Raw genomic sequence first — 113,829 nt, 5'->3', positions numbered from 1 at the left:
AAGCCTACGATGTGCGGGAGCCGCTGTCGGCATACGAACAGCAGGCGGAGACGCCGTCGGTACTGCCGGAGGAGGAGCATGCCGACGACGGGCCGCATCAGGAGGACAACGCCGCCGACGGCTCGCGTCAGGAAGGCAGCGCCGACGACGGCTCGCGTCAGGAAGGCAGCGCCGACGACGGGCAGCCTGGGCATCCCCTCGCCGGACTCCTCGCGCTGACGTTCGGCCAGGGCGAGTTAAGTCCCGTTTTTTCTCCGGACATCACCCGCTACACGCTCACCGTCGAGCGAGATGTAAGCGCTGTCAACATGACGGCTGCCGCTGCCCCGGAGACGGCGGTCGCCGTAAACGACGTGCCGCTGTCCGCCGAGCAGCCGTCCGTGGAAATTCCGCTGGACACCGACGACACGACGGTCGTAATCGCGGTCACCCCGCCGGGTGGCCAGACCGTCACCTACACGGTCACCGTCGTGCGCCAGGGGGCAGAGGCGGCCGCTCCTGCGGGTCCATAAATCCGCCGGTCCGTAAATCCACCGGTCCGTAAATCCACCGGTCCTCCTAAAAGAGAAAAAGCCTGCCGAGGGCAGACTGGGCAGGCTGCTGCGAGCGGCGCACTTCCCGGGTGAACGCCGCGGGACTGGCGCAACCACGGGCGGACAACGCCAACCCACCTGACCGCTTGCAGGCAGGTGGGTTGTGTGCCGCGCAGCCCGATCTAATCGAACACGATTCCGTCCAGCACGCCCTCGCGCTTCAAGTAGCCGCGCAGCCACGCGTACTGGTCGTCCCGCCAGAACCGCTCGTCCTCCACCAGGCGGGCCGTTTCCTGGCGGGCCACCTCCAGCGCCTTGTAGTCGCTCAACAGATCGGCCACCTTGAACTCCGGCAGGCCGCTCTGCTTGGTGCCGAAAAAGTCTCCGGGACCGCGCAACTCCAAATCGCGCCGGGACAGCTCAAAGCCGTCCGTGGTTTCGCACATGACGCGCATCCGCTCTTTGCCGATCTCCGTCTTGGGGTCGGCGATCAGGACGCAGTAGGACTGCTCGGAGCCGCGGCCGACACGCCCGCGAAGCTGGTGCAGTTGGGCGAGGCCAAACCGCTCGGCGTCGTAGACGATCATGAAGGTGGCGTTGGGCACGTTTACCCCTACCTCCACCACTGTCGTGGAGACGAGCACGGCGTACTCGCCGGCGAGAAACGCCTGCATCACGGCGTCCTTTTCCTTGGCGGGCAGGCGGCCGTGCATCAGGCCGATGCGGTATTCGGGAAAATACTGCGTGAGTTGGGCGTGAACGTCAATCGCGTTTTGCACGTCCAGCTTTTCCGACTCTTCGATCAGCGGGCAGATCACGTACGCCTGCCGCCCCTTGCGCAGCTCGCCGCGCATCTGCTCCAGCACGAGGTGAAACTGCTCGTGCTTGCGCCAGGTGGTTTCGATCGGCTTGCGGCCGGCCGGCATCTGATCGATCGTGGAGACGTCCATATCGCCAAAGGCCGTGATCGCCAGCGTCCGCGGGATGGGCGTCGCCGTCATGAAGAGCACATCCGGGGACAAGCCCTTGCTGCGCAGGATGCGCCGCTGCTCCACGCCGAAACGGTGCTGCTCGTCGGTGATGACCAGCCCCAGGTTGCGGAAAAAGACGTCTTCCTGGATCAGCGCGTGCGTGCCCACGACGACGTCGATCAAGCCCATCTGCAGGGCGGAAATCACGTCCCGCCGCCGCTTGGTCCCAAGCGAGCCGGACAGAAGCGCCACCTGGATGCCGTGCGGGGCAAGCAGTCCGGTGAGCGACTGCAGATGCTGCTCGGCGAGAATCTCCGTCGGCACCATCAGCGCTCCCTGATAGCCCGCCTTGACAGCGGCAAACAGGGCGATGGCGGCCACCACCGTTTTTCCCGAGCCGACATCTCCCTGCAGCAGCCGGTTCATCGCGTAGGGGGAGCGCATGTCGGCAAGGATCTCCCTGACGACCCGCTTCTGTGCGTCGGTCAGCGGAAACGGCAGCGAGGCGACGAACCGGCGCACGTCGTCCATCGGCACGTCCAGCGCCCTGCCCTCCGTCTGCTGCCGGGTGATGCGGCGCAGCGCCTGCATTTTCAACTGGAATAAAAAGAGTTCTTCAAACATGATCCGGCGACGCGCCTGCCGTCCGTCCTCGGCGCTCCTCGGAAAGTGAATCGCGTGAAACGCCTCCGCCCGCGGCATGAGCCGGTAGCGGGCGATGATGTCGGCGGGCAGGATCTCCGGAATCTCGGTCCCGTACTGCTTGAGCGCCTGCTGGATCGCCCTGCGCAGGAGCGAATGCGTGACGTCGCCGCCAAGCGGGTAGATCGGTGCCAGTTCGCCCCGCTTTTGCGCCCGGTCGGAATCCGCCTCCGTCATTTCGCTCACCGTGATCTGCAGCTTGTGCCTGTCCCATTTGCCGGTGACGAGAATCTCCTTTCCGGGGGACAGCCGGCTTTTGACAAACGTCTGGTTGAACCAGACGGCGGTCACCACCACTTTGTCGATGACCAGCTTGACCGCGATGCGAGACTTTCGCCTGCCGTAAAAACGAACAGAGGGTTCGCCGTACACCGTCCCCTGCAGCGTCACCCTCTCCCCGTCCTTTGCTTCTGTCACGTCGCGCACGCGGTAATCTTCATAGCGGGAAGGGAAATACTCCAGCAGGTCGCCCACGCTGTGTATGCCCAAACCGGCCAGCGCTTTTGCCCGTTCCTCGCCTACCCCGTGCAGAAGCGAGACGGGCGTTTGATACACGTCCGTCATTTTGCATCCAACCGCACGCCGAAAATCTTGGCTTCGATTTGCCGGCCCGTCTGGGTGGCGGCCAGACCGCCCTGCGCCGTCTCCTTCAGCGCGGTCGGCATGGAACAGCCGATGCGGTACATCGCTTCGATCACCTCATCCGTGGGCACGACGCTCTTGATCCCGGCCAAGGCCATGTCCGCCGCCACGGTCGCGATGGCCGCTCCCATCGCGTTGCGCTTGACACAGGGGACCTCCACCAGTCCGGCCACGGGGTCGCACACCAGACCGAGCATGTTTTTGAGCGCGATCGCGACAGCCTGAGCCGACTGCTCCGGCGTGCCGCCCGCCATTTCCACGATCGCCGCCGCCGCCATCGCCGTCGCCGATCCTACCTCCGCCTGACAGCCGCCGGCGGCGCCGGAGATGAAGGCGTTGTTGGCGATACAGTAGCCGATCGCTCCCGCCGTAAACAGGAAGTTGACCATTTCTTCGCGGCTCGGCTTCAGCCTGTCGGAGACGGCAAACAGCGTCCCCGGCACAATCCCGCACGCCCCCGCCGTCGGCGTCGCCACGATCGTGCCCATCGCCGCGTTTACTTCGTTTACGGCCACCGACATCGACACTGCGTTCAAGAGGGTCGGGCCGGAGAGAAACGGCTTGGTCTTCATGTATTCCTGCAGCTTCTTGGCGTCGCCGCCGGTCAACCCGCTGTGGGAGCGGATATCTTCCGTCAGGCCGCGCCGCACTGCCTTTTCCATCACGTCCAAATTGGCGTACATGTCGTGTAAGATCGCCTCCCGGCTGCGCTGGGAGACTTCCATTTCCGCCTCGATCATCACCTGGGAGATCTTTTTCCCTTGGGATTCCGCCAATTCCACCAGTTCGGCCACATTGCGAAACATGTTGTCGGGTTCACTCCTCTTCATCCCGCTTCAGCCAAGCGAAAGCAGGGAAACGTCAAAGATGTGGGGAATCTGCCTGATCTCGTCCAGCACCTGCGGCGATACCACCGCGTCGGTCTCGATCGCCATCAGGGCCCGCGAACCGCGGTCGTGCCGGGAGACTTCCATGTGGCCCACGTTGATGCGGTGCTGCGTCAGCACCTTGGCCACGCCGGCAATCATGCCGAAACGATCCTCGTGAAGCACCATCAAGGTCGGGGTGTCAAAGCCAAGCTGAAAGGAAAAGCCGTTGATCTCCGAGACTTCGATTTTACCGCCGCCGATGGAAATGCCGACCACTTCGATCACCTGATCGTCGTCGGCCAGCCGGATGCGGGAAGTGTTGGGATGGCCGGTCAGCTCGTCAGACGTCTTCACCTGTACGTCGACGCCCAGGTCTTTGGCAATCCTGAGCGAATCCTTCAGGCGCAGGTCGGACGTCTCGAAGTCGAGAATGCCGGCCACCGTCGCCACGTCCGATCCGTGTCCCTTGTACGTCTTGGCAAACGAGCCGTAAAAGGTGATCTCCGCCCGCTTCGGTTGACGGCCGAACAGCTTCCGGGCCACGCGGCCGATGCGGGCCGCGCCGGCTGTATGGGAACTGGACGGTCCGACCATGATCGGACCGATAATGTCAAACACGCTTTTGTATTTCACCCGGTTCTCCTCCTGAATGGCAAGGGGTCACATCAGCAAGATTCACTCTCATTGTATCGTACCACTTTCGAAAGCGCTACATGAAGGGAAAGTGAAAAACCTCCCTGAACTGCTCAGGGAGGCTGTCGCCTTTACGCTTTTATCATCATGACGGCTAATAGACCCGGTCCCGCGTGGGTGCCGACGATCGGGCCAATTTGCTGCAGGTAGGCATCGGCCACGTTGAACTCCTGCTTGATCCGCGCCAACTGCTCCGCCGCTTCGTCGGGGATCGCGCTGTGCAGCACGGCCACCTTGACCGGATCGTCGCCGGCATACTCCTTCAGCGTCTCCATGACGCGCGCCAGCGCCTTTTTCGTCCCCCGCACCTTGTCGTACGGTGCGACGTACCCGGCCGGGTCCAGCGTGAGGATCGGCTTGATGTTCAACAGCGAGCCGATCAGCGCCGACGCCTTGCCGATCCGGCCGCCTTTTTGCAGGTATTCCAGCGTGTCGACGATGAAGTAGACCCGGACCTCATCCAAAAAGTGGTCGATCATGTCCAGGATCTGCTGCTTGGACTTCCCTTCCCGGGCCGCCCGGGCCGCCTCCACGCAGATCATGCCGTAGACGAACGACGCCTTGCGGGAGTCGATCACCGTGATGTCCGCCTGTTCCTCCAGCATCGACCGGGCAATCAGCGCGGACTGGTACGTGCCGGACATCGCTCCGGACAGCATGATGGCAATAATCTGGACGTCTTTGCCGTGCGTGTCGATGATCGCCTTGTACGCCTCCACAAAATCGAGCGGCGACGGCTGCGACGTGGTCGGCAACGTCTCGGACTGCTTCAGCTTTTCGTAAAAAGCGGAAGCGGTAATGGTGACCCCGTCCGCGTAGGTCTCCTCGCCAAACATCACCTTGAGCGGCACGGACACGATACCGAGAGACTCGCGCAGCGATTGATCGATGTCCGATGCGCTGTCGGTCAAAATCACGATAGACATTTCGCGCAAAACTCCTCTCACAGCACACGGCTGCGGTTATTCCACGGAGAAGATGAACGGGTAGAGCGGCTGGCCGCCGACGAGGATTTCCACTTCCACGTCCGGATGCGCTTCAGCCAGCGCCTGCTGCAGTTCTTCGGCCTGCTCCTCCCCGGCCCCTTCGCCCAGAAAAACGGTCACGATACCCGTCTCTTCGTCGACGAGACGGTCCAAAAGCGCCTTGGCGCTCTCCAGCAGATCGGTGCCGGCGGTGACGATTTCCTTTTCGGCAATGCCGATAAAATCGCCTTCCTTGATCACCACATCCCCCATCCGGGTGTCGCGCACGGCGCGGGTGACCAAGCCGGTCTTGACCTGGCCGATGGCGGCGGTCATCGCCTGGGTGTTGGTTTCCAGGTCCGCTCCCGCGTTGAACGCCACCAGTGCGGCCATCCCTTGGGGAATGCTCTTGCTCGGAATCACGGCCACCGGCTTATCCGCCAGCGCGGCAGCCTGCTGGGCGGCCATGACGATATTGCTGTTGTTCGGCAGGATGATCACCTGCTTGGCGTGCAGTCCCTCCACCGCCTTGACGAAGTCTTCCGTGCTGGGGTTCATCGTCTGGCCGCCTTCCACCACGACGTGGACGCCCATGCTGCGGTAAATCTCGGCGATGCCGTCTCCGGCGGCGACGGCGACCAGGCCGTAGGGAAGCGGCTCCGCCGGTTGGGCTTTGGCTTCACTCACCTTTTTCTCCTCTTCACGGAGGATGTTGGCGTGCTGCTCCCGCATGTTTTCGATCTTGATCCGATGCAGGCTGCCAAACTGCTGGGCGTACTGCAGCACGCTGCCCGGGTGTTCGGCGTGTATATGTACCTTGACGATTTCGTCGTCGGAGATGACCAGCAGGGAATCGCCCATCTGGTCCAGTTGATGGCGGAAGACCGTTTCCGAAAACGGCTTTTTGTTCGGTTCCGTGCTGTTGACCAGCCGGATCATGAACTCCGTGCAGTAGCCGAACGTGATGTCCTCCGTTTTCAGGTGCACCTGCGCGCTGTGCTGCTCGTGCACCAGTTCGTCCAGATTGACCTGTGCAGCGGATCGTTTGGACTCTGCCTCACGCTCTTCCGCCGTCTCGCCGCGCAGGGCGCGGAGAAAGCCCTCGTAGACGAACAGCAGCCCTTGGCCGCCCGAGTCGACGACCCCCACTTCCTTTAGCACCGGCAGCATGTCCGGTGTGCGCAGCAGCGCAGCCTGCGCCTGTTCGTAGGTTTTTTCCATGACCAGCAATACGTCGTCTGTGGCGCGCGCCGTGCGAACGGCCATCTCCGCCGCCTCGCGGGCAACGGTCAAAATGGTGCCTTCCACCGGCTTCATGACTGCCTGATAGGCGGAATCCACCCCGGCCTTCAACGCCTCGGCGAACTGGCGGGCGCTGATCACGTCTTTTCCGCTGACCGCTTTGCTGAAGCCGCGGAACAACTGGGACAGAATGACCCCGGAGTTCCCCCGAGCGCCCATCAGAAGCCCCCTCGCCAGCGCGGCGGCCGCCTCTCCGATCGACGCCGATTCCCTGCGCGACAGCTCCTCCACTCCTGACGTGAGCGTCAAATTCATGTTTGTCCCCGTATCGCCGTCCGGCACCGGAAAGACGTTTAATCCATCCACCACTTTGGCGTTGCTTGACAGCAGCCTGGCCCCCAGATGAACCATCCGGCTAAACAGCACGCCATCGAGACGCGTATGTACCAACTGATGTTCCTCCTTACGAATCCCTGTCTGTACGGACTCCCTGTACATAGATATTAACCGCAGCCAAATCGACGCCAACCAACTGTTCCAGCGTGTACCGGACGCGCCGCTGCACGTTCCCGGCCACCTCGGAAATCTTCACGCCGTAGCTGACGATGATATGCATGTCCAGTACCACTTCACCGTTCTGGTTGTGGACGACGACGCCTTTACTCAGATTGTCCCGCCCCAACAGTTCGGCAATTCCATCTTTCAGCGCCTTCCGGGAAGCCATGCCGACGAGGCCGAACACTTCCATGGCGGCGCCCCCGGCAATCCGCGCAATTACTTCTTCTGCAACGTCAATTTTACCCAGAGGTGTGCTCATTTCCACTGTCATGCAAGGACTCCTCCTTTTTCAACGGCGTCGCCGTTCTAGTCAGGCACGTATATACCATGCTTCTCCCAATTCTACACCATGAAAAGCGAGAAATGAAGCGTTTTGTCGAACGCGGCGGGGGAAAGCGGAAGCCGGGCTTTTCCTCATGTCAAGTATTGCAATTGACAGGGGGGTGTGCTACTATAAGCAAGTGTTTGTATTTCTCACACCGGGTATCCCGTTTATATGCAGCTAAGGGAGGTGGATCGCAATGGCACGTCGCTGCTTTGTAACTGGCAAGTCTGGCAAAGCTGGAAACGCTCGCTCCCACTCCATGCGCGCTACTCGCCGCAAATGGGGTGTTAACGTTCAAAAAGTGCGCATTCTCGTAGATGGAAAACCGAAGCGCGTTTACGTCAGCACCCGAGCGCTGAAATCCGGTCTCGTAACCCGCGTGTAACGCGATACGGGACAACGCGAAAAAAAGCACCCGCGAGGTGCTTTTTTGCTTTTTCCCTGCTGTTTTCCCAACCCCTGAAAGCGGGGCGCTGCCTGCTCGCGCGTCGATCGCCCTGCATGAAACGTCCCGGAAACGACTGGCGCACCGCCGCGCGCAACCGCTTCCGGTCTCCCCTGCATAAGAACAGCTTCCCCGGGAAGACCGGCTTCTTCCGAGGGCGCCGTCAGATGTGTGCACAGCGATGCCGCTGTCACTTTTTCCGGTTGAACGCCTCAATGACGGCGCGAATCATGCCACCCAGGAACTTCGGCAACTTGATGGTGTAGAACCGCATGCGTACCCCTCCTTACCGAAATTACTTCACGTGATACAGATACCAGCCAGCCCCCACGAGGCCCAATCCCAACAGGCTATACCAAACCCACGGAGGTGCCGTGTACAGGAAAATGGTGATCCCTCCGACAGCCAACGCAACCCCGAGAACACGTCGCAAGGCGCCCCCCTGTCGCAGGCGAAAGGAGCGCAATCCCATTTACTGCCGCACCTCCTTCAGGCGTACTGTTCAAACGTGCATATTACATCATATTCCGCCGTGGGGCAAACATGTGTCTCCCGGTGTCGAAATGAAAAAAATTCAGGCAACTCGTTGCTGCCTGAATACCATATGCGGATAGCTCCGCCGATATGACCCTTTTTTCGCCCGTGTACGAAAATGGGCGCGGCACGCCGCCTCGTTCCCGCCGAGACGGCAGCCGAACCCGTCTGTCTCCTGGCGCTCCCTTACGCCATCCGCCTCCGTTCCCCCGCCGGAAACAGCAGGTGCGGCGCGCTGGTCAGCACCACCGTCAGCACGATGCCGGCAATGATCATCTCCGGCAGCAGATAGGTGATGTTGTAGAGGAACGAGTAGAGCGCGACCGGCGTCCCCTCCGGTGCGTATTGGCCGAACCAGACGATGCCGGAGATGAAGTGGCAGACAAACCGTCCGATCACGCCGACAAACAGGGCGCTCCACAGCGCCGTAATCCGCCTCGTCGCCCCCTGCAGACCGGACAGCGGGATCACGCCGGACAGTCCCAGGGCGGCAAACGCCAGCGGGTAGTCGAGCAGCACCTGAACGGGAGCAACGATCGTGCCCCCCAGCAGCGTTTGCAGCAGCCCGACGATCAAGCCGGTCACCACGCCCGGCAGAATCCCGCGCCGCACCGCGATGAGGGCGATCGGCACCATCACCAGGGAAACGGACCCTCCCTGCGGCATTTCCAACACCTTGATTTCGCTGAACACAACCGCAAGTGCTGCCATCATCGCCATTTCCAGCAAGACGAGCAGTCGTTGTCGAGCCATGCGCGTTCACTCCTTTTTACCCGAAGTACCAATGGAAAAAGACGGAAGCCAAAGAGCGGCTGCTGCTAATTCTAACGGAAGCGGTCCGGTCTGTCAAAATCGCAAGCAGAGAAAAAGCCGCGGAGCGCTTCTGGCCCCGCGGCTTCGTCCCTTGCGTCATGGTGTGCCCCGCTGTGTTTGCCCTCAAGCGGCGGCATCGTCTTGAACACGGTTTTGTCCGGGACAGCGTCTTGTCCTCACAGCATTTTTTCCAGGAACTGTTTGGCCCGCTCGCTGCGCGGACTGGTGAAAAATTCCGCCGGCGGCGCCTCTTCCACCAGCCGTCCCCCGTCGAGGAAGCAGATGCGGTCGGCCACTTCCCGGGCAAAGTTCATCTCGTGCGTGACGATCGCCATCGTCATGCCGGAATCGGCCAGCCCTTTCATAACCTCCAGCACCTCTTTGACCATCTCCGGGTCGAGCGCCGAGGTGGGCTCGTCAAACAGCATGATCTCCGGCTCCATCGCCAGCGACCGGGCGATGGCGACGCGCTGCTTCTGCCCGCCGGACAGCCGCGCCGGAAAGACGTCCGCCTTGTCGGAGAGGCCGACGCGGGCCAGCAGGTCCCGGGCCTTGGCTTCGGCCGCCTCCTTGGACACGCCCTTCACCTTGACCGGGGCGTAAGTCAGGTTGTCCAGCACGGTCATGTGCGGGAAGAGGTAAAAGTGCTGAAACACCATGCCGATTTTTTGCCGGATCTTCATCACGTCCGCCTTGGGGGCGGTAATCTCGTCCCCGTCGATGAAGATGCTGCCCTTCGTCGGGGTCTCCAGCAGGTTGATGCAGCGCAGCAGCGTCGATTTCCCCGAACCGGACGGACCGATGATCGCCACCACGTCGCCGCGGCCGATCTCGGTGGAGATGTCGTGCAGGACGTCGAGCGACCCGAACGACTTGCTTACGTTTTGAATCTTAATCACTGCGTCTGAGCCTCCTCTCCAGACCGTGCGCCAGCCAGGTGAGCAGCATGACCATTACGTAGTACAGCGCGCCGGCAATCAGGTACGGCTCGAAGTAGCGGAAGATCGTTCCCTTCACGATGTTGGCGTTCTGCATGATGTCGGCCAGCCCGATCGTGGAGACCAGCGCCGATTCCTTCAACAGCGCGATCGTTTCGTTCACCAGGGCGGGCAGGATGTTTTTCAGCGCCTGCGGCAGAATGATGTCGATCATCATCTGCCGGTACGGAACGCCAAGCGCCTTGGCCGCCTCCCACTGCCCCTTGTCGACAGCCAGAATCCCTGCGCGGATCGTCTCCGAAATGTACGCACCGGAGTTGAGCGTAAAGGTGAGCACGGCCGCCTCGAATTTGGAAATGTTATAGCCGAATATCTGCGGTGTCGCAAAATAGATGAACGTCAACTGCAGAATCAGCGGCGTGCCGCGAAACACCGAGGTGTAGGCGACCGCCAGCCATTTCAGTATGCGAATGTTGGAAATCTTGATCAGCGCCAGAATCGAGCCCCAGATAAACCCCAGCACGACCGAGAGGAGCGTTACCTGTAATGTGACCTTTATCCCGTTCAAGATAAACGGGATATAGGGCACAATTTGTGCAAAATCAAACATGCCCGTTTTCTACTCCTTGTCAGGGCCCGGTTATTGGCCGAACCACTTCTTGATCAGCTTGTCCATCTCGCCGTTTTCCTGCATCTGTTTGAGCACCTTGTTGAAATCCTCCACGTACGGAGAACCTTTCGGGAAAGCGACGGCGGAACCGTTCTTTTCGGCTTCTGGCATCGTGGTGAACTGGAGTCCCGGATTGGCGTCGATGTACCCCTTGGCCACGGTGTCCTCCAGGATCGCGGCGTCGACGCGTCCGGTTTTTACCTCTTCGATGATTTCGCCCGTCTTGTTCAGCGAGACGATTTCCAGCCCCTGGATCGTCTTGGCCAGTTCCTTGGCCGCTTCTTCCTGAATGGAGCCGGTCTGCACGGCCACTTTTTTGCCGGCCAACTGCTCCGGCTTGGTGAGCTTGCTCTCCTTCTTGGCGACAATCGAGTTCTTGGCGTCGTAGTAGATGACGGAAAAGTCCACGTTTTTCTGCCGTTCCGGCGTCGGCGACATGCCCGCCATGACGAAGTCGGCGCGCTTGCTTTGCAGTGCGGGGATCAACCCGTCAAAGTTCATGTCGACCACCTGCACCTCGAAGCCCAGCTCTTTGCCGATGTGCTTGGCGATGTCGATGTCAAAACCGACGATCTCGTCCTGGCCGCTGGACAGGTCGTGGAATTCATACGGCTTGTAGTCGGCCGACGTGGCCATGATCAGCGTTTTCTTTCCGCCGGAGGAAGCTTGTCCGGCCGGCTGTTCCCCTGCGGGCTGCGCGCCAGGCTGGCTGCCGGTGCCGCATCCCGCCAGTACCGCTACCGCCAGCAGCGTGGAGACGGCGAGCGAAAACAAGGACGTCTTTTTCATCGGAATACCCCCTAGACATGATGTGAGTAAAGTACCTTCGCTTGCCATGGATCATTGGCTGCGGAAGTGCCAAGCTGCCGGCTGCTTCTCCGACAACTTATATTTATTCATCATAATGCTTATTTTAATCATAACCGAAACAATTTCAACTAAATTTTATTTATCATGCAGCAGCAGGCGGTGTGTTTCGGTTTTCCGCCGCGTCCGGACGTCCCCTCTGCTTTTTTTCGGAAACGTGGCCGCCTGCTCTGGCAGTATTCTTCCCCACGATGTATCATGCAGGTGGAAACCGTTAGGAGGAGGGCGTGTATGAACACGAATTGGACCGAATATTTTCGCCGACTGCTGCCGGATGTGCTGGAAGAACTGCGCACCTACGTGGAAATGGAGACACCCACGCACGACAAGGCGGCGGTCGACAGACTCGGGGCGTACATCACGGCCCGTTTTCGCGAACTGGGCTGCCACGTGGAGGCGATTCCACAGCGCGAATACGGCAGCCAACTACGCCTGGAATACGGAAGCGGCCGGGAACAGGTGCTCGTTCTCGGCCATTTTGACACAGTCAAGGAGATCGGCACGCTCAACCGGGAGCCGTGGCGCATCGAGGACGGCAAAGCGTGGGGACCCGGCACGTACGACATGAAGGCGGGGATCGTGTTCAGCTATTTTGCCCTGCGCGCGATCATCGACGAAAACCTGCCGCTGGCAAGCAAGCTGGTCTTTTTCTGGAACACGGACGAAGAGGTCGGCAGCCCGTCCTCGGAGGCGCTGATCAAAGAAGAAGCGAAGCGGAGCAAATGCGCGCTGGTGCTCGAGCCTGCGGCGGAAGACGGGTCGTTGAAAACCAGCCGCAAAGGCGGCGGCGATTTCGTGTTGAAGGTAAAGGGACGGGCGGCCCACGCCGGCAACGACCACGCCAAAGGCGTCAACGCCATCGCCGAGCTGGCCCATCACGTCCTCGCCGTCCAGTCCTGGACCGATTACGCCGCGGGCACCACGCTCTCCGTCGGCACGATCAAGGGGGGCACCGCCTCCAATGTCGTACCGGACAGCGCGGAAGCCGTGGTAGACGTGCGCGTTAGCACGTCGGCCGAAGCGGAACGGATCAGCCGGCTGATGCGCTCGCTCTCCCCCGTCCTGCCCGGCGCCGAGCTGGTGGTGGAGGGGAGCATCAGCAAACTGCCGATGGAACGGACCGGCGAGACGGAACGCCTCTTTCTTCACGCCCGCTCGCTGGCTGCCCTGGAGGGGCTGGACTTGACCGAGACCGGCGTCGGCGGCACCAGCGACGGCAATGTTGCGGCAGCGGTCGGCACGCCCACGCTGGACGGACTGGGACCTGTCGGCGACGGGGCCCACGCTCCCCACGAACACGTCGTGATTGACGCCATTCCGCAGCGGATCGCGCTGCTGCTGCGCTTGTTCACCACCTTGTAATATTTTCATGATTCTGCATATAAATGGAAAGAAGATCAATAAGGAGGTGAGCAACTTGGAAACGGTCAAACCGCTGCCGAGCAACCCGGTCGGCTTTTGGGCCCGACTGGGAGCCAACCTGCTGGACGGACTCATTTTCGGAGTTCCTTTGCTTTTGATCAGCTACTGGATTACGGGAAATTGGTCAGGCAATCTTGTGACCAATCTGATTTCCATACTCTACTCGCTTTTGCTCCCGGTCTTCTGGTACGGCTACACGATCGGCAAGAGGATTGTGGGCGTGCGCATCGTCAAGGTAAACGGCGAGCCCGTCGGCATCGGCACGATGCTGCTGCGACTGGTCGTCGGGATGTGGATCGTCTACGGCCTGACGTTCGGGATCGCGGCGATCATCAGCGCAATCATGGTCGTCGTCCGCGACGACAAGCGGGCGATCCACGACCTGATTGCCGGCACCTACGTGACCTCCAACCAACCGTCAAACGTGACCTCCAACCAACCGTCAGCCTTGTAGAAAACAAAACAACGCACGGCAGGGCCGGGACGGCATCTTCGCTGTCCCGGCCCTCTTTTGGGCATTGCGAACCGCCCTCCCATTCGATATGATAGTCCGTATGATGTTTTACGGGAGGCAGTTGCTTTGGCTTTGACCGACAAACGACGTCGTTTCAGTTCCGTACAAATTATTGTGCTCTTTTACCTGAGTGCCGTGCTGATTTCCACCCTGCTTTTGATGCTGCCGTTCTTTCACCAGCCCGGCGCCCGGCTTACGTTTATCGACGCGCTGTTTACCGCGTCAAGCGCCATCAGCGTGACGGGTCTGACCGTGATCGCGATTCACGAGGTGTTCAATCACTGGGGGATTCTCCTGCTCACCCTGCTCTTTCAGATCGGCGGCATCGGCATCATGACGCTGGGAACGTTTTTCTGGCTGGTTCTGCGGCAGCGAATCGGGCTGGAACAGCGCAAATGGATCGCCACCGACCACAACCGCCCCACGCTTGCCGGTCTCGTCTCCCTGATGCGCAGCATTCTCCTGCTCGCCATCTTCATCGAGCTGGCGGGAACGGTGATGCTGGGAAGTTACTTCTTGTCGGCAGGGTACCACGACGATTGGTACACGGCCTATTTTCACGGTTTTTTCGCGTCGGTCAGCGCCTTCACCAACGCCGGGTTTGACATCTACGGAAGCTCGCTGGTCGGCTTTTCCCACGACTACGTGTTCCAGCTCATCAACATGGTCTTGATGGTCTTGGGGGCCATCGGCTTTCCCGTGCTGGTCGAGGTGAAGGACTACGTCGCGCACCGGCGGCTCAACCAGCGGTTTACCTTTTCGCTGTTTACCAAAATCACCACGCTGACCTACTTGATCCTGAGCGTGGCGGGCACCCTGTTTTTCCTGCTCTTTGAATGGGACGGGTTCCTTACGGACAAGAGCTGGCACGAATCGCTCTTTTACGCGCTGTTTCAATCGCTCTCCACACGCAGCGCCGGCTTGACGACGATGGATGTCAGCCTGCTGTCCACGCCGACGCTGGTCATGCTGTCCGCGCTGATGTTCATCGGGGCCTCCCCCAACAGCGTGGGGGGCGGTATCCGGACGACCACGTTTTTTGTCATGATCGCCACGGTGGTCTCCTACATGCGCGGCCAGAAAGACGTCAAGGTGTTCGGCCGGGAGCTGGAGGAAGACGACATCATGCGCTCCTTTCTCGTCTTCTTTGTGGCCATCAGCCTGGTCTTCGCCGCGATCGTCCTGCTCGTCTGGATCGAGGGGCTGCCCATCCAGCAGGTCTTCTTTGAGGTGTGCTCGGCGTTCGGGACGACCGGAATGTCCATGGGGATTACATCCGAACTGAGCACGTCCGGCAAGCTGATCCTGATCATCGCGATGGTGATCGGCCGGATCGGGATTGTCAACCTGCTGCTCCTGCTGAAAAAGGACGAGCGGCAGATTCGCTACCACTATCCGAAAGAACGGGTCATCATCGGACAGTAACCACAAACGACAAAAGCCATCCTCACGATGAGGATGGCTTTTTGTTGCAGTTCGGGTCAGCCGCGAATCGCCGCGATGGCCTGCGCGCGGTCGGCCTGGTTGAAGACGGCGCTTCCGGCGACGAGCACCGTGGCCCCCGCTTCCTCGCAGAGGCGGGCCGTCTGCGCGTTGACACCGCCGTCAATTTCAATTTCCACGCGGTTCAGTCCGCGCTCGTCCAGCATCCGGCGCAGCTCTTTGATTTTCGGCACGACGCTGTGAATGAACTTCTGGCCGCCAAAACCGGGGTTGACCGTCATCAGCAGCACCATGTCCAGATCCTCCAGCACCGATTCGATCGTCACCAGCGGGGTGGCCGGGTTGAGCACAACCCCCGCCTTTACCCCCTGCTCCTTGATCAGGTACAGCGTGCGGTGCAGATGGCGGCACGCTTCCTGGTGAACCGTGATCCAGTCCGCGCCGCTCTTGGCAAACTGCGGGATGTAGCGGTCCGGCTCTTCGATCATCAGATGCACGTCCAGGGGCAGCTTGGTCACGGGGCGGATCGCCTCCACGATCAGCGGTCCGATCGTGATGTTGGGAACAAAGCGGCCGTCCATCACGTCGACGTGAATCCAGTCGGCGCCGCCCCGCTCGACGTCGCGAATTTCTTCGCCCAGCCGGGCAAAGTCGGCGGACAGGATAGAGGGTGCGATTTTTACCATGGCTTGTTCCTCCGTTGGTATTCTTTCAGTTCCTCGCGAAATTGCTTGTAGTGTTCGTAGCGCTCGGCGTCCAGCTCGCCCGCCTGCAGTGCCGCGAGGACGGCGCAGCCGGGTTCGCTTACGTGCAGACAACCGCGAAACTTGCACGGGACGCCCAGCGCACCGAAGTCGCGGAACGCCTCCGCCAGGTCGAGCTCGTCGATGCCGATAAACTCCAGGGAACTGAAACCGGGGGTGTCCGCCACGTACCCCCCGCCGGGAAGCGGGATCAGCTCCACGTGGCGGGTCGTATGCCGGCCGCGCCCCAGCTTCTGGCTGACGTCGCCGGTCTGCAGGCTGATGCCGGGAAACAAGGCGTTGATCAGCGAGGACTTGCCTACGCCCGACTGGCCGGCGAAGACGGAGATGGAGTCGCGCAGCGCTTCGCGGAGAGCTTCGACGCCGCGCTTGTCCACCGTGGACGTGGGGATGACGCGGTAGCCGATCTTCTCGTATTTGCGCACGACCTCTTTCACGTCATCGTCCGCCGCGAGGTCCGCCTTGGACAGCACGATCACCGAATCAATCCCGGCGTGCTCCGTATGCACGAGAAACTTGTCCAGCAAAAACGGACTGAACGCCGGCTCCACCATGGAAAAGACGAGCACGGCCTGATCGACGTTGGCGATGGGCGGGCGAACCAACTCGCTCGTCCGTTCGCCCACCTCCATCACGTACCCCTCGCCGTCGCTGATGACTTCGTACACCACCCAGTCGCCGACGAGCGGATTCACTTTCGCCCCTTTTTTCTTGAACAGTCCCCGGGCCCGGCACTGGTAGACTCGATCCCCGTCGGCCACGTAGTAGAATCCGCTTAATGCTTTCACGATCCGTCCTTCTGGCATCCATGTCCCCCCAACTGCTTATGGCACACTGTCGTAGGTGATGGTGATTTTCTGATAATCCGGCACCCCGTTGCGGTACACACGGATCACGGCGTTTTTCTGCGGCGACAGCACAACCGGCACGTCGTAATTCCTGCTCTCGGTGATTTTTTCATCGACGACAACCTGATTGTCGCCGCGCGCGTCGCTCACCGTAATCTTGACCGACACTTCTCCCTCGCCGTCCAGCACCTCCATGTAGATCGGCTGGGAGGCGAACCGGGCTTCCGCCGGATATTGGCCGTTGCTTACGATCAGCGGAATCGCCGTTCCCTTGGTCACCCGGGTGCCCGGCTCGTAAGGCGAAGGCATGCCGATGACAATGCCCGGCGTCTCCGTATAGGCCGGTTCCTGCCTGATGTTTTGCTGGTCGACCAGAAGCCCCTTCTTGAACAGCTCGATCTGGGCCTTTTCCAGGGTATAGCCGCGCACGTCCGGAATGGTTACCTGCGGCGGTCCCGTGCTGATCTCCACCCGCACGTCGGTCTGGTTGGGAACGACCTTCTCGTCCGCCGGCGGGAACTGGTCGATCACATGGCCGGCCGGCACCTTCTCGTCCTCTTTTTCCACGAAGGTATTGTCCGTGATGGCAAACCCTTTTTCTTTCAAAGCCTCTTCCGCTTCCTCCCGACTCAGGTTGACGAGGTTGGGCATCTCCACGGCTTCCTGCCCCTTGCTGACGTAGATCGTGACGATGCCGTTTTCCTTCAGCCGCATCGGCGGCGCCGGGTCCTGCCGGATCACGATGTCCTTCTCCACGCTGTCGCTCGGCTCGTAGACCACCTGCGGGACCAGTTTGGCTTCGCGGATTCTCTGCTCCGCCAGGGTGCGGTGCGTCCCTTCCACGTGCGGCACCTGCACTTCGGGCACAGACGGGAAGAGGTTTACCACCAGGTTGAACCCGAGAAAGGCCAGGACCATGAACAGCCCGATCGCCCCGACCCACGCCGCCGGCTTGACCCACCATCGGCGCCGCTGCGGGGTTTCTTCCTCCTGCCGCTGCTGCCCGGCCTGCCCCTGACGTCCCTGACCTTCCAGCATCTCCGGCGTGATGGCCGGATACACCTTCGTCTGCTCGTCGTCTTCCGGGAACTGGATCTTCTCCTCGTCAAGCCGCTCCGGCAAGAGGCAGGTCTCCAGGTCCTCCAGCATCTCCCGCGCGGAGGCGTAGCGCAGTTGCGGGTCCTTTACCAGCGCTTTGAGAATGACGTTCTCCACGCTTTGCGGAATGTCCGGATTGACCTGCCGCGGTTCGGGCAGGGGTTCCTGCAAATGCTTCAGCGCGACGGAAATCGGCGAATCGCCGGAAAACGGCAGTTGGCCGGTGACCATTTCGTAGAGCACAATCCCCAGCGAGTAAATGTCCGACTTTTCCGCCGTCACGCCACCGCGGGCCTGCTCCGGCGAAAAGTAGTGGACCGAACCGAGCACGGCGTTGGTGTGCGTGATGGTGGTGGACGTCACCGCACGGGCGATGCCGAAATCGGTCACCTTCACCCGTCCGTTTTTCCCGATCAGGATGTTGTGCGGCTTGATGTCGCGGTGGATGATCTGGTTTTGGTGGGCGTGGTCCAGCGCGTCGCAGATTTCCGCAGCAATCCGCACGGCCTCTTCCACCGGAAGCGCTCCGTGGCGGTTGATCAGATCCTTCAGCGTCGAGCCTTCCACGTACTCCATCACCATGTAGTGGGTATCCCCGTCCTGCCCCACGTCGTACACGCCGACCACGTTGGGGTGAGACAAGCTGGCCACCGCCTGCGCCTCCCGCCGGAAACGGGTGACGAAATCTTCGTCCGTTCCGAACTGCGAACGCAGCACTTTGACCGCCACCTGACGGTTCAGGACCAGATCCTTCGCCTTGTACACGATGGCCATTCCGCCCCCGCCGATGCGGGCTTCCAGTTGGTATCGTCCCCCCAGTCGTTGACCTTCCATCTCGCTCACCCCTCTCTTTGCCCGGTGACGGGCTTGGGTCTGTTGCGAACAGCTACCAGTGTGATGTTGTCCTCGCCGCCCGCCTCCAGGGCGTGTTCGACCAGACCGTCCACCTGTGCCTGCAGCGATACGGGACGCTTCAGCCACTCCACCATCACCGAATGATGTACTTTGTTGCTCAACCCGTCAGAGCACAGCAGCACCACGTCGCCCTCCGACCAGTTGAACTGTCCCAGGTCGATGCGCACGTCCGGCTCCGTGCCGAGGGCGCGCATCAACACGTTGCGCTGAGGGTGAACCGAGGCTTCCTCGGCCGTGATTTGGCCGCTTTTCATCAGTTCGTGCACGAGCGAGTGGTCTTCCGTCTTCAACTGCAGACCATCCGCGTTGAAATGATACAGCCGGCTGTCGCCGATGTGCGCCGTCACGCCGCCGGTCTCTCCCAGCAGCGCGGCCACGATCGTCGTCCCCATGCCGCTGCACTCCGGGTGCTCCTGGGCGTACCGGTACACTTCCTCATTGGCCATGAGGAGCGCGTGCATCAGCCGCTCGCGGGCGTCTTCCCCGCTCAGTTCGCTGTCCAGATGACGCAGTTCTTTTACTATTCGCTCAACGGCGAGGCGGCTGGCGATATCGCCAGCCTGGTGGCCGCCCATGCCGTCGGCGACCACGGCCAGAACGCGCCCGTTCAGGTCGGCAATGCAGGCGAAGTAGTCCTCGTTGACCTGACGGACGCGGCCGACATGTGATTTCATCGCAATTTCCATGAGATCACCCCGCGGTTTCCTTTGCGTATTGTGCCCGGAGCTGTCCGCACGCGGCCGCGATGTCGCTGCCGTGCTCGCGGCGGATCGTCACGTTGATCCCTCTCTCCTCCAAAATGCGTTTGAACCGGAAGATTTCGTTGCGCGGGGTACGCACGTAATCGCGCTCCGGCACGTAGTTGACCGGGATCAGGTTGACGTGGCAGAGCATGTCGCCGATCAGGTCGGCCAGTTCTTCCGCGTGCTCGGGCTGGTCGTTTTTCCCTCCGAACAAGCCGTACTCAAAGCTGATGCGGCGGCCCGTCTTGGCGATGTAGTAGCGGCAGGCCTCCAGCAGTTTCTCGAGCGGGAAGCCCCGGTTGATCGGCATCAGCTTGGTTCGCAGCTCCGTGTTGGGGGCGTGCAGGGAGATGGCCAGGTTCACCTGGCCTCCCTTGTCCGCAAATTCGTAGATCTTGGGCACGATTCCGCTGGTGGAAACGGTGATGTGGCGGGCCCCGATGTTCAGTCCGCGGTTGTCGTTGATAATCCGCAGGAAGGCGATCAGGTTGTCGAAATTCTCGAACGGCTCGCCAATGCCCATGACGACGACATGGCTGGCGCGCTCTCCTTCTTCGTCCAGCTTCCGCTGGGCCATCAGCACCTGGGCGACGATCTCGCCGGCGTCCAGATTGCGCTTCAGACCGCCCAGGGTGGAGGCGCAGAACGTGCAGCCGATGCGGCAGCCCACCTGGGTGGTGACGCAGACGCTGTTGCCGTAGTTGTGCCGCATGATCACCGTCTCGATCGCGTGGCCGTCCGCCAGTTGGAACAGGAACTTGACGGTTCCGTCCTGTGACACCTGGCGCGTAATTTCCCGCAGTGGATCGATGCGGAAGGTTTCGTTCAGCTTTTGCCGCAGATCCTTGGACAGGTTGGTCATCTCGTCAAACGAATGGACGCGCTTGACGTACAGCCAGTCAAAAATCTGCTGGGCGCGAAACGCCTTGTCTCCCGCCCCGACGAGCCACTCTTTCAACTCGTCCTGGGTCAGGCTGTAAATGAGCGGTTTTTCGCCCGTATACGATGAAAATGGCATTTGTATGTTCACATCCTCAAGTAGTGGCATAGCGAGAAATCATCATTCTATCATTGTACCTTGCATCGCGCGCCGCATCAAACAGGAAATGGCGCCAACCGCGCAATATGCGTCGCTTTTCCTAGTGTAAACCAAACGGCAGGGACGCAAACAACAGCGAAGGAGCGGCCATCCGCTGACGGAGTGCCACCCCTTCACGCTACCCTTTTCGTTTCAGACGGGCGATAAAAAATCCGTCGCTGTCAAAGTGATGCGGCAGCACCTGCACGTATCCCGCGCGGCCGTCCAGACGCTCCCGCGCCGCTGTCGGCAGGTCCTGGGCCAGCGTTTCGTCCAGCGCGAACTCCGGATGCTCGGCCACAAACCGGCGCACCACCGACTGGTTTTCCTCCGGTTCGATGGTGCAGGTGCTGTACACCAGGAGGCCGCCCGGCGCCAGCATCCCCGCCACCCGTTCCAGCAGCCGGTACTGCAGGTCGGCGATCGCCTCCACGTCGGCCGGGGTTTTGTTCCATTTCAGGTCAGGCTTGCGCCGGATCACGCCAAATCCGGAGCACGGCGCGTCCAGGAGAATCCGGTCAAACGCGCCCAGTCCCTTGTCCGGCAGTTCGAGCGCGTCGCTCGTGATCGGCGTAATGATCGTGATGCCCAGCCTGTCGGCGTTCTCCGCAATCAGCTCCCGCTTGTGCGGATGGACGTCGCTCGCCACGATCTCTCCCCGGTTCTGCATCAGCTCCGCCAGATGCGTCGTCTTTCCACCCGGAGCGGCGCAGGCGTCCAGCACCCGCATGCCCGGCTGGACGGCCAGCGCCGGCGCGACGAGCATGGAGCTTTCGTCCTGCACGGTGAAGTACCCTTCGCGGAACCAGCGGGTCCCCGCCGCATGCCCGCCGGGAAACAGGATGCCGTGCGGGCTGAGCGGCGACGGGGCGGCGTCCGGATACTCCTCCCGCAGCCGTTCCAGCAGTTCGTCCCGCGTCAGTTTCAGCGTATTGACGCGAACGGACGCCCGCGGGGGGCGGTTGTTGCTCGCACAGATGGCCCGCGTCTCCGCTTCGCCGTACGTCTCGACCCAGCGGCGCACCAGCCATTCCGGGTGGGACTCTTCTACCGCCAGCCGGCGCGCAGCGTCTCCCTCCGGCAGGCGCTCCCACACGTCAGGCTGCCGCAGCACGTTGCGCAGCACGCCGTTTACCATCGACGCGATGCCCTGGTGCCCTCGCCGCTTGGCGATCTCCACCGCTTCGTGCACCGCGGCCCGCGCCGGAATCCGGTCCAGGTAGCGAATCTGGTACAGGCTGAGCCGCAGCAGGTTGCGCACCCAAAGCTGCACCTTTTTGCCGCGGACAAAGTGGGCGAGCACCTCGTCCAGCGTCAGCCGCCGCTGAATCGTGCCGTAGACCAGCTCCGTCACCAGTCCGGCGTCGGGAGCGCGCAGCTCCCCGCGCTCCAGGACGTGCTTCAGCTCCAGATTGCTGTACGACTTGTGTTGCTCCACCCTGTTCAGGACGTCCAGGGCGATCTCGCGCGCTCCCTTGTATGCCACGTGTTATTCTCCTACCTTTGTGCCGATTTCAATGCCGCTGCCTGCGCCGCGCAAAAAGTCGCGCGCGCTCATCCGCTTCTTTCCTTCCGGCTGCAGTTCGGTAATCTTCACCGCGCCGCTGCCGCAAGCCACGACCAGCCCGTCCTCTTCCCGGGCGACAATCGTGCCGGGCTCCGCCAACTGACCGTCGTCCGCCTGCATGTCCACCCACCAGAGCTTCCACACCTTGCCGCCATAGGTGGTAAAGGCGACAGGCCAGGGGTTGAGGCCGCGCACCTGGTTGTACACCTGCCGCGCCGTCCGGGTCCAGTCGACCCGCTCATCCGCCCGTTTGAGCGTAGGCGCATACGTCGCGGCCTCGTGATCCTGCGGCTCAGGCACGATCTCTCCGGCCAACAGCTTCGGCACGGTCTCCACCAGCAGCTTGGCGCCGGCAGCCGCCAGCTTGTCAAACAGGGTGCCGGCCGTATCCCGTTCGTCAATCGGCACGACCACGCGGGAGAGCATGTCGCCCGCGTCCAGCGCCTCCACCATGTACATGATCGTCACGCCCGACTCGGTTTCGCCCTCCACAATCGCCTTGTGGATCGGCGCTCCTCCCCGGTACTTGGGCAGGAGCGAGGCGTGCACGTTGATGCAGCCGTAGCGGGGCGCGTCCAGCAAACGCTTCGGCAAAATCTGGCCGTACGCGGCCGTCACGATCAGATCAGGCTCCAGCGCGAGCACCCGTGCCAGCGCCTCGTCCGCCTTGATCTTCTCCGGCTGCAGCACCGGGATGCCGAGGCGCAGCGCCGCTTCCTTCACCGGCGGCGGCGTCAGCACCTGCTTGCGCCCCACAGGCCGGTCAGGCTGCGTCACGGCGGCGACGACCCGGTATCCCTCCGCCGCCAGCGCGTCCAGGCTGGGGACGGCAAAGTCGGGCGTTCCCATAAACAGTATGCGCACGTCTTTCAAAACGGTTTATTCCCCTTCCTCTTCCTTGCTGATCGGATAGACGCGGTCGGCGATGTCGATGAACAGGACGCCGTTGAGATGGTCGATTTCGTGCTGGGCGCAGCGGGACAAGAGGTCGTCCGCTTCCATTTCAAACACATTGCCGTACCGGTCCTGTCCCCTGAGCTTGATCCATTTGTGACGGCGCACATCGCCGCGCAGACCGGGGATGCTGAGGCAGCCTTCCGGGTAGTCGAACTGCTCCCCTTCGAAGGCGATGATCTCCGGATTGACCACCTCGATCAGGCCGTCCCCGCAGTCCATGACGATGACGCGCTTGGAAACGCCCACCTGGGGCGCGGCCAGGCCGACGCCGTCCGCGTCGTACATGGTCTCCGCCATGTCGTCCAGCAGCTTGTGCAGGTTGGCGTTGAATTTGGTGACCACTGCCGCTTTTTCCCGCAGGATCGGATCAGGGTGTTTGACGATTGTGCGAATAGCCATTGGTTGTAATCCTCCCTAAAGCAGTACGTGCGGATCGACGTCGATCGTCATCAGCACCTTCTGCTGTTTGTTCCCTTCTTCAAAGACGTCCACGGCCTGGGCCAGCAGGTCGGACAGCCGAGGCTCATCCCGATATTTTAACATGATCTGGAACCGAAATCTATCTTTGATCCGCGGAATCGGCGACGCCACCGGTCCCAGCAGGATCGTCGTCTCCGCCAGCCGCGGCCGGAGAAAATCGGCCACGGTATGAGCCGCCCGGATGACGACGGGCACCTCTTCATGCGAAAAGGTGAGCAGCACCAGCCGGTAGTACGGCGGATAGCCGGTCCGCCTGCGCTGCATCATCTCCTCGCGGTAAAACGACGGGTAGTCGTGCCGGGTGGCATGGACGATGCTGTAGTGCTCCGGCGTGTAGGTCTGGATGACCACATCCCCTTCCAGTTCGTGCCGCCCGGCCCGTCCGCCCACCTGGGTCAGCAGTTGGAACGTCTTTTCCGCCGCGCGGAAATCGGGCAGGTGCAGCGACGTGTCCGCCGCGATGACGCCGACCAGCGTCACGCGGGGAAAGTCCAGCCCCTTGGCAATCATTTGCGTGCCCAGCAGCACGTCTCCCTGCCCGGTGCGAAACTTGTGCAGAAGCTCCTCGTGCGCCCCTTTGCGGGAGGTGGTGTCCACGTCCATGCGGATGACGCGAATGCCCGGGAACAGCCGGGCCAGCTCCGCCTCCACTTTTTGCGTGCCCGTCCCGAAAAAGCGGATGTGCTCGCTCTGACACTCCGGGCAGTGGGCGGGCTGCACGATCGTATAGCCGCAGTAGTGGCAGCGGGCGGTGTGGTTGGTCTTGTGGTACGTCAGCGAAATGTCGCAGTGCACGCAGCGGAGCGTGTAGCCGCAGGAGCGGCACATGACAAAGGTGGAAAAGCCGCGCCGGTTCAAAAACAGCACCATCTGCTCCTGTTTGGCCAGCCTGTCGCCGATCATCTCGTACAGCAGGCGGCTGAACATCGACCGGTTCTCCGCGCGCAGCTCCTCCCGCATGTCGACGACGTGGACGCGCGGCAGCGGCCGGCTGCCGACCCGCTCCGGCATCTCCAGGAGCGTGTAGCGGCCGCGGGCAGCCAGCGCGTACGTCTCCAGGGAAGGCGTGGCACTGCCCATCAGCACCACGGCGCCGTTTTCCCGCGCCCGCCAAAGCGCCACCTCCCGCGCGTGGTAGCGCGGCGTCTCCTCCTGTTTGTAGGAACTCTCGTGCTCCTCGTCGATCACGATCAGCCCGACGTTTTGAAACGGGGCAAACACGGCCGAGCGCGCCCCCACCACCACTTTTACCTGCCGGCGGATGATTTTGCGCCACTCGTCGTACCGCTCTCCCTGGGAAAGCGCGCTGTGCAGCACGGCCACGTCGGCCCCGAACCGCGCCTTGAACCGTTCCACCATCTGCGGCGTCAAGCTGATCTCGGGAACGAGAAAAATCGCCTCCCGCCCCGCGGCCAGCGTCCGTTCGATCGCTTCCAGGTACACTTCGGTCTTGCCGCTGCCGGTCACCCCGTGCAGCAAAAACGCACCGTACGCGCCCGCTTCGATCTGATCGCAAATCGGCTTCAGCGCCGCCTCCTGCTGCGGGGTGAAGGACGGCTTTTCACCGCCGGCAAAGCGCTTGTGCGCATACGGGTCGCGGTAGACCTCCACCTGCTCGATCGCGACCCAGCCCCGCTGCTCCAGACTTTTCAACGGGGAGCGGGTGATGCCCAGCTCGTCTCGCAGCGTCTGCACGGAAAACGACTGCCCCTCGTGCGCGGCAAACAGCTCCAGCACCCGCCGCATCTGCTCCGCCCGCGCCGGCAGGGAGCGGATCGCGGAAGCCAGCTCCGCTCCCTCCAGCAGGCAGCGGACAAACGACTGCTGCTTGCGGGTGATCCGGTCCCTCACCTGGTATTCCGTCGCCAACAGGCCGCTTGCGATCCACCCCGGCACCAGCATCGCCTCGTCGGGAAAGCGCTTTTCCGCCTCGGCGAGCGGCAGCTGCCGCTTTCGGTACACGTCCCACAGCAGGGCGGACTGTCCGCAGGCCGTCTCATCCAAGAGGTCGGTGGCCGCCAGCCACTTTTCCGATCGGCCCTTCAGCACGGCGGGAATCATCGCCTGCATCGCCGTCACCCACGGACACAAATACTGGCGGGACATCCACTCGCCCAAGCGAATCAGCTCGGCGGTCAGCGGCGGCGTATCGTCCAGCACCTGTTCCACATCCCGAAGCCGTCCGGCCGCGGCCGCCTCCTCCGGCTGGTCGGTTACGTCCACCACATACCCCTGCAGCTTCCGGGGGCCAAACGGCACGACCACGCGGCTGCCGACCCGCACCAGTGGACGGAGCCAGGGCGGTATCCGGTAGTCAAACGGGCGGTTGGTGCGGTTGACCGGCACGTCCACCACGATCCGGGCGATCATAACGCGTCAGACAGCGGCCGGTGCGCCATTTTGACCAGGATCGCGTCGAACAGTTTGTCCGCCACGTCCCGCTTGCTCAGCTTTTCCAGCGCCGCCTGCTCCCCTTCCCGCGTCAGCAGCGTGACGATGTTGGTGTCGCTGCCCATGCCCGCGCCTTCCATCAGCACGTCGTTGGCCACGATCATGTCCAGGTTTTTCCGCTCCAGCTTGGCCTTCGCGTGGGCCAGCACGTCCTGCGTCTCGGCCGCAAAGCCGACCACGTACTGGTCCGTCTTCCGCCGGCCCACCTCCTGCAGGATGTCCGGCGCCTTTTCCAGCTCCAGCACCAGCGGGCCGTCTCCTTTTTTCATCTTATGCGCATGGACCGTCTTCGGCCGGTAGTCGGATACCGCCGCCGACTTGATCACGATGTCGGCGTCCGGCAAATACCGCATGACCGCGTCGTACATCTCCTGCACCGATTCCACCGGGACAAACTCGACACCGGCCGGCTTGGGCAGCGACGTCGGCCCGCTGATCAGCACCACGTCCGCCCCTCTGTCCCGCGCCGCTTCCGCGATGGCATATCCCATCTTGCCGGAGGCGTGGTTGGTGATGTAGCGGACCGGGTCGATTTTTTCCCGCGTCGGCCCCGCCGTCACCAGCACCCGTCTGCCGGCGAGGTCGCGGGGGTTCTCCTTCTGTTCGGCAAACAGGCGGATGACCGCTTCGACGATCTCCTCCGGTTCGGCCAACCGCCCTTTGCCGATCCAGCCGCATGCCAGCAAGCCTTCGCCCGGCTCGACGAAGCGACAGCCGTACTCCGCCAGCCGCCGCATGTTGGCCGTCACCGCGGGATGGCCGTACATGTTGACGTTCATCGCCGGAGCCAGCATCACCGGCGCTTTGGTGGCGAGAACGGTCGTCGTCAGCATGTCGTCGGCGATGCCGTTCGCCATTTTGCCGATGACGTTGGCCGTGGCGGGGGCGATCAGCACGAGGTCGGCCCGGTCGGCCAGCTCGATGTGGCTGATCACCGCGGGGTCCGGCTCCTGAAACATGTCGGTGTACACCTGCTGGTGGGAGAGCGCCTGAAAGGTGAGCGGCTGCACAAACTGCATGGCGCTCGCCGTCAGGATGACGTGTACCTGCGCTCCCGCCTGGGTCAGCTTGCTGGTCAGCGCCGCCGCCTTGTACGCGGCGATGCCTCCCGAAACGCCCAGCACGATTCGTTTTCCTTGCAGAGGAAGCATGTCTCGGTTGTCCTCCCTTTTTAGTCGGTCTGCCAAACGGCCAGACCGGTGTGGTTGCGTCCGTCACGACGAAAGACCGGTGCCGCTGCGAAAAAAAACAACCTGCGTGAGGTTGTTTGTAAGCAAAAACGCGGTAACAAGGCCGCTCTTATTTGCGGACGTCGGTGTATTCGTAGATGACCTGGTCGGCGATCAGCTCTTCCAGCGCCAGGCCGACGAACTTTTTGGACTTCGGTTTTTCCACCTGAACGGCGCTGTTTTCGCGAAGCTGGCGGGCGCGTTTGGACGCGATGGTGACCAGAGTGTACTTGCTTTCCACTTTTTCGGTCAGTTTGTCAATCGACGGATACAGCATGGATTATTTGACCTCCTCAAGCCATTTGCGGTACTTGTGAATTTGGCGTTCCTTTTTCAAGTGCTCGGCGGTGATGATCGACCGGATGCGTTCGCAGGCGCAGTCGATCACGTCGTTGACCACCACGTAGTCGTACTGATCCATCAGCTCGATCTCCTGGCGGGCCATCTCCATGCGGTGACGGATCGTCTCTTCCGTCTCCGTTCCCCGTCCGACGATCCGGTTTTCCAGTTCGGCCAGATCGGGCGGCGCGAGGAACAGAAAAACCCCCTGGGGAAACTTTTTCTTCACCTGCAGGGCGCCCTGCACTTCGATTTCCAGAATCACGTCACGCCCTTTTGCCAGCATCTCTTCCACAAACAGGCGCGGCGTACCGTAGTAATTGCCGACGTATTCCGCCCACTCCAGCAGTTCGTCCTGCTCGATCATCCGGCGGAACTCTTCTTTTGTTTTGAAAAAGTAGTTAACCCCTTCCACTTCTCCGGCCCGCGGCGCCCGCGTGGTGGCGGAAACGGAATAGACCAGATCCGGCATGCGCTCGCGAAGCGCTTTGCAGACCGTTCCCTTGCCGACGCCAGACGGCCCCGAAAGAACCAAAAGGAGACCGCTATCGCCCATCGTATGTCTTCACTCCTGCCTATTCGTCCGATTCGTCGTCTTTTGTCGTCAGCCGCTGCGCCACGGTTTCCGGCTGGACCGCGGACAGGATGACGTGATCGCTGTCCGTGATGATGACCGCCCGCGTGCGCCTCCCGTACGTCGCGTCCACCAGCATGTTGCGGTCGCGCGCTTCCTGGATGATCCGCTTGATCGGCGCTGATTCGGGACTGACGATGGATATGATGCGGTTGGCGTTGACGATGTTGCCAAACCCGATATTGATCAGCTTGATTGCCATGACGGCCCCGTCCATCCTTTCATCGCTACTCGATGTTCTGAACCTGCTCTCTCATTTTTTCCAGTTCCGTCTTGATCTCGACGGCCAATCGCTGGATGGGCAGGTGATTGGCCTTGGAAGCGATCGTGTTGGCTTCCCGGTTCATCTCCTGCAAAAGAAAGTCCAGCTTGCGCCCGACCGCTTCTTCCCTGCCCAACTGTTCCGCAAACTGGGAGCAGTGGCTCGTAAGACGGGTCACCTCTTCACTGATGTCGGAACGGTCGGCCAAAAAGGCCGCTTCCTGCGCAAGGCGCTGCGCGTCCAGTTCAAACGGAGCAGTTTCGGCCCATTCGGCCATGCGCTGATGCAGACGGCTGCGGTACTCGTCGACGACCAGCGGCGCCATTTGTCCGATTTCCTGTGTCCAGGCGGTGATCCGGGCAAGCCGCTGTTCCAAATCCGCCTGAAGCTGCAGCCCTTCCTTCCGCTTCATGGACAGCAAGTCTTCCGCCGCTTCCCGGCACGCCGCAAGCAGCCACTCGGCCGCCTGCTCGGCGTCCGCTTCCGCCACGTCCCGGTTTTGCACCACACCGGGCAGGAGCAGCAAGTCCTTGGCGGTTAACGGCGACTGCAGCGAAAAGCGCTCGTTCATCTCCCGCGCCGCCGACACGTACTGCTCCGCGACGGCCCAGTCGATGGCAATTCCCTGCCCCGTCAGGCCGCCGGCATCCACGGTGACGGCCACATCGACGCGGCCTCGCCGGACGTATTGGCCCACAAGCTTGCGCACCGGCTCCTCAAGCATGCCCCAGGCCTTGGGCAAGCGAACAAGGATTTCGCAGAAACGATGGTTCACCGCGCGCATCTCCACAGTGAGCCGCAGCGAACCGTACATCCCTTCTCTTCGGCCGTACCCGGTCATGCTTCGGACCATGGTTCTCACTTCCATAGACGTAAAATCGTTAATTTATTATAGGAGACAACTCTTGACAGTGTCAACCGAAGCCGGGGCGGGGACAAGCCGATTCCGCCGTGGTGCGCTTTGTGATACACTGTCACTGACGCTTTTGAGACAGGCGCGAAAGTGGATTCGTGCAGGATTTCTGCACACGTGAGGTGAGCACTTGTGGCATTTGACGGAATTGTAACCCGTGCCGTCGTGCGGGAATTGCAAAAACTGGCGGGCGGACGGATCGCCAAAATCCATCAGCCCCATCACAGCGATATCGTCATGCAGATCCGGGCACAGGGGGAGACGGTGAAGCTGCTGCTTTCCGCCAATCCGACCTATCCCCGGCTGCATGTGACTACCGAAGAGTTTACCAATCCGCAGGAAGCCCCGATGTTTTGCATGCTGCTCCGAAAGCACTGCGAAGGCGGGCTGATCGAGGCAATCGAACAGGTGGACATGGAGCGGATCGTCCACATCGACATTCGCACCCGCGACGAACTGGGAGACACGGCGCGGCGGCGGATCGTCATGGAAATTATGGGCAAGCACAGCAACATCATCCTGCTCGATCCGGCCAGCGGCACCATCCTGGACAGCGCCGTGCACGTGACCCCGGCGATCAGCCAATACCGGCAGGTCCTGCCCGGCCGTCCGTACGTCTCCCCGCCCAGCCAGGAAAAGCGGGACCCGCTTGCCGTTACGGAACAGGCGTTCATCACGGCGATCGACTGGAACGGCGGTCGGCTGGACCGACAGTTGGTGGACGCCTTCACCGGGATCAGTCCCCTTTTGGCGAAAGAGATCGTCCACCGGGCGGGCCTGCCGACGCGGGAAGCGTTGTGGCGCGCCTTTTCTTCCGTGATGGAAGCGGTCAGACAGCACCGCTATGCGCCGATGATCGCAGAAGGCCGGGAGAAAACGCAGTTTCACGTGGTGGAACTGACCCATCTGACGGACGCCGCCACGACCTCCTTTTCCTCCGCAAGCGAATGCCTGCAGGCGTTTTACGCCGTCAAGGCACAGCGGGACACGGTCAAGCAGAAGGTGCACGACCTGATCCGCATCGTCACCAGCGAACGGAACAAAAACGAGAAGAAAATCGAAAAACTGGAGCAGACCTTGGCGGAAGCGAAGGACGCGGAGATTTTCCGGCTGTACGGCGAACTGATCACCGCCCACATGCACCAGCTCAAGCGGGGCGATACCGTCCTGGAGGCGGTCAACTGGTACGACGAAGCGGGCGGCACAGTGACCATTCCGCTCGACCCGTTGAAGACGCCGTCGGAAAATCTGCAGGCGTACTACAAACGCTACAACAAGGCCAAAAACAGCCTGCAGATCGTGGAAGACCAAATCCGGCAGGCGCGCGAAGAGATCGTCTATCTGGACGGCCTGCTCGTCCAGTTGGAGCACGCCTCGCTGCAGGAAGCGGAAGAAATCCGCGAAGAGCTGGCGGAACAGGGGTACGTGCGCAGCCGGCAGAAACGGGCGAACAAAAAGAAAAAGGACGCCCGCCCCGAACTGGACGCCTACACGTCCAGCGACGGCACGGAGATTCTCGTGGGCAAGAACAACAAGCAAAACGACTACCTGACCAACAAGCTGGCCGCGCCTCACGACACGTGGCTGCACACCAAGGAGATCCCCGGTTCCCACGTCGTCATCCGCTCCCGCCAGGTCTCGGAACAAACCCTGCGGGAAGCGGCCGTCCTCGCCGCTTACTACAGCAAGGCGCAGCACGGCAGCCAGGTGCCGGTCGACTACACGCTGGTCAAGCACGTGAAAAAACCGAGCGGCGCCAAGCCCGGCTTCGTCATCTACGAACAGCAGCGGACGCTTTACGTCACCCCCGACGAAGCGCTGGTCCGCCGGCTGAAGGCGAACAACCGCGCGGCGCATAGCGAGACTAGCTAGGTTCATACTAAGAGCATGAAAGGAGGGTTCGTTCTTGAACATCCTGCTCAAGCTCTTGGTAAACGGCATCATCGCGGTGCCGGGGCTGCTGTGGTCGGGAACGTCGCTTTCGTTTGCGCTGGTCACCAGCGCCGTCGTCAGCCTGGTGGCCTACGGGCTGGGTGATGCCGTCATCCTGCCGCGTACCAACAATACATTCGCCAGCACGGCCGATTTCGCGCTTGTGTTTGCCCTGTTCTGGCTGGCCGCGTTTGTGTTTGCGCAGCCCTTTCGGCTGTCCGGACTGTTTTTGACGGCCTTTGCCATTTCCGTTGCGGAATACTTTTTTCACGACTATTTGCAGCGGCACGGGGTCCATCACACCAAGCACCCCGGCTGACGCCCCACCATTGACATGCGAAGGAGGATCGGGATGAACGTCATCGGGATCATCCAGACAGATTTGAACGAGTTTAACGTTCTGTTTGTACCGGACCAGAACAGCGGCCAGAACGGAGCACAACAGGGTCAGCAGGGCCAGCAGAGTCAGCAGGGCCAGCAGAACCAGGCCAGTCAGGACAACGACTCCCTGTTTCTCGATTTCCTGGAGGACCAGACTGGCGGACAGAATCAGGGGGCAGCCGGAAATCAGCAGAGCGGTCCGCAGGAGATGACCGTCCGGATCAAAGGCATTCCGGAGGGGCAAAAAGCGAACTTTTTGCAGATGTACCAGATCCTTCAGGACGCCAAGGACACCCGTGATCTGGAACAGTCGCTGACCATCGTCAACCAGGGAGACCCGCAGCAGAATCAGGGAGCGGGCGGCTCCGGCGGACAGCAATAAGCCCGATCCCCACAGGACCGGGTGCTCGAAGGAACCGCGACGCCTCCAGCAAACACCCCGGCCCGCTGCCTGCCAGGAAACCCTTCCGGCCCATTCCAGTCGGACACGCGGTTTCTTTTACAGCAGGCCTTCCTTGCGGATCACGCAAAAAACCTGGAACGGTAACGTCCCAGGTTTTTTCGTGATCGAATCGTATATGTCCAGCTACTGCCGTTTTCCAAAGGAAAAGCCCCCGCTCTGCCGTCCGGCCTCATGTTTCTGTAACCTGCTCTCACACAGGTGGGTGACCCGTCCGCGTTTCTGCCTTCCCATGCGTCCCAAGACGGGAGGTGGGCCTGACATACGGCGCGAAGTTCTGTCTCCCTCGAAACACTCATAAGGTTAGAAACATTCGTGGCCTCACGTACATCGCAGGATCTTTACATTTCTAACTCTACCACAGATGGCTTCACTTCTCAACGGATAATCTTTGACCTTTTGCATATTCGCCGAAAGACTTGGTTGCGCCGTGCACGATGCCGTTCTTTCAGGCAGAACGGCCATGTGCAGGAACGCTGCTGATTTTTGATGGGACCAAACGAATGTCCTATCATTTATTTAGGAGAAAAACGCGTTGGGAGGTTTTTCACAAGACGCGCATCAAAGAAGGAGGATTCCATGCGAAAAAAGGTGGAAAAAACGTTATTCGGGTTATGGGCAGGTGAATTATTCGCTGTTGTTTGTTTTGCCTTGCTGTGGTTGATCTATGCACAACAGTTTGAGTGGGCAGAACCCTATGTAACGTCATGGCCGTCTGTCTATGCGTTTGCCTTGCTGGAATTTATCTTGCTTCAAGGAAGTTATTATTGGTTTGTAAAATGGAAACAAGTGCGGCGAGGCTGTTTCTCCCATTTGCCTGATCGTCACCTTCGACTTTTCCATGTCTTCAAAAGAATCAACCTTTTCCTGATTGCGATCGGACTGCTGTTCTTGATTTATCTATGGAAGGTTTTTTCCGTTGATTTTTATTGGTTTGTCTTTCTCTACGTGTTTGCCATTCTTGAATATATCAATTACTACCACGTGCGGCTGTCCTATCAAACCATAGACGAAATAAAAGATTTCCTCCGTCAACGGGGATTCCGGCGTTCGAAACTGGCAAGTGAATGGAATACCCGCTCATGATGTGATCCGGAGTTTTCGCTCAACATGATTCTACCCTCGCCTCTCTGTTCGGGCGGACGCCGCGCATCAACCGGATAGGAACGGGACAAACGGGTCATGCTACAAACAAAACCCACCCGTATGGAGGCATCACGCGATGAAAAAGAACGTGTTTCGTGCGTGGTTGATCGTCTGCTGGCTGGGATGCGTCTCTGCGCTTCCACCGGCCGCCGGTGCCGCCGGCATTCCGCCAGCGCCAAGGAGCCAACAGGGGTACGGCAACGATGCGTTCCGCAATATCACGGTCAGCAAGACCGACGCCCGCCAATACGTCGTCAAGGGAGAAGCCCGCGTCTTCGAAGGCAATGTCCGCTACGTGGTCATGGACGGGGCGACCACCCTGATCAACAGTTTCGTCACGGCCAGCCGCGGCGGCCTGGCATGGGGCTCCTATGAACTCAACCTGAACCTGCCCGGCAGCAAGCAGCCGCTGACCTTGATTCTGTTTGAAGAAATCGCGCAGACGGGCGCCCGCCGGCACGAACTGAAAATTCCGCTTCCCTGACGAAAAAAACGCCGAGCTTCGGCGTTTTTTCACGTTCGCTTCATTTTTGCCCGAACCAGCGATTCAAACGCGGGATGCATGATCAACGCGGGCTGCTGCTCCTTTTCCCAGGCCAGCGACTGCGCCAGATTCATCTCCAGGCAAGCGGTCAAACCCGCTTTGGTGACGGCCAGCGCATGACGGGGCAAGCGGCGAAGGGCACTGATCAACAGCTGCGCCTCCTGCTCGATCTCGGCCGCATCCACGGCTTTGTAAATCAAGCCGATCCGCTCCGCTTCGCTGCCGGAGATCTTTTCGCCGAGCAGCGCCAATCGTTTGGCCTGGGCCATGCCAACCAGGCGCGGCAGCAGATAGGTGCCGCCGAAATCCGTGGTCAGGCCGATCTGAACAAACGGCTCCTGCAGCACTGCGTCCCGGGCTGCGATGACAAAGTCGGCATGAAGCGCCAAATTGAGGCCCGCCCCTACTGCCGCTCCTTCGATCAGGGCGATGACCGGCTTGGGCATGTGATGGAGCTGCGTCAGAAACGCGTTGATCACCGTCAGCGACTCGTCCGCCTGGGCGGGGTCGCGCAGCGCTCCCAGTATGCTCAAATCGGCCCCCGAGCAGAAATTGCCACCGGCGCCGCGCAGAAGCACCACGTCGGCAGCCGGTTCAGCGGCGGCTCGGGCAATCGCCTCCTTTAGCAGTGAAAACATCTCCAGCGTCAGCGCGTTCAGCACCCGCGGACGATTGAGCGTAATCGTCCAGACGCCCTCCCGCAGGTCGGTTTGGATCGGCAAGTCTTGTCTGTGTTCCATCACGGGTTTTCTCCTTTCGTTACGAGGTACGCGGGATGACGCCTTCCTGTTCCAAGCGGGCCAATTCGTCATCCGTCAGGTTCAGCTTGGCTTTCAGCACGTCGCGGGTGTCTCCCCCGCAGCGTGGAGGAGGCATCATGCCGTCCAGCGGGCGGGTTCGTTCCACGCGCACCTGCAGCGTCTCTCCATCGGTTCCGTATGGCAGGGTAAAGGCGACTTCCCGGCTGGCGACATACGCGCTGCCGCTCCAGGTGTCCATCTCCTCCACGGCGGTCAGGCAGCAGTCCACTTCGCTCCCCAGCTCGCTCCACTCCGCCTGTGTCCGAGACAGAAACAGGGTTTTCATTTCCTCAAATACGTCCGGGTGGTCGGCAATCAACGCGCCGTGCAGGGTCTCCCAGTCTTCCCGTCCAACCGCCCGGCAGAAATTGTGCCAGAACTTTTCTTCCAGCGCCGCCAGCGCGACGTACTTGCCATCCGCGCTCTCGTACACCTGGTAGGCCAGCATTCCCTTCAGGAATTGGCCCATCGCCTTCGCCTGCCCGTCATGGGCGAGCAGGGCGTGCAGTCCCATCCAGGAGGAGAGCACGTCCACCGAGGCGACGTCCAGGTAGGCGCCCTGTCCGTGCCGGCATTGCCGAACCAGCGCGGCACAAATCTGCTCGGCCGCGTACAGGCCCACGGCGTAATCGGCGATCGGCACTTCCGAGGGGACCGGCCTGCCCTCGCTGTCGCGGGTCGCCGAAAGAAACCCGCTGATCGCCTGGTAGTTGAGGTCGTGGCCGCCCAACTGGTGCATGTCCCCCGTCTGGCCGTATCCGGTAACCGAGCAGTACACCAGCGAAGGATGGACAGCGGACAGGCTGTCGTAGTCCAGCCCGAGGTGGCTCATCACGCCCGGACGGAAGCTCTCCACCACCACGTCGGCACGGCTGGCCAGGGCAAAAGCCAAGGCCCTGCCCGCTTCGGTATGCAAGTTCAGCGCGACGCTCCGCTTGTTGCGATTGGAGCTTAAAAACAGCGCGCCCGTCTCCCCGATCCGCGGCCCCAGCGAACGGCCGGGATCTCCCCCGGGATGGGCTTCCACCTTGATCACTTCTGCCCCCAGGTCGGCCAGCCTCATTGTGCAATATGGCCCGGAGAGATGGCGTGAAAAATCGACAACCGTGATCCCTGTCAACATGCGGTTACCACCCCTTTCCACCCTTGTCCATGTTTTGGTATTTCGTGATGGGCGGGCCGCATTCCTTCATTGTCAGAAAAATGCCAACACGATTACAGCCGTCCAAATAACGAACGGCTGTTGCTAGGTGATAAAGCGCAGTGTGAGCGGATAGCGATAGGGTATGCCGTCATTGGCTCTGATCGCCGCCAAGATGACGGCCACCACCCAAAAGACGAACAGGGCGAACAAGAGCAGGACGCCAATAAACAGGAAAATCAGCAGCATGCTGATCGCACCGTAGATCGTGACGCTGATGGCAAAGTTGAGCGCCTCTTTCCCTTGGCTGTCGACAAACGCTCCCTCTTCCCGCTTGATCAGCCAGACAATCAGCGGCCCCAGCACATTCCCCAGCGGGATGACCAATCCGGCAAACGCAGCGAGATGAGCAGCGATCGCCCATATCCGCTCCTGTTTGCCGGGCCGTTCCTGATTCATGAAGAACGCCTCCCTGTTTTTTCCTTCTCCCTTCCAAATGTACGGCAGACCTCCCGAAAACTTGCGGAGAGAAAAAAAGCACCCCTGGAATGGTATTACCCCTGTCAAGTAGACAGACTTTAAACAAGCCCTAGTTCAAGATGCCTGAGCTCGGTATTGTACCGGGCTCAGGTTATGTAACCGGGATTGAAAACGTTTGTGATTGTAAAAACGAATATAGCGATCAACAGCGTGATGTACTTCTTCATCCGTCTTGAAGTTGTGCAAATACATGCATTCTGATTTCAGATGGCTGAAAAAACTCTCCATACAAGCGTTGTCCAGACAATTTCCCTTTCTGGACATACTTGCGGTAATGTTATATTGTTTGAGTAGGTTATGATATTGTCGGGATGTGTACTGGAATCCTTGGTCGCTATGCAACAGGACTCCACTCACATCTCCTTTTTTTATGGCTGCCTTTACCGTGTCCATGACAAGCCGTATGTCATTCCGTTTACTTATCCTGTAGGCGACGACTTCGTTGTTGAAAAGGTCGTAAATGACGGAGAGATAGAGTCGACGTCCATTGAAGATCAGATAGGTAATATCTGTAACCCATTTTTCGTTAGGACGGGAAGCGATAAAATCACGGTTCAGTTTGTTTTCGGAAATGACAACTTGCTCTTTGCGGCCAAAGAATTTCCGTTTCCTGCGAATACGTGCCTGGATCCCCATTTCCTTCATGAGTCGATACACACGCTTACGATTTACGTGTATACCATATCTTTGAGTTAGCCAAACCGTTACTCGCGGGTACCCGTAAATGCCGTTTACTTCTTGATGGCATTCCCTAATCATTTCTTTCAATTTCTCGTCTTCCACCATTTTTCGAGACGGATTTTGCTGCTGTTTTACCCACTTGTAAAAGCCACTCCGTGATACACCGGATACCGAGCACAGCAAGGAAACGGAGTATGTTCCCATCATTTCATGGATGATGGAGTAAGATTTTGATTGTTCTTTTTGCTTCTTCACCGCCTTTCGAGTCCGAGCCACTTTTTTAGATATTCATTCTCAGCTCGCAATCTCAAGTTTTCCTCTTCTAGGGTGAAAAGACATTTTCTCGGCCTTCCTTTCCTCGGTCCAACCGCTTTCCCTCGTTTTTCTTCGAGTCCCTTCATCCCTTCATTCTCAAAATGCTTGACCCATCTCATCACAATGTTTTTATCTGAGATGCCAAGTTCCTTTGCGATGGTTTTATAACTTTTGTCGCCATCAAGGTATAAATGTACCGCTTTTCTCTTTATTTCAATTGGATACGTCTTGCGTATTTTCCCCATAGAAAATCCCCTCCGAGTTAACAGTAAGGGACTTGCTTTTTACTGTCTACTCAAAGGGGATAATACCAGAAGAGGCGCTTTTTTTCGCGTTAGTAATGGCTGTCGTACCCGTAATGAGACATAGACGAGGATCCGTACCCGCCGTATCCTTTCCCGTGGTGCTCTTTCCTGTAGTGATGGCAATCGTACTTGTAGACGGGTTTGTAGTAACATTTTTTCTTATAGTATTTCTTCTTACAGCATTTTTTGTGGTAGCATCTGTGCCCGTAGTCCTTATGGCATCCGCAGCTCATGAGCTCACCCCCCTTTGAGTTGGTACAGTTACATGCTATGTCGCAGGGGTGGCATTGGCATGGTACACTTGTCTAAAGTGAACGCAAAATAAACGGATATCCATGTGGGTCGTTACTGCGTGACAATTTTCCGCAGTTCGTTGATTCCGTGATGATCGGGTATTTCCTGAAACTCCTTTACCTTGGGCAAGGTCAACAGATGCGGACGGGTCATGTAGCCCGGTTTGGAGATGTAGACCACGTCACAGTTGGCAATCAGCTCAAACACGTCGGGGTGGTTGGCCTCGATCGTCCGCAGGTCCAGATGGGTGATCCCGGCGTTGTACAAGTCGTCGATCATTCCCTCCGCTCCCCGGATGGTGGCGCAGATCAAGCCCACCTTGGTGTGGCGGGGGTACGCTTCCAGTGCGGGAATGACGATGGTCGGGTCGGGGATGAAGTCCAGGCTGACCACCGGAGGCGCTTCCCGCGGGAGCGCCTGCTTTATTTTCAGATTGACGCTGGGATGGGTGACAATCGCCTTGTACTGCTGCAAAAAGCCGGCGTCCTCTTCCAGCCGCTCCCAAAATTCATCAAACGTGCGCCCCTCCACCATCGCGCTCGGCAGGTGATACTGCACCAGCCGCAGATACTCGGCCAGCTCCAGTTCCGTAAAGCGGAGAAACAGCACGGGGGACTGGTTGATCTCCTGCATGACGGCGGACAAGACGCGCGTAAACTCGTCCATCGAATACCCCATCGCCTTTACCTTGTGCAGCGTCTCCTTGGCCAATAGCGCTAGGTGGGCGGGGTTGCGGGTTAACAGGGGGTCGTTCACCACGTTGCTCACAATCGTCCCCCGTCCCTGCCGGGAGTCGACCAGTCCCTCCTGCTGCAGGCGCAGGTAGACGCTGCGCACCGTGTTGTAGTTCACCTTGAGATGGGCGGCCAACTGCCGCACAGTCGGAAGCTGTGTGTGCGGCGGCAGTTCCCCGCTGCGGATGAAGGCGGCGATTTGCTGATACAGTTGTTCGTGGTACGAGATGTTGGAATCTTTTTGCAGAGACAGACGATGCACGGTACAACCCCCCGGAATTGTGGTGTTCCTATCGTAAATCAATTCTGAATCGAGCGTCAATAGAGACACAGGGGTTGAACCCGCCCCTCGGGGAGATACTAAACGGGACACTACATGGGAAGAAAGCGGGGTGACCCTTATGGGCGAGCGCAGCCGTTTTCGCGAAGGCGACAAGTCCCCGAAAAACGCGGTCTACATGGAAATCGGGGAGTCCGGCGCCAGCGTGCAGGACCCGATGATCATCGAGCTGGGCAGAGGGGACAAGTTTCCCCCCACCCGCAACAAGAACCGCGTCTGGACACAAAAGTAGCCGATTGTCACGGACAAAGGGGAAAACGCGGCTCCGCCACGCGATGGGGCGGAGCCTGCCATTCCCTTTGCCTTGGGAGAACCCCCCCGCCAGCGGCTGGGGTTGGCCTCGTTTTACTCCTCTTCGTCCTCGCCGTCCTCTTCGTCGCCTTTCAGGTAGATGATCGTAACCCCCAGGCTTTCCAGGAGCTGCAGCACTTCCCGGTTCAGCTCCTCGTCCCGCAGCAGCCCCAGGCTCTCCACCAGTTCCAGCTCTTCCAGATCGCCCGATTCGGCATCCTCGATCAGTTCGATTACTTCCGTCATCTCCCTTTCCTGCAGAATGGAGAGAAGTTCCTCTTTGGTCATTCTGTTATCTGCACCTCGTTTTCTGCTTGCTTGTTCCTTTATAATAGTACATGGATGAATCGGAAAACAAAAGAGCGAGGAGCCAGTCATGTACCCGCACCCCTACCTGGAATACCTGGTCCAGTTCCACGCCGAACGGGACTACTTCGAATGTCACGAGATTTTGGAGGAGTATTGGAAAAGCGAGGCCGGACAGCGAAGCCCCGTCTGGGTCGGGCTGATTCAGATCGCCGTCGGGCTGTATCACCACCGCAGGGGGAATCGGGCCGGCGCCGTCAAAATGATGAACAGCGCCCTCCGACTGCTGCGGCAGCAGCAGGATGCTCTCAGCCGTCTCGGTCTGGACCCCGCCGCCCTGCTTCAACTCCTCGCCGCCGTCGTCGCCGAGATGGAGGCGGGCGCTCCGTACCGCAGCATCTCGCTGCCGATCGCCGATCCAGAGCTGCGCCGACGTGTGCAGCAGATGTGCGCGGAACGGGGGCTGCCATGTGAACGGCCAAGCGACATGGCCAACCGGTATCTCCTGCACAAGCACACCTTGCGCGACCGCAGCGGCGTCATCGCCGAGCGGGCCCGCCAGCTCTCGCTTCGGGAACAGCGGAAACCGAACGGCTAATCGCGACGATCCCGCCGTCGTTTTCAGCCCGCGTACACCCAGATGACCAGCGCGAGAACGATGCCGAAGTCGGCCAGCATGTGGCTGAACCACGTGGCGTACACGGCGGGAAAGATACCCTTGAGCCACCCCCAGAGAACGCCGACCGCCAGCACCATGAGCGTAATCCACACGCCCCACCGCCAGCCGAACAGGACGGTGGCCACCAGCAGATGATACAGGCAAAAAAAGAGGCTGCTGAGAAGCACAGCAGCAAAGCGGGACATTGCGGCCAGCATCCGCTCCAGGACGAACCCGCGCCAAAACAGCTCTTCCAACAGCGAATTGACGACGGCCATGTACAGCGAAAACCACCAGACCGCCTGCTGGGTGAGTCCCCATCGTTCCAGCACGGCGCGGATTTCTTCCGGCTGCACGCCGGTGGCAAAGAGCAGCCGGATGCCGGCGAGAATTCCCGTCAGCATGAGCGCTCCCGCAGCCAGACCCCAGACCGCCCCCTGTTTGTCAAAGGGGAGCCACGCACGCCGCCAATCGTCGGCCAATCCCCCTTCCCACCATCCGTGAAGCAGGGGAACGCCGAGGCAGACCAGCAGATGAAACGAGACAAACGTGGCAGCCAGGCTCTCCCTTTCCACCAATCCGTAAAAAACAGCCAACGTTGCGATAAATCCGTAGCCGATCAACAGCAAGAGCGAGCGTTTCCGCTTCATGAAAAAACTCCTTACTCCTTATCCGTCTGATGACGGGCTTAGGTTTCCCCATGTGCCGGGAAGGCATACCCCCAACAGGGAATCATATACAAACGAATGGGCAAATGGTATACTGTTTGAATCGAATGGATAAAAATGTTTGGATCCAATGGAGAGTGGCTTCCATGTTGTGGCGAAATCGTACGTTTCTCCTGTTGATGACGGGGGAGGTGATCACCGGATCGGGCCTGTGGATCTCCATTATCGCCAACCTGCAGTTCATGCAGCACCTGATCCCGTCCGACGCGCTCAAAGGGCTGATCCTCATGAGCGGCCTGGTGGTCAGCATCCTGCTGTCGCCCAAGGCGGGCGTCGTCATCGACCGTTCCGACAAGCGCAAGATCATGCTGGTATCCAGCCTGGTTCGCTGTCTGAGTCCGGTCTGCATGTTTCCTGCCATCGCGCACGACTCGCTCGGGTGGATGGTCGTTTCCCTGATCATCATGCAGGCGTCCGCCGCCTTTTACTTCCCGACCCTGCAGGCATCGCTGCCCGCCATCCTGCCGTCGTCCGAACTGCTCAAAGCGAACAGCGTCTACCTGAACATTTCCACGCTGTCCCGGATCGGCGGAACCGCCATCGGCGGCGTTCTCGTCGCCGCGATGGATCTCCGCATGCTCTACGCCCTGTCCGTCGCCGCCTACATCGTCGTGGCGCTGTTGACCCTGCTGCTGCGCATTCCGCCAATCGCCTCCCACAAACGGCAGGAAAAGGTGGAGTTCCGCGAAGTGCTGACGATCACCAAAAAGGATCCCGTCCTGCTCGTCGGGCTGGTGAACATGGGGCTGATCACGCTGTTTCTCGGCGGCATCAATCTGCTGGTGCTCAACTTCAGCGAAATCCAGCGGACGCCCGAAATGATGGGCTGGATCTACGGGGTGGAGGGGACCGGCATTCTGGTGGGCGGACTTCTGGCCAAGCGCTGGATCGGCGGACGCAACCTGATCGTCTCATCCACCGTCCTCTTGTTTTTCTTCGCCCTCGCCCAGTACGGGATGTCGTTTGCGGAAAGCCGGATCATGGTGCTGGGCTCGTTTGCCTTGTTCGGCATGACCGTCGCCTTTTTCTTCCCGGTCACCACGACCGTGTTTCAGAAGCGGCTGGCGGAGCATCAGCAGGGGCGGTTCTTCTCCTTCCGCAGCATGCTGGACCGCGGCGTTTTCCTGATCGCCCTGGGGACGACCGGCCTCTGCCTGGACCTGCTGGGCATCTCCGGCTACATGCTGGTGATCGCCACCGCCACCCTGCTGACGGCCGTGATCACGCTGTCCTACAGCATCAAAAGCAGGCTGGACGTGCGGGAGACAGACGAACCGGCGGCGGCGTAGCGGGCCCCCGCGAAATGACGGCGGACCGCTTTCCCCTTTACGGCAAAATGGTGTACACTAGAATATCATGGGCCAAGGAGGGACTACTTCCATGCAGATTCTCTCATCCACTGCCCTGGGCATGCTGGTGCCGCTGCTCATGGCGACGGTGGTGATCGTCCTGCGCATGCGCGGGACCAAAAAGCCGGTGTCCGCGCGGCGCATCATCCTGCCGCCCCTGTTCATGTCCACCGGTTTTGCCATGTTTCACTTTCCGGAAACGGCCACTCCGCTCATCTACGACGCCATCGCCTTTTTCGTCGGGATGATCTTCTCCATCCCGCTGATTCTCACGTCCCGCTTCGAAATCGTCGGCCAGGACGTCTATCTGAAACGGTCCCGCGCCTTTTTCGGCATCCTCGTCGCCCTGGTGGTGATTCGCTTTGCCATGAAACTGTGGGTAAACGATTCGCTGACAACCATGCAAACGGCCGGACTGTTCTTCGTCCTCGCCTACGGCATGATCGTTCCGTGGCGGCTGGCGATGCTGTACATGTACCGCCAATTGGTCAAAAAGACGGTGCGAACCTGACAAACGAAAGAGCAGAGCCTCTGTCTCGAGGCTTCTGCTCTTTTTTGTCCTGCTGCCCCCAAGAAAAAAGCCTCCGCTGCGGCCGATCCCGGCCGTCGGAGGGAGGTGATGCTCTCGGTTCGTCAGGCTAGCGGTTGGCTCTCACCGGCTCGCCGCGGAGGGCGGCTTCTTTTCGCTGCCCGCGCCGGAAAAACGGAAGGCCCAAGAGCGTAATGGCGAGGGCCGCCAGCGTATTCCCCGGATTGGTGAGCAGCGTGCTCGCGAGGATATAGAGCGAACCAGCGATGGCGAACAGCGGCACTATCGGATAGAGCGGCACGCTGTAAGCGCGTGGCCGTCCCCCCTGACGTCTGCGCAGGATGAATAGAGCGACGAACGCCAGGATGTAAAACAGGTACACGGAGAAAATGGCCAGCTCGGACAAGTGGTCGGGATTGCTCACCACCATCAGGATCACAGCGATCACGGCTTGCGATAAAATGGCGGCCACCGGCGTGCCGTAGGCGGCGTGGATGCGGGAGAGCCAGCGGGAGCCAGGAAGATGGCCGCGCTCTGCCATCGCGAACGGCACGCGGGGAAACGCCAGGATTTTGCCGTTGAGGCAGCCAAAGATGGAGACGAGAATCCCGACGCTGATCAGCCTGCCGCCCCATTCGCCGAACAAGTGCGACGCCGCCGCCCCTGCGGCGTTTTCCCCCAGGCGCACAATCTCGGATGCGGGCAATAGATGGAGCAGGGCCACGTTGACCGACAGATACGCCAGTGTCACCACGAGCAGGCCGCCGATGATGGCGCGCGGCAGCACTTTGGCGGGATTTTTCATCTCTCCCGCCATGAAGCCGACCAGCATCCAGCCGTCATAGGCCCACAGCGTGGCCAGCACAGCCGCCCCAAAGCTGATCTCGGTGGTCACTCCGCTGTCGGCCCCCCATATCTGACCGTTTCCTTTCCACATTCCAAACACGGCGATCAGCGCGATCGGCACCAGCTTGCCGAGGGTGGCCGCCGTTTGGACGAAGCCCCCGTACCGGGTGCCCAGGCTGTTGACGACGGCCAAGAGGAGCACCGTACCGACCGCGATCGGCAGCTTCCATGCAGCCCCCCAGCCAAACAGGTGGACGAGGAGCGAACCGAAATACAAGCCCAGCGCGCCGATTACCGCCGGACCGTAGATGACCGACTGCACCCATCCGGCGAGAAAGCCCCACACCTTTCCGTACACTTCTTCCAGATAGACGTACAGCCCCCCTGTCTTGGGGATTTGCGTTCCCACCTCGGCGATGGTCAACCCGCTCGCCAGCGTGATCAATCCTCCCACTATCCACGCCCACAGTGCCAGCGTGGAGTCGCCGGCGTATTCAATGACCTTGCCCGGCTTCATGAAAATGCCGGAGCCGATAACGGTCCCGATCACCAGCGATGTAGCCAACGTCAAACCTACTTCTTTTTGCAGCGAACGATGCTGTACCTCCACGTTGTTCCCCCTAACTGTTCGGCTATTTACTAACAATCTAAACAAATGATAGCACGAACGTACGGGATTAACTATTTTTTGCAATTTTACAAAAAAAGAAAGAAGAGCCGCCCGGGCTCTTCCAGATTGATGACATACCGGGGATGTCCGCGTGCGTGAAGCGTTGCAGCCTGTAGGGAGCACGCACCTGCTTTCCGGCTTGATTCACCACACATACCACCCACCGTACAGCTCGTGGCGAATCTCTCCGCTCCCGCCGGCGAACCGGACGAAAAACGGCCTCTCTCCGCGGGCCAGCAGCGCGTCGCGGGCCAATCCCTCCCCCAACGGCTGGCACAGCACGACAGCCCCGCCGGAAAACGCAAGCGTCCGGCAGCGGGCGTTTAGCCCTTCATCGACGAAGGCGTCCGCCGCCTCCAGGCCGAACCACCGCCGCCAGCGTTCCGCCGCTTCGTCCGCGTCTTCCGCTGCCAAGCAGACGCATTTGAGGGCGTGCGTTCCATTTGGGTGCGGAGCAATGACGCCCCGGCGGGTGAGATCGTCCCGCCGCTCGTCGTCGCTCTGCTCCCACTGGATCAGAAACGGCACACGCCCCCTCTCCTCCGGCGTCTCCGCAAACAGCATCTGCCAGCGGATCACCGTGCCGTCCTCCCGCTTCCTGCTGCCCGGCAGCGGACCGGTCACCTTCATCCCGCAATCGTGAAAATGCTCCGCCCAGCGTTCAATGTCGCGCGTCCGCAGGGCGATTTGCCCCATGCCCTCGCCCACTGCCGCGTCCTGCACCAACTGCCGGACCAGCGGATTGTCAGACCGCTCGGCCACCTCCGGGTATTCCACGGCCAGAAATTCCACGTAGGCAAGCCCGAAGTAACTGAGGCTGTTGCAAGTCCCCCAGGCCTCGTGCCGGCCGCCCGCCAGCGCATGAAATCCTACCTTTTGCAAGCGCTCCGCCGCCTCGACGGGCGTACGGCGGAGAAAGTGAACCAGATGATCAAATGCCAGATCCATGCGCTCCCGCCTTTCCAAATGGTTTCGTTTCCTCACGTCCAGCGAGTGACCCCGAACGCGGAGCGTTTTGCCCGGACACGCCCCCGCGCTGTGCTGCAGCGGATTGCTACAGCGTGACGGTCGTCCCCGCTCCCAGCCGCTTCGCCTTTTCGTAGACGGCGCAGGCCACCATCGTATCCAGAGAGGCAATCCCCACGGATTTGTACAGGGTGATTTCCTCGTCCGTCTCCCGCCCCGGTTTTTGGCCGGTGACCAGTTCGCCGATTTCGCCGTACAGCCGGTCGATCGACCACTCTCCCCGCTGAATCGGCTTGATCAGATCGCCCGCTTCGTGCAGGGCCCCTTCCTTGGTGTCCACCACCACTTTCCCGCTACGGTTCAACGTCACGGCGTCAAATTCCTGCATGTGCGGCTGATAGGCGCCGATCGCGTTGACGTGGGTACCGGGGCGCAGGATGCCGCCGTCAAACAGCGGCTCGGTCGCCTTGGTGCTCAACACCACGATGTCGGCGGCGGACACGGCCTCGCCGGCGTCGTTGACACATGTGATGCTGCCCTTCCACTCCGGGTAGAGGGCGCGAATCCGGGCGGCAAGCTGCTCCGCGCGCGCCCGCGTCCGGTTGTACAGCCAAAGCCGCTCGATCGGCCGGACCGCCATGATCGCCTGCACCTGCCCCAGCGCCTGGGCGCCGCATCCCAGCACGGCGCAGCTCTTGGCATCTTGGCGCGCCAGCAGCCTGGTCGCCACGCCGCTGCTCGCGCCGGTGCGCAGCACGGTCAGGCAGGTTGCGTCCATCAGCGCCACATGCCGTCCGCTCTTCGCCTCCGTCAGCAGCGTGATCCCCTGCAGGGACGGCAGCCCTTTTTCCGCGTTTTGCGGAAAGATGCTGACCACTTTCACCGCCGTGTATTCGACGGCCTCCACGTACGACGGCATGTACAGCGTCGTCGCCGCCCGCTTTTCGTGGGCGACAGCGGTGCGAACCGGTGTGACCGTGCCGCCCGCCGCCTCGTACCGAAACGCCTCCTCTACGTCCCGCAGGCACTCTTCCATCGTGTACAGCTCGCGAATCTCTTCCTGGGACAAAACCAGCATGACTATCCCGCCTTTCCTCACATGCCCGCTCACAAGCTCGCGTCTTTCGTCTCCCGCGCCGCGCCGATGGCCGCGAGCGAGACAAGCCCGGTCAGGATGATGTACAGGGCGACCGGCACCCACGAGTTGGCAAACGCGTCAAGCAGCCAGGTGGCAATCAGCGGAGCCGTGCCGCCGGCGATGGCCGCCCCCAACTGGTAGCCGAGCGTCACGCCGGTGTAGCGCACTTCGGTGCTGAAAATCTCGGAAAACAGCGTTCCCAGAACAGCCGTCACCGGCGCCCAGAGAATCCCCAGCCCGATCACCGTGGCCGCCGTCAGCCAAAACGCCGACTTGAGCGACAGCAGATAAAAGTACGGAAACGCAAACAGCATGATCGCCACGGTGCCGCCGATGTAGAGCGGTTTGCGCCCCGCCTGGTCCGACCATTTGCCCATGAACGGAATCGCGATGGTGGCCACCAGCGTGGCGATTGTCACCGCGTTCAGCGCCGTCACCTTGTCGTAGCCGAGGTACTTGGTCGCGTAGGCGATCACAAAGGTTGAAAAGATGTAAAACGGTCCGGTCTCCACCACTTTGGCCCCGATGGCGATCAGCACGGACTTCCAGTGGCAGCGGAGCGTGTCCGCCAGGGGCACCTTGGCGATGCTGCCGCTCTGCTGCGCTTCCCGGAACGCGGGCGTCTCGTCGATGCCGCTGCGAATCCACAGGCCGAGGAAGACAAGCACGGCACTGAGGACAAACGGCACCCGCCAGCCCCACGACAGGAACTGCTCTTCCGGCAGGAGGCTCATCAGCGAAATGGAGAGCGTGCCGAGCAGCATGCCGATGGTCACGCCCATCTGGGGAATGCTGCCGTAGAAGCCGCGCTGGTTGTTCCGCGCGTATTCCACGGCCAGGAGCAGGGCGCCGCCCCACTCGCCGCCAATGCCCAGCCCCTGCACCAGACGGAGGATGAACAGCAGGATCGGGGCCCACACGCCGATCGTGTCGTACCCGGGCAAAAGGCCGATCAGGACCGTCGCCGTCCCCATCAGCGAAAGCGTCAGCACCAGCGTCTTTTTCCGTCCGACCTTGTCGCCGATATGACTGAAGATGAGACCGCCTAGCGGACGGATGAAAAACGTCAGCGAGAACGACAGGTAGGAGAGCAGCAGTCCCACCACAGGGTCCGTATGGGGGAAAAACAGCTTGGTAAACGCCAGCGATGCCACCGTCCCGTAGAGAAAGTAGTCAAACCACTCGATGGAACTGCCGATCAGACTGGCGATCAACGCTTTGGTGCCCGTCTGCGGAGAAACCGCCGCTTGCGCCATCTGCATCCTCCCTTTCCTCTAAGCAATTGTGAATACACCACGAATGGTAACGCCCACTTGACGGAATCGTCAATATTTTCGCGCAAAATACTTGCCCGCATACCGCCGTATTGACGAGGGTATGTTTACCAGGTAAGATGAAGCCAACTTTCGTAACGACAGTCATCGCACGACTTGGTATCGTTTTGGCCGGCTGGCGAACGCCGCCGTCTACCGATTCGGAGGGATAACGGATGAACGCCTTGATTGTGATTGACTATACGAACGATTTCGTGGCAGCCGACGGAGCGCTGACCTGCGGGGAACCGGCCCAGCGGATCGAACAGCGGATCGTGGAGCTGACCGAGCAGTTCGTGCGCGACGGCCGCTACGTCGTCATGGCGGTGGACGCCCACCAAAAGGACGACCCGTTCCACCCGGAAACGCCGTTGTATCCGCCGCACAACATCATCGGAACCGAGGGGCGCCGCCTGTACGGAAAGGTGCAGGACGCGTACGACCGGCATGCCGGACGCATCACCTGGATGGACAAAACCCGCTACAGTGCGTTCCAGGGGACCGACCTTGCCCTGCAGCTTCACGCGCGGGGCATTCGCGAAATCCACCTGGCCGGTGTCTGCACGGACATCTGCGTGCTGCACACGGCGATCGACGGCTTTTACCTCGGGTTTAGGGTCGTGATACACGCGGATGCCGTCGCCAGCTTTAACCCGGCCGGCCACGAATGGGCCTTGAACCACTTCAAAAATCAGCTCGGCCTCCAGGTCTTGGGCGAGTCGAGGTAAGGAGACGCCAAGATGACACCCGACAAGACGCTTTTTGACGTAATTGACCCGAAAATCTACCGCTTTGTCCACATCTGCCAAACGTGCGGCCAGCCCAATTTTCGCACCACCGATCAACTGCAGAAGTGCGCCGCTTGCGATGAAACCCGGTCGTTTGAAGTGCTGCCTTACTACGATCCGTCCCGGGATTACGCCCTCGACGCGGACGAGTACGCGCTCAGCATGATGTACGCGCTGTACAAGAAAGGGCTGCACAAGACCGAAGTGGTGTTTGACGACTTTTACCGCAAGGCGCCCTTTGTCAAACCGACGGGGGATTACCAGGGCGAGCTGGGCGGGTACGTGGCATTCGGCGGCCTGCAGCAGTTGATTGACATCATTCAAAACCTGTACTTCAACGAATCGGACATCGCCTACCTCCGCTCCAAAAACATCTACGACGAGGATTTTCTCGAGGAGCTGCGAAACCTGCGCTTCACCGGCCACCTGGACGCGATGGAAGAAGGCCAGATCGTCTTTCCCAACACGCCCTACATCCGGATCATCGCCCCCGTGATCGAATGCATCTGGATTGAAGCGCAGCTGCTCAACACCATCAACAGCGAGTCGCTCCTGATGACCAAAGGGTCCCGCATCATCACGGCGACGGACGGCCAGACGGTGATCGAAATGGGCAAGCGCCGGGCCCAGGGGCGGGACGCTTCCGTCCAGGGGGCACGGGCCGCCTACATCGCCGGCTTTCACTTCACGTCCAATCTGAAGGCGGGCAAAAAGTACGGCGTGCCGACGACGGGAACGCACGCCCACCTGTTCGTCCAGTTTTTCCCCAGCGAGCTGGACGCGTTTCTCGCCTTTGCCGAGGTCTTTCCGGCGAAGTCGATCCTGTTGGTCGACACCTTTGACGTGCTGGAAAGCGGCATCCCCAACGCCATCAAGACGGCCAAGATCATGGAAGAACGCGGACACAGGCTGAACGGCATCCGGCTGGACAGCGGCGATTTGGCCTTCCTCTCCAAGCGGGCGCGGGAGATGCTGGACAGCGCCGGCCTGTCGTACGTGAAGATCGCCGCTTCCAGCGACCTGGACGAGTACACGATCGCTTCGCTCAAGCTGCAGGGGGCCAAAATCGACGTGTGGGGCATCGGCACGAAGTTCATCACCGCCTACGACAGCCCGGCCCTCGGCGGCGTGCACAAGATCGTCGCCCGCAAGACCGAGCAGGAGTGGATCGCGCTGATCAAGATCTCGGAGAACCTGGACAAAATCATCAACCCCGGGCTGAAAAAAGTGTACCGCCTCTACGACCGAAACGGCATGGCAAAGGGCGACTACATCTGCCTGGAGGACGAAACGCTGGACAACCTCAACGAAATCATCCTGAAGCACCCGACCAATCCGCTGAAAAGCAAGCGGGTCACCGATTTTACGGCGGTGGAATTGCTTCGCCCCATTTTCCGGGACGGCCAGCTCGTCTACCAGATGCCCAGTTTGGACGAGATCAGGGCCTTCCACCGCAAGCAGAAGAGCACGTTCTGGGAAGAGTACCTCCGCCTCGACAACCCGGAAGTATACCCCGTCGCGCTGTCCGACCGCTTGCGGGCGCTGAAGGACAAGCTGATTCACGACAAGCGGCGCCATTCGCTGACGTAACTGCTGAAAATACACCCCCTCCGGTATCGGCTGCCGGAGGGGGTGTTTGCATGACAATCCAGCGCCGCGCCCGCCTGTCAGGGAGTCATGTCGCAGATCTGCCGCTCCAGTTCGCGGCGGTACGCGTCCGTCCGCTCCGCACTCCAGTTCCCGTACCGCTTCATGAAGTTCAGGACCGGCTCTTTCCAGCGGTTCGCCCATTCGATGTCAAACAGCAGACTGCTCGTGCGGCGAAGCAAAAAGTCCACCGGCGTCATCGCCATCTCCTCTTCCAGCGCGTACACCAGGGACGCGTACACCTCCAGTGACAGCCGATGCCGGTCCGCTTCCCGGCCGCGCTCGCGGACGATCGCAAACAGGCGGTCCACATTGCTGCCGTAGCGGCGAACGAGCCGCTCCGCCTCTTCACGGCCGAGGCCGAGCGACATCCCTTCCTCCGTTTTCTTCCCGACAAAGGACGCAAAGCCGGCGGAACCGCCCACCTTCCCGCCGGACAGCGGAATCCGGTCCGTCGTGCACGGCGCCTTCACGCCCAGTTCCTGTGCGACGATGTTCACCACTTTTTCCGCCATCTTGCGGTAGCCGGTCAGCTTGCCGCCGGCGATGGTGATCAGCCCGCTCGGGGAGCGGAACACTTCGTCTTTGCGGGAGATGTCCGAGGCGGACTTGCCTTCCTCGTAAATCAGCGGCCGAATACCTGCCCAGCTCGCCTCGATGTCCTCCGCCTGGATGCCCACCTCCGGGAACATGTAATGGATAGCTGCGAGCAGGTAATCGCGGTCTTCCACCGTCATCACCGGATGGGCCAGATCGGCGTCGTAGGGGGTGTCGGTCGTGCCCACGTACGTCTTCCCCGCGCGCGGAATGGCAAACGCCATGCGGCCGTCCGGCGTGTCAAAATAAACGGCTTGACGCAGCGGAAACCGCGCCTGGTCAAAGACGATGTGCACCCCTTTGGTGTGAAAGAGCCGCTTGCCCTGCCGGGAGCCGTCTTTTTCGCGCAGTTCGTCCACCCACGGTCCGGCGGCGTTGACCACTTGTTTTGCGCGGATGGCGAACGTCTCCCCGCTGATCCGATCGACGGCCTGCACGCCAACGACCCTGCCGTTTTCGTACAGGAACGCCTCCGCCTTCACGTAGTTGACCGGCACCGCGCCGCGGGCCGCCGCCTCTTTGATCACTTCCAGCGTCAGCCGGGCGTCGTCCGTCTTGTACTCCACGTAGTAGCCGCCCGCTTTCAGCTTTTCCTTGCGCAAGAGCGGCTCCATCCTGAGCGTCTCCTCCCGGCTGAGCATTCGCCGCCGTTCGCTCCGTTTCACTCCTGCCAGCCAGTCGTACAGGTACAGGCCGACGGATGTGGCCAGCCGTCCGTACGTCCCGCCCTCGATCAGCGGCAGCAGCATCCACTCCGGCTGGGTGACGTGCGGCGCGTTTTCGTAGACGATCGCCCGCTCTCTGCCCACTTCGGCGACGAGGCGAAACTCCAACTGCTTCAGGTAGCGCAGCCCGCCGTGAACCAGTTTGGTGGAGCGGGAACTGGTCCCCGCAGCAAAGTCCTGCATCTCGATCAGCCCCGTTTGGATGCCCCTCGCCTGGGCGTCCAGCGCAATCCCCGCGCCGGTAATGCCGCCGCCGATCACCAGCAGGTCTAGCTCTGCCGTTTTGAGCCGCGCCAGGTGTTCCGCTCGTTTCATCACGCATCACTCCCCCTTCTACTTTATCGGTGGGTCAACCCGAACAGTCCGGAAAAAACACAAACGACCACCAATCCCTCCTTGCCCGCAAAGAAGGATCAGTGGTCGACTCCGTTTCTCAGACCATCCGTATGACCTTGTTGCGTTCAGTATACCACGTCCGGCCGCTTATTTGAAGGCCATCGCCGCCCGCACGGCTTTTTTCCAGCCGGCGTACAGCCCGTTTCGCCGTTCCTCGCTCATCTTCACCTCGAAGGCGCCGTCCACGTTCCAGTTGGCGGCGATCTCCTGCCTGTCTTTCCAGAAGCCCACCGCCAAACCGGCCAGATAGGCCGCTCCCAGGGCGGTCGTCTCGTTTACCTGCGGACGTTCCACCGGCACGCCCAACAGGTCGCTCTGGAACTGCATCAGGAAGTCGTTCTTCACCGCGCCGCCGTCCACGCGCAGCTTTTTCAGCGTGATGCCGGAGTCGGCTTCCATCGCGGTGAGCACGTCTTTCGTCTGGTAGGCCAGCGATTCCAGCGTGGCGCGGATGAAGTGCTCCTTGCTGGTGCCCCGCGTCAGGCCGAAGACGGCGCCGCGCACGTCGCTGTCCCAGTACGGCGTGCCCAGGCCGACGAACGCCGGCACCACGTAGACACCCTCGGTCGAATCCACGCGGCTGGCGTACGCTTCGCTGTCCGCCGCCGATTTCAGCATGCGCAGGCCGTCGCGCAGCCACTGGATGGCGGAACCGGCGACAAAAATGCTTCCTTCCAGCGCATACTCCACGTTGCCGTCGATGCCCCAGGCGATCGTGGTCAACAGGCCGTGTTCGGAGCGGACCGGTCTTTTTCCGGTGTTCATCAACATGAAGCAGCCGGTGCCGTAGGTGTTTTTCGCCATGCCTTCCTCAAAGCACGCCTGGCCGAACAGGGCGGCCTGCTGGTCTCCCGCCGCCCCGGAGATGGGCGCTTCCACGCCGAAGAAGAGGTCTTTGTCGGTATGCGCGTAGATTTCCGAGCTGGAGCGCACTTCGGGGAGCATCACTTTCGGCACGGTGAGGTGCTCCAGCAGCTCGTCGTCCCAGCGCAGGTCGAAAATGTTGTACATCAGCGTGCGGGACGCGTTGGTGTAGTCGGTCACGTGCGCCCGACCGCCGGAGAGCTTCCAGATCAGCCAGGTGTCAATGGTGCCGAACAAGAGCTCGCCGCGTTCCGCCCTGGCCCGTGCTCCCTCCACGTTGTCGAGGATCCACTTGACCTTGGTGCCGGAGAAGTAGGCGTCGATCAAAAGGCCGGTCCGTTCGCGAAACCGATCGTTCAGTCCCTGCGCCTTCAGCACCTCGCAAATCTCCGCCGTCTGGCGGGACTGCCAGACGATCGCGTTGTAGACCGGCAGGCCGGTCTGTCTGTCCCAGACGACGGTCGTCTCCCGCTGGTTGGTGATGCCGATCGCGGCCACTTCCTGGGCGCTGATGTTGTGGATGGCCAGCACCTCGCCGATCACGCCGACGACGGACGACCAGATCTCCATGGCGTCGTGCTCCACCCAGCCCGGCCGGGGAAACAACTGCGTGAACTCCTTCTGGGCCGCTCCCACCATGTTCCCTTCCCGGTTGAACAAAATGGCACGGGAACTGGTCGTGCCCTGGTCAATGGCCAATACGTACCGCTTTTCCATCCGTCACATCCCCCTTCATCGTTTTCTCCCGATCCCTCGCTGCGTCAATCGGCCCGGGCCGACCGCTTAGCCGAACAAGGTCTTGAATACGAGCGCTCCCGCCGTCCCGCCGACGATCGGCCCCACGACCGGAATCCAGGCGTAGCTCCAGTCGGATGAGCCTTTGCCCGCGATCGGCAGGACGAAGTGGGCGAGGCGCGGCCCCAAATCGCGCGCCGGATTGATCGCGTAGCCGGTGGTCCCGCCGAGCGACATGCCGATGGCGACGATAAAAAAGCCGACAATCAGCGGATTGAGCCCTTCGGCAAACGTGTTGCCGCCGATGGCCAGCAGGCCGAACACGAGAAAAAACGTGCCCAACCCCTCACTGAGAACATTCGCAAACGTGTGTCGAATCGCCGGAGCCGTGCAGAATACCCCCAGTTTGGCCGCCGGGTCAGCGGTTTCTTTCCAGTGCGGCAGGTAGTACAGGTAGACGAACACAGCCCCCAGAAACGCCCCGGCCATCTGGGCCAGGATGTACCCGGGCACGAGCTCCCAAGCGAACGCTCCGATCGACGCGAGCGCGATGGTGACGGCCGGATTCAGATGGCCGCCGCTGACTCCCCCGACCGCGTAAACGGCAAAGGCGACGGCAAAGCCCCAGCCCATGGTAATCACGATCCATCCGCCGTCTTGCGCCTTGGACTTGTTCAGCACGACGCCCGCCACGACGCCGTCCCCGAGAATCACCAGCATCATGGTCCCGATCAGTTCCGCCCAATACGCCGACATCATGTTCCCCCACTCTCTTCTTTTTTATGATGAGACCGGACCGGCTCCCCCCTTTTCGCCGTTCACCTCCCTGGAAGAAAACAGAAAATCCACCTATCAACCACTGCTTAAGCCCACGGGAACTTAAACACTAGAGAAATAGGTGGATCTCCTGATCTCATCCGACGTATGACCTTCTGGAATCAATCATAAGCGGACGTGAAAGCGTTGTCAACCACTTTTTTACAGTTGTTTCCACAGGTTTCGATCAGAGGTGGTGACGGCGATGGCTCCCGCCGCCAGAGCGCTCTCGATCTCCTCCCGGGTGCGGATAAACCCGCCGACGATGATCGGAATCCGGATCTGCTCACGGATTTCCGTAATGATGTGCGGCATGACCCCCGGCAGGACTTCCACGAAATCGGGTTTCGTCTGCTCGAGGATTTTGTAGCTTGTCTCCAGCGCGCCGGAGTCCAGCAAAAACAGGCGCTGCACCGTGACCAAGCCCTTCTTTTTGGCGGTCGTGATCACCTGCGAACGGGTGGAAATGACGCCGGCCGGCTTGATCTCCTGGCAGAGAAACAGCGCGCCGTGCTCGTCGTTTTTCAACCCCTGCACCAGATCGGCGTGCAGCCACAGCTTTTTTCCGTGCCGGCGCGCCAGGTCGGCGATGCTTTTCAGTTGACAGATATGGCTCTCCAGCAGAATGATCGTGTCGTACCGGCTTTCCAGGACGCGCTCAAACTCCTTCATGTGGCGAATGGCCGGCAGAATGGTTTGCGAACCCAGCATGATGTGTCCTCATCCCCTTGAAGAAGAAGTGCTCCGCTTCTATCATGCCAAAAAATCCCGGCGAATGCGATGGGGAGTTGGACGCTTGTTTACCAACCCACAGTCCCTTCGACGGCACCACGATCGTCGGCCGCCTCCAGCACGGGGTACAGCCGCGCCTGCAGGCCGAAGTCCCGTCCCAAGAGCTCCGCGTGCTCCTCCCTGAGTCCGGCGGCGAGCAAGCCCACGCGCAGGACGCTGCCCGGATCGTACTGGACGGTCAGCCTGCGGACGGCGACTCCCGCCCGTTCGAGGAACAGCAGCACCTGCTCCGGCGTCACGCGGGCCGCTGTCCCTTCCAGAAAACAGAAGTCGAGGCCGGATGAGAGCCGGCTGGACGGGACCGCCGTCGGCCGTTCCCGCCAGGCGGGATGAGGCGTAAACGGCTGGGTCAGCAAGAAGGCCAGATCCTCCACGACCGCGCTGGCTGTCGGCAGTTCGCCCGCCCCTTTGCCGGTGAACAAAAGGTCGCCGACGAGGCTGCCCTCCACCTGGACGGCATTGTACGCATCCCGGATGCGCGCCAGCGGATGCCCCAGCGGCACCAGCGTCGGCCGCACGGACAGGTGCAGACCGCCGTCTTCCCGGCGCGCTTGCGCCAGCAGTTTGATCCGGTACCCCAGCTCTTTCGCCAGCCGGATGTGGCCCTGCGAGAGGTCGGCAATCCCCTGCCGCTCGATGGCGGAGAGGGGCAGCGACTCGCCGAACACGAGCTGCGCCAGAATGTACAGCTTGTACAGGGCGTCCCAGCCTTCCACGTCGGAGCGCGGATCGGCCTCCGCATAGCCCAGCTCCTGCGCCTGCTTCAACACGTCCGCGTAGGGCAGCTGCGCCTCCTCCATCTGCGACAGGATGAAGTTGGTCGTTCCGTTGAGGATGCCGCGCACCTCCGTAATGTCGTTGGTCCTGAGGAACTGGCGCAGCACGCCGAGGATGGGAATCCCCCCGGCGACGCTGGCTTCGTAGGCGAGATGGACGCCGTGCCGGTTGGCCAGTTCCACCAGCTCCGCGCCGCGCTTGGCCAGCAGTTCCTTGTTGGCCGTCACCACATGGCAGCCCTTTTGGATCAGCGCCCGCACGTAGTCGTAGGTCGGCTCCACGCCGCCCATCACTTCCACGACGATGTCCACGTCGCTTTCCAGAACGTCGGCAAACCGCGTCGTCAACAGCGACGGCTCCACCTGCACGGCCCGCTGCTTCCGCGTGTCGCGCACCAGCGCCTTGACGATTTCGATGCGCCTGCCCAGCCGGGCCGACAGCTTCTCCTGCTGCGCGCGGATCGTCTTGACCACCCCGCCGCCTACCGTTCCCAATCCCAACAAGCCCACTTTTACCACGCTCATGTTTCTCCCACCCCGTTTTTGTCTTGTACAACACGAAAAAACCTTCTTCCGATTCGAAGAAGGCTTGTGTGCATTGCGCCCGAGCCTCCTTCTCATCTCTCAAGACACGCGTGTCTTGCAGGAATTGGCACCTTGTCACATACCGCGTGACGGTTGCCGGGCTTCATCGGGCCAGTCCCTCCACCTCTCTGGATAAGAAAGAAGTCCTATGAAGTTCAGGAACAGAAGAACGAAAAAGCCTTCTCCGACAAGAAGAAGGCCTGCATCCGTATCAAACGAACCCGCTTCTTATCTGTCAAGACCTCTGTCTTGCAGGAATTGGCACCTGGTCACGCACCTCGTGACGGTTGCCGGGCTTCATCGGGCCAGTCCCTCCGCCGCTCTGGATAAGAACAGTGTTTACCTGTTGGGTATCATTGTAAAGAATGCCAGGTTGTTCGTCAACAAGAATCTGGCAGACGGCGCCGCGTGCGGCACGCGCGAACGTCACAGCAGCATTCGAGATAGGCGTAACGTGCGGCGATTTCTCCCGTGCCAGCCGGCAAATGTCCGACGTGATCCGCGTTCCCCATCCTCTGTTTTGGTGGGCTGGCGAAGTGCCGATATTGCCGATCTCCACATAGCGCTCGTGAAAAATGTGAAACCCGGCCATCGACATGAGGTCGCCGGCAGGGGAAAACAAGCCGATATGAGGCGTTTCCGTCAGTTCTTCCTTTCGAAAGCTCACATACATGGAAGGTGAACGCGTGGAAAGGCAAGCCTTTCAGATAGGTTCCTACCAGACAAATCTCTTCGTTGTGTGTCTGCGCAAGCGCGATGCATCTGTCCGCCCGCACAAAGAGGTTGCTGTACAGGATGTACACTTCTTCCAAACACAAACGCTCCTGCAGGGCGGAAAGTTCCTGCCCTGTGATCGAACGGATCATGTCGTCTCCTCCGTGAAAAAGGGGGTTTCTTTGTTTCCTCTCTTTATTCTACTTTTTTGCGCGGCCGCAGGCACGTTTTCTTCTGGTTCGCTTCTTCAAGGGTCAGGTGGGTTAAGGTGGTTCCTATTTTCTTTATACGCAAAGAAAGAGGGGTTTCCCTTGGCGGCAGGGAATTGGATATGATTCCCTCTATTACGAAAGGAGTGCTCCTCATGGCACGTGTCGTCCTGTTCGAATTAAGCAGCCAAAACCCCGAGCGAGCCGTTCAGTTTTATTCCACCGTCTTCGGCTGGAACATCGCGGAGCCGCGGTGGGATTACTACGCGGTGACAACCGGCTCCGATGACCGTCCGGGCATCAACGGCGGCATTGACTTGGGGCCGCCTGACTATCCGCACGGCACCCGCATCATCATCGAGGTGGATTCGATCGAGGAGGCGATCGCCAAATCGGTGGAAAACGGGGCCAACATCGTCCGGGAACCAATGGATTTCGATGATTTTCACCTGGCCTATCTGGTCGATCCGACAGGGCTCGGATTCGGCTTGATTCAATACAAGTCCTGACCGGCGGCGCCGCCTCTCTAGTTCCCGGAGACCGGACCTTTCCTTTTGGGGTCCGGATTTTTTCTCCCCTGCCGAGCGCATGGGACGTCCGGGCAGATGAATACACATGTACTATCCCCGCGCGACACGGCTTGCTCGAACTTTTTCGTCCATGACTGGAAAAGGAGGTGACAGCACCCATGCGGTATCGCTGCCTTCCCCCTAAGCCCCCTCGCTTTTCCCCCCGTGTACACGAATGACCACTCGAACACAAGGAGGTTGTTCTCATGAACCTGCGCCCTCGGGAGCCGATTGACATGACTGCCCAAGTGTCGGTGCACCCCGCCGATATCGATCTTCATCTGCAAAAATGGCTGTTTCGAATGCGAAGATAGACCGTTGCCCACATACGGAAGGAGGACTCTATGCGAGTCGCAATAGTAGGTGTTGGCGGCGTTGGACAAGTGAGCGCCTGCGAAATCGTGAAGTCGCGTTACTTGGAAAAACTGGTGCTGGCCGACATTTCCATCGGTCCGGCGGAAGAACTGGCCGCCGAACTGCGCCGGGAAACCGACGTGGAGATTCAGGTGAAGCGGGTGGACGCCCGCGACGTGTCGAGCGTCCAGGCCATTCTGGGCGACATCGACGTACTGCTGCACATCGGTTTGCCCGAAAACAACTTCGAAGTGATGAAAGCGTGCTTGAACACGAAAACGCATTACATTGATACCGCCTCCAGCGGGCCGCAGTGGCTCCGCAAACAGTTGGCCTGGAACGACGCGTTCAAAGCGGCCGGCCTCTTGGGCATCATGGGCTTGGGGTGCGACCCCGGCTTTTCCAACATCGCGGCCCGGTACGCCGTCGATCAGTTGGACGAAGTGGATGCCATTCTGATCCGCGACGGCGACAATTCCGTCGTCGACTACGACGGTTTCTGCTCCTACTTCAGCCCGCAGACCGCCATCCAGGAGTGTCTCGCCAAGCCTAACTACTGGACCGCGGACAAAGGGGAACAGTATTTCCCGACGCCGTTCGCCAACAAGGAGGAGTTTGAATTCCCCGAACCGATCGGCTGGCTCGACTGCTACAACGTCGAGCACGAGGAGGCCACCACCCTGGGCGAAACCATCGGCCGGGCCAAGGGATGCAGGTACGTGGACTTCAAGTACGCCCTGCACCCCGACTTCGTCAATACGCTGCAGGTATTGAGCTACCTGGGGCTGGACAGCGACGAGGAGATCGACGTCAAAGGCGTAAAGGTGGCGCCGCGCGACGTGGTCGTCACCTCGATGCCGAAACCGGCCGACCTGGCGGGCAAAATTCACGGCTACTCCTGCGTCGGCGCGCTCGTCAAAGGAAAAAAGGACAACAAGCGAAAGGACATGTACGTCTACACCATCGCCAATCATGACGAGGTTTTCTACAAAACCGAATTCCAGGCGACGATCTGGCAGACCGGCATTCCGCCCGTCGTAGCCGTGGACATGATGGCGGAGGGGCTCTTGACCGCGACAGGCTGCATACCGCCCGAGCTGATCGATCCGATCCCGTTTCTGACCCGGCTGAAAGCCCGCGGCATGAAGTGGGACGTGATCGAAAAGACCTCCCCCCTCCTGTAGATCACGTAGCACGTAAGTTGACATACACGCGAAAAAGGATGGCGGCATCCGATCTGCCATCCTTTTTCGGGACCAGCAAGGCGCACGGAACATCGAACCAGCGGAAAAGCGGACAAGCCTAGCTGTCCTCTGCGGGCTGACCCGCTATGGAAGGCGGCCGGCTCCGCCGCTCGGCCGCTCCGCTAGTCTCCCAGCGGCTGCGAGTTGTTGCTGGAGCCGGTCCAGTCCGTCAGCTCGCTGATCGCTTTCCACAGCGCCGGGTAAAACGCGTGGCGCACGCCCTTTTGCAGCGCCTGGGCGGGGATTCCTTTCAGGCTGTTGTTCTCCAGACCGATCATTCGTTTGACCAACTGCAGGTGCTGGTAGCGAAAGCTCTGGAACGACTCGTCAAACTGAAGCAGTTCCTGCATCAAGCGGAACAGTGCCGGTTGGGCGTCCGGCTGCTTGTGCAGTTCCAGCGGACTGAGGCCGGCGTCGGTCAGCAGCCGCTCGAACGGCTCCCACAGCGTCGGCCCCGTCTGCAGGATCCGGTTGAAGCCGGGCGAGTCCTGCCCGCTGCCGCGCCCCAACGCCAGCCGGATGGTATGGTAGTCGATCGGGTTGATCACCTTTACCATCTGAAAGACTTCCGGCAGATGCTTGAGATGCAGGTTGACGCGGCCCAACCGGGCGGCCGCCCGATCCGGATCGCCGGCAAGCATGGCGGTCCTGGCCTGGCCCAGGTACTGCACAATCAATGTAAAATGAAGCTCGGCAATCTGGTGGATCACCTGAAAGGTCAGTTCGTCTTCGCAGACCAACTGCTCTTCGTTTTTTTGCAGACGGAGCAGTTCTTCCGTGCGAATGTACTTTTCGTAGTCGGTCAGCGCTTTCACCATTCCGCTCTGCCTCCCCCATGTAGTAGACTGGCATTCCGGTCATCAGCGAACAGGCAGGAACGCACTACAGGTAAACGGCTGTCTTTCTCGAATCATTGAAAACATGTACCTTGTATCATCATTCAGGAGGGTCGCCATGGTTTCCATCATGCCGATGAAATTGGAAGATTCCCATAAAATCCGGGAGATTGACCGTTCCGAAACGTCGACGGAAACGGAGTCGGCGGTGAAGTTTTATCGAAGCTGCGGTTCCACGATCACCTCGGAAATCGATGAGGAATTGTTTGAAAAAGAACCACATGACATCCATATGCGGCTGACATTGTGACTCCCCCGCCAGGTTCCGCAGGGAGATGGGCAGCCTACGGGATTGAGCCCCCCGTGTCATTCCCCACTCCTGTTCGCCAAGCGGCGCAGCACCGCCCGGACCGGACTGCCGTCCGCCTCGCGAAGCGGCAGCGGCAGCGCGATCAATTCGTAGTCGCCCGGCGTCACGCGATCCAGCACGACGCCCTCCAGGATGTGAATGTCGTGGGCGTGCAGACCGTGATGCGCCGGCAGCTCCTTGCTGTCCAGCGGGTCGACCGAGAGAACGTCCACGCCGATCAGGCGGATGCCCTTCGCCGCCAGAAACGGCGGCAGATCGGGACGAAGGTAACAAATGTCGGCGGGAAACCGCTCCGGGTCGGTCCAGGAGCCGGTCTTCAGCAGCAGCCTGGTCACGCCGGACAGGTCGTGGGCGGCCAGATCATCCGCACCGATGCTCGCTTTGCCGCTGACGTCGATCACCCGGGCTGGACCGACGTACAGCTCGACGGGCAGGTCGGCCGCTCGCCGCCCCTCGTCATCCACGTGAAACGGCGCGTCCACGTGCGTCCCGGTGTGGACGCTCATCGTCAATCGGCCGACGTTGACGGAGCCGCTCGCCGCCTTGGACCAGCTTACCTCGTAGCGAAACGGCGTGTCGCCCGGCCAGGTGGGCACCCCGGCGAAAAGCGGGCGGGAAATGTCGATCCATTCCATGCGCTTCCCTCCTCCTGCCGTCAGGTCACGACGCCCCGTTTGTTTTCGTAGCGTTCGTACAGCTTCTCCTGCATGATCCGCTTCAGCACCTGCACCGCTCTCCACACTTCATGGTATGACGTGTACAAGGCCACCGGTGCCAGCCGAATCACGTTGGGGGCGCGGAAGTCAGGGATGACGCCGTGCGCTTTCAACGCTTGGGAGATGCGGGCCGCTTCCGGGTGTTCCAGGCTGACGTGGCCGCCGCGCCGCTCGTCCTCACGCGGGCTGCCGATGACAAAGCCCATGTCCGGCAGCTCCATGTCGATCAGGTCCATCAGGTAGAGCGTCTGCCGCAGCGACTTGTCGCGGATCGCCTCCATGCCGGCCTCGGCAAACATCTCCAGCGATCCGAACAGCGGCGCCATGCTGAGGATGTGCGGCGTGCCGATCTGGTACGCCCCCGCCGTCCGGGCCGGCGTAAAGTCGTGCTCCATGTCAAACTGCTTTTCCTTGTCCGAGCCGAACCATCCGGCCAGACCCGGGAGCCGTCCGAAGTGCTTCCGGTTGACGTAGAGGCCGCCGACGCCGCCGGGCCCGCTGTTCAGGTACTTGTAGGTGCACCAGTAGGCGAAGTCGACACCCCACTCGCTGAACCGATGGGGGATCGCCCCCACCGAGTGGCAGCCGTCAAATCCGATCAAGATGCCGCGGGCATGCGCCTCCGCCGTCAGCCGGGGAATGTCCAGAAGCTGGCCGCTCTTGTACAGCACCGTCGGCAGCACGATCAGCGCCACCTCCTCCGTCATCGCGGCGATGATGTCCTCCTCGGCCAGATAGCGGCCGTCCCGGCTTTTGACCCGCACCAGGTAGTCGGCGGGGTCCAGCCCGCGCAGCCGCAGTTGGCTCTGCAGGGCGTAGATGTCGGAGGGAAAATTGAGCTCGTCGGCGAGGATTTTGCTCCGCTTCCCCTCCGGGCAGAAAAAGGCGGCCGCCAACTGGTGCAGATTGACCGTTGTAGAACCGCTCACAACCACTTCGTCAGGTTCGGAGCCGACCAGCGGCGCACTCATCGCGCCCAGCCGCTCCGCCTGGTAAAACCACGGGTTGTCCCCCTCTGTCCACCCGTCGATGCCGCGCGTCTTCCAATCGTCCAGCGCGCGCAGCAGCGCTTCCTCCGCCCGCCTGGACAAAAGGCCGAGCGAATTGCCGTCCAGGTAGACGATGCCCGGCTGGATGTAAAACGCTTCGCGAAAACGGGCCAACCCATCCTCTGCGTCGCACTGCAGCGCATGCGCCTCTTTCAGTAAAACGGAACGGCTCTCCACGACAAGCCTCCTCCCACGGAAATGAGTTGCTCATACACAGCTTACAGAAAAAAACGAAAAACAGAACCGGTTGGAAGCTAGTGGGAAATGCCGAAGGGAAAAAGCCGCTCCGCTCCACTCCTCTCCACAAGGCCCTGTACCGCGTCGATGACTGTTCGACGGCTCATGGCCCCAGCTTCGCCATCGTCGCATCGGAAGTGAACCCAGCGGCTTCCCGTGCGCTGAATGGCGTCCCCATTGACAATGTCAAACGATGGAAGTCCGATGAACGCTTTGCTAAAATCAATAGGCAGCGCAGATTTCCTTTTCTTGGTATGTCTAACTCACTCGACATTGCGATAATAATTCTGGCAATAAACACAATGCCCGGTACGTTCAAAAAAGACTTGTACGGAAAAAAACCGCACAAGTCTCTTGCTTGTTGTGGCGGTCACGGCCCCAGCCTTTCGGTGAAAAACCCCCCCGCGGCCCCCTCAAATCCGCTTGTGCCGCGCCAAGAACTTCTCCACGTCGTCGTACAGACCGCCCTGGTTGGCGTATTTCACGTAGTTTTTCACCGTGCGCAGCCACTCGATGGTGGACGGGCGCGTATCGGCAATCGCTTCGCGCAGGTCGTCCACGCCGATGGGCCGCTCCACGCCGGTGGACATGATGTCGCGGATGACGTTTTCCGTCGCCTGCTCGACCACCTGTTCGATGTCGGCGCCGGAGTACAGCTCGGTCCACTCCGCCAACTGCCGGTAGTCCAGCGGCTCGACCGGCCGCTCCGCCAGTTTCAGCCGGAAGATCGCCTCCCGCGCCTCGCGGTCCGGCGGGGCGACGAAAATCAGCTTGTCAAAGCGGCCTGGCCGTTTGAACGCCGGATCCACATCCCACGGCATGTTGGTGGCGCCGATGATCAAGAGTTTATCCGTATTGGCGTCGATGCCTTCCATCTCGGTCAGAAGCTGATCGATCACCGTCCGCATCGTGTGGGAGGCGGACTTGCCCCGGTTGTACCCCAGCGCGTCCATTTCGTCGAGAAAGAGAACGGCCGGCTTCTGCGCCCGGGCGGAGGCGAACAGGTCGCGCAGGTTTTGTTCGCTCACGCCCAGATACGGGTCGAGAACGTCGGCGATGTGCACGCTGACAAACCGCGCCCGGCATTCCCCCGCCGTCGCTTTGGCGATATACGTCTTGCCGCAGCCGGGCGGGCCGTACAGGAGAATACCGCCGCCCGCCTTTTTGCGGAAGCGCTCAAACAGGCCGGGAGAGAGAAACGGCTGAATGATCTTCATGCGGATCGCCTCTTTGACCTCGTGCATGCCGCCGACGTCGGCAAAGGTGATGACGCCTTCCCGCTCCTTGGCCGCTGCCGCCCCGCTCCGGGCCTTGCCGCCGGGTATCACCCGCATCGGGCCGGCCGGAACGGACGGGACCGCAATCTCTTCCGCCGGTTCCTGCCGGTTCTTCTCCGCTTGTGGGGGGATGAATTCGGCCTCCGCAGCCGAGAGTTTTCCCAGCGCCTCGATGATGGTTTGCTTCATCTCGTCGTCACCGTGGGCCAGCGCCTGGGTAAACGCCTGCAGGGCCTCGCTGCGGTTTCCCTGCTCGGCGTATTCCACACCGAGCAGATACCACACGGAGGCGTTGTGCCGATCAGCCTCCAGCATCTGTTTTAACACTTCGATCTTCGTCATGACTACCAACCCTTACCGCATCATTTTTCGGAACAGTTTGTACACGACCGGCGATATCCAGGTGTAGACGCACAACAGCACGTACGCAATCGCGGTCACAGCGGCCGTTCCGTACCATTCCATTCGTCTCAACAGCGTCATCAGTGCGAGAAACCCGAGCCACCAGACGATGGGACCGCCCATTTTTTGCATCAGGCGGTTGGGGAAAAAGATCGGGTGGGACACCCTGTCCACTTCCTCCAGCACCCTCAACAGGTCCCGGTTGGTCGGTTCGAGCAAAAACGCCTGCCGGAAACACTCCCGCGCTTCGCGGTAATCCTCCCGGTCCAGCGCGGCCAGTCCCAGCTTGGTCAGCTTGTCCACGTCGCTTTCCGCGACGTGCATGTACTGGCGAATGGTTTGCTCCTGTCCTGCTTTTTCGTCAAACGCGCGCTGAAAGAAAAAATGGTAGTGCAGCACCGTCTCGTTTTCCGGATCGAGCCGCAGCGCCTCCCGCATCAGCCGGCGCGCTTTTTCCTCATAGCCGGTTTTCAGCATCAAAAAGGCGTACTGGGCCATGATCCCCGCGTTTTGCGGGTTGAGCGAAAGCGCGTGAAGCAGGCATTCCTCCGCTTCCACATACGCTTCTTTTCGCATGCAGATCGCCCCCAGGAGCGAGAGAGCCATTTCACCGTCGCACCCGTTCCTCAGCGCCTCCCTGACGAAGCGCTCTGCCTCGTCCGTCTCGTCAAGCTGAAAGGCGCAGGCGGCGAGATAATAGAGCAGCATCCCGTCGTCAGGGGCGTACGGGAGCAGTTCGAGAAATGCGGCCCTGGCTTGTTCATGGCGGCCGATTTCATAGTAGTAGAGGGCTTCCCGCCAGGCGGCGTGAAAGTCATCCGGTATGTGTGACATGGTGGATTCCCTCCCCCAAACGGATCAGCACCGCTTCCGCCACAAAGCCGGCGACGACTCCCACCAGTCCCGCCTTCGCCATGGATTTGTGCTCACCCTGCAGGACGGTGTGCAGGCGGTACCGTTTTTTTAGCGCAAACCGATAGGCAAACGCCATCACAATCCCGGCCAGCCGCGAGTGCACGAAAGCGGCGCCTTCCTCTCCCGTCGCCACAATCGCGGCAAACCTGGCCGCCAGCACGGTCAGGCCGGCAGTCAGCAGCAGCATCGTCCGTTTTTTGTCCGCCCGCAGCCAGACGGCATTGACGGTTCCCAGCGCCAGCACGGGGAGGATTCCGCCAAAGAAGCCGACATAGATCAATTTGTCGAGATCGTAGGATTTTGTCGCTTTGACGCCCCCCTCCTTCAACGAGGGACGCAGCAGTTCCTGGTCCAACAAAAAAACGTGCTCCTTTCCAATATGTAGAAATCCAACCTCTTTATTATAATACAAGCGGCGAACAAGGAGGAGATGGAAGAATTGCATGATGCAGGAAAGTTGGCGGTTTGCTGCGAATGAATGTCGAAAAAACAAGCGGGGATGTGGGAAGACGGATGAAGGTCATCACCTTGTGCGGTTCCACCAGGTTCAAACGGCAGTTTCGGGAGATGGAAGCGGCGCTGACGCTGCAGGGGCATGTGGTCATCAGCCTGGGATTTTTTGAACAGAGCGACAACATTCCCGTCACCCCGGAACAGGCGCTGCTGTTTGAGCGAATCCACCGCCGGAAAATCGATCTGGCGGACGAAATGTTCGTGATTGATCCGGACGGGTATATCGGAGAGAGCACTCGCAGCGAAATCGCATTCGCCATGGCGAAGGGAAAAGCGGTCCGGTACTACTCCGAACGGGAGCCCAACAGGTAGGGAGCAGCACAGGCAAAGGGCAGCGCATTCGCCGCTGCCCCCTGCTGTCATCCGCTATTTCATGGGAAAGCCCTGCTGGCGCAGGAAGGCGGCCAGGTGCTGCCGGCGCGGCGAACTGAGGTACTCCGCCAGTTGTGCCGTCCACCCGTCCGTGCGCTCGCCGCCCGTTCGCTGCGCGTAGTACGCGGCGGTGATGTCTTCGTACTCGCGCAGGGCGTCATGCAGGTGCTCGGTTTGATAGCGTTCCGCATGAACGACGGCCCGCTGCGGCAGTCTCGGCTTTTGCGCCACATCCTGATCGGGAAAGCCGAGGCACATTCCCATCACCGGGAAGGTAAGCGGCGGGAGCTGCAGCAGACGAGTCACTTCGTCCGGCTGGTTGCGAATGCCTCCGATCATGACGCCGCCCAACCCGTGGGAGCGGGCTGCCAGCAGCACGTTTTCCGCCGCCAGCGCGGTGTCCACCGCCGCGACCAGCAGGTTTTCCACTTCGTCTGCGGCCAGTTCGCGACCGTGCATCTCGCACGCCAGCTTGAGCCGGTAAAAGTCGGCGCAAAACACGAGAAAGACCGGGCAGGTCTCCACCCATTTCTGGTTGCCGCACAAGACCGCCAACTGCCGTTTGGTTTCTGCGGACTTCACGACGATCACGCTGTAGGCCTGGACATTGTGCGAGGACGGGGCCCACTGCGCGCAGGTCAGGACATCCTGCAGCACCTCCTCGGGAATCGGCGCGGCCGTGAATTTTCGGATGGAGCGATGCGACTGAATCAATCGGGTTACGTCTGTTGACATGAATGTTGAGCCTCCATTTCTCTAGGAATCCACCTCATAGTGTCGCCATTTCGTATTTCCTCATGAATCGTTCGATCTCCTCCATGCTTCCGCCACCAAAAAACACGCCGGAGCAAGGCGGAAGAATGGGTCGAGTCGCTTGCCCGGCGCCGTCGGCGTCTGGTGCTGACGCAGCGGAGTGCGTTTTCGTTCCGCGTTTTAAAGAAAAAACGCCCCGAAACAGGGCGCTGACGAAATACAGCCGATAAGCTGCAGCGGTTCTTTCCATTCAGTCTGTTCTGGCATGCGTCATGACCAGTTAACCAAAAAAGGTGCGGGGGGCTTTGCGCCAGTCGGCCAACAGGCTCTCCTGCTCCGCCGTGATGACGCCGCGCTCGCGTGCCGTCTCGAGCAGCGCGGTGTAATGGGAAAGCGTCGCGACCGGGATGCCCTCCTCTGTAAAAAGGGCTTCTGCTTCCGGAAACTGGTAGCTGAAGATGGCTGCCACGCCCAGCACGTCGCCTCCCTCCGACTGGACGGCCCTTGCCGCCTTGAGCGAGCTGCCGCCGGTGGAGATCAGATCCTCGATGACCACCACTTTCTGACCTGCGGCAAGCACGCCTTCAATTTGATTCTGCCTCCCGTGTCCCTTTGCCTTGTCGCGCACGTAGATCATCGGCAGATCCAGCAGTTCCGCCACCCAGGCGGCGTGCGGGATGCCCGCTGTCGCCGTGCCGGCGATCACTTCCGCCTGCGGAAAACGCTCGCGGATCACGTCGGCAAACGCCCGGGCAATCCGGCGGCGGACCGGCGGATGGGACATCGTGAGCCGGTTGTCGCAGTAGATCGGCGATTTAATGCCGGATGTCCAGGTATACGGCTGGTCCGGGCGCAGGTGAACCGCGCCGATCTCCAGCAGGTGTCCCGCAATTTCTTTGGCTGTCGTGGTTGTCATCCTATCCTCTTCCCTTCGCGTCCGTTGTTTCGTGCTGTGCCGCCTGCACGGCGTTCACGATCCGCTCCCAGGCGGCGGCAGGATCGGGCGAAGCCGTGACCGCCCGGCCGATGACGATGTAGTCGCTCCCCAACTGAAACGCCTGTTCCGGGGTCGTGATTCGGGTCTGGTCCCCCTTTTCCGCCCAGAGAGGCCGAATTCCCGGCGTGACGGTGAGGAATTCGGTTCCGGCCGCCTGCTTGATCATCGGCACCTCCAGCGGAGAGGCGACGACGCCGTCCAGGCCTGCCCGCTTGGTCATCCTCGCGTAATGGACGACGACGTCTTCCACCGCGCCGGGAATCGCCAGCTCCTCGTTCATCGTCTGTTTTCCCGTCGAGGTGAGCATCGTGACGCCGATCAGCAGCGGACGGGGGGAACCGGCCGCCGTCCCCTGCTCCAGTCCTTCCCGGGCCGCCTCCATCATGGCCACGCCGCCGGCGGCGTGCACATTGACCATGTCAACGCCGTGACGGGCCAGGCTTTTCATCGCTCCTTTGGCCGTGTTGGGGATGTCGTGCACCTTCAGGTCGAGAAACACCTTCAGTCCCTGCTCCTTCAGGTAGTGGACGATTGCCGGACCTTCCGCATAGGCCAGTTCCATGCCCACCTTGACGTAGCGGATCAGCCCGTCCAGCCGGGCCAGGCATTGTGTGACGTCCTCTTTCGTGGAAAAGTCGAGCGCAACGATCATGCGCTCGCGAATATCGGTTGGTTGTGGCGGCACACCGCTCTCTCCCTTCTTAGTGGCGACACTACGTCGTGTTTACCCCCTTGCGAAGCCACATCCGGGTCCCCGCAGAGGGGGCTTTCTGTCCTGTTCTCGTCTACACCGGCACGGCGAGATTGGTGCCCGTGCGCTGCGACGGCATCGCTTCCGTGGAGAACGTGATCGTCTCCAGGACGTACAGCAGCGCTTTCGCCGTGTCCAGGGACGTCAGGCAGACGGCGCCGTTTTCCACGGCTTCGCGGCGGATGCGGAAACCGTCCCGCTGCGGTGTCTTGCCTTTGGTCAGGGTGTTCAGCACAATGTTCGCTTCCCCTTTGTGGATCATGTCCAGCAGGTTGGGCGTGCCCTCGGACAGCTTGTTCACGCGGGTGACGGTCAGTCCCGCTTTCTCCAGGTAGTCCGCCGTTCCGGAGGTGGCCAGCAGTTTAAAGCCCAGGCAGCGGAAGCGTTTCACGATCTCCAGCGCTTCTTCCTTGTCCTTGTCGGCGACGGTGACGAGCAGCGAACCGTGCGTCGGGATGTTCATGCCGGCGGCCAGAAGCCCTTTGTACAGCGCTTTGGCCAGCGTCCGCTCGCGGCCCATCACTTCGCCGGTCGACTTCATTTCCGGCCCCAGCGTGATGTCGACGCGGCGCAGTTTGGCGAAGGAGAAGACCGGCACCTTCACGGAGACCATCTCGTCTTCCGGATGGCAGCCGGGCGTAAAGCCCTGCTCGACGATGGAGTGGCCGAGGATGGCCTTGGTCGCGATGTTCGCCATCGGGATGCCCGTCACCTTGGACAGAAACGGCACGGTCCGGGACGAACGCGGGTTTACCTCGATCACGTACGGACGGTTGTCGCAGATGACAAACTGGATGTTGATCAGCCCTTTGATCTTCAGGGCGCGGGCCAGCTTCGTCGTCATCTCGATCAGTTCCTGCTTGATTTCAGGCGAGAGGGACTGCGGCGGATACACCGCGATCGAGTCGCCGGAGTGCACCCCTGCGCGCTCAATGTGCTCCATGATGCCCGGAATCAGCACGTTTTCGCCGTCGCAGATGGCGTCGACCTCCGCCTCCGTGCCGACCATGTAGCGGTCGACCAGCACCGGATGCTCCGGATTGACCTTCACCGCGTTTTCCATGTACGCCAGGAGTTCCGTCTGGTTGTAGACGATTTCCATCGCGCGGCCGCCCAGGACGTAGGACGGGCGAACCAGCACCGGGAAGCCAAGGCTTTCCGCCGCCACCACCGCTTCCTCCACGGAGGTGACGGTTTTGCCCGGCGGTTGGGCGATGTCGAGGCTTCTGAGCAGCGCTTCAAACTTTTCGCGGTTTTCCGCCGCGTCGATGTTCTCCAGGCTGGTGCCGAGGATGCGCACGCCGCGGGCAGCCAGTTTGTCCGCCAGGTTGATCGCCGTCTGTCCGCCGAATTGGACGATCACGCCCTCCGGTTGTTCCGCATCGATGATGTTCATCACGTCTTCGATGTAGAGCGGTTCGAAGTAGAGGCGGTCGGAGGTGTTGAAATCGGTGGAGACCGTCTCCGGGTTGTTGTTGACGATGATCGCCTCGTACCCCGCTTCCTTCAGCGCCCAGACCGCGTGCACGGTGGCGTAGTCGAACTCGATGCCCTGGCCGATGCGGATCGGGCCGGAGCCGAGCACGACGACGCGCTTTTTGCCCGTCTCCACACGCTCGTCTTCCTGCTCGTAGGTGGAGTAGTAGTACGGGGTCTGCGCTTCAAACTCGGCCGCGCAGGTGTCCACCATCTTGAACACGGGCTTGAAGCCGTGCTCTTCCCGCAGGGTGCGGACATCCGCTTCCGTCCGGCCGGTCAATTCGGCGATTTTCCGGTCGGTAAAGCCCATCCGCTTCGCCTCGTAGAGCTTCTCCGGCGTCAGGCCTGCCGCCAGTTCCTTTTCGAAGGCGACGATCTTGTGCAGCTTGTGCAGGAAGAACCGGTCGATGCTGGTCAGGCCGTGCAGCGTTTCGATGCTCCAGCCGCGCCGCAGCGCCTCTGCCAGGAGGAACAGGCGCTCGTCGTCGGCGGCGATCAGTCGGGCTTTCAGCTCGTCGTCGGCCAGCGCGGACGCGCCCTTGATCTCCAGGTGGTAGGTGCCGATCTCCAGCGAGCGGATCGCCTTCATGATCGACTCTTCGAAGGTGCGGCCGATCGCCATCACTTCCCCGGTCGCCTTCATCTGCGTGCCCAGCTTTCGGTTGGCCGCCTGGAACTTGTCAAACGGCCAGCGCGGGATTTTGCTCACCACGTAGTCGATCGTCGGCTCGAAGCAGGCGTAGGTTTGGCCGGTTACCGGGTTTTTTAGTTCGTCGAGCGTGTAGCCGATGGCGATTTTGGCCGCCATCTTGGCGATCGGGTACCCCGTCGCCTTGGAGGCCAGCGCCGAGGAGCGGCTGACGCGAGGGTTTACCTCGATCACGTAGTACCGGAAGCTGTGCGGGTCGAGCGCGTACTGCACGTTGCAGCCGCCTTCGATGCCCAGCGCGCGAATGATTTTCAGCGCGGAGGAGCGGAGCATCTGATACTCGCGGTCGGACAGCGTCTGGCTCGGCGCCACGACGATGGAATCGCCGGTGTGCACCCCGACCGGATCGATGTTTTCCATGTTGCAGACGACGATGCAGTTGTCGTTTGCGTCGCGCATCACTTCGTACTCGATTTCCTTCATCCCGGCGATGCTCTTCTCGACCAGGCACTGCGTGATGGGGGAGTATTTCAGGCCGCTCGCCACGATTTCCCGCAGGCTCTCCTCGTCTTCGCAGATGCCCCCGCCGGTGCCGCCCAGCGTGTAGGCCGGACGGACGATGATCGGGTAGCCGATTTCGCTGGCGAACCGCACCGCTTCTTCCACGGTGCTGACGATCGTCGACTCCGGCACCGGCTCGCCCAGCTCGTTCATCAGGGCGCGGAACTGTTCCCGGTCTTCCGCCCGCTTGATCGAGTCGAGGTTGGTGCCGAGCAGCTTCACGTTCTCTTCTTCCAGCACGCCTGCTTCCGCCAGCGCTACCGCCATGTTGAGCCCGGTTTGGCCGCCCAGCGTCGGCAGGAGGCCGTCCGGTTTTTCCTGGCGGATGACGCGGGTGACAAATTCCGGCGTGATCGGTTCGATGTATACTTTGTCCGCCATGTTGGTGTCAGTCATGATGGTGGCCGGGTTGGAGTTGATCAGCACCACTTCCAGCCCTTCTTCCTTCAGCGCCTGGCAGGCCTGCGTGCCCGCGTAGTCAAACTCCGCCGCCTGCCCGATGACGATGGGACCGGAGCCGATGACCAGGATTTTTTTCAGGTTAGCGTGCTTTGGCATGTGCCCTCTCCTCCTTTGCGGTGTCCATCATCTCGAGAAACCGGTCAAACAGGCTGCCGGTGTCGTACGGGCCGGGGGCCGCTTCCGGGTGGAACTGCACGGAGAAGGCCCGTTTCGCCGTGCTGCACAGCCCTTCCACCGTGCCGTCGTTCAGCGCGACGTGGGTAATCTCCAGGCCGGTGCCCGGAATCGACTCCGCTTTCACCGCATAGCTGTGGTTCTGCGACGTGATGTAGGTGCGGCCGGTTGCCAGCTCCTTGACCGGGTGGTTGCCGCCGCGGTGGCCGAACTTCATCTTCACCGTGTCCGCTCCGGACGCCAGGGCAAACAACTGGTGGCCCAGGCAGATGCCAAACAGCGGATACTCGCCCAAAATCTCGCGGATCGTCGCGATCGCCTGCGGCACGTCTTTCGGGTCGCCGGGGCCGTTGGACAGGAGGATGCCGTCCGGCTGCAGGCGGCGAATCTCGGCGGCGGTCACGTTGTAGGGGACGACCACCACGTCGCAGTTGCGCTTGGTCAGCTCGCGCAAAATTCCGTGCTTGGCGCCAAAGTCGACCAGCACCACGCGATGCCCCGTCCCCGGACAGCTATACACGCTTCGGGTGGAGACGCGGGACACCTGGTCCGTCATCAGGGAAGCGCGGCGGAGAGAGCCGAGCAGGTCGGACAGGGGGGCGCCGCTGGTGGTGATCATCCCTTTCATCGTGCCGTGGTAGCGGATCTTGCGGGTCAGCATCCGCGTGTCGACGCCGGCGATGCCCGGGATGCCGTACGCCTTCAGAAGTTCATCCAGCGTCCCGGCGCTGCGCCAGTTGCTCGGCGCGTCACAGTGCTCGCGGACGACGAACCCGTGGATGTAGGGGCGCACCGCCTCAAAATCGTCCCGGTTGATCCCGTAGTTGCCGATCAGCGGGTAGGTCATGGTGACGATCTGGCCGCAGTAGGAAGGGTCGGACAGCACTTCCTGATAACCGGTCAGCCCGGTGTTGAACACCACTTCCCCCACGCTCTCCGCCGCCGCCCCAAAGGCGGTGCCGACGCACTCCGTTCCGTCTTCCAAGATCAGTCTCGCTCGCATCTTCGCTTCCTCCTTATTCCGCATCCTTATTCCGCTTCGCGATGTACGATCGCGCCGTTCACCATCGTCAGGGTCGGCCATCCTTTGCAGACCCAGCCGGCAAATGGCGTATTGGTTCCCTTGCTGGCAAAGGTGCTCGGATCAATGGTCCGCTCCGCCTCCAGATCGAGGACGGTGAGATCGGCCGGAGCGCCTACTTCCAGGCGTCCGTACGGCAGGCCGAAAATGGCCGCCGGTTTTACGGTCAACAGCTCAATCAACTGCTTCAGCGTCAGCTCGCCGGTCAGCACCAGATGGGTGTACAGGAGCGGGAACGCCGTCTCCAGACCGACGATGCCAAACGGCGCCCGCACGATGCCGTTCGCCTTTTCTTCCGCCGTGTGAGGGGCGTGGTCGGTGGCGATGATGTCAATCGTGCCGTCCTTCAGCCCGGCGATCAGCGCCGCCCGGTCTTCGCGGCCGCGCAGCGGCGGGTTCATTTTCCAGTTCGCGTTCAGGTCTTCCGGGATGTCTTCGTCGCAGAGCAGCAGGTGGTGCGGCGTCACTTCGCAGGTGACGTTCACCCCGGCCCGCTTGCCGTCCCGCACCAGGCGCACCGATTCCTTGGCGCTGATGTGGCAGACGTGGTAGTGGACGCCGGTCTGCTCCGCCAGCAGGATGTCCCGCCCCACGTGGATCGACTCCGATTCGGACGGGATGCCCGGCAGTCCGTGCCGCGCCGCCACCACGCCGTCGTGCAGCGCACTGCCCGGCGTGATCAGGTCGTCGTCTTCGCAGTGGGCGACGATCGAGAGGCCCAGCTCTTTCGCCCGCTTCATCGCTTCCTTCATCGTCGCGCTGGACTGGACGCCCACGCCGTCATCGGTCAGGGCAAAAATCCCCGCTTCCTTGAGCGCGGCGAAGTCGGTCAGCTCCTTGCCGAGCTGCCGCACGGTAATCGCCCCGTAGGGAATCACGCGCGCCTTGCCCGCTTCCCGCGCCTTGTCCAGGATGTAGCGGACCGTCTCCACGCTGTCGATGGCAGGGCGGGTGTTGGGCATGCAGGCGATCGTGGTAAATCCGCCTTTTACGGCGGCATGCGCTCCCGTCGCAATCGTCTCCTTGTGCTCAAAACCCGGTTCGCGCAGGTGGACGTGGACGTCGACAAACCCGGCGGAGATGAGGCCTCCCCTGCAGTCGATCCACTCGTGGCCGTCACGCGCGAGCTGTTCAGCGATCGCCGCGATGCGTCCGTCTTCGATCAGCACTTCGGCGGCGATCTGCTCGCCTGCCTCGTTTATGCGTTTGCCGTTGCCAAGGATGATTCCCATGTCATTTCGCTCCCTTTCAGCACAATTTCCAGTACCGCCATGCGGGCAGCCACGCCGTTGGTCACCTGTTTTTTGATCAGCGACTTCTCGCATTCCACCAGGTCGCTGTGGATTTCCACCCCGCGGTTGACCGGTGCCGGGTGCATGATCACCGCCCCCGGCTTCATCATCCTGGCCCGCTCCAGCGTCAGCCCGTGTGCCTGGTGGTACTCTTCTTTGGAGACGAACAGCGCGTCCGTGTGCCGCTCCAACTGCACGCGCAGCATCATCACCACGTCGGCCGTCCGGACCGCTTCGTCGATGCCGACCGTTTTCACCCCGTCCGGCACGATCTGCGATTGCGGCATCATGCTGGCCGGACCGGCGAGCAGCAGGTTGGCCCCCAGCTTGGGCAGAGCGTGCAGATGCGAGCCGAGCACACGGCTGTGGCGCAGGTCGCCGATGATCGCCACGGTCAGCCCCTCGATCCGGCCGAACTGCTGCTTCATCGTCAAGAGGTCGAGAAGGCACTGGGTTGGATGTTCGTTGGTGCCGTCGCCCGCGTTGATCAGATGAAGGCCGACATCGGCGGCCAGTTCCTTAAGCAGGCCGTCCTTTTTCGTGCGGATGACCGCCGCCTCCACGCCCATCGCTTCCAGCGTGCGGAGCGTGTCGTAGATCGTTTCCCCTTTTACCGTGGAAGAGGTTTCCGGGATGAAATTCAGCACGTGCGCACCCAACCGCTTTTGTGCCACCTCAAACGAAAAGCGGGTTCTCGTGCTGGCCTCGAAGAAGAGGTTGGCGACGAAGCGCCCCTTGAGCGCATCCGTCTGCACGCCGGGCCGCTCCGCCCAGTATCGGGCGCGATCCAGCAGCCGCTCGATCTGTTCTGTTGTCAGCTCTTTCATGCCAATCAGGTGCGTCACGTTGCTCATCGAGAATCCCTCCGTTTTGTCCGCAGTATGGATAAAAAAAGCTTCTTGCCGTGCTGGCCGTGAAGGCAGGCGTAGGCAAGAAGCTTGTGATTCGCTTCCCTGTGCGCAGGTGAAACAGCGCCCAGCCGCCTTGCCAGCCTCTCGGGACTGACTTAAAGGTCGTCGGAACGTGTCAGGCGATTTGCTTTTGTTCTTCGCGGTGCGTTTCCCCCATCGCCGATTCCTTGCCCGGCAGGATCACGTGCAGCACGATGCCGAGGAAGGTGGAAAAGGCGATGTTGTCAATCGTCAGGTTGTGCAGGAAGGACTGCCAGAAGGAAACGCCTTCGAAGCTGATTTTGTAACCGCCGATCCCGGTGACCAGAATCGCGGCGGCGATGATCATGTTTCGCTTGTTGGAGAAGTCTACCTTGCTTTCCACGTACATTCGGAGCCCCTGGGCCGCGATGATCCCGAACAGGATGATGGAGACGCCGCCCAGCACCGGCGTCGGAATCGTCATCAGGAGCGCGCTGACTTTGCCGACGAAGGCGAACAGGATCGCCAATACCGCCGCCAGCCCGATCACCACGCGGCTGAACACGCGGGTGATGGCGAGCACGCCGATGTTTTCCCCATACGTGGTGGCCGGCGGTCCGCCGATCAGGGCGGCCAGCGCGGTCGCCACGCCGTCCCCCAGCAGGCTGCGGTGCAGTCCCGGATCTTTCATCAGATCGCGGTCCATCACCCGGCTCGTCACCAACAGGTGACCGAGGTGCTCCGCCAGCGTGACAAACGCGACCGGCGCGATGATCAGCGCCGCCACCCAGGCGGACGGGTCGCCGATCGCGGAGGCCACTTCCCCCAGCTTGAAGCCCGGCGAGGCAAAGAGGGGCGCTGCGGCCACCTTGTTCAGGTCGATCAGGTCAGGATGGCGAATGAGCGTGTAGAGGTACCCGACAACGATGCCGATGAGAATCGGAATGAGGGCGAAAAAGCCGCGCAGCATCACGGCCGCCAGGACCGTCACCACCATCGTCACGAGCGAGATTTCGATGGAGGTGAGCGACATGACCGACTGGCCGTCCACCGTTACCTTGGTCGCCATGTCGACGGCCACCACCGACAGGCTCAGGCCGATGACGACGATGACGGACGCGATCACCACCGGCGGCAGGACGCGGTCCAGCCACTTGACGCCGGCCTTCTGCACGATCGCCGCCACGATGACGTAGACCAGGCCGGAGAGGAGGCAGCCCAGCAGCGCGGTGCCGACGCCATAGGCCTGGCTGACCGTGATGATCGGGCCGATAAAGGCGAACGACGATCCCAGGTAGTTGGGCAGCTTGCCTTTGGTGATCAGAAGAAACAGGAGCGTCCCCACCCCGCTGGTGAAGAGCGCGGTCGCCGGGTCCAGGCCGGTCAGAATCGGCACCAGCACGGTCGCGCCGAACATCGCAAACAGGTGCTGGATGCTGAGCGGCAGCAGCTTGACAGCCGCCGGCGTTTCGTGCACATCGACAAAGTTCTTTTGACTCATGTGTATCGTGTCCCCCTGCGTTTTGTTTTCTCTTTCCTGCGTTTTCCGGTGACGGCCAACAAAAAACCTCTTTGTGCGGGCACAAAGAGGCATACTCCTTCCATCCTTCCATGGGCATGGAAAGCGCGTAAACCTCTTCGCAACCTCACGGGATTGCGGTTAAAGAGGCGTATCCGGTTATCGCGTCTCAGATCAATTGGCGGATGGTGACCATGTCCATCCCGTCCACTTCCGCCAGCTTCACGTCCACGATCTCGGAGCGGGACGTGGGGACGTTTTTGCCGACAAAGTCGGGCCGGATCGGCAGCTCGCGGTGGCCGCGGTCCACCAGCACGGCCAACTGGATCATGCGCGGGCGGCCGTTGTCGATCAGCGCGTCCAGCGCGGCCCGGACCGTTCGCCCGGTGTACAGCACGTCGTCGACGAGGATGACCGTCTTGCCGGTGATGTCACCGGGCAGTTGGGCGCCGTGCAGCACCGCATCTTCCGATTTGTGCTGCAGATCGTCCCGGTAAAAGGTGATGTCCAACTGGCCGACCGGCACCTTGACGTTTTCGATCAGTTCGATCCGCTCCACCAGCCGCTGCGCCAGGTAGATCCCCCTCGTCTTGATGCCGACGACGATGCAGTCTTCCACCCCTTTGTTCCGCTCGATGATTTCGTGGGCAATCCGTGTCAGAGCCCGGCGGATGGCCGCTTCGTCCATGATGACGCTTTTGTTGATCACGTGCGCTTCCTCCTCCAAGAAATCGGCTTGTCTCTCCTGCGGCACAAAAAAAGGCTTCTTGTCAGGCGACAAGAAGCCACAGGCCGATGACAGGCAAAAGGGTTGGTTCGCCCTTTTCCCGCCGTCTCTTCGTATCCGTGCCCTTGCCAGCCTCACGGGACTGGATTTAAAGGTTCCCTTCGTCAGTTCGAATTATGGCACGAATCGGGACCGGTGTCAATGAGGTTTTTGCTCTTTCCAGAAAACGCGGATCCACGGCGGCAGGTAGTTGCCGTAATACCCGATGTCCCCCGTCACGTGCCGGAGCAGTTCCACTTCGCTTTCGCTGCCCGTTTTCAGATAGAGAGAGCCGTGTTCGGCAGCATCAAGCCGGACAAACAGCAGGGCGTTCCCGTCCGGCGACAGGGCGGGAAAGGTATCGGCCGTCTTGTCCGTCCCCTGCGTCACGGCCTGCTGACTGCCGTCGGCGCTCCGCCGCCAAATGCGCTGCCCGGGCACCATCGGCTTTTGCGGCTCGTACTGATACTCCTTCGCGACGCCGCGGGTAAAGTACAGCGCGTAAGGGGCAGCTGCCGTCCACGTCGGCAGGGCATCCACCTTGTCCGGCTGCCCTGCCGGAATCACCCGTCCGTTCGCATCCGCGAGCGTCACGCGCTTGTTGTGGGTGGCCATGCGATCGCTGCCGTCGATAAACGCCAGCAGGCTGCTGTCCGGCGACCAGGCCAGCCACTCCGGGTACGCCAAACCGCTGCCGATGTCCACCGGTTTGCGGGCGGGCTGTGTCAGGTCAAACATCTGAATCGCCACGCCGTCAGCGGAGAGCGAAGCGGAGGACACCCGCACGTAGTAGGCCACCCGCTTGCCGTCGGGAGCGACCGTCAGCCCGTCAGCCGCCCACGGATAGATGCCTTCTTCCACATTGGGCGGTTCGGCAAGCGGGTAGGCGGCCAGCCGATTGCCCGCCAGATCGGTAAGCTGCAGCGTCATCGGCCGCCCCGGAGCGGCGGGCACGGACACGAGCAGGCGCCTGCCGTCCGGCATCCAGGCAAAATCGGCCAGCTCGGTCGTCCGACTGCCGACGACGACCGCTTTCTCCCCGGCCATTTCCGCCACCACCAGCACCGGCTTCCGTTGCTCCCCTGTTCCGGCCGCGTTGACCCTGTAGGCAAAGGTGCGGGAGACAGGGGACCACTTCGGCTGGTCCAGAATCGGCCGCTCATCCACCCGAAACGCGCCGGTGCCGTCCGCCTTCACCGCCCACAGGTAGGCCGGGGACGAATAATCGTCCGCCCTGTCGTACTGCAGGTAGAGCAGCCATTGGCCGTCAGCCGACCACCCGGCGATCTCCGCTTTGCCCTGCGCCGTCACCTGCCGGGGCACAGCGTCGGCCCGGCTGGCGTCCAGGATCCACAGATGAGCGTTGTTGGTAAACGCGATCGTCGCCGGAACCGCGGCCTGGCTGACGCGCTGCGGGGCGTCCGCCCGCACGGCCCGCTCTCCCTGCTGCACGCCTCCCACCGCTTCATTCCCCGTCTGCAGGGATGACGTCGGGGACGCCTGCAACGATGACGCCGGAGCCGACCCCTGCACTGGCGAGGCCGGGACCGATACCGCCTGCACGGATGCGGTCATCACCGACGCCGTCAGCGCCGCTGCACATGCCGCTTGTTTCAACATCGTCCACACGGGTCTTCCTCCTTTTTTTCACCTCGTCGTTGGTATGACGCTCCCGGCGTGGAAACGTTTCGTCCGCCAACAAAAAACGCCAGGGAATGTCCGTGGTACCTCCCTAGCGTTTTTCCAGTCCAACCGTTTTATGTGCGTGTGATGTGTCAGGCCTGCCGCAGTTGGTGAATCACGTCCAGCAGATCCTGCGGCAGCGGCGCTTCAAACTCCAGCCGCTCGCCCGTGCGCGGATGGTCGAAGCCCAGCGTTTTCGCGTGCAGCGCCTGGCCGTCCAGCTCCAGCGTGTTTTTCGGCCCGTACTTGGGGTCGCCCGCCAGCGGATAGCCGATGTATTTCATATGCACCCGGATCTGGTGGGTGCGCCCCGTCTCCAGCTTCAGCTCCACCAGGGTAAACGCCTTGAACCGTTCCAGCACGACAAAATGGGTGACGGCCGGTTTGCTGTTTTCAAAGACGACGGCCATTTGCTGCCGGTTTTTCGGATCCCGGCCGATCGGCGCGTCGATCGTGCCCATTTCGTGCGGAATGACCCCGTGCACGATGGCCACGTACTTGCGGTTGACGCTGTGCTCTTTCAACTGCCGGGCGAGGCTGACGTGCGCCTTGTCGTTCTTGGCCACCATCAGCAGGCCGGAGGTGTCCTTGTCGATGCGGTGGACAATGCCCGGCCGAAGCACACCGTTAATCCCCGACAGGTCCTTGCAGTGGGCCAAGAGGCCGTTGACCAGCGTGCCGCTGTAATGTCCGGGGGCGGGATGGACCACCAGCCCGCGCGGCTTGTTCACCACGATCACGTCGGCGTCTTCGTAGACGATGTCGAGCGGCATCGGCTCCGGCGCGATCTCCATTTCCTTCGGCGGGGGGACCCGCAGCGTAATCTCGTCGTCCGCCGCCAGCTTGTAGTTGCTTTTCACCGGCTCCCCGTTGACGGACACTCGGCCTTCCTTGATCCAGATTTGCACTTGCGACCGGGACCAGTCTTCGTTTTGCATCGCGACGAATTTGTCGATCCGCTCGCCCGCGTCGGCAGGCTCAACGGTCCAGTCGTACCGTTCAAACAACTGCGTGTCGTTCATCTCTGTCTCCTCGTAAGTAGTACCGCTAGTATCGTCCAAAAACACTCGTTCCATTTACGGCTTACTCCGTCTTGCGCCTGCCCTCCAGCAGCACGTCCAGCAGCAGCAGGGCGACGCCGATGGTAATGGCCATATCGGCTACGTTGAAAATCGGAAAGTTGATCAGGGTAAAATCGAGAAAATCGACCACCTGGCCCGTGCTGACGCGGTCGATGAAATTGCCGATCGCCCCGCCCAACACCAGCGAAAGCGCGAGCGACACGCGCGGCTGCCGCTTGCCGATGCGGACGAGCGACACCAGGATGCCGATCACGACGGCAATCGTGATGATCACAAACAGCCACCGCTGGTTTTGCAGGATGCCGAATGCCGCTCCCATGTTCCGATGGGACGTGAGGTGAAACACGTCCGGAATTAGGGGAATCGACTGCCCCAGCTCCATCCGTGTCACCACCAGGTTCTTGGTCCATTGGTCGAGCGCGACAATGGCTGCAGCAATGAGAAAGTACATCGATGGGGTCCTCCTTACTCCGACTCAGTCAGCCAACAACAACATGACGTCAACAGAAGATGATACCACAGCGCCGCTTCCGAAACAATGAAACGACCGCCGCTCCCCGTGGACCGGTGCGTTTTCGCCCGCTCACCTAAAGAGGCGGGACAGCTTCTTGTAGTACCGATACCCTTTGCGCACGCCATCCAGCACCCAGAGCGGGATCTTCCAGCCGCGGTCCTTGAGAAACGGCAGGTAAATCTTGTAGTACGCTCGCCGCAGGTCGCGCCACTTGCTGTCCGGTATGTTTTTGTAGTAGTCGGACACGTCGATCAGATAGCCCCGCCCCTGATCCATCAGCACGTTTTTGCCGTGCACGTCGTGGGGAAACAGCCCCTTGGACCGGGCTTCCTCAAGCGCCTCCTCCACGTCCTCGATCACCTGCGGCGGGATCGGGATGCCGTAGCGGAGGCAGTCAAACAGGGAAATGCCGTTGATCCGCTTCAGCACCAGGTAGCAGGGCTCCGCCTGATAGCAGACGGGAAACGAGCGGGTCTCCCCCAGCTTGCGGTACACGTCCACTTCCTGTTCCCAACCGGGACGACCCGGCGCGTACAGCTTCACCACCACGTCCGGGTAGTCGGGATGGGCGAACACCGCCGCGTAGTTGCCCGTCCCCACCAACTCCCACGGGTACGGCGTGTGCAGAACGACGACCGGGTCGTCCGGCGAACGGCTTTCCAGTTTTACGTCCCGCAAGAACGGGTCCAACACGTCTCGATGGATGCGCATGTGTCCACTTCTTTCGTCACGGAAGGGTTTCTTCTTTTTGATTCTAGCAAAACCAGAAAATTAGGCAACCGCGGCCAGTGATTGACAAACGAAAACGTTGGACGTAGGAAACGACATTGATAATCATTATCAAAGACTTTCGATGGTTGTCGGAAATCGGCGCGGGTCCGGTCGTTTCGGCGGAACAAGCATCGGCCCGTGCGCATCACCTACCACGTAGCCAAAGGAGAATGCGGCATGAAAAACATCCTTCTTTCCATCCTGCTGCTGTTCACTCTCGTAATCAGCGCTTGCAGCAGCCACCCGACAGGACAAGGGAACCAACCGGCTTCACCGGAAGACAACTCCGGCACGATTACATACCAATCGGAAAACGGCCCCATCGAAGTTCCCGCCAATTCCAAGCGCGTGGTCGTACTGTCATCGTTCGCCGGCAACGTCATGGCTTTGGGCGTCAATCTTGTCGGCGTGGATTCGTGGTCGAAAATGAACCCGCGTTTTCAAGACAAATTGAAAGATGCAGCCGAAGTATCGGATGAAAATCTGGAAAAAAACATCGAATTACAGCCCGATTTGATCATCGGATTGTCAAACACGAAAAATCTTGAGAAGTTAAGCAAAATTGCCCCTACCGTGACATACACATACGGAAAAGTGGATTACCTGACACAGCACCAGATCGGGAAGCTGTTAAACAAAGTAAAGGAAGCACGCGCCTGGATTGACGATTTCAAAAAGCGTGCGCAGCAGGCCGGAGCAGACATCCGGGCAAAAATCGGGGAAAACGCAACCGTTTCCGTCATCGAAAACTTTGACAAGCAGCTTTACGTGTTCGGCGACAACTGGGGCCGCGGCACCGAGATCCTCTACCAGGAAATGAAACTGCGCATGCCTGAAAAGGTAAAGGAAACGGCGCTGAAAAACGGCTACTTCGCCCTCTCTCCGGAAGTTCTCCCGGAGTTTGCCGGAGATTATCTGATTGTGAGCAAGAACAAGGAGGCCGACAACTCCTTTCAGGAAACCGACACGTATAAAAACATGCCGGCTGTGAAAAAGCACCGCGTTTTTGAAGTGAATGCGAAAGAGTTCTACTTCAATGATCCCTTGACGTTGGAATTCCAATTGGACTTCTTTATCAAAAGCTTTCTCGGCAGCTAACTCCTCCACGAAAGAAAAGATGAGAGACTGATGACGAAAGACAAGCAACGGTCCATCCCATTCGGATACAAACTGATTGCGGGCATCCTGTCACTGCTGGCGATGTTTGCAGTGGCGATGGCGTACGGGGCGGCGGACACCACACTCCGCGATGTTTGGCTGTCCCTTGTTTCTGACGCTGCGGGAGAGAAACTCTCCGTCATCCGGGACATCCGCCTGCCGCGCATGGTGATCACCCTGTTGGCAGGTATGGCCCTTGCGCTGTCCGGCGCTGTCTTGCAAGGCATCACGCGCAACGATCTGGCTGATCCCGGCATCGTCGGAATCAATGCGGGGGCCGGCGTGGCGATCGCCGTCTTCTTTTTGTTCTTCCCTGTGAAGGCCGATACGTTTGTCTTTGCGCTTCCCTTTGTCGCGTTTGTCGGAGCCCTGCTGACCGCTGTGGCGCTTGCCGCTTCCGCCGTTTCTGTCACGGGAGGCATTGCCTTTATCGGCCTCATGGCGCCCCATATGGCAAAAGCCCTGGTGGGACCCCGCCATCACGTATTGATCCCCGTCAGCGTCCTGCTCGGCGGATGGCTGCTGCTGCTTGCAGACACGACCGGCCGCCATCTGCACGATCCGGATGGCATTCCGGCTGGCATCATGGCCGCATTACTGGGTGCCCCCTATTTTCTCTATTTGTTGTTGAAATCCTAGGAAAGGTTCGAGCAGCAGCAAGAGCCGCCTCCAAGCCGCATGGGCCAGGCTTGGAGGCGGCCTTTCACCATTTTTCCCCCGCAAACGCGTTTCCGTTCCGGCGAGGCCGGAGGGGGGTCCCGTTCGTTACGCGTTGATCTCGATAAACCAGTCCTGAACGGCCTCCCTGATCTTCTCCAAAGCGGCGGCGTTCGCCGCCTCGCAGTAGATGCGGATGAGCGGCTCTGTCCCGGACGGGCGGATCAGCACCCAATGGCCGCCGTCGAGCAGCAGCTTGATGCCGTCCATGCGGTTGATTTCCCGCACCGCAAACGGCCCCACCTGGCCGGGCGGCACCGCCAGCATCTGCTGCATCCAGCGGTCTTTTTCCGGCAGGCGGATGTCCAGCCGCGTCGAAAACAACTCGCCAAACTCGTCGCAGACCTCCTGAAGAATCTGGTCGATGCCTTTCTTTTCCCAGGCGCACATCTCCGCCAAAAGCAGGTTGATCAAGATGCCGTCCTTTTCCGGGATGTGGCCGAGGATGCTGGCTCCGCCGCTCTCCTCGCCGCCGATCAGCACGTCTCCCCGCAGCATCTGGGCGCCGATGTACTTGAACCCGACGGGCGTCTCCACCAGGTCCAGATCGTACCGGGCCGCCATCCGGTCCAACAGGTGGGTGGTCGCCACGGTGCGCACGATTCGGCCGCGCAGCCTCCTGTTTTTCACCAGGTGGCGGGTCAGCAGGGCGAGCACGGCGTTGGGCGGCACGTACCGGCCGAAACGGTCAACGGCACCGAAGCGGTCCGCGTCTCCGTCGTTGGCCAACCCCAGGTCGGCCTGCCGGTCGACGACCTCCCGCTTCAACAAGGACAGATGGTGATCGTTCGGCTCCGGCAGGCTGCCGCCAAAAAACGGGTCGGCCGTCTCGCGGATGCTGACCGTTTCCACCCCCGCTTCTCCCAGCAGTCCGCTTACGTAGCCAATCCCGGCGCCGTGCATGGGATCGATCACGACCCGGAGCGGTGATTGTTTCAGAACGTCCAGGTGGACCATTCGCCTGAGGTGCGCCTCGTAGTGCGGACGCAGCACGATCACCTGCAGCAGCCTGCGCGCCTTGGCTTCTTCTAGCGAGATGTCCCGGACGCCGCCCGCCTCCTGGACCGCCCGGATCAGCTCTTCCAGCCTGCCGGTGATCTGCGGAGCGGCCGGTCCCGCATAGTCGGGAATGTACTTGATCCCGTTGTACTCGGGGGGGTTGTGGCTGGCGGTGATCATCACCGCGCCGCTGGCGGCAAAATGCTTGACGCCGAACGCGACGGCCGGCGTCGGCGCCGCTTCGTTGACCAGATAGACGCGAATGCCGTTGGCGGCCAGCACGCCTGCCACCGTCTCGGCGAAGCGGCGGCCCAAAAAGCGGGTGTCATGACCGATGATAATGCCTTGTTCCTGATGGCCGATCTCCCTGGTATAGGCAGCAATGGCCTGGGCGACGACGCGCACGTTTTCCACCGTGAATTGATCGGCGACGATGGCGCGCCAGCCGTCCGTGCCAAAGCGGATGTCGTTCACTGCGATTCACCTCTCCTCTCTTTGCCGGATCTCGGTTGCTTTGTCCACGTAACGCAGCACCGTGGCGACAAAGGTGGCGTGCGACCAGGTGAGCGGCGCGACGGAGACGGGCTCGCCGGTGTACGGGTCCAACTGCTCCGACAGCACGCCGCTCTCCATCGCGTGCCGCACCACCCAGGCGAGCCGCTCCCTCGCTTCGCCCAGTTCTTCCAGCGACCGCGCTTTCTCAATCTCCCAATCGGCTACCCACAGCGTGCAGATAATCCAGGGGTTTCCCGGCACCCTGGCCGTGTCGTGGGCCTTGCGAAAATACGGATCTCCCTGGTACCGGGCGATTCCGCCCACCGGCGTATCCACCCGCAGTCTGTGCTTGACCGCCTCCATCGTGCTGACCACCCGGGGATCGTCGGCCGGCAGTACGCCCAGGGCAAACAGCCCAAACAGGCTGCTTTCCACCGTCTCATCCTTTTCCAGCTTTCCGTCCGGCCGCACGTACACCCCGCGCAAAAACCGGCCGAGGTCCGGGTCGTACAAATGCTGCAGCATGGCCGAACGGACGCGCTCCGCCCCTTCGTCGTAGCGCTGGAAGCGGTGGTCGTCGCCAAACAACTGGGCAAACCGGGCCGCCGCCTTGAGTCCGGCGTAGACGGCGGCGCTGGTAAAGGTAAAGATCCCTCTGCGCTCCTCCCACAAATCGTAGCTGGGGAGAGGAAGCTGCCATTCGGGATGGAGATGGGACAGCAAAAAACGGGCGGCCGGCCTGACCAGCGAGGGATACAGCCGCTGGCAGAACTCGATCTGCTTGCCGCAGCGGTACATCTCCCACAGCGCGTGGAGGACGAGCGCCGTCTCGTCTTCCTGGATGGGAAGCTGGTGCTCCCCGTCCCGGACATACGGGTGCCAGCTCGAACCGACGGAACCGTCCGGGTTGTACTTGTGCAGCAGATAGCCGTCGTCCGTCAATGCGTCCCGGCAAAAGCGAAAAAACGGCGCCACCGTCCCGCTGTATCCCGCCCGGGCCATTGCGCAGGCGACCAGCGCCCCGTCGCGCGGCCACATGTAGCTGTAATGGTCGCGGTTGTACTGCAGGATGTCCGAGTCGTTGGCGGCCAGAATGGCGCCGTGCTGATCAATCTGCGTCTGGATGATCAACAGGCTCTGTTTGTACAGGCGGACCACCTCAGGGGGCAGGTCGGCAAAGCTCCGCTCCTCCTTGTTCACCCAGCGCCGCCAGTAGACGTCTACCCGCGCCAGCAGGCGGTCCGCTCCGCTGTCCAGCACGTACTGGTTCAATTCCTTGACCGCCGGGTACGTGTCGCCGACGCACATCCAATAGTACAGCGTCTGCTCTTCCAGCGGCTCCAGCACGAGGCGGAACGAAACGGTGCTGTCCACCGAGCCCTGCGCGATCGTGTTTCCTTCCAGCAGCCCGTCCTCCGCGTCCCGCCAGGTCCCTTCCGCGTAATTGAACCGCTTAATGCCCACGCTGTACTGGAACATGCCGTCCTCCGCCGTCCGGCCGTTCATCATGATGTAGACGCTGCGCTTGTAATGGTACACGGTGTGAAGCAGGGGATCGTACACGGCCGTATCCCCCACTTCGGTCTCGTTCAGGCTGAAGTCGTGATGAAAGAACAGGCGCACTTCCCGCGTCTCCGCGAAGTGGTTGCGGACACGGACCTGTTTTAAGTAAATCGGGTCGCGCTGATGCACGCCGTCCGCGATGCATAGCGTAAGCCCCAACTGCTCGTAACGGGCGGTGACGTCGGTCACGAGCGACTCGTTGCGGTAGCCGAGCTTGCGCACCCAGCCCTCTTCATCCAGCCAGGAAAACCGCCCCTGCACCCAGATGCCCAGCTTGCAGAAATGACCGCCCACGTGATTCAGTTCCCCGACGTACGGATAGAAGAGATCGCGCATGTGCAGTCTGTCGTCAAAGTTGATCAGCAACTTTCCGTTGCCCACCACAAGCGGTCTTGGCATGATGTCACGTCCCTTCCGATCTGAAAAAACTTCACGAGAAGGCTCCCGAAAGCGGAATGCGCGTTATCGGGACTGGAACTCCGCGATCCGCCGGGCGAACGAAGCGGCGAGGGTGGCCGCCGTTTCCGCCGTCACGCCCTGCGAAATGATATTGACGTGGGAATCTTCCGTATCCGGCAGGATCAGCACCCAGCCGTGGGCGTCGTACACCTTGATGCCGTCCACCAACTCCAGCGGCTTGCCTTTGTGTTCCTCCAACATTTTACGCATCACTTTTCCCTTCCATGCCCACGGACAAAACACCGTCGTTTTGTCCATGTGGCATGCCGGGAGCTGAGCGGCCAACCGGCTGAGCGGCTGCTCTTCCCGGGACAGGTACGCGAGGATGCCGACCAGGCTGAAGACCGCGTCAAACAGCGGATGGAACCGCTCGTCCGGCGATACCTCCATCATCGCGCGCGGCGACAGCTTGGTGCGGACCACGTCCACCTGCATCAGCCGGGCCAGGTGCTCCACCTCTTCCGGCGCGCTGACCGGCAGGCCGATCTGCCGCCGATGCCCCCGGCATGCGAGGAGCTGCAGCGCCAGAAGCTGTTCCGGCGAAAGCCGCTCCCCTGTTTCCGTGAACAGCTCGAACTGCTCGCCGTTTTTGTGCAGGCGGACTGCCAGATCGACACCGTGCCTGCCGACCCCTTCCGCGACGGCGCCGTACACGGCGGTCACGCCCAGCGCGCAAAACAGCGGAGCCAGAAACGCCGGCAGGAAGCGGGTCTCGCACTCGACCAGCAGTTTGAACCCCCGGCGCTGAATCGGCGCCGCGTCGATCTGCTCCAGGAGCTCCCGCGTGTAGGCCTCCTGCACCTGGTGCTCCACGTGCAGTTCGCCCAGGTGGTGAAGCGAACGGACATACGTCTCCTGCCAGTAGGCGGTTTCGATTTTCCGCTCCCAATCGCGGGAGACCGGCAGCCCCAGGTGGTCGACGAACTGGATCACCACCTGTTTCTCCTCGGCCGGTTCGGCCATGTGGATGTGGATCCCGCCCTGGCATTGGAACCGGCGGACGCCGTACCGGTTTACCGGCGCGATGCAGATGCCGATGTCGATCGTGTCGATCCCGGACGAGCAGAGACTGGTCATGATGCTGTGCTTGAGCAGTTGGGCAAACGGATGGGCGCACGCGGACAGGGCGATCCGGCTGCCCGGTTTGAGCAGATAGGCGTATGCGGCAGCCAGCCGGGTCACGAATTCCGGCGTGATCTCCACATTGCCCAGCCCTTTGATGCCCTGGCTGCCGAACAGGTGTTTCGACTGCTTCGCCCCGTAGATGAGTGACGTGTGCACGTTGGCGCTTTCCCCGATTTCCTTGTGGGGCCAGATCTTCACCCCGTCTTTTACCACCGCCTTGGCGCCGATCCGGCAGTGGTCGCCGATGACCGCGCCCTCGCCCAGCAGGACGCACGGACCGACGCTCACGTTGCGGCCCAGTGTGGCGCCCGTCAGTTCCGCCCGCTGGCCGACGAAGGCGTTTTCCCACAAAATCAACTGCCCCAGCCTCGTCCCGGCGGAAATGACCGAATGGCTACCCAGCACGGAGTAGGCGCCGACCGACACACCCGTCTGCAGATGAACGTTTTCCCCGATGTACACCGGCCCTTCCAGCCGCACGGACGAATCAATCCGCACGTGGTTTTCGAGGAAGATGCGAGGGGCGATCTCGCGCGCGTCAATCTCCACCCTCACCCGTCCGTCCAGCATGTCAGCCTGCGCCTGCCGGTACACCTCCAGCGACCCGATATCCGACCAGTAGCCCTCCGCCGTGTGGCCGAACAGCGGCAGACCCGCGTCCAAAAAGGCGGGAAACAGCTCTCTGCTGAAATCCACTTCCCTCTCTTCTTCTATATAGGAAAGCACCTCGGGTTCAAAGACGTACATGCCGGTGTTGACCGTATCGCTGAACACTTCGGCCCAACTCGGCTTTTCCAGGAACCGGGTGATTCGTCCGCTCTCATCCGTCATGACGACGCCGAATTCCAGCGGCGTCTCCACTCTGGTCAGGATCAGCGTGGCCAGGGCGCCGTTTCGCTCGTGAAAGCGGACAGCTTCCGTCAAATCGATGTCCGTCAAGGTGTCTCCGCTGATCACAAGGAACCGGTCATCCAGGAAATCGGCGCAGTTCTTTACGCTGCCCGCCGTACCCAATGGCGTCGATTCTTCGAAATAGGTAAGCGAGACGCCGAAGCGCGAACCGTCGCCAAAGTAGCTGCGGATGGCATCGGGGAGGTACTGCAGCGTGACCGCGATGTCCGTAATCCCGTGGCGTTTCAGCAGGTGGATCGTGTATTCCATGCAGGGCCGGTTTAACAGCGGCACCATCGGTTTGGGCGTATGGACCGTCAACGGGCGCAGGCGGGTTCCCTTGCCGCCGGCCATGATCACTGCTTTCATCAACCGTTCCTCCTCTCGGTCAGATCGAAGTTGCCAAGGTTGAACCCAACGAACGATACAAATCCAGCGTCTGAAGCGCCAACCGGTTCCAGTCGTATTGACGCAGGATGTCCTCCCGCGCCAGGCGGACCAGCCGCCCGCGTTCATCGGGGCGGTGCAGGAGCCAGCACAACTGATCGGCGAGCGAATCGGCGTTGCCGGTGTAAAAGGTGAGCCCGTTCTCGCCGTGGCGGACGATTTCCCGCAAGCCTCCCGTATCGGCCGCGATCACCGGCGTCCCCAGCGACATGGCCTCCAGCGCCACGATCCCGAATGGCTCGTACAAGCTGGGAAAAACGGCTGCGGCAGCCAGCCGGAAGAGCAGATTGCGGCGGACGTCGTCGACGAAGCCGAGAAACCGGACGCGAGACGACAGCCCCCGCTGCTCCGCCGTCTGCCGCCACTCTTCCAGCATCGGCCCTTTTCCCGCCAGGACGAAGACGGCTTCCGGATGATCGTGCAGTACGCGAGGGGCCGCCTCCAGCAGCAGGTGAACCCCTTTTTCCCGCACCATCCGGCCGACAAACAAGATCACCGGTCCCGTCCCCAGCCCCAGTTCCTCCCGCACGCCGCGCATCCGCTCCTCTTCATCCGCTGTCGCGGCCGGCGGGCATTCGACACCGTTGGGGATCACGTCGATACGCTCTTGCGGTACGCCAAACAGCCTGTTCACCTCCCCGGCCATGTAGCGGCTGCACACGATGAGGCGGTCGGATGCGGCTGAGAGGTTCTCTTCCCGCTCGTGAATCCGCTGCTGCAGCGGGGTGTGAATCCCTTGGTGACGGCCGTGCTCCAGCGCGTGGATCGTCGTCACCAACGGCAGCGCAAAGCGCTGTTTCAGCTCCAGCGCGGCCCATCCGACCATCCAGTCGTGCGCGTGGATGAGATCGGGCCGAAAGCCCTGCCGCACCAACCGTTCCGCCGCGTCCGTCATGGCCAGGTTGAGCTGAAATACCCAGTCGAGAAAATCGCTCTGCTCTCCTGGAACGTAGGTGTTGAGGCGATGGACACGCACCCCGTCCACCAGCTCCGCCTGCGCGGCCGTGCACGGTGCGGCTGTCAGCACGTGCACCTCCACGTGCTGCCTCGCCAGATGGCGGGCCAGATCGTACACGGCCCGGCCCAGTCCGCCGACGACGCGCGGCGGAAACTCCCAGCTCAGCATCAGCACCCGCAGCCCTTCTACACGCTCCTTGCCGGCGGCGACATATTGACGCGATACGTTCACTCTATGCGAACCTGCAGGCAAATAGCACCGTAGGTCCACAGCGGGGAAGAGCGGATACGCCCGCTCTCTTGCGGCCAGACGTTCGGGATCGATCGTCCCCGCCCGAATCTGCTCCATCAGCTCGCGAAAGCAGGCCAGATGGTCGTGGGTGCGGCGGACGGCGTAGTCCACCACTGTCTGTCCGTCCATGATAAACGCCCAGTCGCTGCTCTGCGCCAGCATCAGCTCCCGGGCCGCCTGCTGCAGTCCGCGCCGCAGCAGCGGACGGGCCTCATGATCGTCGTGGGTCTCTTCCACCAGTTCGATCAGCTCCCGCTCGGCCTGGTGCAGGTGGCGGTAGATCCAGCCGTTTCGCTCGTTGAGCCAGACTTCGCCGTAGCCGTTTCGCCCCCAGGACGACATCGGCAGACGGCCGCGGTCGATCTGGGGATAGTCGTCCAGGTAGGCGGACGGCGTGGTCAGGCTGATCACCTGTGAATCGCAGGCCGTCTTGCGCAGCAGAAAATCGAGGAATTGCGGCCCTTCGTACCACCAGTGGCCGAACAGTTCGGCGTCGTACGTGGCCGTGATCAACGGAGGGCGATCCAGCCATTCGGCTGCCTGCACCGCCTGCGCCTCCCGGCTGGCAAGGAAATGACCGGCGTGAACGGCCGCCTTCTCCCTCGCCCGGTCGGGATCGTAAATGGCTTTCGGCACGTCCCGCCCGGTGATCCGGTGGTACTTGAGGCCTGTATGTACGCGGATTCCCTCGGGATGAACGTACGGAGCGATGTACGCCCAGTCCAGGTCAAACCCGATGTCCCGGTAATATTCCCGGTAATCGTAATCCCCGGGATAGCCGATGACGGAGCTCCACACCTGACGCGATGCCTCTTCATCGCGCGGAAAGGCGGCCACGTCGTACGGAGTCAATAGCGGCGCGAACAGCCCCCGCCGCGGCTGGGGGGTGGCGTGGCGAACCGTGTGGCTGTCGGTGAAAAAATAGCGGATGCCCGCTTCTTTCAGCAGGCGGTCCAGCCCCGGGGTATAGCCGCACTCAGGCAGCCAGATTCCCGCGGGACGGCGGCCGAGAATGCGCTCATGCGTATCAATCCCCACCATGAGCTGGGCCCGGATCGCCTCTTCCGTCTCCACAAAGGGGAGAAACGCGTGAGTCGCGGCGCAGGTGATCAGCTCCACGCAGCCGCTATCCTGCAGCCGTTTCAAGGCGGGAATCAGCGCATAATCCCACTTGCGGCAGTACGCGGCGATCTCCCGAAAGCGCCGCAGATACATCTTCGCCACGCGGTGCTCCTCCGGGCTGCCGCTCGTCCGCCTGCATTCCTTTCCGGCCAGCTCGACCGTTTTGGCGAGGTGGCGCTGGAACCTCTCCCGGATCAACGGATCGTCAAGCATGGACAGCAGCGGGGGCGAAACGGCCAGCGTGATGCGAAACGGGATGCTGTCTGCGAGCAGTTTGTCAAACACCAGCAAGAGCGGGATGTACGACTCGAGCATGGCCTCGTACACCCAGCGCTCTTCCAGACGATCGTCCCGCTCGCCATCTCGCACGTAAGGCAGATGGGCGTGCAGCACGAGGGAGAGATAACCGTTTGACACCACAGACACCTCGCTCATTTTGACGTTTTGGGATAGAGGGAATAGGAGGAAAAGTTCTCAAACCAGGCAGGCACACGCGTGTCAGCGGCCGGCTCCACCAACGGCTCGCCCCAGGCTGCCGGGTGATTGCGGGGTGTCGCCGCCGGCTCCGAGCGCAGGATCGGATAGAAGCGCTCGCGGTGGAACAGACCGAAGTCGGCGATGTAGGTCCTCCCCGGCTGGACGTCATGCACGAACCAGGAGTGGGCGCCGTCCGACACGGTCACGTCCCGGTGGCCATGAGCGTTGGTGCCGTCAAACAAGCGGTCGGTCACGTCGTAGAGTCGCAGCCCCTTGTCGATCTGCCGGTAATCTGCCTGCAGGTAGGAAGCGACCATCCGCATGCGCGGCCAGGTGATCTCCCAATAGACGAACAGCACCGTCGGACCCTGCACCATCAGTTTGACGACATCCCGCCCGTAAAACGGCGGCAGCCGCCACGCGTCGTCCGGTCGGTTCTGCGACGGAGCGGCATTCCGGCTGGCGGCAGGTTCGGCCTCGGAGCGCGATCTGCCCTTCTGCAACCGGTATTTCACCTGGCCCACGGTCAGCCCGCATTCTTTGGCGATTTGCGCGATGGACATGGACTGCGAGCGAAGCTGTAAGATTCGTTCCAACATCGTTGAACGCTCCTTTCTGCCGGTATTCCTCCAAGCCCGTGACAGGCGGAGGCGACGGATCATTTGCCAACAATGCCATCATAGCCAAAACCGCCCATCAAAGACTGTCGAACGATGTGTGCACATCCCTTCTTCTTTTGTCGAGTCTCCGACAGTTTTTCGTCATGGGAACACACTAGCCGCGGGAGCGGGATATCCGTGGAATCGCCGGGGGCGGGTCCGTCTTCCCGGGGAATCCGGCCAGAAAAAAACCACCTGTACAGGTGGATCAGATGGTGAATCAGAAAAATTTTTTTCTTTCCTGCTCTTCTTTCAACAATTCCACTGCTTCGCGAAATCTCAGCGAGTGGACGATTTCCCGTTCGCGGAGGAATTTGAGGCCGTCCTTCAGGTCGGGATCGTCCGTCATGTCAATCAGCCATTGATAGGTGGCTCTCGCCTTTTCCTCGGCGGCAATGTCTTCGTACAGGTCGGCGATCGGGTCGCCCTTGGCCTGGATGTACGCCGCCGTCCAGGGGACGCCGGCGGCATTGTTGTAAAACAGCGCCCTGTCGTGATTGGCGTAGTGGGCGCCGAGGCCGGCTTCCTCCAACTGCTCGACCGTGGCGTCTTTCGTCAATTTGTACACCATGGTGGCAATCATTTCCAGATGAGCAAACTCCTCTGTCCCGATATCCGTCAGCAAACCGATCACCTTGTCGGGGATGGAGTACCGCTGGTTCAGGTAGCGGAGCGCCGCCGCCAGTTCCCCGTCGGCTCCGCCGTACTGCTCGATCAGGAACTTCGCCATGCGCGGGTCGCATTTGCTCACGCGTACGGGGTACTGCAGTTTCTTCTCATAAATCCACACGTTCGGTTCTCCTCCTCATCCTCATACCTGCCACGGCCACGGCGATTCGGGCCACTGCCAGGGATATCCGGAATAGCTGTGTCCGTATTGCAGAAGCGGCCCGTAGTGAGCCTCGAACTCGCACGCCACCTGCCAGCGTTTGCCGGAGTACTCGTTGAACTGCTGGATCGCATTCATGTCGTCACGGTGGGTGTTCAGGTACAGCGACAGCTCCACCAGCACGAAATCGAGCGACTGCAGCTCATGCATAAGCTGGTAGTAGCGTTCGTCCACTTGTTTGTGGTCGCTCACTTCCGTTCCCTCCCTTTCCTGTCCCGTCCCTCGTACGGACTGTACAGTGCCGGCCAGAGCACGCCGTGGCGCAGGGCTTCGGGAGCAGAAAACTGCGGCAAACCGGGGGGCTGGAATTGGATGAACAGGTTGGGGGGTACCACATATGTCTTCACCCGCATCGGCGGACACGGATCAAACGGGCTGACATACGGATAATACACTCTCGTCTGCGAATGCAACGAAGGCGACCTCCTTGTGTAGGTGTTTGACTAACCAGTATCACTGTATGACACTCACCTACCTGCGGTGTTGGGCGGACGCCCGTTTGTGGCCGACAAGAAAAGAACCCGCTGTGATCAGCGGGTTATCGTCGTTTCGTGATTCGGCCGAAGCCTCCGACCTTCGTGCGCGGAGGCGATTTGCTTCGCGGTGAGGAGAAGATCGAGGATCCCCATGAGGAGGAAGAATCGGAGATCGTCGCGTCCTTGTCAGATTTTCGGATAATCCGTCCGACCCGCCCGGCCGGTTCCGTGGACGGCTCCGCCTGTTTTTTGGTGATGCTGCCGTCCGCGCCGATTACAGAACCCCGATCGGCCGGCTTGTCGCTCCGCTTGATGATGCTCCCCGTTCCCTGCTTGGTGACGGGAGGAGCCGCCTTTTTCTCCTGCTGGGTGGGGATGTGGTACGTCCCCACTGGTTTGTAGATGTCTCTCGTGGTATACCCGCGATACGAGCCGGGGGCATGTTTGTGCGCGTCAAAGAGGTCATCCAGCAGGCTGGCCAGGATGTACCCCTCCAGAAACGACGGATCGTAATTTTGCCGGACAAACTCCTTGCTGTCCACTTCGATGAGCGTGTCCGAAGGTTTCTTCTCATCCTGCTGCAGGTGGTACCATTCATCCGGATAGATGAGAAACATGTGTTTCTCGTCTTCTTTGGAGATCTCGTCCGGCTCTCGCTGCTCTGCCAGTTCACGGGCCACTTCCGGCACCGTTTTGTTTTCGGCGCGGTAGACGCGGGAATACTGCCCGTCGTCCTTGGAGATCACCGATTCCAGCGGATAGCCGGAACCGGCCGTCGGTGTCCCGCAGCCGGCCAGGGCCAGGAGCAAGAGCGCTGGCACCAGGAGGATCGTGACCGCTCGAAACAGCCGCTGTTCCATCCTCATCCCTCCCTACGTTCCGCGCAAGACCTGCACGTCAGCCGGGAGGACAAACTCTCCCTCGTACAGCATGAAACGGCCGTCCTGCCATTCGATCCGCAGCAAATGGCGCTGGTCGGATTGAAACTGCCAGATGTGCTGCTCTCCTGACGAAGGGAACGGGGTTTTGCCCTGGGCCGTCACGTGACCGGTGTAGTGTTCCTCCAGATGATAGGCGACCCCGTCCATTTCGATCGTGGTCGGGACCCCGTCGTCAAAATCCAGCCGGCCGTCAATGGCGCTGTAGAGCTGATACACCACCTGTTCCCGCTCTTCGATATAGAGATAGCGTATCTGATGGCCGTCCTGCAGGGTCAGCATCACGGCGTTTCGACTGACGTTCCGGGTCCTGCCCGTCACCTGATAGGTGACCAGGGACACCTCCACCACATCTCCCGGCCCGACGGTAAGGATGCTGCGCTCTGCCGGTAGCGGCTCATGCTTGGCAAAGAGACCGTGGATTCGCTTGAACAAACTCATAGATGCGCTCCTTTCCCCGCACTACAGACAAGCGGCTAAAATCATTGCGCCGACGATGTGGAAAGAGCCGGCCAACAGTGCGTACGCGACTTTACCCTGCCGCGTTCCCTCGTCCAGATCAAGCGACGCGGCCATTTTCAACAGCCGTTCGACAATCCATTCCAGCATGAACAATATGACAAATGAAACCACAGACACCAACAGGGCAATAAACAGATCGTTGGAAGTGGCAATCGACCGGGACAAAATATAGCCCTGGGCAAACAGCTTCATGATGAAACGAGTCGTTACCGCCACGTTCCCGTTCTTCATTTCCGTAATGTCCTTGTATTTGGTGAACAAACTGTCCACCCACATGAGCACAAACAAGAGAATGGCACCGGCCCCGGTCCACACCAGCATGGCCAGCACTTCAAACCACGACAAAGGTCATCCCTCCACAGCGTTCAATATTTACTTGCGGCAGTTCGCGGAATCAGAGAAAAAGGGGAACCGCCTAGAGCGGTTTACCCCTCGTATTTTTTCAGCAGGGCCGCCAGTTCGTCTTCAATTTCCTGATCCCGGTTCAACTTGGCGATTTCCTCGTCCAGCGATGTTTCTTTTTTGTACACGTCGCCGCTGGCCTCCGCTTCCGCTTCGAGCTGCAGCGCCTTCTCTTCCATGCGCTTCAACCCCGCCATCGCCGTATTTGCGTCAAACCCGGTCATCGCCTTGTTGATGTTTTTCTGGGCCTTGGCGGCGTTGACGCGGGCGACCAGGGTCTCCCGTTTGTGTTTCAGCTCGTTGATCTGCTTGCGCATTTCCGCCAGCTTCTCGCGCAGGTTGTCGGCCGCCCGTTTATTCTGCTCGTAGCTCGCCTTGTACTCCTCCATCTTCTGCTGGGCCGCTTTCTTTTCTTCCAGGGCGCGGCGGGCGAGATCGACGTTCTTCGCCTGCGCGGCCAGATGGGCCTGCTCGTCGCGCTTCTTGACGAGGGCTTCCTGTTCCTCGTACAGCAGCTTGAATTTTTTCTCCAGCGCAATCTGGGCGGCGACGGCTTTTTCCGCCTCTTCCAGATCCTCCTGCATGTCGCGCAGATACTGGTCCGTCATTTTGATGGGGTCTTCCGCTTTTTCAATCAGAGCAAACAGATTGGCCATGGTCAGGTCTCGCAGACGTTTGAAAAAGGACATGACTTTTTTCCTCCTTGGGTAAGGGATCGTCAGCGCACGTGCGGCTGCGCTTCTCTATAACGTATCTACGAAAAAAGAGACGTCCCGGTTTCACCGGGAACTTCTTCCTTTCGCTTATCACGCCTGCGCCCTGCCTTGCTGCCGGCTTCCTGCTGCAAGCGCACCTTCCGCTCCCGGTCGTCCCACAGCAGATAGGCGTCGAAGCGCTCCTCTCCCTTTTGAAATCCTTTGATCGTATTGCTCCTGCCCGTCTCCATCAGCCGTTTGACGTTGGCGGCGGTGATTTTCTTGCCCAAAATGGTTTTGGACAGCGTCACGCCGCACCCGGTTTTGCGGTAGTTGGCGCAGCCGTAAAAATCCCCCTTGTCCACCAGATCGCCGCCGCAGGCGCGGCAGACGGCCACCTTTTTGCCCAGGCTGAACCGGGAGGCCTGCTTCGGCATCGCCGCCACGTCGTATCCGTCCAGATTCCAGCTTCGCGACTGCTCCACCGCATCCTGCACGATCTTGCGAGACAGCTTTTTCACCTGCTCCATGAACGCCTGCGGCGAGGCCAATCCCTGCCCGATCTCCGCCAGACGCTGCTCCCACCGGGCCGTCATTTCCGGCGAGGCCAGGATCTTGTCACCGATCAGGTCGATCAAGAGCATGCCCTTGGGGGTGGCGTACACCTGGTTCCGCTTGACCTCGATGTACTTTCGCTGCTTCAGCGTGGCGATGATGGCGGCGCGGGTCGCTTCGGTGCCCAGCCCTTCTGTCTTCATCAGCACCTTCTCCAGCTCTTCGTTGTCCAGATACTTGCCCGCTGTCTTCATCAGCGTGATCAGTTGACCTTCGGTGTAGCGCTTGGGCGGCTGCGTCCTGCTCTCCTTGACGCTGGCCTTGCGCACCCGGCCCTCTTCTCCCTCAGCCAGCGGCGGCAGTACCGGTTCGTCTTCCTCCTTCTCCTCGTCGAACAGCACCGACCGCCATCCGGCCCTGAGCTGCACCTTTCCCTTGCTGACAAATGCGGCCCGGCCGTCCACCAGCGTGACCACCGTGGTGTAATCAAACAGCGCGCTCTCGTAATGGGCGGCGATCAGCCGGCGGGCCACCAGGTCGTAGATTTTCCGCTCGTCATCCCCCAGCTTGGCCACGGTGGGCACCTGCTCCGTCGGGATAATCGCGTAGTGGTCCGTCACCTTTTTTTGGTTGACGTAGCGTCGATCCTGGGCGATCGAGGCTTTCGGAGCGGGAAAAAAGCCGCGGTACTCCGGCTGCCTGGCCAGCCTGGAGAGGATGTCGGGGAACGCCCGCGCCTCCTCGGCCGTCACAAAGGCGGAATCGGAGCGGGGATAGGAGAGATACCCCTTGACGTACAGCTTTTGCGCCACGTCCAGCGTCTTTTGCGGCGAAAACTTGTACAGCTTGTTGGCGGCCGCCTGCAGGGCGGAGAGGTTGAACAGGTACGGGGGCAGGAACTCTTTTCGCTCCGTCTTCACCTCCGACACGCGCGCCGGTTTCTCGCGGCAAAACGCGGCGATCCGCTCCGCCAGCTCGGGGTCGTTGATCCGCGACTGCCCGTCCTTGTGCCAGACGCCTTCATACCGTTTGCCGTCCACGTCGAAGGATGCCTTCACCTCCCAGAACGGTTCCGGCTTAAACGATGCGATTTCCTTTTCCCGCTTCACCACCAGCGCCAGGGTCGGGGTCTGCACCCGGCCGGCGGAGAACACGTCGCTGATCCCTTTTTCTTTCAGCAAAACGGTGTAGACGCGGGAGGCGTTCATGCCCACCAGCCAGTCGGCGCAGGCCCGGCTGTACGCCTCGTGGTACAGGCTGCGCGTCTGCTCCTCCTGCAGCAGCGATTCGAAGCCGGCGACGACGGCCCGCTCCGTCAGCGACGAGATCCACAGCCGCTTCATCGGTTTGCGAACCCCGCTCATCTCCACGATCGTCCGGACGATCAGCTCCCCTTCCCGTCCGGCGTCGCCCGCGTGGATGATCTCGTTCACATCGGGCCGCCGGAGAAGCTGCTTGATCACGCCGAACTGCTTGGCCTTGCCCTTTATCACCTGATGGCGAAACGATTCCGGAATGATCGGCAGCGTCTCCACCGTCCACTTTTTCCACGCGGGGTTGTACGCTTCCGGCGGCACCAGCTCGCACACGTGACCGACCGCCCAGGTGATGAACGCCCCCCGGGGAAACAGCCGGTTCGGCTGGATTTCCACATAGCCCTGCTTCTTTTTATGCACGAACGGACTGGCCAGCTTGAGCGCCTGGTCCGGTTTTTCGGCGATGATGACTTTCATGCGCGGCATTCTCCCCATCCGTCTGGAAACATTTGTTCTGACGTCTATTGTACTACAAGTCCGCAGACCTGTCCCGGCTTGTCCATCCGTTCCCCAAACCGGGGTACTTCCTCGTCGGCACCGGCCGTCTTCCGCTTTCCGGAAACACCACGCGGAACACGCGGCGCTCAAGCAGGAAACAGCACCGGGATTTTGCCTCGGGCGTGCCGGCCAACATTGGGCGAGCGTACAGGCAAAACCCACGGGACACACATACAGTATGACTAATCGCGGAAAGGAGGGGAAGCGATGAGCAGTATCTTCAACAGTTGTGGACTGGACGAATTCGGTCTGGTGCTGGTGCTGTTTGTCCTGTTGGTGATCGTGGGCTGCAGCTGCAATTGACGAGGACTAAGCGGAGAAGACAGATCCATGCAAAGGGAGAATTCGGGGGCGTTCTCCCCTTGCATGTTCTCCGCCCTTTTTGCAGGCATCACGCACGGAAGCGCAGCCATCGATGAAATGTCCACATCAGCCAGAGAAAGCCGAAATATCCGAAGAAGGAATACAAATGGCGCCAGTCTTCACGATGGACAAACCATCCCGCCTTCTCGGACAAGGGTTCGGCCAGCGTCATCGCCAGGCTGAGCACCGTGATGAACGCGGCGCGGCCGAGAGCGGGCATCCGTTCGGCCCAGAACAGAAACCAGGCGGTAAAGAAGGGAAGCAGAATCAACGTAAAGGCCACGTTGATGTCAAACACGCCCGGAAACGGCCGGACGGGAAAGCTGTAGAACCCGCCGTTTACGAAAATCAGGTCCAAATAGGTTCCCGCCCAGGAAGCCAGGAGCATCCCCGGCACATACCTTCTGAACGAGGCACGGCCGCCGTCAGGCAGGAAAGATCGCTTCCTTGGCGACAATCGCCCGTTCGATTTTCTCCAGCGTTTGACAATAGGCATCCTCCACATCACCGCCCGCCTCTTCGTTTTCATTCAGCAAAAACAGGATGAACCTCGCGTCCGTGCACCAATCCTCCGGTTCCGGCTCCGCATGGGTCACGTCGCCCCAGGCGTGGATGAGCCGGGGACTGTACAACCGTGCGGCGCCCGCCAAAATTCCTCCCACAGCACCTGCATGAAGCGGGAGACGTGCAGGTGCGGCAGCAGGTAAAACAGGTTGGCCTGCCTCTTCACGCTTTCCTCGTACACCAGCATTTGCGGATAGACGTCGTGGAAGATCAGCCAGTTTCCCCGCTCCAAAAACGCAAAAAAATCCTCCTGCTCCTTTCGGGAGAGGAGCCGGGACAGCAGTTCCCCCTTGATGTCCGTCATGTTCCACCCCCCGTTTCGGGAGACCATGTGGCCGAGCAGCGCCCAGTGGATTTCGGGATGCCTGAGGTAAAACTGCAAATAGGCCATCGTCCGCGTGACATTGTTGCGATTATGCTGGCGCGTTTGTTCGCGGATGGCGTCCACCAGGGCCTGATCGCGGCCGGACAGCACAGCCAGGCCGCCGGGCTGTTCCGCCGATTTTCGCGTCAGCGCTCGTCTGATTCGCCAGAACGACGGAAACCGGCTCTGCCGACAGCGGGTCCATCGCTCCCTCAGCCATGAGATGCCCATAGACTCCTCTCCTCGCGTTCATCAACATGTATATGATGCCTGTACGCCTCTCCATGATCGCTTCGAGCGATGGGGTACTTCATTTCTTCTTGTCTGTCACTTCCTCGAAGTAGCCGATCAATTGTAGGGCAGCGCCGATCAGCGACAAAACCAGCCCGATTAACTGCAGTTCCTGAGCGGGTGTCGGCCGATTCTCTTTTTCCTTCATGTCTTCCTCCCCTCCCCCGGTTTCGTTTTCCATCAGGATATGCAAAAAACGCGCTTCCCGCTGCTTGGCGGAAAACGCGTTTTTCATCATGCTAGACGCTTTGCATCTCCTCTTTGCTGCTCCGGACGGACAGCCGGGGGATGCGGCGAAGGCTGTAAACGGCGTTGGCCGCCGTACATGCAACCCGGTGCCGGCTGGTCTTCAGCGGTTTGGCAAAGGCCGGGCGGTCCGTCAGTTTCCGCAGCCCCTCCAGCCTCACCCCCTGTTTCGCAAGAGCTTCCTCGAATTCCTTCTGGGCGGCTTGCTTTGCTTTGAACAGCATCATCTGCACCCTGCTGTAGACGTTGATCGCGCCGTCTCCCGTCGTCTCGATCGGGAGGAAAATGGCATCCGGGTACCTTTCCGTGATCAGCGACTGCACGCCGTCCGATACGCCGGAAGACGGCATGCAGCCGAACGGCTTGACGGAGATCGTCATGTTCACTTTCCGCTTGACCACGTTCAGGATCAGTTTGCCCACTTCCATGTGGCCTTCGCCGCCGCGCAGGTGGTTGTTGTAATGCTGATGAGCAACCCGGGCCACCTCGTCCATGTCCGGCAGATGGTAGCCGGACAAGCCCAACAGCTTCGCGTAGCTGTAAAACATCAAGCGGAGGACGCGGTCGGCCGCCCACAGCATGCGCAGGCGCATGACAGGATTTTTGCCGGCGAGCCCGTAGCGGCCGCCGTCCTCGCCGCGCAGCTTCATGCGCTTCAGCGTGTCGTAGCGCCCTTCCCAGATCAGGTAGAGGATCCAGGCGGTCAGCGATTGCACGTCCACCTCGGCCCCTTCCTTTTCCAGAAAGCGCTGCAGTTGATAGTTGCCGTCCCCCTCCGTCGTCATCGCCCAAAACTCGCCGATGATGCTCACCTTGGGTTTTACCCGCGTCTTGTCCACCCGGATCGCCTGCAGCTCCCTGCGGCATGCCAGCAGGGCGGGAATCAGCCGCCTGCGCTGGCGCAGGGCCTCGTACAGACGATGTTTGCAGCTTTCGAGCGCGGCATCGGTGGCGCCCGGTTCCACCTCGTAGGGACGGATGCGGTAGCCGATAGCGTTCAAAATGTCGCCCAACAGGACCGCTTTCAAGAAGCTGAGGAAGAACGAGGTGTCCAGCTTGAGGGCGGAGTCGTCGCCGGTCGCCTGCTTCAACCCGCTCTGCTGCTGAAACAGGAGCACGCGGAAGCCGTCAAACCCGGCATCGCGCAGCGCCTTGCGATACTCCGTCACATACGTGCCGAAGCGGCAGGGCCCGCACGAACCGCTGGTGATGAACAGGTAGTTCTGGACGATCTCCTCTTTTGATTTGCCCTCCACGTCCCGCAGATGCGTCAAATGCTTGATCAGGTTGCCCACGGTAAAATACGTCGGGTTGCACTGGCCGCGGTTGCCGAACTCCTTGCCAAACCGGAGCGCCTCGTTGTCCGGACAGTCCAGGTGCTTCACGTTGTAGCCCAGCCCGGACAGCGCCCCTTCGACCAGGTAGTCGTGGGCCATGGTCAGTCCGCCGAAGAGGATGGTGGTGCTGGCCTTGTCCTTGGCCAAAAACTGGCGGGGAACCGGATCGAACCACTGCGACCGACTGGCTGTCAATCCCAGCGCCTGTTCCTGCTCCTCCTGAAAACGGCGCAATTCATCGGCAAAAGCGTTCTCGTTTACGGGAATTTCCTTGGTGGTTGACATGCGTTTTCGCCCCTTTCAGATTCGTCATGACGGGATCGATTCGCTGCCCGTCTGCGGGAAACCGGTCGGGTCCATCGCAGCCGCCGGCTCTTGCGTGTTGATGCCGAGCAGTTCCCGCCGCTTCTGTTCGATGCGCTGCTGAAGCTCCGCTTTTTTCGCGGCCACATCCTGCAGGCGCTCCTCGTGCAGACTCAGGCTGTGTGCATAGGTTTTTACACGAATGCTGATCGAGCCGCTCGGCTTGTTGGCGTCGATGTCGTGCAAGGCGGAGTAAGGCGTTCCCGCCGTCGAGATAACCGCGTCGATCAGCCCGTAGGTCGGCGCGTCGTGGCCGCACTTGAAGCTGGACAGATCAAGCACCGCGACGTTGGGATGGCGGGCGGCGAACTTGGCTGCCCACACCTTTTGCACGCTGTTGGAACTGAAGTTTTCCGGCCAGACGTCCGTCACCTCCAGCGCGTGCTCCACGCGCCCGCTCTCGATGTCGTCGCGGAAAAAGCGCCGCAGCCACTGCTCGTCCTTGGGGATGGAGCGCATCGAGAGAATGGGGTAGCCCAATACCTGAAACTCTTCCAGCACCCCGTGATTGAGGCCGGGATCGGAGTGGTACGGCCGCCCGATCATCAGGATGGCGAGACGATTCTCCGCTTCCACCTGCTCCAGGATCACCTTGCCCCGCTCCTGCATTTCGGCGTCGAAGAGATCCATCGCCCGCCATCCCTGCTCCACGGCAAAATCGCTCTCGTCCTCGGTGATCTGCAGCACGTCCCGAAACGCCTCGAACAGCTGCTTCTTCATCATGTGCCGCTCCGTAAAGGTGACGGCCGGATCGAGGTAGGCGACGCCTCTCGTCGCAAAGAAGTCGATTTCTTTCGTAAAGGCCGCCTTGATCACGTTGGGCGCCCCCGCGACGATGGGACAGCTCGCCGAATCCATCACGTTCTGCAGGTGGGTCGGGATATGGGTGATGCACGGGAACACGATGCAGTCCAGCGGCTTTCGCTCGTGATGCTTGAACAGCAGGTTGTGGATGTGTGCCTGGGCCACCTTCGACGGATAGCACGGGTCGATCGAGCCGTACTTGCCGCCCTCCAGCCACATCTCTTCGCTGGTGAAGTCGCTGAAGACGATGTTGTTCTTGTCGACGCCGAGCGCTTCAAAATAGGTGCGCCAAAACGGAGCCGTCGACCAGATGTTCAGCACCCGCGGAATTCCGATGCGCATCTGGCCGCGCCGCTCCGCCGCCTCCGCCGAGGAGCGCTGAAAATGGCGCGTATACACCTTTCTCCGCATACCCCCCAGGCCCAGCCAGCCGCGCGTCACGACGACGTCGCTTACCGGCTCGTCCGCCGACGGCATCTGTTCCGGATCGTAGAAGTGCTGGAACATGCGGGTCGCTTCGTATTCCACCAGGTTGGGATAGTGCTTTTTCAGTTCCTGCCGCTTCTTGGTCAGGCGAATGACCGCCTCCTTGTCTTCCACCGTTCCCTTTTCGCAGCTAAAACCGGAGATGTAGCGGGCCGTCTGTCCGTCCGGCGTCTCAGAGTCGATAAAGGTGCGGCTGCAGTGGTTGGGACAGAAGGTGCAGCGGGTGGATTCGTCGTTGCGGGTGATGTAGGTGAGCCCGATCGCTGCGTCCAGCCCCAGGAAGGTGGAATATCCCCGCCGCTTGACGACGCGCAGGGTCTCCATCGCGGCGCCAATCGCGCCCGCTTCGCCGGGATGGGGATGCACGTACACCTCGGCGTCGGGAACCCGCTCCCGGATGTAGTCGACCTGCGCCTTGACGGCCGCCAGGTTGTACTGCGTGCCGCCCTGGAGGACGAATTTGCGGCCCAGCTCGGCCATGCGCGGAATCTGCACGACGTACTGCCAGACGTTTTTCGGCAGGACCAGGGCGAGGCCGGCCAGCAGTTCTTCCTTGGAATACCCTTCCTTTTGGAAATTGACCCGGTCGGCATCGAGGAACACCGCACAGCCGTACGAAAACTTGGGGCTGAGATCCGCCTTGAAGGCCGTTTCCGCGTACTCCTGGATGGGGATGCCGAACTGGTCGGCCATCGCCTGCAGCAGCATGCCGTTTCCCGCCGAGCATTGGTTGGACAGCCGGAAGTTGCGGATGTCGCCGTTTTTCAAAAAGAGCACCTTGATGTCCTGTCCGCCAATGTCGCAGATCACGTCGACATCCCCGAACTGGTGGACGGCGCTCATCATGTGGGCGACCGTCTCCACGATGTTGACGTCCGCCCTGAGCGTCTTTTCCAGCACGTCCGCCGCGTACCCGGTGGCGCCAAAGCCGATGATCTCCAGCTCCGCTCCCTCGCCCGTCACCTTGTCGCGGATCCGCTGCAGCATCTCTTTGGTGTCTTCGAGAGGGTTGCCCTTGGACAGTTGGTACTCTTTCAAGAGAATGGCGCCGCTCTCGTCGACGAGCACTGCCTTGGACGACGTCGACCCACCGTCCAGCCCGATTACCGCCCTCACCTTTTGCCCCGGCGAGAAGCTGGCGGGCGTGAACCGCGGGATGCTGTACGTGCGGCGGAATTCTTCCAGCTCGGTGACGCTGCCCACAAGCGGCGGGCCGGCATTTTCGCCCAGTTTGGCTTTGCGGCCGTGGGCGATGAAGGCCTTCAACGCTTCGATCCCCTTGTAGGCGCCGACCTCAGCCGGCTCGTGCATGCCGTACATGACGGCGCCGTACGCGGCGTAGTACTGGGAGTTTTCCGGCACAAAGATCAGCTCTTCGACGGGGATGTCCCTGGGGTACTGATATCCCCGCTCTTCCCACGTCTGCGGAATGCGCTTGCGCCAGCACTCCTGCAGGAACGGCAGGTATGTATTGGGACCACCCAGGAGCAGCACCCGGTGCCTGAGCGTGTTTCCCCGTGTGAGCACGGACAGGTTCTGCATGACGATCGCGTCCGCCAGCGAACACATGATTTCCGCCGCGGGTATGCCGCTCTTCACCAGGTTGACGATGTCCGTCTCCGCAAACACGCCGCATTTGGCGGCCACGTGGTGCAGTTTCGAATCGTCGAAATGCAGCCTGCCCACTTCCTCCATCGGCATGCCCACCTTGATCATGCACTTGTCGATGGTGGCTCCCGTCCCGGAGGCGCACTTGTCGTTCATCGAAGTGAGGGCTTGTTTGTCCCCCGTCTCTTCGTTCGCTTTGAAAATGATGATTTTCGCGTCCTGACCGCCCAGTTCGATCACGCTGCCCACGTCGGGGTGAAGCTGTTCCACCGCCATGGTGACGGCGTTCACTTCCTGGACGAACTTGGCGCCGACGTGTTCCGCAATCGGACCGGCTCCGGAGCCGGTCATAAAGACGCGAATGTTTTCACGCCGGACGGCGGCAAACTGATTGCCGATCGCCACCAGGAATTCGAGCACTTTTTCCGCCTGCTTGGTATGATGGCGCTGGTAGTCCGACCAGAGAATCTTCCTGGTGCGGGGATCGACCACGGTTGCTTTGACGGTGGTCGACCCGACGTCGACGCCGATGATGAGAGAATCTTGCCCTTTCGCTTCGTTTGCCACCAAACCACACCCTTCTCCAGAAAAATACATTAAGTAGCGTGGCAATGTTTGAAGCAATCTATACATCATGGATATAGGGAAAAAGGGATGTGCCAACAACAAAACCCCTCCTCGGCAGCATCGAGGAGGGGTTGCGGGCAGCCGGCCTGTTCGCCGGGGTGCCGCGTGTCGTTTCTTCGCCTGCTAGTGAAGAACCGCACCGCCGCTCTCTTCTTTGCCGGCCGCCTCGGCAGGAAGCGGTTCAAAAGAGGGCGGGGCGATGATGTCGGGCGGCGGCAGATTGGCGGGCGGCTGCGGGGCTTCGGGGCTGTTCTTTGGCTGCGGAGGCAATTGCTGTCCGCCGGTTCCGCCCGAGGCGGGACTGTCCGCCGGGGCACCGCCCGTTCTCCCCCCTCCGGCCGACTCGTCGCCGGAAGCAGCCGGCTTGGACTTGCCGCCGCTGAGTGCAGGCGTGGAACCGGCAGCCGTTTGGCCGGTTGCCCCCGCCTGTTTGGGGGCTCCCGCCGCCCCGTTTCCAGCCGTCTGTTTGCTTGCCGCTGCCGGCTCTTTTCGTTCCGCGCGGGCGTACTCGGCGACGGCCGCCTCGCTCAAGGTTGCGCCGGTTTTGACCCCCATGGCGCTTTGCAGGGCGGAGCGGACGTGATCCATCTTCTCTTTGGGCCACAGCGTGTACAAGAGGCGGGAATCCCACAGGGCGCCGTTGTCCAGCGAAACCATCCGCTCCGGGGAAAAGCCGGCGAAATCGAGGGCCAATCCGGTGATCTGCTCTTTGGACAGATCGGTTTTGACGTGCTGTCCCGCCGTCTCGAGAATGGCGAACGCGTTCGTCAGACCGTCCATCGACGTCACCTTGTCGGCTACGGCCTTGATCACGTCCTGCTGCCGCCGGTTGCGGTCAAAATCGCTGGAGTCGTAGGCGTGTCCCCGCCGGTCCACACGGTGGCGGACAAAGCCGAGAGCCTGCTCGCCGTTCAGCACCTGCCGCCCCTTTTTCAGACGCTTGTAGACGCCCCCTTGCGGCAGCTCATAGACGAGGTCGCGGTCGACCGTCACCTCTACCCCGCCCAGCTTGTCAATCACCGCGGTGAAGCCCTCAAAGTCGAACAGGATGTAATGCTGAACCGGGATGCCCACCATCGCTTCGACCGTTTTTTTCAACAGCGAGACGCCGTTTTCGGTCACCGTCTCGCCCCGCTGCTCCGCGCGAATCCGCGCGCTTTCCCCGGCGGAAAACACGCTGTTGATTTTGTGGTACCCCGGGTAACCCGGCATCTGGACGCGGGTGTCGCGCGGCAGAGAGACCATCGTCACCTGCTGCGCGCCGGGATCGACGACGGCCAGAATCAGCACGTCGGTGTTTAACATGCCCTCCTGTTTCCGGGTGTCGGTCCCGACAATCAGCACGGAGAGCGGCTTCTTTTTCTCGTACGCCTGCTGCGCTGCGGGCTGGTCCGGCAGCTTGTACGGGTCATCCGTGATCGTCCCCAGGGTGTCGTTGATCCGGGTGAAGCTGTAAGCGGCTCCGGCTGCCAGCAAACAGAGAAACAGGCAGCCCGCCAGCAGCAGGCGCATCCCCCATGTCCGCCGGCTCCGTCTGGCGCGGCGCCCCTTTTGTGCAGGAGCAGTCGCTTCATCCGTCTTCCGCATGCGTCGTCAACTCCTCAATCCCAGTGTACGTGACGTTTGATTCGGCATTTTCTCCTTTTTTCTGGAAAAAATATGTACCATTCTATCACAGTTTTGTCTGGTTTTGTAGAATGGTGATTTCTTGTTCAGTCTGTATTTGGACTTACTGTCATCTTTATCGTCTCGTAGATTACGTACCTCTTGACACATTCCCCGTTTTTCCATATTGTTGAGTACAGAAGACGAGTTAGTTATATAGATAACTAATAAATGAAGCGAGGATGATTCCATGGCCAAACCCAATGTCGTGTCCAAACAGGAACTGCTGCGTTCTGCGCAGCAATGCGTCTCCCGGCAAGGTCTGCAGGCGCTGACGCTTAAAGCGGTTGCAGAAGGGGCCAACGTCACGCCGGGCACTGTCTACTACCATTTTCGGAGCAAAGAACAGCTTCTCCTGGAGTTGGTGCAGGAGATGTGCCAGCGATCCTGGCAGCACCTGGAGACGGACGCCGATACGGCGGACGGGTTCCTGGAGGCTGCGCTCGATTCGGCGAAAAGCCGCTGCTCGCATGAATCGTTGTACCATCGGCTGTTTTTTTCACTTGTCGCCGCCGGCTTTCACCAGGAGAAACTGCGGGCGGAACTGAGCCGCCTGCTTCAGGAGGAAAACGACGCGCTTGCCAGTCAGATCCGCCGCCATTGGCACGCCGAACAGTTGGGAGACATCTCAGCAGAGAGCTGGGCGCTGTTGATGAACGCTCTGATCGACGGACTGGCGCTGCAGGCACTTCTTTCTCCCACGTTTGACGTGGAACGTGCCTATGCCGACCTGGAAAAACTGATTCGCCGCCAGCTTCTGCCGCAAGGAGGGGCGTCGGCATGAACCTCTCCCTCCGCGCGATTGCGATTCCGACAGCGGCTGGCCTGATCGTCTGGGCGGCTGTGACGATGTTCTTTCGTTGGTTTGGGCATCTTATCCTGACGAGCGTACACGATGAGCGGTTTCCCGTAATCTTCATCGGGTTGGAGGGGGCCACTGGCATCGGCCTCTACCTGATCGGCTTGTTGTACCGAAAGATTGACCGTTCGCCCCGCGCTCTGCTGCGGTTCGCCCTGATCGGATCAGCTGTCGGCTTGATGCTGGACAGCGTTTCCCTTTCATTTCACCCGCTGTTTTTTCCCGGGATGAACCGGGATCAGGTACTGGCCTTTACCGTCTGGATGGCATTCGCCTACGGATTGTTTCTGATCATTCCCGCCCTCCAGAACGCACTTGCGCTCACCACAGGAAAACGGTAGTCTAAAACTATCCAAAAAGAAACCGGAACGTTTACGGGAAGCGGAGGGGCTGAGTGTGGAACGCGTACAGGTGCTGATCGCAGGCGGCGGCATCGCCGGGTTGTCCGCCGCCATCTGGTGTGAACGGCTCGGATTGTCCTGTGTCCTGGTGGAAAAAGGAGATCGGCTCGGCGGGCAGCTTTCGGACATCCACAACCAAATTTGGGACTTTCCGCCGCGCGTCTACCCGGACGGCGCGGCTTTGCTGGACGAACTGCTCGCCCATCGATCGATTCGCGCACTCCGCCCCCGCCTGGGGGAAGCGCTTCGGTCGGTCGATCTCGACGAGCACCTGGTCCATACCGACAAGGCGGTGTACCGGGCCGACTACCTGATCATCGCGACGGGAGTGCGCCCCAACCGGATTCCCGCCCTCGCCGGCTGTTCGCGGGTGCTGCCGCCGTGGTTCTCCACCACCTCGCAGGGAACCGCCGTCGCCGGCCAGGATGTGGCGGTGATCGGGGGCGGCGACCGGGCAGTGGAAAGCGCCTGCAACCTCCTGCCCCACGTCCGCAGCCTCTACCTCCTCGTCCGCAGCGATCGGCTGCGGGCCCGTCCGCAGTGGGTGGAGCGCCTCCACCCTCACCCTTCGCTCCACGTGCTGTGGGAGACAGTGGTGAGCGGCTGCCAGGAGCAAAACGGCAAAGCCGTGCTAACCCTGGATTCCCCCCGCCCCGGTACACCCCAAACGCTCGTCGTCGATTGGGTCCTGCCGCGAATCGGCGTGCGGGGAAACATCGACGGGCTGGGACAACTGCCTGCCTTGGAAGGCGGGTATCTGCAGGCTGACGTCAACCAGCAGGTCGGAGCCGACTGGGTCTACGCCATCGGAGACGTCGCCAACGGCGCCGCCTACGCCAGCCTGTCCCTCGCCGTCGGCCAAGCGATGAAGGCGGTCAAGCACATTTCGCTTCAGGTCCCGTCGCCGTAACCGATCGCGTCGGGTTACCATCCGAGCAAAAGGAGCCGTGATCATGTACTCGTTCGTCGATAACTTTGGCCTGCCGGTGACGCTTACGTTTGACCCGGCCGTCTACCGGAAACGGCGCGCCCGGCATGTACTGGTCTTACCGTTTTGGAAAGGCCGGCTGGTTTTTACCCGCCACCGCACAAGGGGCATCGAGCTGCCCGGGGGCAAGGTGGAGCCGGGCGAATCCAGTCTGGCCGCCGCCGTCCGGGAAACCTACGAGGAAACCGGTGCCACGCTGGAGGGAATCGAACGCATCGGCCAATACACCGTCAACCACGATCTGGTCAAGGATATTTACGTCGCCCGCGTGCTGAACCTGGAGGCTGAGCCGCCCGGGGCGGACGTGGCGGAGCGGGTGTTGTTCGAAGAGACACCTCTCCAGGTACGGGATGATCCCCGCTTCAGCCGCTATCTGTACGACGATGTGTACCCGCTCGCGCTGGAGCGGGCAAGCCGCCATCCGTTTGCCGCAACGTGACAGGCATCCCCCCGCTCGTGGGCGATGCCTGTTTCAGCTTTTTCCTTTTTCCTTTTTCTCTCCCAACAGACGGTTGACCAGCTCGTTCGGATCAAACCCCATCCTGCGCACCGCCTCCGATCGCCGTCTCTCCTCGTCGCTCTCCGCCTGGATTCCGAGGATTTCCGCCGCCTGCCGCATCGCTTCCGTCTCCTTTGCCTGCTCGTTCTCCGCTTGCGCCCGTTGGCCGGAAGCCTCCCGGGAATCCTGCTGCGGTTTCAGGAAGAACAGCGCGACCACCGCAAACAAAGCGGTCAAACCGGCTATGGAGTAAAACATCACGCTGCGGGAAATGCCCAGGAGCCAGGTAAACACCGGCGGTCCCACAGCCACGCCGATAAACCGGACACCGCTGTAGAGCGACGTGATCATGCCCCTCTCCGCCTTTTTCACTGCCCCGACGATCATGCTGTTGAGACAGGGAAGGATCATGCCCGTTCCGGCGCTGCCGATCACCAGCACCCCGATCAGGAGGTACACCCCCTGCACAAAACTGGCGATCACGTAGGAGGCGGCCAGCAGGAACATCCCGCTGATCACGAACAGGCGCATCACGCGCAGCTTTTTCTTGATGATCAGGCCGGTCACGTACGCGACGATGCTCATCACCAGCAGCGGAATGGCCAGGAAGCCGCCCTTTAGCACACCGTCGATCTTGTACGTCTCCTCCAGCAGGTCGGACAGGTAAAAGAGCACGCCAAACAGCGTGAACAGGCAGATGCTGCCGATGAAGAACGCCGGCACCAGCCAGCGTCCGTGCTGCCGGAACACCTGCCCGATGGACTGCAGGTACTGGCTGACCTGCATCGGCTGTTTCTGCTGCCTGTTTTCCCGGGTACAGAACCAAAACAACAGCAGGACCGCTCCGCAGATGACCGGAAACGCCAGAAACACCATGTACCAGGAAAACATGGCCAAAAGCGCGCCCAAAACCGGACTGAGCACCTTGCCCAAACCGTTGGATGTCTCCATCAAGCCCAGCGCCCGGCTCTCCGCCGCCCCGTTAAACAGGTCGCCCACCATCGCCATCGCAATCGGGGCGGTACCGGCGGCGCCGATGCCCTGCAGGACCCGCCCGATCATGATGATCCCGTACGGCTTGTCCCACCAGAGCGCCGCCAATCCGGCCAAAAGACCGCCCGCCCCGTACAGGATCAGGGACAGGATCACGACAATTTTGCGTCCAAACCGGTCGGACAGATAGCCCGCCAGCGGAATCACGACGCCCGCCGCGATGGAAAACGCGGTAATCAACAGGCTCGTCTGCAGGCCCGTCAGTTGCAGCTTGGCTTTCATCGTGGGCAGGACGGGGATCAGCATCGAGTTTCCCAACACCATGACCAGCGGGATGCCCGCCAGTCCCATCAGGTTTTTCGTGTTCTGTGCCATACCGTACTCCCTCGCGTCACGCGTATGCGCTGCCATCCCAGCGCAACACATTGATAATCTGCCAATCCGGCTCGACGCCGATGCCCGCTCCCCCGGGCAGGGCCACCTGTCCGTTGACCGGGGTGACGGGAAACAGACGGGTAAACGGATTTTCCATGACGTCCCACTCCACCGGTTCGATGGGGTCGGCATCCATTTTGCTCCACGCCGGAAGACACGCCTGCGCGTATATCGCGTACAGACGAGCCAGCGATCCGTCAAACACGTGCGGAGAGACGCGGTGCCCGAACTGCCGCCCCACCTGCAAATTGAAGCGAAAGCCGTCCACTCCGTCGGCATGCATCGGATCGGGCTGGATGATGTCGACCGCTCCCTGTTTCAACAGCGGCAAATACTGGTGGCAGTGGATCAGGTTTTCTCCGCCGGCCAGCGGAATCGACAGCGCCTGCCGCAATTTGGCGTACTCCTCCGTCCGTTCCATCGGCATTGGTTCTTCCAGCCACATCCAGTTCTTATGACGGGAAAAGACCTGTTCCCACTGCCGGGCGGCGGCCAGATCGTAGCTTTGGTTGGCGTCTACCGCCACCTGGACGTCTGCCGGCAGCGACGCCATCAGCCGCTCGATGTGACGGCGGTCTTCCTGCCAGGAACGGCCCCCGATTTTCACCTTGATGCGGCGAAATCCGGCCTGCACCTGTTGTTCCACCAGCCGGACGGAATGCTCCGCCCAATCCGGCCGCTCGCTGTAGGATTGAAAGGACGCGTAAACCGGGATGCTGGTGTGGTACGCCCCTCCCCACAGCTCGCAGACGGACAAGCCGGCCAGTTTGGCAGCGATCTCGGTCAGGGCCATGCTGACCGCCGCCGCGGAGCGTTGATGCCATTTGCCGATGACCTCCACCAGGCGCAGGCGGTCCGTCACCCGTTTGCCCATGAGGTACGGAACGATTCGCTCGCGAAATCCCTTGTCCAGCGTCGGCAGCCAGTCCACCGCTTCTCCCCATCCGTCGGCCCCGGAGGTCGTGATGATGCGGATCAAGTAACAAGTGCGGTACTTCTTGCAGCCGTTGGCGTCGCCGTACGGCTGCGCCAGCCGATAGAGCAGCGGGTAGGTCTCCACGCGTTCGATCTGCATCTCATGTGCTCCTCACAACAGGTCGTCGCGTCCTTCGCGCTCCGCCCGCTCCCGCAGATACGCTTCGTAATCAAGGAACATGCCCTTTCCTTCCCCTTTGCGCATGTACTCCTCATAGGTGCCGCTGCGCATGAAATTGACGCTTTCCGGACCGTGGTAGCCGTCCATGTCCGTGTAGCCGATCTGCTCGACGGCCTCGACGGACCCGTCCGCCTCGTCGCTCTCCACGTACATCTCCTTGTAGTCGGTCTTGTCGTTGTCCACATAGGAAAACGGCGTGCTTGACGTTCCCCACGCCTCAACAATCTGCCAGGCGTCCTCTCCGTCGAAGCCGTTCTGCCCTTCCTTTTCGTCCAGCGAGGTGCGGCCAAACGGCGGCTGCAAAAACTCCTCCTCGATCGGACGGGACTCGTTGATGTTGGGCGCCGGCGCGTGTTCCTTGCAGGTTTGGGCGTGGGGCAGTGCCTCCAGCCG

At 61.0% G+C, this 113,829-nt stretch carries 110 protein-coding genes, 1 other RNA gene, 2 pseudogenes and 2 riboswitches (2 of these 115 running past the window's edge); of the genes and pseudogenes, 27 read left to right on the top strand and 86 right to left on the bottom strand.

Annotated features, from left to right (window positions below; genetic code table 11):
- Positions 1–512, top strand: partial view of a cadherin-like beta sandwich domain-containing protein gene (locus A6764_RS08920; protein ID WP_264622485.1) — the final stretch only. The gene continues 2,020 nt to the left of window position 1, outside the view; the window shows 512 of its 2,532 coding nt (coding positions 2,021–2,532); the start codon falls outside the window, past its left edge; its stop codon occupies positions 510–512.
- A gap of 203 nt (positions 513–715) precedes the next feature.
- On the opposite strand, the gene recG is transcribed toward A6764_RS08920, so the two are convergent.
- From recG to A6764_RS08890, 6 genes are all read right to left on the bottom strand, one after another.
- Positions 716–2,770, bottom strand: a complete 2,055-nt coding sequence (recG, locus tag A6764_RS08915; RefSeq protein ID WP_065066768.1) for an ATP-dependent DNA helicase RecG — start codon at positions 2,768–2,770, stop codon at positions 716–718.
- A complete protein-coding gene (sdaAA, locus tag A6764_RS08910) occupies positions 2,767–3,654 on the bottom strand; it encodes an L-serine ammonia-lyase, iron-sulfur-dependent, subunit alpha (protein WP_264622484.1) in 888 nt (295 codons plus the stop codon). The genes recG and sdaAA overlap by 4 nt, the downstream gene beginning before the upstream one ends.
- Positions 3,655–3,684: 30 nt before the next feature.
- Positions 3,685–4,350, bottom strand: coding sequence for an L-serine ammonia-lyase, iron-sulfur-dependent subunit beta (gene sdaAB / locus A6764_RS08905; RefSeq protein ID WP_029100075.1), 666 nt, complete (start codon positions 4,348–4,350; stop codon positions 3,685–3,687).
- Between the two features lie 131 nt (positions 4,351–4,481).
- Entirely contained in the window at positions 4,482–5,336 is an 855-nt protein-coding gene (locus tag A6764_RS08900) for a DegV family protein (RefSeq protein ID WP_029100074.1), read from the bottom strand.
- A 36-nt stretch (positions 5,337–5,372) separates the two neighbouring features.
- Positions 5,373–7,067 (bottom strand): DAK2 domain-containing protein, encoded by a 1,695-nt coding sequence (locus tag A6764_RS08895; RefSeq protein ID WP_065066773.1) that lies wholly within the window; start codon positions 7,065–7,067, stop codon positions 5,373–5,375.
- 13 nt (positions 7,068–7,080) lie between these two features.
- Positions 7,081–7,446 carry an Asp23/Gls24 family envelope stress response protein gene (locus A6764_RS08890; RefSeq protein WP_029100072.1) on the bottom strand — a complete coding sequence of 122 codons (366 nt, stop codon included), beginning with the start codon at positions 7,444–7,446 and terminating at the stop codon, positions 7,081–7,083.
- Between the two features lie 250 nt (positions 7,447–7,696).
- Between A6764_RS08890 and rpmB the strand changes: the two genes are divergently transcribed.
- On the top strand, positions 7,697–7,885 hold the full coding sequence (gene rpmB / locus A6764_RS08885) for a 50S ribosomal protein L28 (RefSeq protein ID WP_081656570.1): 189 nt from the start codon (positions 7,697–7,699) through the stop codon (positions 7,883–7,885).
- A 250-nt stretch (positions 7,886–8,135) separates the two neighbouring features.
- Here the strand turns inward: rpmB and spoVM are convergent, their stop codons facing one another.
- The 5 genes from spoVM to A6764_RS08860 form a co-directional block, all read right to left on the bottom strand.
- Complete coding sequence (gene spoVM / locus A6764_RS08880; protein ID WP_035286689.1) at positions 8,136–8,219, bottom strand: stage V sporulation protein SpoVM; 84 nt, start codon at positions 8,217–8,219, stop codon at positions 8,136–8,138.
- A gap of 446 nt (positions 8,220–8,665) precedes the next feature.
- Positions 8,666–9,232, bottom strand: coding sequence for an energy-coupled thiamine transporter ThiT (thiT, locus tag A6764_RS08875; RefSeq protein WP_029100070.1), 567 nt, complete (start codon positions 9,230–9,232; stop codon positions 8,666–8,668).
- A gap of 236 nt (positions 9,233–9,468) precedes the next feature.
- Positions 9,469–10,191, bottom strand: a complete 723-nt coding sequence (locus A6764_RS08870) for an amino acid ABC transporter ATP-binding protein (RefSeq protein WP_029100069.1) — start codon at positions 10,189–10,191, stop codon at positions 9,469–9,471.
- Positions 10,184–10,840: an amino acid ABC transporter permease gene (locus A6764_RS08865; protein WP_029100068.1), complete on the bottom strand. Its 657-nt coding sequence runs from the start codon at positions 10,838–10,840 to the stop codon at positions 10,184–10,186. The genes A6764_RS08870 and A6764_RS08865 overlap by 8 nt, the downstream gene beginning before the upstream one ends.
- A 30-nt stretch (positions 10,841–10,870) precedes the next feature.
- A complete protein-coding gene (locus tag A6764_RS08860; RefSeq protein ID WP_029100067.1) occupies positions 10,871–11,689 on the bottom strand; it encodes a transporter substrate-binding domain-containing protein in 819 nt (272 codons plus the stop codon).
- A 309-nt stretch (positions 11,690–11,998) separates the two neighbouring features.
- On the opposite strand from A6764_RS08860, the gene A6764_RS08855 reads away from it, so the two are divergent.
- From A6764_RS08855 to A6764_RS08845, 3 genes are all read left to right on the top strand, one after another.
- The gene (locus A6764_RS08855) at positions 11,999–13,129 is read left to right on the top strand and encodes a M20 family metallopeptidase (RefSeq protein WP_065066774.1); all 1,131 of its coding nucleotides are present in this window, start codon (positions 11,999–12,001) and stop codon (positions 13,127–13,129) included.
- Between the two features lie 55 nt (positions 13,130–13,184).
- Positions 13,185–13,643: an RDD family protein gene (locus A6764_RS08850; RefSeq protein ID WP_065066775.1), complete on the top strand. Its 459-nt coding sequence runs from the start codon at positions 13,185–13,187 to the stop codon at positions 13,641–13,643.
- A gap of 126 nt (positions 13,644–13,769) precedes the next feature.
- Entirely contained in the window at positions 13,770–15,128 is a 1,359-nt protein-coding gene (locus A6764_RS08845; protein ID WP_029100064.1) for a TrkH family potassium uptake protein, read from the top strand.
- A gap of 56 nt (positions 15,129–15,184) precedes the next feature.
- On the opposite strand, the gene rpe is transcribed toward A6764_RS08845, so the two are convergent.
- The 14 genes from rpe to A6764_RS08775 form a co-directional block, all read right to left on the bottom strand.
- Positions 15,185–15,832, bottom strand: a complete 648-nt coding sequence (rpe, locus tag A6764_RS08840) for a ribulose-phosphate 3-epimerase (protein WP_029100063.1) — start codon at positions 15,830–15,832, stop codon at positions 15,185–15,187.
- Entirely contained in the window at positions 15,826–16,716 is an 891-nt protein-coding gene (gene rsgA / locus A6764_RS08835; protein WP_065066776.1) for a ribosome small subunit-dependent GTPase A, read from the bottom strand. The genes rpe and rsgA overlap by 7 nt, the downstream gene beginning before the upstream one ends.
- 18 nt (positions 16,717–16,734) lie before the next feature.
- A complete protein-coding gene (gene pknB / locus A6764_RS08830) occupies positions 16,735–18,690 on the bottom strand; it encodes a Stk1 family PASTA domain-containing Ser/Thr kinase (RefSeq protein WP_065066777.1) in 1,956 nt (651 codons plus the stop codon).
- 5 nt (positions 18,691–18,695) lie between these two features.
- Entirely contained in the window at positions 18,696–19,457 is a 762-nt protein-coding gene (locus A6764_RS08825; RefSeq protein WP_029100060.1) for a Stp1/IreP family PP2C-type Ser/Thr phosphatase, read from the bottom strand.
- Between the two features lie 4 nt (positions 19,458–19,461).
- A complete protein-coding gene (rlmN, locus tag A6764_RS08820) occupies positions 19,462–20,532 on the bottom strand; it encodes a dual-specificity RNA methyltransferase RlmN (protein WP_044899481.1) in 1,071 nt (356 codons plus the stop codon).
- Between the two features lie 199 nt (positions 20,533–20,731).
- Positions 20,732–22,078, bottom strand: a complete 1,347-nt coding sequence (gene rsmB / locus A6764_RS08815; protein WP_065066778.1) for a 16S rRNA (cytosine(967)-C(5))-methyltransferase RsmB — start codon at positions 22,076–22,078, stop codon at positions 20,732–20,734.
- A 3-nt stretch (positions 22,079–22,081) separates the two neighbouring features.
- Complete coding sequence (gene fmt / locus A6764_RS08810; RefSeq protein WP_065066779.1) at positions 22,082–23,032, bottom strand: methionyl-tRNA formyltransferase; 951 nt, start codon at positions 23,030–23,032, stop codon at positions 22,082–22,084.
- 6 nt (positions 23,033–23,038) lie between these two features.
- Complete coding sequence (def, locus tag A6764_RS08805) at positions 23,039–23,515, bottom strand: peptide deformylase (protein WP_029100056.1); 477 nt, start codon at positions 23,513–23,515, stop codon at positions 23,039–23,041.
- 15 nt (positions 23,516–23,530) lie between these two features.
- The gene (gene priA / locus A6764_RS08800; RefSeq protein WP_264622483.1) at positions 23,531–25,966 is read right to left on the bottom strand and encodes a primosomal protein N'; all 2,436 of its coding nucleotides are present in this window, start codon (positions 25,964–25,966) and stop codon (positions 23,531–23,533) included.
- Positions 25,963–27,198 carry a bifunctional phosphopantothenoylcysteine decarboxylase/phosphopantothenate--cysteine ligase CoaBC gene (coaBC, locus tag A6764_RS08795; RefSeq protein ID WP_029100054.1) on the bottom strand — a complete coding sequence of 412 codons (1,236 nt, stop codon included), beginning with the start codon at positions 27,196–27,198 and terminating at the stop codon, positions 25,963–25,965. The genes priA and coaBC overlap by 4 nt, the downstream gene beginning before the upstream one ends.
- Before the next feature lie 148 nt (positions 27,199–27,346).
- Positions 27,347–27,553, bottom strand: coding sequence for a DNA-directed RNA polymerase subunit omega (gene rpoZ, locus A6764_RS08790; protein ID WP_029100053.1), 207 nt, complete (start codon positions 27,551–27,553; stop codon positions 27,347–27,349).
- 3 nt (positions 27,554–27,556) lie between these two features.
- Positions 27,557–28,171, bottom strand: a complete 615-nt coding sequence (gene gmk, locus A6764_RS08785; protein ID WP_029100052.1) for a guanylate kinase — start codon at positions 28,169–28,171, stop codon at positions 27,557–27,559.
- A gap of 19 nt (positions 28,172–28,190) precedes the next feature.
- Positions 28,191–28,451 carry an extracellular matrix/biofilm regulator RemA gene (gene remA / locus A6764_RS08780; RefSeq protein WP_015891999.1) on the bottom strand — a complete coding sequence of 87 codons (261 nt, stop codon included), beginning with the start codon at positions 28,449–28,451 and terminating at the stop codon, positions 28,191–28,193.
- Positions 28,452–28,476: 25 nt separating this feature from the next.
- Positions 28,477–29,364, bottom strand: a complete 888-nt coding sequence (locus A6764_RS08775) for a YicC/YloC family endoribonuclease (protein ID WP_029100051.1) — start codon at positions 29,362–29,364, stop codon at positions 28,477–28,479.
- Positions 29,365–29,556: 192 nt separating this feature from the next.
- On the opposite strand from A6764_RS08775, the gene A6764_RS08770 reads away from it, so the two are divergent.
- Genes A6764_RS08770 through A6764_RS08760 form a run of 3 tightly spaced genes read left to right on the top strand, consistent with a single transcriptional unit; the run spans position 29,557 to position 32,119 of the window.
- The gene (locus A6764_RS08770; RefSeq protein WP_065066781.1) at positions 29,557–31,296 is read left to right on the top strand and encodes an Rqc2 family fibronectin-binding protein; all 1,740 of its coding nucleotides are present in this window, start codon (positions 29,557–29,559) and stop codon (positions 31,294–31,296) included.
- Positions 31,297–31,330: 34 nt separating this feature from the next.
- On the top strand, positions 31,331–31,675 hold the full coding sequence (locus A6764_RS08765; RefSeq protein ID WP_044899476.1) for a DUF2512 family protein: 345 nt from the start codon (positions 31,331–31,333) through the stop codon (positions 31,673–31,675).
- 33 nt (positions 31,676–31,708) lie between these two features.
- Entirely contained in the window at positions 31,709–32,119 is a 411-nt protein-coding gene (locus A6764_RS08760; RefSeq protein WP_029100048.1) for a hypothetical protein, read from the top strand.
- 225 nt (positions 32,120–32,344) lie between these two features.
- On the opposite strand, the gene ssrS is transcribed toward A6764_RS08760, so the two are convergent.
- Positions 32,345–32,539, bottom strand: a non-coding RNA gene (gene ssrS, locus A6764_RS08755) — 6S RNA.
- Between the two features lie 237 nt (positions 32,540–32,776).
- Here ssrS and A6764_RS08750 point away from each other — a divergent pair.
- Positions 32,777–33,283, top strand: coding sequence for a hypothetical protein (locus tag A6764_RS08750; protein ID WP_065066782.1), 507 nt, complete (start codon positions 32,777–32,779; stop codon positions 33,281–33,283).
- 136 nt (positions 33,284–33,419) lie between these two features.
- Positions 33,420–33,827, top strand: a complete 408-nt coding sequence (locus tag A6764_RS08745) for a Gmad2 immunoglobulin-like domain-containing protein (RefSeq protein WP_083989767.1) — start codon at positions 33,420–33,422, stop codon at positions 33,825–33,827.
- A 29-nt stretch (positions 33,828–33,856) separates the two neighbouring features.
- Here the strand turns inward: A6764_RS08745 and A6764_RS08740 are convergent, their stop codons facing one another.
- The 6 genes from A6764_RS08740 to A6764_RS08715 all read right to left on the bottom strand — a co-directional run bounded on the left by A6764_RS08740 (position 33,857) and on the right by A6764_RS08715 (position 38,959).
- Positions 33,857–34,627 (bottom strand): enoyl-CoA hydratase/isomerase family protein, encoded by a 771-nt coding sequence (locus tag A6764_RS08740; protein ID WP_264622482.1) that lies wholly within the window; start codon positions 34,625–34,627, stop codon positions 33,857–33,859.
- A 19-nt stretch (positions 34,628–34,646) separates the two neighbouring features.
- Positions 34,647–35,810, bottom strand: coding sequence for a CaiB/BaiF CoA transferase family protein (locus tag A6764_RS08735; RefSeq protein WP_065066785.1), 1,164 nt, complete (start codon positions 35,808–35,810; stop codon positions 34,647–34,649).
- A 123-nt stretch (positions 35,811–35,933) separates the two neighbouring features.
- Positions 35,934–36,287, bottom strand: coding sequence for a DUF4870 domain-containing protein (locus tag A6764_RS08730; protein ID WP_029100043.1), 354 nt, complete (start codon positions 36,285–36,287; stop codon positions 35,934–35,936).
- Between the two features lie 135 nt (positions 36,288–36,422).
- Positions 36,423–37,304: an IS3 family transposase gene (locus A6764_RS08725; protein ID WP_264622263.1), complete on the bottom strand. Its 882-nt coding sequence runs from the start codon at positions 37,302–37,304 to the stop codon at positions 36,423–36,425.
- Positions 37,301–37,609 (bottom strand): transposase, encoded by a 309-nt coding sequence (locus tag A6764_RS08720; RefSeq protein WP_065068441.1) that lies wholly within the window; start codon positions 37,607–37,609, stop codon positions 37,301–37,303. The genes A6764_RS08725 and A6764_RS08720 overlap by 4 nt, the downstream gene beginning before the upstream one ends.
- 405 nt (positions 37,610–38,014) lie before the next feature.
- Positions 38,015–38,959, bottom strand: coding sequence for a GntR family transcriptional regulator (locus A6764_RS08715; protein ID WP_029100042.1), 945 nt, complete (start codon positions 38,957–38,959; stop codon positions 38,015–38,017).
- 139 nt (positions 38,960–39,098) lie between these two features.
- Between A6764_RS08715 and A6764_RS08710 the strand changes: the two genes are divergently transcribed.
- Positions 39,099–39,269, top strand: coding sequence for a YjzC family protein (locus tag A6764_RS08710; protein WP_065066786.1), 171 nt, complete (start codon positions 39,099–39,101; stop codon positions 39,267–39,269).
- Between the two features lie 113 nt (positions 39,270–39,382).
- Here the strand turns inward: A6764_RS08710 and A6764_RS08705 are convergent, their stop codons facing one another.
- A complete protein-coding gene (locus A6764_RS08705) occupies positions 39,383–39,616 on the bottom strand; it encodes a hypothetical protein (RefSeq protein WP_029100041.1) in 234 nt (77 codons plus the stop codon).
- 88 nt (positions 39,617–39,704) lie between these two features.
- Here A6764_RS08705 and A6764_RS08700 point away from each other — a divergent pair, with 88 nt between their 5' ends.
- On the top strand, positions 39,705–40,232 hold the full coding sequence (locus tag A6764_RS08700; protein WP_029100040.1) for a DUF309 domain-containing protein: 528 nt from the start codon (positions 39,705–39,707) through the stop codon (positions 40,230–40,232).
- A gap of 23 nt (positions 40,233–40,255) precedes the next feature.
- On the opposite strand, the gene A6764_RS08695 is transcribed toward A6764_RS08700, so the two are convergent.
- Positions 40,256–40,942, bottom strand: a complete 687-nt coding sequence (locus tag A6764_RS08695) for a CPBP family intramembrane glutamic endopeptidase (RefSeq protein ID WP_065066787.1) — start codon at positions 40,940–40,942, stop codon at positions 40,256–40,258.
- Between the two features lie 164 nt (positions 40,943–41,106).
- Here A6764_RS08695 and A6764_RS08690 point away from each other — a divergent pair, with 164 nt between their 5' ends.
- Positions 41,107–42,309, top strand: coding sequence for an MFS transporter (locus tag A6764_RS08690; protein WP_065066788.1), 1,203 nt, complete (start codon positions 41,107–41,109; stop codon positions 42,307–42,309).
- Between the two features lie 91 nt (positions 42,310–42,400).
- Complete coding sequence (locus A6764_RS08685) at positions 42,401–42,880, top strand: CcdC family protein (protein WP_029100037.1); 480 nt, start codon at positions 42,401–42,403, stop codon at positions 42,878–42,880.
- Between the two features lie 127 nt (positions 42,881–43,007).
- Here A6764_RS08685 and A6764_RS08680 read toward each other — a convergent pair whose 3' ends face one another.
- From A6764_RS08680 to A6764_RS08665, 4 genes are all read right to left on the bottom strand, one after another.
- Positions 43,008–44,354: an APC family permease gene (locus A6764_RS08680; RefSeq protein ID WP_065066789.1), complete on the bottom strand. Its 1,347-nt coding sequence runs from the start codon at positions 44,352–44,354 to the stop codon at positions 43,008–43,010.
- A gap of 204 nt (positions 44,355–44,558) precedes the next feature.
- Positions 44,559–45,362: a VOC family protein gene (locus tag A6764_RS08675; RefSeq protein WP_065066795.1), complete on the bottom strand. Its 804-nt coding sequence runs from the start codon at positions 45,360–45,362 to the stop codon at positions 44,559–44,561.
- A 106-nt stretch (positions 45,363–45,468) separates the two neighbouring features.
- Complete coding sequence (locus tag A6764_RS08670) at positions 45,469–46,458, bottom strand: ornithine cyclodeaminase family protein (protein ID WP_065066790.1); 990 nt, start codon at positions 46,456–46,458, stop codon at positions 45,469–45,471.
- 29 nt (positions 46,459–46,487) lie between these two features.
- Positions 46,488–47,774, bottom strand: a complete 1,287-nt coding sequence (locus A6764_RS08665; RefSeq protein WP_065066796.1) for an MFS transporter — start codon at positions 47,772–47,774, stop codon at positions 46,488–46,490.
- A gap of 233 nt (positions 47,775–48,007) precedes the next feature.
- Between A6764_RS08665 and A6764_RS08660 the strand changes: the two genes are divergently transcribed.
- Both A6764_RS08660 and A6764_RS08655 read left to right on the top strand, forming a co-directional pair.
- The gene (locus A6764_RS08660; protein ID WP_065066791.1) at positions 48,008–48,559 is read left to right on the top strand and encodes a cysteine hydrolase family protein; all 552 of its coding nucleotides are present in this window, start codon (positions 48,008–48,010) and stop codon (positions 48,557–48,559) included.
- A 12-nt stretch (positions 48,560–48,571) separates the two neighbouring features.
- Positions 48,572–50,209, top strand: a complete 1,638-nt coding sequence (locus A6764_RS08655) for a nicotinate phosphoribosyltransferase (RefSeq protein WP_044899456.1) — start codon at positions 48,572–48,574, stop codon at positions 50,207–50,209.
- A 77-nt stretch (positions 50,210–50,286) separates the two neighbouring features.
- Here A6764_RS08655 and A6764_RS08650 read toward each other — a convergent pair whose 3' ends face one another.
- From A6764_RS08650 to A6764_RS22375, 6 genes and pseudogenes are all read right to left on the bottom strand, one after another.
- Complete coding sequence (locus tag A6764_RS08650) at positions 50,287–51,903, bottom strand: glycerol-3-phosphate dehydrogenase/oxidase (RefSeq protein ID WP_065066792.1); 1,617 nt, start codon at positions 51,901–51,903, stop codon at positions 50,287–50,289.
- 168 nt (positions 51,904–52,071) lie between these two features.
- Positions 52,072–53,565: a glycerol kinase GlpK gene (gene glpK / locus A6764_RS08645; RefSeq protein WP_065066793.1), complete on the bottom strand. Its 1,494-nt coding sequence runs from the start codon at positions 53,563–53,565 to the stop codon at positions 52,072–52,074.
- 66 nt (positions 53,566–53,631) lie between these two features.
- Positions 53,632–54,339, bottom strand: coding sequence for an MIP/aquaporin family protein (locus A6764_RS08640; protein ID WP_065066797.1), 708 nt, complete (start codon positions 54,337–54,339; stop codon positions 53,632–53,634).
- Between the two features lie 222 nt (positions 54,340–54,561).
- The gene (locus A6764_RS08635) at positions 54,562–55,113 is read right to left on the bottom strand and encodes a glycerol-3-phosphate responsive antiterminator (RefSeq protein WP_413541986.1); all 552 of its coding nucleotides are present in this window, start codon (positions 55,111–55,113) and stop codon (positions 54,562–54,564) included.
- Positions 55,114–55,199: 86 nt separating this feature from the next.
- The gene (locus A6764_RS08630; protein WP_264622481.1) at positions 55,200–56,492 is read right to left on the bottom strand and encodes a homoserine dehydrogenase; all 1,293 of its coding nucleotides are present in this window, start codon (positions 56,490–56,492) and stop codon (positions 55,200–55,202) included.
- Positions 56,493–56,581: 89 nt separating this feature from the next.
- Positions 56,582–56,691: riboswitch (SAM riboswitch) on the bottom strand.
- 86 nt (positions 56,692–56,777) lie between these two features.
- Positions 56,778–56,885: riboswitch (SAM riboswitch) on the bottom strand.
- A 190-nt stretch (positions 56,886–57,075) separates the two neighbouring features.
- Positions 57,076–57,144, bottom strand: a pseudogene (locus A6764_RS22375) (hypothetical protein); the annotation flags it as partial.
- A 486-nt stretch (positions 57,145–57,630) separates the two neighbouring features.
- Here A6764_RS22375 and A6764_RS08620 point away from each other — a divergent pair.
- Positions 57,631–57,984, top strand: coding sequence for a VOC family protein (locus tag A6764_RS08620; RefSeq protein WP_029100024.1), 354 nt, complete (start codon positions 57,631–57,633; stop codon positions 57,982–57,984).
- Between the two features lie 404 nt (positions 57,985–58,388).
- A complete protein-coding gene (locus tag A6764_RS08615; RefSeq protein WP_029100023.1) occupies positions 58,389–59,582 on the top strand; it encodes a saccharopine dehydrogenase family protein in 1,194 nt (397 codons plus the stop codon).
- Between the two features lie 182 nt (positions 59,583–59,764).
- Here A6764_RS08615 and A6764_RS08610 read toward each other — a convergent pair whose 3' ends face one another.
- Positions 59,765–60,460 carry a tryptophan 2,3-dioxygenase family protein gene (locus A6764_RS08610; protein ID WP_065066799.1) on the bottom strand — a complete coding sequence of 232 codons (696 nt, stop codon included), beginning with the start codon at positions 60,458–60,460 and terminating at the stop codon, positions 59,765–59,767.
- 136 nt (positions 60,461–60,596) lie between these two features.
- On the opposite strand from A6764_RS08610, the gene A6764_RS08605 reads away from it, so the two are divergent.
- Entirely contained in the window at positions 60,597–60,788 is a 192-nt protein-coding gene (locus A6764_RS08605) for a hypothetical protein (RefSeq protein ID WP_065066800.1), read from the top strand.
- Between the two features lie 56 nt (positions 60,789–60,844).
- On the opposite strand, the gene kynB is transcribed toward A6764_RS08605, so the two are convergent.
- The 5 genes from kynB to A6764_RS08580 form a co-directional block, all read right to left on the bottom strand.
- Positions 60,845–61,483 (bottom strand): arylformamidase, encoded by a 639-nt coding sequence (kynB, locus tag A6764_RS08600; protein WP_065066801.1) that lies wholly within the window; start codon positions 61,481–61,483, stop codon positions 60,845–60,847.
- Between the two features lie 20 nt (positions 61,484–61,503).
- The gene (gene kynU, locus A6764_RS08595; protein WP_065066802.1) at positions 61,504–62,790 is read right to left on the bottom strand and encodes a kynureninase; all 1,287 of its coding nucleotides are present in this window, start codon (positions 62,788–62,790) and stop codon (positions 61,504–61,506) included.
- 473 nt (positions 62,791–63,263) lie between these two features.
- Entirely contained in the window at positions 63,264–64,469 is a 1,206-nt protein-coding gene (locus A6764_RS08590) for an AAA family ATPase (RefSeq protein ID WP_029100019.1), read from the bottom strand.
- 12 nt (positions 64,470–64,481) lie between these two features.
- Positions 64,482–65,363: a tetratricopeptide repeat protein gene (locus A6764_RS08585; protein WP_029100018.1), complete on the bottom strand. Its 882-nt coding sequence runs from the start codon at positions 65,361–65,363 to the stop codon at positions 64,482–64,484.
- Complete coding sequence (locus A6764_RS08580) at positions 65,344–65,802, bottom strand: hypothetical protein (RefSeq protein WP_029100017.1); 459 nt, start codon at positions 65,800–65,802, stop codon at positions 65,344–65,346. Before A6764_RS08580 ends, A6764_RS08585 begins: the two co-directional genes overlap by 20 nt.
- A 155-nt stretch (positions 65,803–65,957) precedes the next feature.
- On the opposite strand from A6764_RS08580, the gene A6764_RS08575 reads away from it, so the two are divergent.
- Complete coding sequence (locus tag A6764_RS08575) at positions 65,958–66,269, top strand: hypothetical protein (RefSeq protein ID WP_065066807.1); 312 nt, start codon at positions 65,958–65,960, stop codon at positions 66,267–66,269.
- Between the two features lie 54 nt (positions 66,270–66,323).
- On the opposite strand, the gene nfsA is transcribed toward A6764_RS08575, so the two are convergent.
- The 13 genes from nfsA to A6764_RS08510 all read right to left on the bottom strand — a co-directional run bounded on the left by nfsA (position 66,324) and on the right by A6764_RS08510 (position 81,675).
- Positions 66,324–67,064, bottom strand: a complete 741-nt coding sequence (gene nfsA / locus A6764_RS08570; RefSeq protein ID WP_029100015.1) for an oxygen-insensitive NADPH nitroreductase — start codon at positions 67,062–67,064, stop codon at positions 66,324–66,326.
- Between the two features lie 298 nt (positions 67,065–67,362).
- Complete coding sequence (gene pyrE / locus A6764_RS08565) at positions 67,363–67,998, bottom strand: orotate phosphoribosyltransferase (protein ID WP_029100014.1); 636 nt, start codon at positions 67,996–67,998, stop codon at positions 67,363–67,365.
- Position 67,999: 1 nt separating this feature from the next.
- Entirely contained in the window at positions 68,000–68,731 is a 732-nt protein-coding gene (gene pyrF, locus A6764_RS08560) for an orotidine-5'-phosphate decarboxylase (RefSeq protein ID WP_035290056.1), read from the bottom strand.
- A 133-nt stretch (positions 68,732–68,864) separates the two neighbouring features.
- Positions 68,865–72,077 carry a carbamoyl-phosphate synthase large subunit gene (gene carB, locus A6764_RS08555; RefSeq protein WP_065066803.1) on the bottom strand — a complete coding sequence of 1,071 codons (3,213 nt, stop codon included), beginning with the start codon at positions 72,075–72,077 and terminating at the stop codon, positions 68,865–68,867.
- Complete coding sequence (locus A6764_RS08550) at positions 72,061–73,158, bottom strand: carbamoyl phosphate synthase small subunit (protein ID WP_065066804.1); 1,098 nt, start codon at positions 73,156–73,158, stop codon at positions 72,061–72,063. Before A6764_RS08550 ends, carB begins: the two co-directional genes overlap by 17 nt.
- Before the next feature lie 26 nt (positions 73,159–73,184).
- The gene (locus A6764_RS08545; protein ID WP_065066805.1) at positions 73,185–74,468 is read right to left on the bottom strand and encodes a dihydroorotase; all 1,284 of its coding nucleotides are present in this window, start codon (positions 74,466–74,468) and stop codon (positions 73,185–73,187) included.
- Positions 74,435–75,382, bottom strand: a complete 948-nt coding sequence (locus A6764_RS08540; protein WP_029100009.1) for an aspartate carbamoyltransferase catalytic subunit — start codon at positions 75,380–75,382, stop codon at positions 74,435–74,437. The genes A6764_RS08545 and A6764_RS08540 overlap by 34 nt, the downstream gene beginning before the upstream one ends.
- Positions 75,383–75,554: 172 nt before the next feature.
- The gene (locus tag A6764_RS08535) at positions 75,555–76,901 is read right to left on the bottom strand and encodes a solute carrier family 23 protein (RefSeq protein WP_029100008.1); all 1,347 of its coding nucleotides are present in this window, start codon (positions 76,899–76,901) and stop codon (positions 75,555–75,557) included.
- A 187-nt stretch (positions 76,902–77,088) separates the two neighbouring features.
- The gene (pyrR, locus tag A6764_RS08530) at positions 77,089–77,628 is read right to left on the bottom strand and encodes a bifunctional pyr operon transcriptional regulator/uracil phosphoribosyltransferase PyrR (RefSeq protein ID WP_029100007.1); all 540 of its coding nucleotides are present in this window, start codon (positions 77,626–77,628) and stop codon (positions 77,089–77,091) included.
- Between the two features lie 216 nt (positions 77,629–77,844).
- Positions 77,845–79,305 carry a TolB family protein gene (locus tag A6764_RS08525; protein WP_413541985.1) on the bottom strand — a complete coding sequence of 487 codons (1,461 nt, stop codon included), beginning with the start codon at positions 79,303–79,305 and terminating at the stop codon, positions 77,845–77,847.
- A gap of 155 nt (positions 79,306–79,460) precedes the next feature.
- The gene (locus A6764_RS08520; RefSeq protein ID WP_029100006.1) at positions 79,461–80,390 is read right to left on the bottom strand and encodes an RluA family pseudouridine synthase; all 930 of its coding nucleotides are present in this window, start codon (positions 80,388–80,390) and stop codon (positions 79,461–79,463) included.
- A 61-nt stretch (positions 80,391–80,451) separates the two neighbouring features.
- On the bottom strand, positions 80,452–80,901 hold the full coding sequence (gene lspA / locus A6764_RS08515; protein ID WP_029100005.1) for a signal peptidase II: 450 nt from the start codon (positions 80,899–80,901) through the stop codon (positions 80,452–80,454).
- Positions 80,902–81,033: 132 nt separating this feature from the next.
- Positions 81,034–81,675: a serine/threonine protein kinase gene (locus tag A6764_RS08510; RefSeq protein WP_065066808.1), complete on the bottom strand. Its 642-nt coding sequence runs from the start codon at positions 81,673–81,675 to the stop codon at positions 81,034–81,036.
- A 237-nt stretch (positions 81,676–81,912) separates the two neighbouring features.
- On the opposite strand from A6764_RS08510, the gene A6764_RS08505 reads away from it, so the two are divergent.
- Both A6764_RS08505 and A6764_RS08500 read left to right on the top strand, forming a co-directional pair.
- Positions 81,913–82,833 (top strand): iron-hydroxamate ABC transporter substrate-binding protein, encoded by a 921-nt coding sequence (locus A6764_RS08505; protein ID WP_065066809.1) that lies wholly within the window; start codon positions 81,913–81,915, stop codon positions 82,831–82,833.
- Between the two features lie 30 nt (positions 82,834–82,863).
- The gene (locus A6764_RS08500; RefSeq protein ID WP_065066810.1) at positions 82,864–83,532 is read left to right on the top strand and encodes a FecCD family ABC transporter permease; all 669 of its coding nucleotides are present in this window, start codon (positions 82,864–82,866) and stop codon (positions 83,530–83,532) included.
- 126 nt (positions 83,533–83,658) lie between these two features.
- Here A6764_RS08500 and A6764_RS08495 read toward each other — a convergent pair whose 3' ends face one another.
- The 13 genes from A6764_RS08495 to A6764_RS08435 all read right to left on the bottom strand — a co-directional run bounded on the left by A6764_RS08495 (position 83,659) and on the right by A6764_RS08435 (position 99,306).
- Positions 83,659–85,083 carry a phosphoglucomutase/phosphomannomutase family protein gene (locus A6764_RS08495; RefSeq protein ID WP_176703247.1) on the bottom strand — a complete coding sequence of 475 codons (1,425 nt, stop codon included), beginning with the start codon at positions 85,081–85,083 and terminating at the stop codon, positions 83,659–83,661.
- Positions 85,084–85,089: 6 nt separating this feature from the next.
- Positions 85,090–87,066: a glycoside hydrolase family 15 protein gene (locus A6764_RS08490; protein WP_065066812.1), complete on the bottom strand. Its 1,977-nt coding sequence runs from the start codon at positions 87,064–87,066 to the stop codon at positions 85,090–85,092.
- 63 nt (positions 87,067–87,129) lie between these two features.
- Positions 87,130–89,511 carry a sugar phosphate nucleotidyltransferase gene (locus A6764_RS08485; RefSeq protein ID WP_065066813.1) on the bottom strand — a complete coding sequence of 794 codons (2,382 nt, stop codon included), beginning with the start codon at positions 89,509–89,511 and terminating at the stop codon, positions 87,130–87,132.
- A gap of 19 nt (positions 89,512–89,530) precedes the next feature.
- On the bottom strand, positions 89,531–92,377 hold the full coding sequence (locus tag A6764_RS08480; RefSeq protein ID WP_141669631.1) for a 1,4-alpha-glucan branching protein domain-containing protein: 2,847 nt from the start codon (positions 92,375–92,377) through the stop codon (positions 89,531–89,533).
- 14 nt (positions 92,378–92,391) lie between these two features.
- Complete coding sequence (locus A6764_RS08475; protein ID WP_035295085.1) at positions 92,392–93,036, bottom strand: DUF4912 domain-containing protein; 645 nt, start codon at positions 93,034–93,036, stop codon at positions 92,392–92,394.
- A 280-nt stretch (positions 93,037–93,316) separates the two neighbouring features.
- Positions 93,317–93,886: a manganese catalase family protein gene (locus A6764_RS08470; RefSeq protein ID WP_029099996.1), complete on the bottom strand. Its 570-nt coding sequence runs from the start codon at positions 93,884–93,886 to the stop codon at positions 93,317–93,319.
- A 21-nt stretch (positions 93,887–93,907) separates the two neighbouring features.
- Positions 93,908–94,177 (bottom strand): spore coat protein CotJB, encoded by a 270-nt coding sequence (locus A6764_RS08465; RefSeq protein ID WP_065066815.1) that lies wholly within the window; start codon positions 94,175–94,177, stop codon positions 93,908–93,910.
- A complete protein-coding gene (locus A6764_RS08460; RefSeq protein WP_029099994.1) occupies positions 94,174–94,398 on the bottom strand; it encodes a spore coat associated protein CotJA in 225 nt (74 codons plus the stop codon). Before A6764_RS08460 ends, A6764_RS08465 begins: the two co-directional genes overlap by 4 nt.
- 125 nt (positions 94,399–94,523) lie before the next feature.
- Positions 94,524–95,321 (bottom strand): DUF4247 domain-containing protein, encoded by a 798-nt coding sequence (locus tag A6764_RS08455; RefSeq protein ID WP_065066816.1) that lies wholly within the window; start codon positions 95,319–95,321, stop codon positions 94,524–94,526.
- A gap of 12 nt (positions 95,322–95,333) precedes the next feature.
- Positions 95,334–95,840 (bottom strand): DUF4178 domain-containing protein, encoded by a 507-nt coding sequence (locus A6764_RS08450; RefSeq protein WP_065066817.1) that lies wholly within the window; start codon positions 95,838–95,840, stop codon positions 95,334–95,336.
- A 21-nt stretch (positions 95,841–95,861) separates the two neighbouring features.
- Positions 95,862–96,266: a DUF350 domain-containing protein gene (locus A6764_RS08445; protein WP_029099991.1), complete on the bottom strand. Its 405-nt coding sequence runs from the start codon at positions 96,264–96,266 to the stop codon at positions 95,862–95,864.
- Positions 96,267–96,346: 80 nt separating this feature from the next.
- The gene (locus A6764_RS08440; protein WP_029099990.1) at positions 96,347–97,012 is read right to left on the bottom strand and encodes a PspA/IM30 family protein; all 666 of its coding nucleotides are present in this window, start codon (positions 97,010–97,012) and stop codon (positions 96,347–96,349) included.
- 65 nt (positions 97,013–97,077) lie between these two features.
- Positions 97,078–99,306, bottom strand: coding sequence for a DNA topoisomerase III (locus A6764_RS08435; protein ID WP_065066818.1), 2,229 nt, complete (start codon positions 99,304–99,306; stop codon positions 97,078–97,080).
- Between the two features lie 288 nt (positions 99,307–99,594).
- Between A6764_RS08435 and A6764_RS08430 the strand changes: the two genes are divergently transcribed.
- Positions 99,595–99,690, top strand: coding sequence for a YjcZ family sporulation protein (locus A6764_RS08430; RefSeq protein WP_029099988.1), 96 nt, complete (start codon positions 99,595–99,597; stop codon positions 99,688–99,690).
- Positions 99,691–99,778: 88 nt separating this feature from the next.
- On the opposite strand, the gene A6764_RS08425 is transcribed toward A6764_RS08430, so the two are convergent.
- The 7 genes and pseudogenes from A6764_RS08425 to A6764_RS08400 form a co-directional block, all read right to left on the bottom strand.
- Entirely contained in the window at positions 99,779–100,246 is a 468-nt protein-coding gene (locus A6764_RS08425) for a CBO0543 family protein (protein WP_319800807.1), read from the bottom strand.
- A complete protein-coding gene (locus A6764_RS22370; protein WP_065066820.1) occupies positions 100,176–100,382 on the bottom strand; it encodes a DUF2515 family protein in 207 nt (68 codons plus the stop codon). The genes A6764_RS08425 and A6764_RS22370 overlap by 71 nt, the downstream gene beginning before the upstream one ends.
- A gap of 11 nt (positions 100,383–100,393) precedes the next feature.
- Positions 100,394–100,909: pseudogene (locus A6764_RS08420) on the bottom strand (DUF2515 family protein); the annotation flags it as partial.
- A 79-nt stretch (positions 100,910–100,988) separates the two neighbouring features.
- The gene (locus A6764_RS08415; protein WP_065066822.1) at positions 100,989–101,207 is read right to left on the bottom strand and encodes a hypothetical protein; all 219 of its coding nucleotides are present in this window, start codon (positions 101,205–101,207) and stop codon (positions 100,989–100,991) included.
- A gap of 1 nt (position 101,208) precedes the next feature.
- Positions 101,209–102,837, bottom strand: coding sequence for a 2-hydroxyglutaryl-CoA dehydratase (locus A6764_RS08410; protein ID WP_065066823.1), 1,629 nt, complete (start codon positions 102,835–102,837; stop codon positions 101,209–101,211).
- A gap of 24 nt (positions 102,838–102,861) precedes the next feature.
- On the bottom strand, positions 102,862–106,380 hold the full coding sequence (locus tag A6764_RS08405) for a BadF/BadG/BcrA/BcrD ATPase family protein (protein ID WP_255309645.1): 3,519 nt from the start codon (positions 106,378–106,380) through the stop codon (positions 102,862–102,864).
- 183 nt (positions 106,381–106,563) lie between these two features.
- Positions 106,564–108,027 carry an LCP family protein gene (locus A6764_RS08400; protein ID WP_264622479.1) on the bottom strand — a complete coding sequence of 488 codons (1,464 nt, stop codon included), beginning with the start codon at positions 108,025–108,027 and terminating at the stop codon, positions 106,564–106,566.
- Positions 108,028–108,295: 268 nt separating this feature from the next.
- Here A6764_RS08400 and A6764_RS08395 point away from each other — a divergent pair, with 268 nt between their 5' ends.
- From A6764_RS08395 to A6764_RS08380, 4 genes are read left to right on the top strand one after another with little or no spacing between them, the layout of a single operon-like run.
- Entirely contained in the window at positions 108,296–108,889 is a 594-nt protein-coding gene (locus tag A6764_RS08395) for a TetR/AcrR family transcriptional regulator (protein WP_065066826.1), read from the top strand.
- The gene (locus A6764_RS08390) at positions 108,886–109,305 is read left to right on the top strand and encodes a hypothetical protein (protein ID WP_044899416.1); all 420 of its coding nucleotides are present in this window, start codon (positions 108,886–108,888) and stop codon (positions 109,303–109,305) included. The genes A6764_RS08395 and A6764_RS08390 overlap by 4 nt, the downstream gene beginning before the upstream one ends.
- Before the next feature lie 55 nt (positions 109,306–109,360).
- Positions 109,361–110,275, top strand: a complete 915-nt coding sequence (locus A6764_RS08385) for an NAD(P)/FAD-dependent oxidoreductase (protein ID WP_264622478.1) — start codon at positions 109,361–109,363, stop codon at positions 110,273–110,275.
- Positions 110,276–110,318: 43 nt separating this feature from the next.
- Positions 110,319–110,792, top strand: a complete 474-nt coding sequence (locus tag A6764_RS08380) for an NUDIX domain-containing protein (RefSeq protein ID WP_065066827.1) — start codon at positions 110,319–110,321, stop codon at positions 110,790–110,792.
- Positions 110,793–110,825: 33 nt separating this feature from the next.
- On the opposite strand, the gene A6764_RS08375 is transcribed toward A6764_RS08380, so the two are convergent.
- The 3 genes in view from A6764_RS08375 to A6764_RS08365 are tightly spaced (at most 16 nt apart) and all read right to left on the bottom strand, a layout consistent with a single transcriptional unit that may run on beyond the window.
- Positions 110,826–112,220, bottom strand: coding sequence for an MFS transporter (locus A6764_RS08375; protein WP_065066828.1), 1,395 nt, complete (start codon positions 112,218–112,220; stop codon positions 110,826–110,828).
- 16 nt (positions 112,221–112,236) lie between these two features.
- A complete protein-coding gene (locus A6764_RS08370) occupies positions 112,237–113,355 on the bottom strand; it encodes a mandelate racemase/muconate lactonizing enzyme family protein (protein WP_065066829.1) in 1,119 nt (372 codons plus the stop codon).
- A gap of 12 nt (positions 113,356–113,367) precedes the next feature.
- Positions 113,368–113,829 carry the 3' portion of a TraR/DksA C4-type zinc finger protein gene (locus A6764_RS08365; protein WP_029099977.1) on the bottom strand. It continues 300 nt past the right edge of the window, so the window shows 462 of its 762 coding nt (coding positions 301–762); its start codon lies beyond the right edge, outside the window — the gene reads right to left on this strand; it ends in the stop codon at positions 113,368–113,370.

This window comes from Brevibacillus sp. WF146 (genome assembly GCF_001673705.2).
Classification (GTDB): domain Bacteria; phylum Bacillota; class Bacilli; order Brevibacillales; family Brevibacillaceae; genus Brevibacillus; species Brevibacillus thermoruber.
Note: the sequence above shows the minus strand (reverse complement) of the source record. Positions and strands in the feature narration are given on the sequence as shown.

Bases quoted from the DNA above. Each gene is read 5' to 3' on its own strand.
- recG (WP_065066768.1), bottom strand. From the start codon at position 2,770: ATGACGGACGTGTATCAAACGCCCGTCTCGCTTCTGCACGGGGTAGGC.
- sdaAA (WP_264622484.1), bottom strand. From the start codon at position 3,654: ATGTTTCGCAATGTGGCCGAACTGGTGGAATTGGCGGAATCCCAAGGG.
- A6764_RS08900 (WP_029100074.1), bottom strand. From the start codon at position 5,336: ATGTCTATCGTGATTTTGACCGACAGCGCATCGGACATCGATCAATCG.
- A6764_RS08890 (WP_029100072.1), bottom strand. From the start codon at position 7,446: ATGACAGTGGAAATGAGCACACCTCTGGGTAAAATTGACGTTGCAGAA.
- rpmB (WP_081656570.1), top strand. From the start codon at position 7,697: ATGGCACGTCGCTGCTTTGTAACTGGCAAGTCTGGCAAAGCTGGAAAC.
- spoVM (WP_035286689.1), bottom strand. From the start codon at position 8,219: ATGCGGTTCTACACCATCAAGTTGCCGAAGTTCCTGGGTGGCATGATT.
- thiT (WP_029100070.1), bottom strand. From the start codon at position 9,232: ATGGCTCGACAACGACTGCTCGTCTTGCTGGAAATGGCGATGATGGCA.
- A6764_RS08865 (WP_029100068.1), bottom strand. From the start codon at position 10,840: ATGTTTGATTTTGCACAAATTGTGCCCTATATCCCGTTTATCTTGAAC.
- A6764_RS08860 (WP_029100067.1), bottom strand. From the start codon at position 11,689: ATGAAAAAGACGTCCTTGTTTTCGCTCGCCGTCTCCACGCTGCTGGCG.
- A6764_RS08855 (WP_065066774.1), top strand. From the start codon at position 11,999: ATGAACACGAATTGGACCGAATATTTTCGCCGACTGCTGCCGGATGTG.
- rpe (WP_029100063.1), bottom strand. From the start codon at position 15,832: ATGGTAAAAATCGCACCCTCTATCCTGTCCGCCGACTTTGCCCGGCTG.
- rsgA (WP_065066776.1), bottom strand. From the start codon at position 16,716: ATGCCAGAAGGACGGATCGTGAAAGCATTAAGCGGATTCTACTACGTG.
- pknB (WP_065066777.1), bottom strand. From the start codon at position 18,690: ATGGAAGGTCAACGACTGGGGGGACGATACCAACTGGAAGCCCGCATC.
- A6764_RS08825 (WP_029100060.1), bottom strand. From the start codon at position 19,457: ATGGAAATTGCGATGAAATCACATGTCGGCCGCGTCCGTCAGGTCAAC.
- rlmN (WP_044899481.1), bottom strand. From the start codon at position 20,532: ATGCCATTTTCATCGTATACGGGCGAAAAACCGCTCATTTACAGCCTG.
- def (WP_029100056.1), bottom strand. From the start codon at position 23,515: ATGGCTATTCGCACAATCGTCAAACACCCTGATCCGATCCTGCGGGAA.
- priA (WP_264622483.1), bottom strand. From the start codon at position 25,966: ATGATCGCCCGGATCGTGGTGGACGTGCCGGTCAACCGCACCAACCGC.
- coaBC (WP_029100054.1), bottom strand. From the start codon at position 27,198: ATGCTTCCTCTGCAAGGAAAACGAATCGTGCTGGGCGTTTCGGGAGGC.
- rpoZ (WP_029100053.1), bottom strand. From the start codon at position 27,553: ATGCTGTATCCGTCGATTGACAAACTGACCGAAAAAGTGGAAAGCAAG.
- gmk (WP_029100052.1), bottom strand. From the start codon at position 28,171: ATGGGCGATAGCGGTCTCCTTTTGGTTCTTTCGGGGCCGTCTGGCGTC.
- remA (WP_015891999.1), bottom strand. From the start codon at position 28,451: ATGGCAATCAAGCTGATCAATATCGGGTTTGGCAACATCGTCAACGCC.
- A6764_RS08775 (WP_029100051.1), bottom strand. From the start codon at position 29,364: ATGGTCCGAAGCATGACCGGGTACGGCCGAAGAGAAGGGATGTACGGT.
- A6764_RS08760 (WP_029100048.1), top strand. From the start codon at position 31,709: ATGAACGTCATCGGGATCATCCAGACAGATTTGAACGAGTTTAACGTT.
- A6764_RS08750 (WP_065066782.1), top strand. From the start codon at position 32,777: ATGCGAAAAAAGGTGGAAAAAACGTTATTCGGGTTATGGGCAGGTGAA.
- A6764_RS08745 (WP_083989767.1), top strand. From the start codon at position 33,420: ATGAAAAAGAACGTGTTTCGTGCGTGGTTGATCGTCTGCTGGCTGGGA.
- A6764_RS08740 (WP_264622482.1), bottom strand. From the start codon at position 34,627: ATGGAACACAGACAAGACTTGCCGATCCAAACCGACCTGCGGGAGGGC.
- A6764_RS08735 (WP_065066785.1), bottom strand. From the start codon at position 35,810: ATGTTGACAGGGATCACGGTTGTCGATTTTTCACGCCATCTCTCCGGG.
- A6764_RS08730 (WP_029100043.1), bottom strand. From the start codon at position 36,287: ATGAATCAGGAACGGCCCGGCAAACAGGAGCGGATATGGGCGATCGCT.
- A6764_RS08720 (WP_065068441.1), bottom strand. From the start codon at position 37,609: ATGGGGAAAATACGCAAGACGTATCCAATTGAAATAAAGAGAAAAGCG.
- A6764_RS08710 (WP_065066786.1), top strand. From the start codon at position 39,099: ATGGGCGAGCGCAGCCGTTTTCGCGAAGGCGACAAGTCCCCGAAAAAC.
- A6764_RS08705 (WP_029100041.1), bottom strand. From the start codon at position 39,616: ATGACCAAAGAGGAACTTCTCTCCATTCTGCAGGAAAGGGAGATGACG.
- A6764_RS08700 (WP_029100040.1), top strand. From the start codon at position 39,705: ATGTACCCGCACCCCTACCTGGAATACCTGGTCCAGTTCCACGCCGAA.
- A6764_RS08695 (WP_065066787.1), bottom strand. From the start codon at position 40,942: ATGAAGCGGAAACGCTCGCTCTTGCTGTTGATCGGCTACGGATTTATC.
- A6764_RS08690 (WP_065066788.1), top strand. From the start codon at position 41,107: ATGTTGTGGCGAAATCGTACGTTTCTCCTGTTGATGACGGGGGAGGTG.
- A6764_RS08685 (WP_029100037.1), top strand. From the start codon at position 42,401: ATGCAGATTCTCTCATCCACTGCCCTGGGCATGCTGGTGCCGCTGCTC.
- A6764_RS08675 (WP_065066795.1), bottom strand. From the start codon at position 45,362: ATGGATCTGGCATTTGATCATCTGGTTCACTTTCTCCGCCGTACGCCC.
- A6764_RS08670 (WP_065066790.1), bottom strand. From the start codon at position 46,458: ATGCTGGTTTTGTCCCAGGAAGAGATTCGCGAGCTGTACACGATGGAA.
- A6764_RS08665 (WP_065066796.1), bottom strand. From the start codon at position 47,774: ATGGCGCAAGCGGCGGTTTCTCCGCAGACGGGCACCAAAGCGTTGATC.
- A6764_RS08660 (WP_065066791.1), top strand. From the start codon at position 48,008: ATGAACGCCTTGATTGTGATTGACTATACGAACGATTTCGTGGCAGCC.
- A6764_RS08655 (WP_044899456.1), top strand. From the start codon at position 48,572: ATGACACCCGACAAGACGCTTTTTGACGTAATTGACCCGAAAATCTAC.
- A6764_RS08650 (WP_065066792.1), bottom strand. From the start codon at position 51,903: ATGAAACGAGCGGAACACCTGGCGCGGCTCAAAACGGCAGAGCTAGAC.
- glpK (WP_065066793.1), bottom strand. From the start codon at position 53,565: ATGGAAAAGCGGTACGTATTGGCCATTGACCAGGGCACGACCAGTTCC.
- A6764_RS08640 (WP_065066797.1), bottom strand. From the start codon at position 54,339: ATGTCGGCGTATTGGGCGGAACTGATCGGGACCATGATGCTGGTGATT.
- A6764_RS08630 (WP_264622481.1), bottom strand. From the start codon at position 56,492: ATGAGCGTGGTAAAAGTGGGCTTGTTGGGATTGGGAACGGTAGGCGGC.
- A6764_RS08620 (WP_029100024.1), top strand. From the start codon at position 57,631: ATGGCACGTGTCGTCCTGTTCGAATTAAGCAGCCAAAACCCCGAGCGA.
- A6764_RS08615 (WP_029100023.1), top strand. From the start codon at position 58,389: ATGCGAGTCGCAATAGTAGGTGTTGGCGGCGTTGGACAAGTGAGCGCC.
- A6764_RS08610 (WP_065066799.1), bottom strand. From the start codon at position 60,460: ATGGTGAAAGCGCTGACCGACTACGAAAAGTACATTCGCACGGAAGAA.
- A6764_RS08605 (WP_065066800.1), top strand. From the start codon at position 60,597: ATGGTTTCCATCATGCCGATGAAATTGGAAGATTCCCATAAAATCCGG.
- kynB (WP_065066801.1), bottom strand. From the start codon at position 61,483: ATGGAATGGATCGACATTTCCCGCCCGCTTTTCGCCGGGGTGCCCACC.
- A6764_RS08590 (WP_029100019.1), bottom strand. From the start codon at position 64,469: ATGACGAAGATCGAAGTGTTAAAACAGATGCTGGAGGCTGATCGGCAC.
- A6764_RS08585 (WP_029100018.1), bottom strand. From the start codon at position 65,363: ATGTCACACATACCGGATGACTTTCACGCCGCCTGGCGGGAAGCCCTC.
- A6764_RS08575 (WP_065066807.1), top strand. From the start codon at position 65,958: ATGAAGGTCATCACCTTGTGCGGTTCCACCAGGTTCAAACGGCAGTTT.
- nfsA (WP_029100015.1), bottom strand. From the start codon at position 67,064: ATGTCAACAGACGTAACCCGATTGATTCAGTCGCATCGCTCCATCCGA.
- pyrE (WP_029100014.1), bottom strand. From the start codon at position 67,998: ATGACAACCACGACAGCCAAAGAAATTGCGGGACACCTGCTGGAGATC.
- pyrF (WP_035290056.1), bottom strand. From the start codon at position 68,731: ATGATCGTTGCGCTCGACTTTTCCACGAAAGAGGACGTCACACAATGC.
- carB (WP_065066803.1), bottom strand. From the start codon at position 72,077: ATGCCAAAGCACGCTAACCTGAAAAAAATCCTGGTCATCGGCTCCGGT.
- A6764_RS08550 (WP_065066804.1), bottom strand. From the start codon at position 73,158: ATGCGAGCGAGACTGATCTTGGAAGACGGAACGGAGTGCGTCGGCACC.
- A6764_RS08545 (WP_065066805.1), bottom strand. From the start codon at position 74,468: ATGGGAATCATCCTTGGCAACGGCAAACGCATAAACGAGGCAGGCGAG.
- A6764_RS08540 (WP_029100009.1), bottom strand. From the start codon at position 75,382: ATGAGCAACGTGACGCACCTGATTGGCATGAAAGAGCTGACAACAGAA.
- A6764_RS08535 (WP_029100008.1), bottom strand. From the start codon at position 76,901: ATGAGTCAAAAGAACTTTGTCGATGTGCACGAAACGCCGGCGGCTGTC.
- A6764_RS08525 (WP_413541985.1), bottom strand. From the start codon at position 79,305: ATGTTGAAACAAGCGGCATGTGCAGCGGCGCTGACGGCGTCGGTGATG.
- A6764_RS08520 (WP_029100006.1), bottom strand. From the start codon at position 80,390: ATGAACGACACGCAGTTGTTTGAACGGTACGACTGGACCGTTGAGCCT.
- lspA (WP_029100005.1), bottom strand. From the start codon at position 80,901: ATGTACTTTCTCATTGCTGCAGCCATTGTCGCGCTCGACCAATGGACC.
- A6764_RS08510 (WP_065066808.1), bottom strand. From the start codon at position 81,675: ATGCGCATCCATCGAGACGTGTTGGACCCGTTCTTGCGGGACGTAAAA.
- A6764_RS08505 (WP_065066809.1), top strand. From the start codon at position 81,913: ATGAAAAACATCCTTCTTTCCATCCTGCTGCTGTTCACTCTCGTAATC.
- A6764_RS08500 (WP_065066810.1), top strand. From the start codon at position 82,864: ATGACGAAAGACAAGCAACGGTCCATCCCATTCGGATACAAACTGATT.
- A6764_RS08490 (WP_065066812.1), bottom strand. From the start codon at position 87,066: ATGCCAAGACCGCTTGTGGTGGGCAACGGAAAGTTGCTGATCAACTTT.
- A6764_RS08485 (WP_065066813.1), bottom strand. From the start codon at position 89,511: ATGAAAGCAGTGATCATGGCCGGCGGCAAGGGAACCCGCCTGCGCCCG.
- A6764_RS08475 (WP_035295085.1), bottom strand. From the start codon at position 93,036: ATGTTGGAACGAATCTTACAGCTTCGCTCGCAGTCCATGTCCATCGCG.
- A6764_RS08455 (WP_065066816.1), bottom strand. From the start codon at position 95,321: ATGGAACAGCGGCTGTTTCGAGCGGTCACGATCCTCCTGGTGCCAGCG.
- A6764_RS08450 (WP_065066817.1), bottom strand. From the start codon at position 95,840: ATGAGTTTGTTCAAGCGAATCCACGGTCTCTTTGCCAAGCATGAGCCG.
- A6764_RS08440 (WP_029099990.1), bottom strand. From the start codon at position 97,012: ATGTCCTTTTTCAAACGTCTGCGAGACCTGACCATGGCCAATCTGTTT.
- A6764_RS08435 (WP_065066818.1), bottom strand. From the start codon at position 99,306: ATGAAAGTCATCATCGCCGAAAAACCGGACCAGGCGCTCAAGCTGGCC.
- A6764_RS08430 (WP_029099988.1), top strand. From the start codon at position 99,595: ATGAGCAGTATCTTCAACAGTTGTGGACTGGACGAATTCGGTCTGGTG.
- A6764_RS08425 (WP_319800807.1), bottom strand. From the start codon at position 100,246: ATGCCTATTGTCAAACGCTGGAGAAAATCGAACGGGCGATTGTCGCCA.
- A6764_RS08415 (WP_065066822.1), bottom strand. From the start codon at position 101,207: ATGATGAAAAACGCGTTTTCCGCCAAGCAGCGGGAAGCGCGTTTTTTG.
- A6764_RS08410 (WP_065066823.1), bottom strand. From the start codon at position 102,837: ATGTCAACCACCAAGGAAATTCCCGTAAACGAGAACGCTTTTGCCGAT.
- A6764_RS08400 (WP_264622479.1), bottom strand. From the start codon at position 108,027: ATGCGGAAGACGGATGAAGCGACTGCTCCTGCACAAAAGGGGCGCCGC.
- A6764_RS08395 (WP_065066826.1), top strand. From the start codon at position 108,296: ATGGCCAAACCCAATGTCGTGTCCAAACAGGAACTGCTGCGTTCTGCG.
- A6764_RS08390 (WP_044899416.1), top strand. From the start codon at position 108,886: ATGAACCTCTCCCTCCGCGCGATTGCGATTCCGACAGCGGCTGGCCTG.
- A6764_RS08380 (WP_065066827.1), top strand. From the start codon at position 110,319: ATGTACTCGTTCGTCGATAACTTTGGCCTGCCGGTGACGCTTACGTTT.
- A6764_RS08375 (WP_065066828.1), bottom strand. From the start codon at position 112,220: ATGGCACAGAACACGAAAAACCTGATGGGACTGGCGGGCATCCCGCTG.
- A6764_RS08370 (WP_065066829.1), bottom strand. From the start codon at position 113,355: ATGCAGATCGAACGCGTGGAGACCTACCCGCTGCTCTATCGGCTGGCG.